Genomic DNA, 115343 nt, shown 5'->3' with positions numbered 1-115343 from the left:
GCCCCGCCGCAGCCCCACGTCCTCGGGTTGCAAGGCCTCGCGGCGGGTGCGCAGGAAGGCGCCGAGCGAGGCGCGGTCGAACGTCATGCTCCGATCGTCGCGGATCCGGGCCGCCGCAACCACGGCATCGCATTCAGTGGCTGAGCGCGTCCTTCCTCCGCCCCGGGAGGTCGCCTGCAATGGGAGGACATCAAGACAGCAGGGAGTACGCCATGAGCAAGTGGACCGCGCAGTCGATGCGCGACATGAGCGGCAAGACGGTCGTCGTCACCGGGGGCAGCCGCGGCATCGGCCGGATCGCCGCCCGGGAACTGGCCCGCGCCGGGGCTCGCGTGGTGGTGGCCGCCCGTACGGTGGAACCCGGCCCGTACGAGACGCGCAAGCTCGACGTCTCCGATCTGGGCTCGGTGCGCGCCTTCGCCCAGGAGTGGACGGGCGACCTGGACGTCCTCATCAACAACGCGGGGGTGATGGCGATCCCGGGCACCCGTACGGCGGACGGGTTGGACCTGCAGACCGCGACCAACTATTTCGGGCCGTGGCTGCTGACCCACCTGCTGCTGCCGCACATCACCGATCGGGTCGTGCACGTCACCAGCCAGCTGCACCGCCAGGCCAAGCTCGACCTGGACGACCTGGACTGGCGGCGCCGCACGTACAAGCCGTTGCCGGCGTACGAGGCCTCGAAGCTCGCACAGGTGCTGTTCTCGCTGTCGTTGCAGCGCCGGCTGGACGCGAAGGGCAGCCGGGTGCGTTCGGTGCTGGCTCATCCCGGGATCGCGCGTACCGGGCTGGTCGGCCACTCGTGGATGGACGTCGTCAACCGGATCCCGTTCCTGACGCACGACGCCGAGGGTGGCGCGTTGCCGCTGCTCTACGCGGCCTCGGAGGACGTGCCGGGCAACGCCTACGTCGGGCCCGACGGTCTCTGGAGTATCAAGGGCTTTCCCACCGTACGCCGCCCCGCCCGCGCCGGGCTCGACGAGCGCGCGGCCGAGCGGCTGTGGACGGCCACCGAGGCCCTAGTCTTGCGGGCGTGACCAGTGAAGTGATCGCGGCCGCCTGGGTCCACGTACGGGATCGCCGGGTCCTGGTCGTGCTGCCCGCCGGCCTGGACGCGTTCTACCTGCCCGGCGGCAAACCCGAACCGGCCGAGACGTACGCCGAGGCGGCCGCGCGCGAGGTGCGCGAGGAGGTCGGGCTCGTCGTCGACCCGGCCGACCTGACGCTGTTCACCGAGATCGTGGCGCCCGCCCACAACCGTCCGCCCGGCACGACCGTACGGTTGATCTGCTTCACCGGCGGCAAGGCCGAGGACGAGCCGCGCGCGTCGAACGAGATCGCCGAAGTGGACTGGTTCACCGCGGCCGACTCGCCACGCTGCGCCCCGGCCATCCGGCTGCTGCTCGCCGAGGTGGTCGCCGCGGGCCTGATCGACTAACCGGCGAAGAAGCGCGCTGCCACCGCCGTGTGGATGCTGAACCCCAGCTCGGCCTGCCCCTTGAGGACCTCCCAGCCGTGGGTTTCGTCGTTCGGGGTGGGCGCGGGCAGGTCGGCCTCCGACGCCAGCGGCGGGAACAGCGCGAAGACGAGCAACGTGCCGTCGGGCGCGCTGACCGTGTCGTAGAGCCGGGCGGCGCCGGGATCGACCGTCAGGCCCGTCTCCTCGCGCAGCTCGCGGGCCGCGGCGTCCGGCCAGGACTCGCCGTAGTCGATGAAACCCCCCGGTAGCGCGAGCGTGTCGACGGCGGGCGGGATCGCGCGGCGCACCACGAGCAGACCGCTGCCGACCGGCTGGACGGCCACGGCGACCGGTGTGGGGTTGCGGTAGGACGTCTCACCGCAGGCGGTGCAGCGGCGAGGCCACGGCTGGGCGGGGAGGAAACGGGCCCCGCAGAAGGTGCAGTGCTTGAACCGGTCACGCATGGAGCGGCGAGTTGCAGGCCGCGACCAGTGCCTGCCGGCAGGCGGTGAGCAGCGGGCGCAGGGCCGCGTCGCGCTGCTGGGCCTCGTAGCCGTTGACGGCGCCGCCGGGGGCGTTCGTCTCGGCCAGCGCGAGCACCTGGTCGAGGATCGACGCGCGGGCGAACAGGCGGCGGGCCCGCGGATCGAACCCGGCGGGCAGGGTGGCGGTGCTCTCGGGACGGCGCAACTGTTGCAGCGCCCCGGCCAGCTCCGGCTTCCACTGGGCCACGTCGAGCTTCGTCAGCTGCGTGGTGGCCTCGCCCAGGGCCAAGGTCAGCTCACCCTCGGCCTCGGCCGCGCCCATCTGGAACACCGGCTTGTATTCCTCGACCGGAAAATAGCGCCACAGCACCGTCTCGAACTCGACGCCCGAGCCGGACACGTGCCGCCGCACCTCGGGCACGAAGCCGAACGTGGGCGTCATCACGGCCTCGCCGGAGAGCATGGCCGCGCCGGTCAGGGGGCCCGGGCCGGGCAGGCCGCGCGGGTCGCCGGGGGCGGGCAGCACGAGGCGGATGTCGTCGGGGTGCACCTTGGCGAAGACCGGCAGGCCCTGCGGCAGCGGCACATCGGTCCACGTGCCGGGGGCGTCGGCGACCAGGTGCTCCTCGTCGCGGGCGATCTCGTCGGGCAGCTCGTCGAACGGCACGAGGCCGGCGCGCCAGGCACGCACCCAGGCCACGAACCGGGTCGAGCGCCGCGCAACCCGGGTTGCGGCATCGGCTGCGGGGGACATGCGAGCAAGGGTACGTGGCCGCCGGGAAGTCTGTCTCGGCCGGAGAGTCAGAAAGGTCGTGTCCCAACGCACGGGTTACGGTGCCTTGCATGTATGGGGAGGACGTGCTCAAGGGAGACTGGCGGCGCCGCAAGGTGGTGCCCGAGGTGGACGCCGAACGCGACCTGGTCGTCGAGGACGTCGACTCCGGGTTCTGCGGGGCAGTCGTCGGGTTCGAGCTCGGCGCGGTGGTGCTGGAGGACCGCCACGGTAAGCGGCGCAACTTCCCGCTCGAGCCGGCCGCGTTCCTGCTCGACGGCAAGCCGGTGACGCTGCGCCGGCCGGCGGCGGCCCCGGCGCAGGCCCAGCGGCGGGTCACGGCCTCGGGATCGGTGGCCGTGGCGGGCGTACGGGCTCAGGTCGCCAAGGCCAGCCGCATCTGGGTCGAGGGCATCCACGACGCCGCCCTGGTCGAGCGCATCTGGGGCGACGACCTGCGGATCGAAGGCATCGTGGTGGAGCCGCTGGACGGCATCGACGACCTGGCCGCGGCCGTGCGGGCGTTCCAGCCGGGCCCGCAGCGCAAACTGGGCGTGCTCGTCGACCACCTCGTGGCGGGCAGCAAGGAGAGCCGCATCGTGGCCGCCGTGACCGACCCCCACGTGCTGGTCACCGGTCATCCGTACGTGGACATCTGGCAGGCCGTCAAACCCGAGCGGGTCGGGCTGTCCAAGTGGCCGGTCATCCCGCCCGGACGGCCGTGGAAGGAGGGGATCTGCGCGGCCGTGGGCGTGCGGGAGCCGGCCGACATGTGGCGGCGCATCCTCAAGTCGGTGAGCAGCTACAAGGACGTGGAGACACCGCTGATCAACTCGATGGAGCGGCTGATCGACTTCGTGACCGTGCTGGACGACTGAGCGCCTCACCCAGTCTGCGGGCGGCCTCGGTCAGGCGGTCGGGCGGGTGGGCGGCGTACCCCAAAATCAGCCCCGGCGGCCCCGTCTCGTGCCGGTGCCAGCTGAGCGGGTGGACGAGGACACCGTCGCGTGCCGCCGCTTCGCTGAGCGCAACGTCCGAAACATCACCCGGCATCATGATCAGTAGGTGGAGCCCGGCCGCCACGCCCGTCACCTCCGCACCGGGCAGATGGCGGTGCAGGGCTTCGATCAGCGCATCCCGCCGCCGCCGCTGCCGGGCCCGGACGGTGCGCAGGTGCCGTTCGTAGTCGCCGGTCGCCAGCAGCCGGGCCAGCACCAGCTGCGGCAAGGCCGGATTGCCCAGATCACTGTCGTGCTTGGCGGTCAGCAGCTCGGCCTGCATCCGGCGCGGCGCGATCAGCCACCCGAGCCGCATCCCCGGGGCCAAGGACTTCGAGACACTTCCCGCGTACGCTACCTGGTCAGGCGCCGAACCCTGCAGCGCGGCCACCGGGGCCCGGTCGTAGCGGTGCTCGGCGTCGTAGTCGTCCTCGATCACCAGCCGGTCACCGGCCGCGGCCCAGGCCAGCAAGGCGCGCCGCCGGGCCGGCCCGAGCACGACACCGGTCGGATACTGATGCGCGGGCGTGAGCACGGCCGCGTCCTGGGTGAGCTCGCCGACGACCAGCCCCTCGGCATCGACCCGTACGGGCTCCGGCCGCACACCCCAGTGCGCCAGCTGATCCCGCGCCCCGCGCGACCCCGGATCCTCCACGGCGACCCGCGAACGGCCCGCGGCGTGCAGCGTCTGCGCCAGCAGGGCCAGGGCCTGGGCCACCCCGCCGACCACGATCACGTCGTCCGGCTCGGCCCGTACGCCCCGGGTCCGGCCCAGCCACGCCGCCAGCTCGGCCCGCAGCCCCGGCGTGCCGCCCGGATCGCCGTAGCCGAGGTCGGCCGCGGTGACCTCGTCGAGCACGGCCCGTTCGGCGCGCAGCCACGCCGTCCGGGGAAAGGCCGACAGGTCGGGAACACCCGGCGACAGGTCGAAGTCGATGCCGTCGGCGGGCGGCAGCGGCAGCCGCAGGGTGCCGAGCGAGCGGCGGCGGTCGGACGGCGCGTCCCGCACGGCGGGCCGGGCGATGATCGTCGTGCCCGCGCCGGTGCGGGCGGCGGCCAGCCCCTCGTCGATGAGCCGCTGGTAGGCGTCGACCACCACACCCCGCGAGACCTGCAACTCGGCCGCGAGCAACCGGGTCGGCGGCAGCCGGGTGCCCGTCGTGAGCCGCCCGGAGGCCACGGCCGCGCGCAGCCCGTCGGTCAGCCACGTGGTCAGGCCCTTGGCCGGCGCGTCCCCGGGCCGCAGCTGCAGAAAGTCCGAACCCGGAATTGGTCCCCCTCAACAGCGACGCATTGGTCCTTCGAACCGGACCATATCGCGGACAGCATCGAGGACGTGAAGATGAGCATCCTGGCCGGGGCGACCGGCATGGCTTTCGTCGGCGGCAGCGTCGCCGTCTCCGCGTTCCTGGCCGACGCGCCCTCCCTGACCGTCCAAGCGCTCCGGTACGCCGTCGCGTGCGCGTTGCTCCTGCTGTACGCCCGTGGCCGCGTGGTACGCCCCCGCGGCGCCGAATGGCTCTGGCTGGCCGGTGTCGTGGTGACCGGCATGCTGGTCTTCAACGTGGCCCTGGTGCAGGGCTCACAACACGCCGAACCGGCAGTGATCGGCGTGGCCGTGGCCTGCGTGCCGCTGCTGCTGGCCGTGGCCGGCCCGCTGCTGGAGGGCCGCGCCCCCGCCGCCCGCCTGATCACCGCCGCCCTGGTCGTCACCCTGGGCGCCGCCCTCGTGCAGGGCCTGGGCCGGACCGACGGCTTGGGCCTGTTGTGGGCGCTGGTCACCTTCGCCTGCGAGGCCGGCTTCACGCTGCTGGCCGTGCCGGTGCTGGGCCGCCACGGCCCCATCGGAGTGTCGGTCCACTCGACGTGGATGGCCGCCCTGGGGTTCGGCCTGGGCGGGCTGGTCCTGGAAGGTCCGGGGGCCGTGCCGCGGCTACAGCTCGACGACGTGCTGGCCGGCGTCTACCTGGCCGTCCTCGTCACCGCCGTCGCGTTCGTGCTGTGGTACACGTGCGTCCAGCGGCTCGGCTCGGCCCGCGCGGGCCTGCTCACCGGCATCGCCCCGATCTCGGCCGCCGCGGTGGGCGTGGCTCTGGGTGGTCCCGTCCCCGGTCCGGCCGTCTGGGTCGGCGTCGCCGTGGTCGCTGCCGGGCTGGCCCTCGGATTCCGCTCGCCCGCCGCCTCGCCTCCCGCTCCCGCCGCTCCGCCTCCGGCTCCTGCTGCTCTGCCCGGTGCTTCTGCCGTTCCGCCCGTTGCTCCTGCCGCTCTGCCCGTTGCTTCTGCCGTTTCGCCCGTTCCTGCCGCTCTACCCGTTGCTTCTGCCGTTTCGCCCGTTGCTCCTGCCGCTCTACCTGCTGCTTCTGCCGCTCCGCTTGCGGCCTTGCCCGCCGCTCCCGCCGCGTTGCAGGCCGAGCTCGCCCGCTGCCGGCCCGGTGGTCAGCGCACTACCATGCCCGCATGAGGTGGGAGACCAGAGCGACGGCCGCCGCGCGCCGCTTGACCTCGTGAGCCCCGGCGGCGCCGACGGGGGCCTGCTGGAGCTGGTGATCGGGTTCTTTGTCGCGGTCTCGCTGATCGCGGTGATCACGATGGTGCGGCGCCGCCGCGGTGGCCGCCGGGACCTGCTGGGCGCCCAGCTCCGCGAGATGCAGGCGCGAGCCGCCGCCGCTGCGTCCCCGGAGGCGGACACTGTTCTGCGGGCGGCGGCCACCCAGATCGCCGCCGCCCGGAGCATCGCCGAAGCCCCTAGCGTCGCCGAGGTCCCTAGCGTCGCCGAGGCCCGCAGCGTCGCCGACGCCACCCGCGCCCCTGCTCCTGGCGCGTTGAGTTCCGCTGCGGATGCCACGGCGGCGGGCCGCTCGGCTGCGGATGCCACGGCGGCGGGCCGCTCGGCTGCGGATGCCACGGCGGCGGGCCGCCCGGCTCCGGATGCCACGGCCCCGCCGCCGGTGCCGGTCGCGGAGCATGACGCGATGGCCGACACGTACGCCTGGCTCCGGATCGCGGCTCTCGTGGAGGCCGGCCGGCGTGACCAGGCGGTCGAGCTGCTCAGCACCACGATGGCCGTCCCGGCCGACGAGGCGGAGCTGCTCGTCGACGGGTTGATCGACGCGGGCGGTGAGCGGCGCCCCGGCTGACGGCGTCAGGCCAGATGGTGCGGATCGCGCCGGAAGACGAACGTGGCGATGTCCAGGCCGTTCACCGCGCCCTCGTCGTCGCGCAGGATCTGCAGCACCTCGCCCTCGTTCTCGCCCGCGACGCCGCGCCAGCGGTCGGGGCCCTCGCGGGTGAAGCGGGTCTGTTTGTGGGGGCCCGCCATCACCAGGGCGTCGCCGTCGGTGGTGATCTCGTGTTCGCGGCCCATCCACCACCAGCGCCCCACCAGCGCCGCCGCCTCGCCTGTGGGCTGTACGGGCGGCGACCACGGCGCGACCGGGGCCGGTTCGGCGTCGACCACGGCGTCCAGCGCCGACAGGGCCACCTCCTTGATGGTGGTGCCGGTGAGTCCGTACGAGTTGGCGAAAACGATCACGCCGAGCCGGCTCCGGCGGTGCACCGCCAGCTGTGCCACGTAGCCGGGCATGGAGCCGCCGTGGCCGACGAAGACGCGTTCGCCGACCCGGAACAGCTGGGGGCCGAGCCCGTGGCCGCCCGTCCACGACTCGAGGTCGCTGATCACGACGGGGGTGCACATCTCGTCGACGGTGTCGCGGGCCAGCACCGCCGGGGCGGGGTCGGTCCAGAACGCGGCCCATTTGGCCATGTCGGTGATCGTGGACCACAGCTGCCCGGCCGGGGCCATCGCGCCCGCGTCGAGGCGCGGCTCCTCGTGCAGCGAGCGGTCGAGCGCGTGCACCACGTACCCGCGGGCGAAAGGCTCGACGGGGGAGTACGTCGTACGTTTCATGCCCAGCGGGTCGAGCACGCGCTTGCCCGCCAGCGACTGCCACGACTCCCCGGTGACCTTTTCGAGCACCGCTCCGAGCAGCCCGTACGCGAGGTTCGAGTACCGGTAGCGGCGGAACGGCGGCCCCACGACTTTGTCGTAGCCGAGCTCGGCCAGCAGTTTGTCGACGTCGCCACCCGGGGTCCGCTCCCACCAGGCCCCGTCCGGCTCGCGCTGCAGCCCGGACACGTGGCCGAGCAGCTGGCGCAGCGTCACCCCGCCGATCGGGGTGCCCGGCAGGTGCCGGTAGAGCAGGTCGTCGAGCGCGAAGAAACCCTCGTCGCGCAGCTGCATGACCAGCGTGGCGGTGATCGTCTTGGTGATCGAGCCGAGCCGGTACTGCGTCTTCGCGTCGGGCCGTGGATTCTCGCCCGCGAACACCTGATGCAGCACCGCACGGTCCCGCACGATCGCCAGGGCGAGCGACGGCGTACGCCCCTCGGCCTGCGCCCGGACGGCGATCTCCTCGACCTGTCGGCCGGTCTCCGGCAGCAGCGACGGCAGCAGCGACACGGTGGACCCTCTCGATATACGACTGGTGGGTATAACTGTGCGCGGCCGATTCGGCTACGCGGCTCGGGCCCCGTCTTGGATGGCAGTTCGATGACATTTTCCGCGAGGGCGCACGCAGCGTCGCCGGACGTGCGCGGGCGTGTCACGATCGATGCGTGGAAGCGGTTCTGTGGATCGTGCTTGGCATCGCATTGGCGATCGCCGAGGCCTTCACGGCCACGTTCTTGATCATTTTCTTCGGGATCGGGGCTTTCGCCGCGGCCGGCGCGGCCGCCCTCGGCGCCCCCCTGCTGCTCCAGGTCATCGTGTTCGCGCTGGTCTCCGGCCTGTCCGTGGCCGCGCTGCGCCCGATCGTGCTCAAACACGCCCGCCCCGCCCTCGAGTCGGGTGACACTCCGTTCGGGGTCGAGGCGATCGAGGGCGGCCACGGCACGGTGCTCGAGGAGATCGACGGCGAACACGGCATGATCAAGATCGACGGCGAGCACTGGCAGGCCCGTTCCTTCGACGGGCAGGAGAAATATCTGCCCGGCGAACGGGTCCGCATCATCAAGGTCGACGGCGCCACGGCCATCGTGTGGCGCGACGACATCTCACCGTACTAGCTACCTCGGATCCAGTAAGGCCGATGAACCCATAGAGAGGGTTGCCATGGAAGCTGTGATCGGCGTCCTCATCATCGTGATCGTGGTGTTCGCCATCGTCACGCTGCTCCGTTCCGTCCGTATCGTCCCGCAGCAGCGCATGGACGTCGTCGAGCGGCTCGGTAAGTACAAGCGGACCCTGAGCCCGGGCCTCAACCTGCTGGTGCCGTTCGTCGACTCGGTGCGCAGCAAGGTCGACATGCGCGAGCAGGTGGTCTCGTTCCCGCCGCAGCCGGTGATCACGTCCGACAACCTGGTCGTCTCGATCGACACGGTGCTGTATTTCAAGGTCGTCGACCCGGTGCGGGCCACGTACGAGATCTCCAACTTCCTGCAGGCCATCGAGCAGCTGACGGTCACCACCCTGCGCAACGTCATCGGTTCGCTCGACCTCGAGCGCGCCCTGACCAGCCGCGAGGAGATCAACCGGCACCTGTCCACGGTGCTCGACGAGACCACCGGCCGCTGGGGCATCAAGGTCACCCGCGTCGAGATCAAGGCGATCGAGCCGCCGCCGAGCATCCGCGACTCCATGGAGAAGCAGATGCGCGCCGAGCGGGAACGCCGCGCGACGATCCTCAACGCCGAGGGCCACAAGCAGGCCCAGATCCTCACGGCCGAGGGTGAGAAGCAGGCAGCGGTGCTGCGCGCCGACGGTGACCGCCAGTCGCGCATCCTGCAGGCCGAGGGCCAGGCCAAGGCCATCCGTACGGTGTTCGACGCGATCCACACCGCCAACCCGTCGCAGAAGGTGCTGGCCTACCAGTACCTGCAGGCTCTGCCGCAGATCGCCAACGGCACGGCCAACAAGGTCTGGATCGTGCCGACCGAGCTGACCAAGGCCCTGGAGGGCATGGGCGGCGCGCTCGGCGGCCTGGCCAACATGGCCGGCGACATCCCCAAGGCCGGGGTCGACGCGGCCGCGGTGAACGAGGAGGCCGTGGCCGCGGCCGAGGCCGCCGCGGCCGAGGCGCAGAAGGTCAACGACCAGGTGCGCGAGGCCGAGCAGCAGGTCAGCGGTGACCCGGACAAGACCGCTGCGCTGCCCGCGCCGGAGCCGATCCCGCCGTCCGCGGCGCTCGGCGGCGCCGACTACAACGGCGTCGTGGACCGCGAACGCGCATAACTTCGGAGGAAAGGGCCGGCCCGGTGCCGGCCCTTTCTCATGTCTCCGGGTCGTCGCGGCCCAGTTCCCAGAACGCCACGGCGGCCGCGGCGGCCACGTTGAGCGAGTCGACCCCGCGCCGCATCGGGATCTTGACTCCGATGTCGCTGGCGGCCAGCGCGTGCCTCGACAGGCCGGGCCCCTCGGCCCCGAGCAGCAGCGCCGTCCGGTCGCGCCCGGTGACCTTCTGCAGCGGCACGGCATCGGGCGCGGGCGTCAGGGCCAGCACGGTGAAACCCGCGTCGCGCAGCTCCTGCAGGCCGTCCGGCCAGGGCTCCAGACGCGCGTACGGCACCGCGAAGACCTCGCCCATGCTGACGCGCACGCTGCGCCGGTAGAGGGGGTCGGCGCAGGTCGGGGAGAGCAGGACGGCGTCGATGCCGAGCGCGGCGGCGCCCCGGAACACCGCCCCGATGTTCGTGTGGTTGTTCACGTCCTCCAGCACGGCCACCCGCCGGGCCGTGGCGATCACCTCGGCCGCCGTCCGCAGGGGAGCCCGGTGGAACGAGGCCAGGACACCCCGGTGCACGTGGAAACCGGTGGCCTGCTCGAGCACGGCCGGCGTGGCCGCGTAGATCGGGGCGTCGCCGGGCAGGTCGAGGATCTGGCCGGTGCGTTTCTCGTCGATCAGGTAGGACCGGGGGCGGTAACCCGCGCGCAGGGCCCGGCGCAGCACCAGCTCACCCTCGGCGATGAACAGCCCGTTGGGCGGCTCCCACTTCGTACGGAGTTCGAGATCGGTCAGGGCGCGATAGTCACCGAGACGCTCGTCGGCCGGGTCGGTGATCAGGTGAACGTCGGGCACGGCGGTCAGTCGACCCGGTAGGTCAGGTGGGTGGCGTGGCCCGACGGGCGCACGTGGATCTGCCGCAGCGGGCGCGGGGCGGCGCCGTCGAACAGCTTCGTGCCCCCGCCCAGCAGGACGGGCGTCAGGTGCAGCCGCAGCTCGTCGACCAGGCCGGCATCGAGGGCGCCGCGGATGATCGCGCCGCCGCCCATGATGACGACGTCACGGTCGTCGGCCAGGGCGATCGCCTTCTCGACCGCGCTGGCGACACCGTCGACCACGAAGGTGAACCGGTCGGCCAGGCGCACCAGGGCCGGGGGTGTGCGGGTGACGACCAGCACCGGGGGTGTGGCGGCCAGGCCCGCCCCGTAGCCGATCTCGTCGTTCCAGCCGCCGGGGGCGTCGACGATGTCGAAGAGGCGGCGGCCCATGACGACCGCGCCGGTGGCGACCGTGGACTCCTCGAGCACCCGTTTGTCGACGGCGTCGCCCTCGAAGACCCAGGTGTGCAGCGCCTCGCCGCCGCGGCCCAGACCCTGCGCGGGCCCGGGCCCGGGACCCGTCACGAACCCGTCGAGCGACACCGAGATGTCGGCGACCACCTTGGACATGGCTGCTCCCTTCGACCGGACCCGGGGTCAACCGGGTCCGTCAAGGAGCATGCCACCAGGGTCCGACAGTTCCGTGCCGGGGGATCGGTCAGTGCCGGGGGATCAGGCGCCCGGCCGTCCAGGCCAGGCCGGTGCCCGCGGCCAGCAGCAACAGGGCGCCCACGGTCGGCAGCGGGCGCTGGGCGTGCGCCCCGGCCCCGATGGCGGCCGCGGCCAGCATCAGCAGCACGCCGTCGGCCGGGTTGACCAGGCGCGAACGGAAGACGGCCCAGCCCAGCAGCACCCAGCCCGCGCCGACGGCGGCCGCGGCGACCACCTCGGCCGTCTGCAGCTGGTCGGGCGTGAGCGGGGAACCCGCGGCGGCCGTGCCGGCCGGGAGCGCGGCCAGGGGGACGGTGAGGACGAAACCGGAGAGACCGAGGAGCAGACCGGCCACGGCTGAGCGGCGGGTCCGGGTGCCGGCCAGCAGACCGGCCAGGGCGATCATCGCGATGACGGACAACCAGTTGGCGGTCAACGTGACCAGGAGCGGGCCGGGCGGGGTGTCGATGCCCAGAGTGGTCCAGCCGTGGAGCAGGGCGGCCGCGGGCAGTGCCCACAGGGCCATCCGCGCATACCGGCGCACGCTCCACACCCAGACGGCCTCCCGTACGGGAAGAAGGTGTTCATGCTGCGCCGACCCGGCCCCGCCGACCCAGGCCGGGGAGACCCGCAACGGCCGGCCGCTGGCCGTCTGATGGTGGCTGATGCTCATGGCTCCGCCTCGCGTGGGCTCAAGCCGAGCGGCCCGGGGGTAACCGGTCGGATCCTGGATGCAGCCTGCCAAATCTCCCCCGAATCGGCAGCGAATTCCCAGAAACGGTGCTGATCGGGCGGCCGGAAAGTGTCGGAGGGGCGGTGCAGGATGGGGCCATGAACACGGAACTGGTCGTCCCCCCACTGGCCGAGTTGCGACTGCGACGCAGCGTGAAGTGGCGTGCGTTTCCCGAAGACGTGCTGCCGCTGTTCGTCGCCGAGATGGACTACGAGCTCGCCCCGCCCGTGTCCGAGGTGCTGCACGCGGCGGTCACCCGGGGCGACCTGGGTTATCACGCGCCGGGCCCCGAGGTCGGCAAGGCCTTCTCCGGGTTCGCGGGGCGGCAGTGGGGGTGGGATGTGGACCCGGCCCGGGTGCGCCCCGTGACCGACGTCGGGGTGGGCGTGGTCGAGGTGTTGCGGCAGCTCATCCGGCACGGTGAACCCGTCGTGATCAGCCCGCCGATCTATCAGCCGTTCTTCGACTGGGTGCCCGAGGCCGGCGGCCGGGTGCTCGAGGTCCCGTTACGCGGCACCAGGCTCGACCTGGCCGGGCTGGAGGCGGCGTTCGCGACGCACCCCGCGGCCTACCTGCTGTGCAATCCGCACAACCCGGTCGGCCGCGTGCACACCGCCGACGAGCTGGCCGAGCTGGTCCGCCTGGCCCGGCTCTACCGCGTGCCGATCATCAGCGACGAGATCCACGCCCCGCTCGCGCTGCCCGGGGCCACGTTCACGCCCCTGCTCACGGTCCCGCGCGCGGCCGACGTCGCGATCGCCGTCGTCTCCGCCAGCAAGGCGTTCAACCTGGCCGGGCTCAAATGCGCCGCCCTGGTCACGGCCGGGCCGGCGATGACCCGCGTGGTCGACGGCCTGTTCACCGAGGTCGGAGAGCGTACGGGGCATCTCGGCGCCCTGGCCACGATCGCCGCGTTCACCGACGGCGACGCCTGGCTGGCCACGCTGATCAGCACACTGGCCGCGCGGCGCGAGCAGTTGGGCGCGCTGCTGGCCGCCGAGTTGCCCGCGCTCGGCTGGGTCCCGCCCGAGGCGACCTATCTGGCCTGGCTCGACGCCTCCGCCCTGGGGCGCGACGAGCAACCCCGGGACCATTTCCTGCACGAGGCGAGGGTGGCGCTCGAGCCCGGCCCGCGCTTCGGGGCGCCCGGGTCCGGTTTCGTCCGGCTCAACTACGCCACCAGCCCCGAGATCCTGACCGAAGCGGTCCGGCGCATGTCCGCAGCCGTATCGCGGTAGTGCGACGGGGCGGCCGTGGCGAAAGTACGGTTGAACTGTTCGTCCGACCGCGAAGCGGGGGTGTGCCAGTGTCGTCCGGATCGGGTTCGGGGGCGGACCAGCATCTGCTCGCGCTGCTGCGGGCCATCCGGCTGCGCCAGGCCGCCCCCGACGCGGTGGCCGCGGGCATCGCCGACACGGTCGAGGCCCTGCGCGAGCAGGAAGCCGCCGCCCACGGTCACCCGCAGGCCCTGCCCGCGCTGCCGCCCGCCGAGCCGCACGAGGCCCTGCCGCCCGCGACCGCCCGGCCCGGCCTGCCCGCGGGCCCGCCGCACCCCGGCGCTCCGGGCCGGTCCGGTGGCGACTCCTCGCACCCCGGCGCTCCGGTCCCGTTCACCGGCGAGCCGCCGCACCCCGGTGCTGCGGGCCGGTCCGGTGGGGATTCTTCGCACGCCGGTGCTGCGGGCCGGTCCGGTGGGGATTCTTCGCACGCCGGTGCTGCGGGCCGGTCCGGTGGCGAGCCGGATGGTGCCGCCGGGCCCGCCCCGGGTCGCTCCTTCTGGAGCCGGAACCCGGTTCGGCCCGTCGCCTCGGCGAGCAAGGGCCCGTACGAAACCGGGGGCACCGACGACGCGGCGCTCGAATCGCGGGCCGGTGAGCCGCCCGCGGCGGGCACCCTCGGGGCGGGCCGCGCACCCGTGAGTCCCGGCCGGGCCGTCGTGCCTGTCGTGGCCGACGATTTCGCGCTGGAGGCGGTCGACCACGGGCTGCTCGTGCGGCCGGTCGGGTTGCCCCCCATCGAGCCGCCGGTCGGGCCGGCCGTGTCCCGCCTGCCCAGCGGGGCCCCCGGCCCCTCTGACGACCAGGCGTTGGAGGCGGTCGACCACGGGCAGCTCGTGCGACCGGCCGGGTTGCCGCCCATCGACCCGGAGCCGCACACGGGTGCCGATCCGAGGCCGCCCGTGTTCACTCCGCTGATCGATCCCGCGCGGACCGCCACGCGCCCCGGGTCGTTCTTCGCGCGGGAATCCCGCGAAGAGCCGCGGCGACCCGGTGCACACGGTGACGCCGGGGCGGAGGGGCGGCCCGGGGCGTCCGATCGTGACGAGTCTCCTGGTGCGAACGGGCCGCAGGCGGGTAAGACATTGATGACGCCCGAGGAGGCCGGGCGTTTCGCGGACGTGGAGGCCGTGGGCCGGCCCAACCGGAACCAGTTCGCGGGGCTTCCGGTGCGGCGGCCGCCGGGGGAGGTCCGTCCGGTGGCGTGGCCGCAGCTGCCGCAGGTGCACGAGGTGGAGGGCGGCGCCCGGCCCGAGTGGGCTTCGGGCGGTGGCCACCGCGTACGGGACGAGGGTGAGTCTTTGCAGGGCGAGTCGCAGACCGAGAGCGGGACCAGGACACCGGCGCCACGGTTGCCGGGGTTCGACATGCCGCACGTCATGCCGCCGATGGTGGCGCGCCGCGACGTGACGGGCGACGGGATGGACCCGGCCGACGACGCCCTGCTGCTCGAGACCCAGCGGCTGCTCGCCACGAGCCTGACGTTCGCGGGCGGCCCCGACGAGGTGGCCGAGCGGCTCCGGGCGGCGCTGCTGCAGGCGCACCCGTCGCTGCTGACGACGATTCCGGGCGGCGCCGAGACGCAGACGGCACAGCTGGCCCGCGCGCTGACCTGGCTCGTGCACCACCTCGACCGGCCGCCGATCCTCGTCGAAGGCACCGGGCGGCTGGGGGCGGCCCTGTCCGCGTGCGGCGTCGAGCCGGGGCATCTGCAGCTCGTCGGGGCGGCCCTGGCCGAGGCGATGCGGGCGGGCATGGCGCCCGGGCAGTGGCGGCAGGATTTCGACCTGGCCTGGCGGTCGACGTGGCAGCACGCGTACGAGTGGATCGCCCACGGCTGGACCCGCGCAGGCTACGAGCCGCCGGTGTGGGACGCGACAGTCGTCGCGCACGAGCTGCGCCGGCCCGACCTGGCCGTGGTGCGGTTACGGCCGACGCTGCCGATGCCGTTCCGGCCGGGCCAGTTCGCCCGGATCCAGGTGCCCGGCCTGCCCGCGATCTGGCGGCCCTACTCGCTGTCGGGCGCCCCCCGCCGCAACGACCTCATCGAACTGCACGTGCGCGCCAAGACGACGACGGGCGTGAGCGGCACCCTGGTCCACAACACCCAGGTCGGCGACCCCGTACGCCTGAGCCGCGCCGAGGGCGCCATGACCCTGCCCGCCGACCCGGCGCGCAACCTGCTGATGATCGCCGGCGACACCGGCGTGGCGCCGCTCAAGGCCCTGCTGACCGAGCTCGCGGACACCGGCGACCCCCGCTCCGCGGTCCTCTTCTGGGGCGTCCGCGACCTCGACGAGCTCTACGACATCGACGAGATCGCCGCGGTGGCCAGGGCCGCCCGCCGCGCCACAGTGGTCCCGGTCGTCTCCGAAGGCGACCCCGGCCCCTACGCATCAGGCCTGGTCACCGACGCGGTCGCCGCCTACGGCGAGTGGTCCGACCACGAGGTCTACCTGGCCGGCCCCCCACTGATGCTGGCCGCGACAAGTGTGGCCTTGCAACAGCTCGGCGTGGCCCCGTCCCGCATCCACCACGACCCACCCGAATAGACCCGCAGCGCAGTGCGGCGCCCGCCTTGCGCGGTCCCCGCCTTGTGCGGTGCTCGCCTTGCGCGGTCCCCGCCTTTGCGCGGTGCTCGCCTTGCGCGGCGCCCGCCCTGTGCGGTGCTCGCCTTTGTGCGGTCCCTGCCTTCCCGCGGCGCTCGCCTTGCGCGGTGCTCGCTTTGCGCGGTGCTCGCCTTGCGCGGTGCTCGCCTTGCGCGGTTCCCGCCTTGAGCGGTTCCCGCCTTGAGGGGTCCCTGCCTTCTGCGGCCCCTGCCTGCCGTGGCGTCAGTCTCGCGCCGCCCGGATAACCACCCGGGTGCCGTGTCCGAATCCGCTGATTGCAGATGCAGGATGCATCGCGCCTTATGCTTGAATCGTCCAGGGTTCGCGCTTGGCGGGGTTGGCCGTGCGCGGTGACCATGCGCCGCCCCGTTCGCACATGCAGGATGCATCATGTCTCATGCTTGAGCCTTCTGGGGTTCGCGGTTTGCGGGTTGCGGGGGTTGGCGCTCCGCAGGTTCTCTCTCGCTGACGCGTGAGCCGAGCGGTCGTGCGGGCCGAGCGGTCGTGCGGGCCGAGTAGTCGTGCGGGCCGAGTAGTCGTGTGGGCCGAGAGGTCGTGCGGGTTGAGCGGCCGGGCGGGTTGAGCGGCCGGGCGGTTGTGCGGGCATGCGAATTGAGCGGTCGTGCGGCCGGGCGGTTGTGCGGGCGTGCGGTTGCGCGGCCGGGCGGCCAGGCGGTTGTGCGGGCGTGCGGGTTGAGCGGTTGCGCGGGCGCAGACGGCTATTCGGGTGGAGGCACCTTGTAGCCGGCCACTGAGGGCCAGCGGACGGTCAGGACGACCGACTCCTGCTCGGCCAGCCAGGAGTGATCGACGCCCTTGCCCCAGACGACGTAGTCGCCGGGTTCGGTGAGGACGACTGTGCGGTCGGGGAGTTCGACGTGGAAGCGGCCGCTGATCAGGATGAGCAGGGCGGTGCGTTCTTCGCCGGTGACCCACTGGGCTCGGCGGTCGCCTTTGGGGTGGCGGCCCCATTTGATCTCGACGTCGGTGCTGTGGCGGGGGTCGTCGGGTGGGCGGAAGTGGCCCAGCAGCCAGCCCTGTTCGCCGGGGGCGTCGAGGTCGGCCTTTCCGACGTAGACGGTCGCGTCGGGGACGGGCCGGCCGACATGGGCGGCGGCGTCGAGGGGTTCGCCGGCATGGGCGGCTGCGGCGGGCTTGTCGGCGTGCGTGGGCGCGCTGTGCGGGGCCGTGGGCGCGTCGTCGTGGGGCATCGGGAGGCTCAGAGGGCGTCCGTCATGATCTTGGCGTATGCCGGCGGGACGTAGGTGGGCCCGCCGGGGGTGAGGACATCGTCGCGGGAGGCCGTGGTCCAGGCGACGGGCGGTACGGCCTTGCGCAGAGCGACCAGGACGGGCGCGTCGTCGTCGAGCATGGACAGGGCGACCAGTGACTCCTCGACTTCGCCGACGCACTCGAACGGTTTGTGGGCGTCGATTCCCAGCAGTTCCAGGAAGCCGGGCAGCTGGGCCGGGTCGGCGAACAGGTCGTGGCCGAAGATGTGGTTGAGGCGTTCGCGGGGCATGGCGGGGGCCATCGCCAGGTAGACGAAGCGGCACTTGGGGCAGTCGCCGCACCAGCGGGCCGTCGGGTCGTGCAGCTTGAAGGCCTTGTTGCAGCTCGTCACGACGTCGTCGTACTGGGTGTGGCGGGCGAACAGCTGGGCGATGTGCAGTTCGGAGAGGGAACGCAGCAGCGAGAAGTAGGGCTCGGTGAGGCCGGCGTGGGCGGTCACGGCGGCGCGCAGCAAGCCTTCGGCCTCGACGCCTTTGGACCACTGGTGGTTGACCTCGTGACCGTTCCAGATCAGGTTGGGGTCGGAGGCGGAGCGCTCGTTGGACATGACGACCGGGCCCAGGCCGTGCCAGACCGCGGTGGCGATCGCGATCAGCGAGTTGATCGCGGTGACCGGGATGTGACCGTTGAGCGCGCCCGCTTTGTTCAGCTCGAACAGGCTCGGGTCGAGTTTGCGCCGGGCGGCCAGGGCGGGCAGGCCGGAGGCGGCGTTCACGTTTTTGATCACCGGGTTGGGGTTGACCGAGAACGGCACCGGGTCGAGGCCGGCCGCGCGCAGGATCTCCAGCGTGACGATCGAGTCCTTGCCGCCGCCCACGGCGGAGAGCGGGCGGCTCTGGCTGTTGTCGATCAACGGGGCCGGATCGAGCAGGCCGGGCGTCTCGACGACCAGGTCGAGGACGTGAGGGAGCTGATTACGGTACGCGTACTCGGCCATGCCCTTGGTGTAGACGGCCGTGAACAAGGCGGCCACCTCGGGCGCGACCGGCTTGGGGGCGATCACGCGGGCGGGCGCGCCGACCTTGAAGTAGCTGACCCCGGCCACCACGTGCAGCAGCTCGAGCACACGGGTGAGGGCGGGCGGCACGGGACCGTCGGCCGGCGGCAGCGTGATGGTCTCGGTGAAGCGCAGGGGAGAGGGGCCGTCCAGCACGTAGTCGAACGTCGCCACGCCGGTGGCGGGGTCGAAAGCGTACGAGGGGAAGCGCATGGCGTCGAACTGCACCCGGGAACTCCTGTCATAAGGCCGACGGGCAATACTAGTGCGACTCGACGAGGAGGGGACGAACGTGCGCCTGGCAGACCTGAAGGGCCGGTCCGTTGCGGTCTGGGGCACGGGCCGCGAGGGGCGGGCCGCGGTGACGGCCATCGCCCCGCACGGGCCGTCCCGGTTGATCGCCGTCGACGACAGCGCGAACTTCCTCTCGGTGTCGTGGGAGGGGGAGCTGGCCGCCCGGGCCCCGCTGGCCGGTGGTGATCACGCGTTCCCGGCCCTCGTCTCGGCCGATGTCGTGGTGCGTTCGCCGGGGGTGCCGCAGACCCATCCGTGGATGAGGGAGCTGCGCGAGCGCGGCGTCACCGTCACCGGCGGTAGCGCGCTCTGGATGGCCGATCACGCGGCGCGCACGATCGGCGTCACCGGCAGCAAGGGCAAGAGCACCACGTCGAGCCTGATCAGTCACCTGCTGGCGGCGGTCGACCGGCCCAACGTGTTCGGCGGCAACATCGGTGTGCCGCTGCTCGACATGCCGGACGACGCCCCGCTCTACGTGCTCGAGCTGTCCAGTTACCAGTGTGCCGACCTGACCGACTCGCCCCACGTGGCGGTCGTGACGTCGCTGTTCCCCGAGCATCTGGACGCGCACGGCGGCGAGCGCGAGTATTACCGCGACAAGCTCAACCTGCTGCGCCACGGACCGGAAATGATCGTCGTCAACGGCACCGACGAGCGGCTGCGCGACGAGATCCGGGGTGTCACCGACGCCAACGGCTTCCCGCCCGTCCCGGCCGCCGCCGGCGACTCGCGGTTCCGCGTCGAGGACGACCTGGTCTTCTGCTCCGACGACGTGTTGTTCCCGCGCTCCACGCTGCGGCTCAAGGGCGCGCACAACGGTCGCAACCTGTGCGTCGCGCTGGCCGTGCTGGACGGGCTGGGCATCGACGTGCCCGGTTCGGCGTCCCGGCTGGCCGAGGCGGTCGCGTCGTTCGAGGGGCTGCCGCACCGGCTGAGCGAGATCACCGACCCGTCCGGGCTGACGTTCGTCGACGACACGCTTTCCACGAGCCCGTACGCGACCATGCACGCGATCGACGCGTACGCCGGGAAGCCTTTGACGGTGTTGCTGGGCGGCACCGACCGTGGTCTCGACTACTCCGTGTTGCGCGATTTCCTGGCCGAGCGTGAGCTCACCGTGATCGGTCTGCCCGACAGCGGCCCCCGCATCCTGGCCGTGCTGGCCGGTCTGCCCGGTGTCACGGCTGTCGAGGCGGAAGACCTTTCCCATGCCGTACGCCTGTCGCGCGAGCTGACCCCGGCCGATGGCGTGGTGCTGTTGTCGCCGGCCGCCCCGAGCTACGGCCAGTTCCGCAACTTCGAGCACCGCTCCGAGGCGTTCACCGAGGCGATCCGCGCCACCGCCTGAGGCGCATCCGGTGCCCGCGGGGAGTGTGCCCGCCTGAGCCGCGCCACCCCTGGTGCCCCACGGGATGGGCGACCGCCTGACCTGGCCTCCGGTGCGCCCGGGAAAGGTCCCGGGACGTACGGGAAAACTTTTTGATCTTGTTTCGGCGGTAAAAACTGCGTTTCACGGCCGCCAGCAGTTCATTCCTTCGGGCCGGGTCGACCAGGTCGATCGGGCGGCTCGGCATGCCCGAAAGTGCCATGCGAAACACGGACAAACCACCTCACGTGATGGCGGTCACGTCGTAAAGAACATTTCCGGATTGATGGCTGTCAAGTGGTGGCGGCGTAACACGCGTTCATCGGCGCAGGTCAGGTAACGGTTTGAAAACTTCACCCAACTCCTTGACATGGAGGGGCGGTTAGTAAGAACTTTTACCGCGACAGTAAACACTCCTTCCTGAAAGGGTGGCCCATGAGCGAGCCGGAGATGGACGGCGCCGCGGCGACCGCGGTCGTCGATTCCATGGTTCGCGGCACCCAGGCCACCATGGACCTGCACGCCGTCAACCAGCAGGGAGTTCTCGTCCGCGTACGCTCGCTGCTCCCCGAGTTCACGGGGGCGCTGCGGCGCGTGGCCGAGCAGGTGCTGACCGATCCGGCCGCCGCCTCGCGGGCCACCATCGTCGAGCTCGCCGAGCGCAGCGGCACCTCGCCGGCGACAGTCACCCGGTTCTGCCGGGCGCTGGGCTTCGACGGGTACGCGGATCTGCGGCTCGGCATCGCGGCGGAGACCGGACGGGCTCGTTCCGCCGGTTGGACCGTCGACATCGGCCGCGAGATCCAGCCGAGCGACCCCCTCGAACGGGTGCTGGGGCAGATCATGGCGGCCGACACGCGGGCCATGCACGACACGGCCGAGCTGCTCGACCTGGCCGAGGTGGAGCGGGCGGCGGTGGCGATCGCCGCCGCGCCGCGGGTCAACATCTTCGGCGCTAGCGGTTCCGCGCTGGTCGGCGAGGAGATGCAGTTCAGCCTGCACCGCATCGGGGTGCCGGCCTGGGCCTGGACCGACGTGCACAACGGCCTGGCCAGCGCCGCGCTCTCGCGCCCGGGCGACGTCGCCCTCGGGATCTCGCACAGCGGGGAGACCGGCGAGACGATCGAACTGCTCGCCGAGGCGAGCAGCCGGGGCGCCACCACCATCGCCCTGACCAGCTTCCCGCGCTCGCCGCTGGCCGAGCTGGCCGACATCACCCTGGTCACCGCCACCCAAGCGACCACCTTCAGGCCGGACGCGCTCAGCGCCCGGCACCCGCAACTGGTCGTCCTCGACCTTCTCTACGTCGCCGTAGCGCAGCGGACCCACGAACGTTCGCACGCTGCGTTCCAGCGCACCGCCCAGGCCGTACACGGTCACAAAGCGGCCAAGGACGGCAGCACCACCTGAAATCGCATCATCCCCGATATAAAACTCCCCTGGAGGAAAGCGTGAAGCGCAAGATCGCCGCCGCCGCGGCCATCGCGGCGACACTGCTCGGCGCCGCGGCCTGCGGCTCCAACAGCGACGAAGACGCCCCCACCACGTCGGCTTCCGGCAAGGTCGACGGCACCGGCAAGACCCTCAAGGTCTGGCTGATGGTCGACGCGCAGACCGCCTGGAAGGGCGTGGTCGACGACGCCAGCAAGCGGTTCACCGCGGCCACCGGCGCCCAGGTCAACGTGGAGTACCAGCAGTGGGCCAACCACCTGACCAAGCTGGACGCCACCCTGGCCGGCACCGACGTGCCGGACGTGGTCGAGCTGGGCAACACCGAGTTCCCCAAGTACGTCTTCAGCGGCGCGTTCGGTGCGGTCAACCCGGCCGACTACGAGAACTCGGGCTCCTGGCTGCAGGGCCTCAAGGGCGCCTGTGACTTCGAGGGCAAGACCTACTGCGTGCCCTACTACGCCGGTGCCCGCGTGCTGATCTACCGCACCGACCTGCTCAAGAAGGTCGGCGCCGAGGCGCCCAAGACGTACGACGAGTTCCTGGCCACCGCCGAGAAGGTGCAGGCGTCGGAGAAGGCCAACAGCAAGTTCGGCGCCTTCTACATGCCCGGCCAGTACTGGTACGCGGCGATGAGCTGGGTCAAGTCGACCGGCGGCGACATCGCCAAGCAGGACGGCGACAAGTGGGTCGGCCAGCTCTCGCAGCCGCAGTCGATCGAGGGCCTGCAGCGCTGGGTCGACGTGGTCAAGAAGTACTCGAAGGCCGACCCCACCAAGAACGAGAACGACCAGGCCAACACGTTCGCTCAGGGCACCGCCGCGATGTTCTACGGCAACGCGTGGGAGCAGGGCTCGGCCGAGGAGACCAAGAAGGACCCCAACAACCCGGACTCCCCGCTCGTCCCGACCAAGGTCAAGGGCAAGCTGGCCGCCGCGCCGATGCCCGAGATCCCGTCGTTCCTGGGTGGCTCGAACCTCGGCATCACCGAGAAGAGCCAGCAGAAGGAGCTGGCCGCGCAGTGGATCAAGGCCTTCACCGACAGCACCTCGATGGCCGGCCTGGTCAAGGCCAACGCGCTGCCGAACGCGACCGCGCTGCTGGACAAGGCGGCCGCGGACAACCCGAAGATCGCGCCGTCCGCGCTCGCCGCTAAGAACAGCTGGTTCCCGCCGAACGCCGAGAAGTGGGCCGACGTCGAGAAGGGTGCGGTGCTGCAGACCATGCTGACCGACATCCTGACCGGCAAGAAGTCGGTGGCCGACGGCGCCAAGTGGGCCGACGACCAGATCAACACGACGCTCAACGAGAGCTGACATCCGCCGGACTGCCCGCCTCCGCGAGGGGGCGGGCAGCCCGCCCGCCCCCTTAGAGAGGGAAACGCCGATGTCCGTCGTCGACTCCCCGGCGACCCGACGGCCCCGCGACCCCGGCGGGCCGCAGCAGAACCGGGTCCCCGGCCACGTCGCCCCGCGGCGCCGTAAGCGCAACAGCAGCGTGGTCCCGTGGCTGCTGGCCCTGCCCGCACTCGTCTTCATCGCCGCCCTGCTGGGCTACCCGCTGGTCCGGATGCTCGTCCTGTCCTTCCAGAACATGCGCCTGCGTGAGCTGATCAGCGGGCGCACGCCCCCGTGGGTCGGCTTCGACCAGTACACCCGGGCGCTCACCGACGAGGTCTTCTGGGCGGTGGTCGGCCGTACGGTCGCCTTCACCGCGGTCTCCGTCCTGATCTCGGTGGTCGCCGGGCTCGGCATCGCGTTGCTGATGCGCCGCGTCGCCCGCGGCGTCCGGCTGTTCATGGTCGTCGCGATGATGTTCGTGTGGGCGCTGCCCCAGCTCGTCGCGGCCCAGATCTTCCGGTGGATGACCGACTCCGACTTCGGCGTCGTGAACTACCTGATCGACAAGTTGCCCGGCGTGGACTACCAGAACCACAGCTGGTTCGTGAACCCGTGGCAGGGCTGGAGCGTCATCACCACGCTGGTGGTCTGGGCGGGCATCCCGTTCCTGGCCATCACGCTCAACGCCGGCCTGACCCAGGTGCCCAAGGAACTGCTCGAGGCGGCCACCGTGGACGGCGCCACCCCCTGGCAGTCGCTGCGCAACATCGTGCTGCCGATCCTGAAGCCGCTGCTCATGATCGTCACGACGCTCTCGGTGATCTGGAACTTCGGCCTGTTCACGCAGGCCTGGGTGCTGCGCGACGGCCACCCGGAGCCGCAGTTCCAGACGCTGGCCACCTACTCGTACACGCAGGCCTTCGGTCAGGCCCGGTACAGCCTGGGCTCGGCCATCGCGGTGATCACGGTGCTGCTCATGCTCGGCGTGATGATCTTCTATATCCGTCAGATGTTCCGGATCGGAGAGGTGGACTGATGGTCGCCCCCGCAGTGACACCCGCCGCGCCGCTCAAGCGCCGCCGCAAGGCCAAGGCCGACGACGGCGTCATCACGGTCGGGCGCAGCCGGACCGGCACCGTCCTGGCCAACACGGCCGGCGTCGTGTTCTCGGTGCTCATGCTGTTCCCGGTCTACTGGGTGCTGAACACCGCGTTCAAGCCGGCCGACGAGGTGCTGGCGCTGGAACCGGGCTTCTGGCCGTCCAACCCGACGTTCGACAACTTCATCTCGGCGTTCAAGGCCCCGCTGTTCCTCCAGGACATGCTCAACGGCGTCGTCATCACCCTCTTCGCGGTGGCCGGCGCCCTGGTCGTGGGCTTCCTCGGTGCGCTGGCGATCGCGCGGTTCTCGTTCTACGGCCGCAAGGCGATCATCCTGGTCGTCCTGGTGGTGCAGCTGGTCCCGTTCCTGGCCCTGCTCATCCCGCTGTTCCTGATGCTGCAGAACGTCAACCTTGGTTTCACGACGCTCAACTTGACCGACAGTTTGATCGGTGTGAGCATCACCTACCTCGTGCTGATCCTGCCCTACACCGTCTGGACGCTTCGCGGCTTCATCTCGGGCATCCCCCGGGAGCTCGACGAGGCCGCGATGATCGACGGCTGCACCCGCGCCCAGGTGTTCTGGCGCATCATCCTGCCGCTGACCGGCCCCGGCCTGGTCGCCACGAGCGTCTACGGCTTCATCCAGGCCTGGAACGAGTTCATCATCATCAACACGCTGAACAGCCCGGATAAGCAGAACCTGATGGCCTGGCTGCTCCAGAACCAGACAACGCGCGGTACCGCCTGGGGGCCCCTCATGGCCGGTGCGATCATCACCTCGATCCCGGTGGTGGTCTTCTTCCTGATCATCCAGCGCAACATCGCAACCGGCCTCACGGCCGGCGCTGTCAAGGGATGATTCGGATTCAACACCAGTAACAAACAGCAAAGCACTGAGGAGATGCTGTGACCGACATATTCACCAAGCCCGAGTTGGACCGCCGTACGCTGCTGCGTCGTGCGGCCGCCGTCGGTCTGCTGGCCACCCCCGCCGTGAGCATGCTCAGCGCGTGTGTCGGCAGCTCCGACGAGGGCACCCAGGACCAGGCCACCGGGACGAAGTCGGCGGACAACCCGCTCGGCATCGACCCCAAGGCCGGCGTCGAGATCGTGATCTTCAACGGCGGTCTGGGCACCAAGTACGCGACCGACGTCGACACGCCGCTGTTCAACAAGAAGTGGCCCGAGGCCAAGGTCACGTACTCGCAGACCGAGGAGATCTCCACCCAGATCCAGCCTCGCATCAACGCCGGCAACCCGCCGGACATGATCAACAACTCGGGCTCGAAGCTGATGGACTTCGGCGCCATCGTGAAGGCGGGCCAGGCGGCCGACCTGACCGACCTGTTCGCCGCGCCGTCGCTCGACATCGCGGGCAAGACCGTGGCCGACACCCTGGTGCCGGGCGCAGTCGAGCAGGGCAGCTACGACGGCAAGCCGTTCGCGGTCAACTACTCGTACACGGTCTTCGGTCTCTGGTACAACGCGGCCCTGTTCAAGAAGAACAACTGGACCCCGCCGACCACCTGGGCCGAGTTCACCGCGCTGTGCGACAAGATCAAGGCCGCGGGCATCACGCCGTTCGGCTTCGCGGGCGCCAACGCGTCCTACTACATGGTCCGTGCCCTGCTCACCAGCGCCGGCAAGATCGGCACCGAGCAGGTCCTCAAGGACATCGACAACCTGAAGGAAGGCGCCTGGACCAACGACGCCGTCAAGCAGGCGGCCGAGGCGTGGGCCGGGATCGGCAAGAACTACATCAACAAGACGTTCCTCGGCCTGCGGCACACCGAGGTCCAGCTCCAGCAGAACCAGGACAAGGTCGCCTTCTACCCGTGCGGCTCCTGGCTCGAGAACGAGCAGGCCAAGGACACCCCCTCCGGCTTCGAGTACGCGATCGCGCCGTACCCGAGCGTCACCGCGTCGGACAAGCTCCCGGCCACGGCGATCAACGCCGCCGCCGGCGAGATCTACTTCGCCGCCGCCAAGGGCAAGAACCCCCAGGGCGGCAAGGAGTACCTGCGCACGATGCTCTCCAAGGAGGCGGCGCTGGAGTTCACGAAGCTCACGAAGTCGCTTACGGTGGTGGCGGGTGCTTCCGACGGCGTCACCATCTCGCCCGGACTGACCAGCGCCAACGACGCTGTCACGAAGGCCGGCAAGGACGTCTTCATGGGTTACCTGTTCGACACCTGGTACAAGAAGCTGGACGACGAGTCCCGCGCGGCCGCCAACGACCTGATGTTCAAGGACTACGACGCGGCCAAGTTCTGTGAGCGCATGGAGAAGGCGTCCCAGGCCGTGGCCAAGGACTCCTCCGTCACCAAGTTCACGCGCAGCTGATCAACTAGCAACAAAAGGGTAGGACGGTAAGCGCCATGCGGCACGGCAAGTATCCCTTCATCATCGGTTTCCTTGTCGTGCCGGTGGCGATCTACGTGACATTCGTGGTCTGGGCGTACATCCAGGCCTTCTACCTGTCGGTCTACGAGTGGTCGGGGCTCGGGCCGGTCGAGAACTTCGTCGGCCTGGGCAACTTCCGCAAGATGTTCGACGACACGACGTTCTGGCAGTCGATCAAGCACAACGTGTTCCTGCTGATCTTCCTGCCGATCATCACCGTGGTCCTCGCCCTGGTCTTCGCGTTCCTGCTCAACGTGGGCGGCGGGCACAAGGGCGGCGTGACCCGGGGCGTCTGGGGTTCCAAGGTCTACCGGGTCATCTTCTTCTTCCCGCAGCTGCTGGCCCTGGCCATCGTGGCCGTGATCTTCGGCCGGGTGTTCGGGCCGGACAAGAGCGGCATGCTCAACGGCCTGTTCCCCGAGTCGTGGCAGCCGTGGCTGTTCCTGGCCGACGAGCGCTACGCGATGGGCTGCATCCTGGTCGTGCTGGTCTGGCAGGCGGTCGGGTTCTACGTCGTGCTGTTCTCGGCCGGCATGGGCAACATCCCGACCGAGGTGTACGAGGCGGCGGCGATCGACGGCGCCAGCCGGGTCACCCTGTTCTTCCGGATCACGATCCCGCTGCTCTGGAACACCGTCCAGGTGGCCTGGGTCTACCTCGGCATCGCCGCCTTCGACGCGTTCGCGCTGGTCAACATCATGACCGTCGACCGCGGCGGCCCCGACGGCGCGACCTCCGTGCTCAGCCTCATGATCTATCGCAACGCCTTCGAGTTCTCGCAGGCCGGTTACGCATCCGCGCTCGGCGTGGTGCTCTTCTTCCTGACCCTTACCTTCGCCTGGGTGACCCTCTCGGCCACGCGGCGCGAATCCGTCGAAGCCTGATCGGCGAGAGGCGAGACGATGACCACCATCACCAAGACCCCCGGCCCCCGCACCGCCTCGGCGGGTAAGGCGCCGGACCAGAAGCGCGACCTCAAGATCGCCACCGGCCTCTCGCACGTCGCCCTGGTCGCCTGGGCCCTCATCACGGCCGGCCCGCTGCTGTGGGTGCTGCTCGCGTCGTTCAAGAGCAACACCGAGATCTTCCTGGGCAAGCCGTTCGCGCTGCCCAACTCGTTCTCGTTCGACACGTACGCCAACGCGTGGAGCGACGCGCACATCGGGCGCTACTTCATCAACAGCGTCTTCGTCGTGCTCATCAGCACCGCCGGCACCATGCTGTTCGGCGCGATGGCGGCGTACGTGCTGGCCCGGTACAAGTTCCCCGGCAACCGCGCGATCTACTACCTGTTCGTCTCGGGCCTGGCGTTCCCGACGTTCATGGCGCTGGCGCCCCTGTTCTACATCCTCAAGGGCCTCGGCCTGCTCGGGTCGTTCACCGGCCTGATCCTGGTCTACATCGCGTACTCGCTGCCCTTCACGATCTTCTTCCTCGCCGCGTTCTTCAAATCCCTCCCGTACGAGATCGAGGAGGCCGCCACCGTCGACGGCGCCTCCCACGTACGGAAGTTCTTCCAGATCATGATGCCGATGGCGCGCTCCGGCCTGGTCAGCATCACGATCTTCAACATCGTCGGCCAGTGGAATCAGTACCTGCTGCCCGTCGTCATCATGAGCGGCCCCGGAGCCGACCAGAAACTGCTGCTGACCCAGGGCATCGCCCAGATCAGCGTGTCGGCCGGTTATCAGGCGGAATGGTCGACGCTGTTCGCGGCCCTGGTCCTGACGATCCTGCCGATGATCGTCGTGTACGCCATCTTCCAGCGCCAGATCCAGTCCGGCCTGACCGCCGGCGCGGTGAAGTAAAGCCTCCCTCCGGACGAAGCTCCTCCTCGCGGTCCGTCCCGCGGGGAGGAGCTTCGCCATTTCCCCGTACGAGTCCCGTCCGCGACAGCCCCGCGACCCCGGCGGCGGCTGCTCGCCGCGGCCCGGCACAGACAGCGTCCGGGTGAGCTCCCGCAGCGCCGGACGGTCAGGATCGCCGGCGATGCAGCCGCCGCGGCCGCGACCCCGGTCGCGCCGGCACTCGACCGAGCAGCGCCACCCCCGCTCGATGCGGCTGGGCGCCGCACCCGCCCGGTAAGGCTCATTTCTACGGGCCGGCCGGTAGGGCTCGCCTCTACGGGGCCCAGCGCCGCCCTGGCCGGTAAGGCTCGCCTCTGCGGGGACCCAGCGCCGCCCCGGCCGGTAACGCTCGCTTCTACGGTCTGGATGCACGCCCCGGGCCGTTCCCCAGCGTGTGCTCTCGGGCCGCCGCCGAGGGCTCCGGGAGGCCGGCGAGGCTCTCGTAGAACCGTGGCTCTAGCCCCACACCTCCTCGGCTGTTTCGACGATCAGGGCCAGCTTGGCGACCTCCTCGTCGTACGTCAGGGTGTTGCCCTCCACCGTGGACGAGAAGCCGCACTGCGGGGACAGGCAGAGCTGCTCGAGCGGCACGTAGCGGGCGGCCTCGTCGATCCGGCGCTTCAGGGTGTCCTTCGATTCGAGCTCGCCGCGCTTGGTGGTGACCAGGCCCAGCACGACCGTCTTGCCGGGCGGCACGAAGCGCAGCGGAGCGAAGTCGCCCGAGCGGTCGTCGTCGTACTCCAGGAAGAAACCGTCGACGGCCAGCTCGCTGAACAGCGCCTCGGCCACGAAGTCGTAGCCGCCCTCGGCCGTCCACGACGAGCGGAAGTTGCCCCGGCACATGTGTGTGGTGACGGCCAGCCCCTCGGGCCGGTCGGCGATCGCGGCGTTGATCTGGCGGATGTAACGCAGGTGCTGATGGTCGGCGTCATCGCCCCGTTCGGTGAGCAGGCGGCGCTGGGCGGGATCGTTGAGGTAGGCCAGGCTCGTGTCGTCGAGCTGCAGATAGCGGCAGCCCAGCTCGGCCACCCGGTGCACCTGCTGGGCGTAGGCCGCGCTGAGGTCGGCCCAGAACTGCTCCTGATCGGGGTAGACGGCCGGATCGATCGCGGCCCGGCCGCCACGGTAATGAACCATGCTGGGCGACGGGATCGTCAGCTTGGCGGTGACCGACGGGTCCACGACGGACTGCAGGAACGCGAAGTCGTCGCCGAACACTGTCTCGGTGAGCCGGATCGGCGCGTCGACGGCCAGCGCGGCCGACTCGAAGTCGATCTCGCCATCGGCGTTGCGGAAGTGCACCTGGATCTTCTCGTCGGTCGGGTGCACCCCGCCCAGGCGGTAGATGAAATCCATGTGCCAGGACGTGCGGCGGAACTCGCCGTCGGTGGCCGAGCGCAGGCCGACGTCGCGCTGCATGCGCACGACGTCGCGGATCGCGGCGTCCTCGGTGGCTCGCAGCTCCTCGGCGTCGATCTCGCCGGTGGCCCGGCGCTCGCGCGCCTCGAGCAGGGCGGCCGGGCGGAGCAGGCTGCCGACGTGGTCGGCCCGGAACGGTGGCGTCTCACGGATCGTCATCGGCTCACCGTAAACCCTTCGAACGTGCCGCCGCTGTTGAGATGATCGATGAGACTCAATACGGCATCCCGGCCGCCGCCCGCGTCGAGCCATCGCTGCACGCGGCAGCCGGCCCGCGAATACACCTGCTGGTCGGCCCCCGCCGCCTCGAGCCACGCGGGCAGCGTCTCGGGCAGCGGGCCGTCGTAGGCCACGTCGCACCGCGGGCCCAGATAGCGCGGATCACCCGACACGACCACGGCCAGCCCCTCGTCGAACCACTGCGGCACCTCGCCGCCGCGGAGCCGCTGGTGCAGCTCGACGTGGGACATCTCGTGCGAGGCGATCACCGCGTCGAGCCCGCGCGGTGACAGCATGACCGCGCGGTTGAGGATCGCGATGCCCTTCTCCCCGCCGCCCCCGATGCGGTCGTAGCAGCCGTCGGTGAAGCAGGCGAGCAGCCGCGGGTCGGACACACGGCCGCCGTAGAACGCCTCGACCCGCCGGCGCGCGTCGGCCGCGAGCGTGGCGAGCTGATCCCGCTGGGCCTCGCTCAGACCGCGCTCGGTGTAGAGGCCGTCACCGGCCCGGGTCAGGCCGTAGCACCCCGGGCACGTCGTGGCGGCGGCCGACGGAAAGGCGATGGCAAGCGCGCCGACGATCGCCGCCACGAAGGCGGCGACACCGAGCAGGACCCACCGGAGTCGGAATCTCACGGCGGCCAGTCTGCCCAGCCGGCCCGCCGACGGCGTCAACCCGTGGTTTGATTTTCCGCTCGGGCCTCGATCGAGGGCCGGCCTCAGGCCGGCCACGCGCTAGGGCCTTGAGCGCGAGCCGGTCTCAGGCCGGCCACCCGCTCGGGCCTTGAGCGGGAGCCGGTCTCAGGCCAGCAACGCCTCGCGCATCTCCTTGCCGGGGTTGAAGTGGCCGACCACGTGCGGGGCCTGCGGGTCGTACACGTCGATGGTGTTGTTGCGGCGCATCAGCTCGCGCACGGGGTCGGGCAGCGGCGGCTCGTCGCTCATGGCGGCCCGCAGGTCGCGTGCCGTCCCGATCAGCCGGTGGGCCAGCCCGGCCAGGTCGGTGTCGGGGCGGACGCGGGCGAACTCCCACCCGATCACGGTCAGGTCGAGGATCTCGAACACGTGGGCCAGCAGGGGCACCGGGGCGGTGGCCCGAACCGCGTTCTTGGCCTGCTCACCGAGGACCGTCGCGGCCGCGCTGACGTGCACGTAGGGGTGCAGGCGGGCGGGCAGGACGAACAGGTTCCACCGCGGGCCACCCCGCGGGTGGCGCCACTGGGGGCGGTAGTTGCTGCGGTCCACCAGGTGGCCGAGCTGAGTGCTGATGTCGCGGTGGGCGTCGTCGGCGAACTGGTGCAGGAGGATCGCCGCGGCGAGCAGCCCGTCCTCGTCGGCGCCGGCCAGCTGCGCGGCACACGCGGCGGCCTGAGAACGGAACGGGTTGTGCAGGTGGGCGCCGTATCGGTCGCGGACGTCGTCGACCAGCGCCCGCGCCGCGGTGCTGTCGGTTTGCTGCTCCTTGCCGGCCCCGCGCCGGAACCACCGCATAACGCCACGTCCTCGCCGCTGCCCGTGGGAACGCGGGCCATGTTAGTGCCTCGCCGGGCCTCCCGTCGATCGGTAGTGGTTCCGGCTGCTGTCCTGGGGTATCCGAAGACCTTCCCACCCGTACGAAGGAAGGTTTTGACCATGCAGAGTCGCCGCATCGGTGACGTGACGGTGAGCGCGATCGGCCTCGGTGGCATGCCCATGTCGATCGAGGGGCGGCCCGATGAAGAGCGTTCCCTCCGGACGATCCACGCTGCGCTCGACGCCGGCGTGACGCTGATCGACACTGCCGACGCCTATCACATCGGCGCCGACGAGGTCGGGCACAACGAGTCGCTGATCGCCAAGGGCCTGGCCACGTACGGCGGCGACACGTCCGCGGTGCTGGTCGCGACCAAGGGCGGCCATCTGCGCCCCGGCGACGGCAGCTGGACCAAGAACGGCGATCCCGGTTACCTCAAACAGGCCTGCGAGGCGTCGCTCAAGCGGCTCGGCGTGGAGGCGATCGGGCTCTACCAGTTCCACCGCCCCGACCCCGGGGTCCCGTACGAGGAATCGGTGGGCGCGCTGCGCGACCTGCTCGACGCCGGCAAGATCAGGATGGCCGGCATCTCGAACGCCGACCCGGCCCAGATCCGGCAGGCGCAGGAGATCCTCGGCGGCCGCCTGGTGTCGGTGCAGAACCAGTTCTCCCCGTCGTTCCGTTCCTCCGAGCCCGAGCTGCAGCTCTGCGACGAGCTGGGCCTCGCGTTCCTGCCGTGGAGCCCGCTGGGCGGCATCGGCAAGGCCGGCGAGCTCAACGGGCACGCCGACGCGTTCGCCGCCGTGGCCGACCGGCACGGGGTGAGCCCGCAGCAGGTCTGCCTGGCCTGGCACCTGGCCAAGTCGCCGGTGGTGGTGCCGATCCCCGGGGCCAGCCGGCCCGAGACGATCCGCGACTCGGCCGCGGCCGCCGACCTCACGCTGACCCCGGAGGACCTGGCCGAGCTGGGCTGACGCCTATTTGTCGAAGCTCGCGTAGTAGGACGCGGCCATGTCCTTGTCGCCGTGGCCCTGCTCGGTGGCACGGCGGAACCGCTCGGCCCCGGCCTCGGCCAGGTCGAGCCGGACGCCGTGCTGCCGGCCGGCCTCGGCGATGAGGCGCGCGTCCTTCTCCGCCGTGTTGACCGCGAAGCTGGCCGGGGACAGGTTGTCGCCACGCACCAGGCCGACCTTGACCCGCAGGTAGCCGTTGTCGAGCGGCCCGCCCTCGATGAGCTCGAGGAACTTGTCGGGCTCGACCCCGAGCGCTTCGGCCAGCGACAACGTCTCCGCCCCGGCGTGCGTGAGGGCCAGCACCCAGCTGTTGGCCACCAGTTTGAGCCGGGTCGCTTCGCCCGGCCGCTCCAGCCAGACGGTGCGACTGCCCACGGCCTCGAACACGGGCGTCACCGCGTCCCGCTGGCCGGCCGGTCCGGCCGCGAGCACGGTGAGCTGCCCGGCCTCGGCCGGCTGACGCGTGCCCAGCACCGGGGCGTCGAAGAAGACCAGGCCGTGGTGCCCGGCGTCGGCGGCGAGGCGGTCCACGTCCTCGAGGCTGACCGTCGTCGACTGCACCCAGAGCGCGCCGGTCCTGAGCGCGGGATAGGCCTCGGTCATGACCTCCCGTACGGCGTCGCCGTCGTACAGCATCGTGACCACCACATCGGCGTCGCGCACCGCCTCGGCCACACTGCCGGCCACGGTCGCCCCGTCGCCGGCCAGCGGGGCCGCCTTGTCCCCGCTGCGATTCCAGACCCGGACGGCGTGCCCGGCCTTGATCAGGTTGCGGGCCATGGCGGCCCCCATGATGCCCGTGCCCAGCACCGCCACCGCAAGTTTCTCGCTCATGGCCCCATCCTTCCGCGCCGTCCGACCGGCTGCCACGACGGTCCCGCATGCCACGCCCTCATGTGCCGCATGCCCACGTTTGCCGGCCTGCCCCCCGGCGCGGCCGCCCCGGCCGGCCCATCCCGCACGGCTTCCCCGGCCTCGACCGGCTCCTGGCCCTTGCTTCCCCTGGTCTCGCAGTCGTCTGCGCGGTGCGGCCGGCCGTTCCGCGTCGCGTCTGGCGAAGGGGCTTGGGTGGTGACGGCCGATCGCGGGAGCGGCCGGGGCGCGGGCGGGTCGCGGCTGCAGCCACGCGCGGAGAAGAGGAGCGTGGGAGGCGGGGCCGGCTCGGCGCGGGGTGGGGCGGAAAAGTGTCGTACCCGGCGGTGAGAATCAGGGGGTGCTGACGGCGGTGGCGGTTGATGCGGATGGCCTGGGAGGTCGTCTGCAGGATGTGCGGGCCGACGGGAGCGCGGCCGGGGCCGTTCGGCACGTGGACGACCTGGCCCAAGCCATCGCCGAGCGGGAGCGGGAAAGCGGCGAGCAGCCGCGGTGGGTCTGGGCGGCCACGTCCGAGATCTATCCGGCGCTGGTCAAGAGCGGTGTCCGGGTCGGGCGGTGCCACGATCTGGAGCTCACCGAGGCGCTGCTGATGGGGCACGCGGGGCGGTGGGGTTCGCCCAAGGCGCTGCCCGCGGCCCGGGCCCGGGTGCACGGCCTGGCGGTGCCGGCCGATCCGCCGCCGCGGGTCGCCGAGCCGCCGGGGCATGCGCAGGGGGCGCTGTTCGACACGGCCGTCACGCCGCCGGGGCGTTACGGGTTCGACGTGCTCGAGGCGGTTCGCGAGGTCTACGCCGATCAGCTGCGGCGCATCGAGCAGACCGAGCATCCGGGGCGGTTCCGGCTGCTGGTGGCGGCCGAGTCGGCCGGGGCCCTGGTGGGGGTCGAGATGGGGCACGCGGGGTTGCCCTGGCGGGCCGACCTGCACGATCAGCTGCTGCGCGAGCTGCTGGGGCCGCCGCAGCCGGTGGGGCCGCCGCGACGGCTGGCCGAGCTGTCGGCCGAGATCAACGCCGCCTTCGGCACCTGGGGGCTGCATCCGGATTCGCCGGCCGAGGTGGTGCGGGCGTTCGCCCGGTCGGGTGTCGACGTGCCCAACACGCGGGCCTGGGTGCTGCGCAATGTCGACCATCCGGCGGTCAAGCCGCTGCTCGAATACAAAGAGCTGTACCGCATCTGGACGGCGCACGGCTGGTCCTGGTGCGACGCCTGGGTGGTCGACGGCCGTTTCCGGCCCGAATACGTTCCGGGCGGCGTCGTCTCGGGCCGCTGGGCCACCCGCGGCGGCGGGGCGCTGCAGGTGCCCAAGGCCGTGCGCCGGGCGGTGGTGGCCGACCCGGGGTGGACGTTCGTGGTGGCCGACGCGGGGCAGCTGGAGCCGCGTGTGCTGGCCGCCGTCTCGGGTGATCGCCGGTTCGCGGCCGCGGCCGCGGAGGGTGACCTTTACGCCGCGCTGGCCGCCGACTCGTTCGACGGTGACCGCGCCAAGGCGAAGCTGGCGCTGCTCGGCGCCATGTACGGGCAGACCGGCGGCTCGGCCGTCCCGGCCCTGGCGGTGCTGCGCAAGAGCTATCCGACGGCGTTCGAGTTCGTCGAGCACGCGGCCCGGGTCGGTGAGGCCGGGGGCCTGGTCCGGTCCTGGCTGGGCCGCACGTGCCCGCCCGCGTCGGGGGCGTGGCGCGATGCCGGGCTCGACCCGCCCGAGGAGGCGGGCTCGGCCGAGCCGCAGGGCGGGGCGCCGGGGCGGGCCCGGGGGCGGTTCACCCGCAACTTCGTGGTGCAGGCGACCGCCGCCGAGTGGGCCCTGGTGCTGCTGGCGACGTTGCGCACGACGCTCAACAGCGCCGGCGCGCCAGGCGGCACCCAGCCGGCGGCCGGGGCCCGCGCGGCAGGTGGGGTGCAAGCGGCGGCCGGGGCCCGCGCGGCAGGTGGGGTGCAAGCGGCCGCCGGGGCCCGCGCGGCAGGTGGGGTGCAAGCGGCAGGTGGGGCGCTCCCGGCGAGGCGGGCCGAGATGGTGCTTTTCGTCCACGACGAGGTGGTGGTGCACTGCCCGGTGGAGGAGGCCGACCGGGTCGTCGCGGCCGTGCACGACAGCGCGGCGCAGGCCGGGCGGCTGCTCTTCGGCGACACGGCCGTGCGCTTCCCCCTCGACGTCTCAGTAGTTGGTGCATACGCGGAAGCGAAGTGAAAATCGGGTACCTTGGTGGGTCCGAAGCGAGAGGCGCTGCAACGGGGTGACACCCGCCACGCTCGCTCGGTGGAAACCGACCAAGGGCGCCTCCGTTGCACCGGAGGTGGTCGGTATGGCAAGAACAGATGAGCTCAAGCGCCTGCTCGACGAGCGCGTCGTCGTGCTCGACGGCGCGTGGGGCACGATGCTTCAGGGTGCCAAGCTCACCCCGGAGGATTACCGCGGCGACCTGATCGGCCCCGATCACCCGCAGGACGTCACGGGCGACCCCGATCTGCTGATCCTGACCCGCCCCGACGTGATCCTCGACGTGCACCGGCAGTATCTGGCCGCCGGCGCCGACATCACCACCACCAACACGTTCACCGCCACGAGCATCGCGCAGGCCGACTACGGCCTCCAGGCGTACGTGCGGGAGATGAACGTGCGCGGCGCCCAGCTGGCCCGGCAGGCCGCCGACGAGGCCGGGGGCAAGTTCGTCGCCGGCTCGATCGGCCCGCTCAACGTCACCCTGTCGCTCTCGCCCAAGGTCGACGACCCGGCGTATCGCGCGGTCACCTTCGACCAGGTCAAGGCCGCGTACGCGGAGCAGATCGCGGCGCTGGCCGAGGGTGGCGTCGACATCCTGCTCGTCGAGACGATCTTCGACACGCTCAACGCGAAGGCCGCCATCGCCGCCGCCCGCGAGGTCGCGCCCGAGCTGCCGCTGTGGATCTCGGTGACGATCGTCGACCTCTCCGGCCGCACCCTGAGCGGTCAGACCGTCGAGGCGTTCTGGCGGTCCATCGAGCGGGCGGAGCCGCTGATCGTCGGCGTGAACTGCGCGCTCGGCGCGACCGAGGCCCGCCCGCACGTGGCCGAGCTGGCCCGGCTCTCCAACACCTACGTGGCCGCTCACCCGAACGCGGGCCTGCCCAACGCGTTCGGCGGCTACGACGAGACCCCCGGCCAGACCGCGGCCCTGCTCGGGGAGTTCGTCGAGGCCGGCCTGGTCAACATCGTCGGCGGCTGCTGCGGCACCAGCCCCGCTCATATCGAGCAGATCGCGAAAGCGGCCGCCGGGAAGAAGCGGCGCGAGATCAACCCGCCGCAGGAGACCACCCGGTTCAGTGGCCTGGAGCCGTTCGCGATCGGCCCCGACACCGGCTTCGTCATGATCGGTGAGCGCACCAACGTCACCGGGTCGGCCAAGTTCCGTCGCCTGATCGAGGCCGGCAACTACCAGGGCGCGGTCGACGTCGCGCTCGACCAGGTGCGTGGCGGGGCCAACCTGCTCGACGTGAACATGGACGCCGACCTGCTCGACAGCGAGTCGGCGATGACCACGTTCCTCAACCTGATCGCCACGGAGCCCGAGGTGGCCCGCATCCCGGTGATGATCGACAGCTCGAAGTGGAGCGTGCTCGAGGCCGGCCTCAAGTGTGTGCAGGGCAAGGGCGTGGTCAACTCGATCAGCCTCAAGGAGGGCGAGGAGCAGTTCCTCTTCCACGCTCGCCGCATCCGCGACTTCGGCGCGGGCGTCGTGGTCATGGCGTTCGACGAGCAGGGCCAGGCCGACACGCGCGACCGCAAGGTCGAGATCTGCGGCCGGGCGTACGACCTGCTGGTCAACGAGGCCGGGTTCGCGCCCGGCGACATCATCTTCGACCCCAACGTGCTCGCCGTGGCCACCGGCATCGCCGAGCACAACGGCTACGCCAAGGCCTTCATCGAGGCCCTCCCGCTGATCAAGGAGCGCTGCCCGGGCGCGCGCACCAGCGGCGGCATCTCCAACCTGTCGTTCTCGTTCCGCGGCAACGACGTGGTGCGCGAGGCCATGCACTCGGCGTTCCTCTACTACGCGGTGCAGGCCGGCCTCGACATGGGCATCGTCAACGCCGGTCAGCTCGCCGTCTATCAGGACATCCCGGCCGACCTGCTGGAGCTGGTCGAGGACGTGCTCTTCGACCGCCGCGAGGACGCCACCGATCGCCTGGTGACGTTCGCGAGCACGGTGACCGGCAAGAGCAAGCAGCGCGAGGTCGACCTGTCGTGGCGCGACGCCCCGGTGTCCGAGCGCCTGTCGTACGCGCTGGTCCACGGCATCGTCGACTTCATCGAGGCCGACACCGAGGAGGCCCGCCTGGAGAAGGAAAGGCCGCTCGACGTGATCGAGGGCCCGCTGATGGACGGCATGAAGGTCGTCGGCGACCTCTTCGGCTCGGGCAAGATGTTCCTGCCGCAGGTGGTCAAGAGCGCCCGCGTGATGAAGCGTTCGGTGGCCTACCTCGAGCCGTTCATGGAGGAGGAGAAGGCGGCCAGCGGCAACACCCGCGGCCAGGGCAAGGTCGTGCTGGCCACGGTCAAGGGCGACGTCCACGACATCGGCAAGAACATCGTCGGCGTGGTGCTGGGCTGCAACAACTACGAGGTGATCGACCTGGGCGTGATGGTGCCGGCCGGCAAGATCCTGGACACGGCGCTCGCCGAGGGCGCCGACGTGATCGGGCTCAGCGGCCTGATCACGCCGTCGCTCGACGAGATGGTGTCGGTGGGGGCCGAGATGCAGCGCCGCGGGATCAAGCTGCCGCTGCTGATCGGCGGCGCGACGACGTCCAAGCAGCACACGGCCGTCCGCATCGCCCCCGCGTACGAGGGTTCGACAGTGCACGTGCTCGACGCGTCGCGCGTGGTCGGCGTCGTCAGCGACCTGTTGCAGCCCGACCGGGCCGAGCGGCTCGACGCCGCGAACCGGGCCGACCAGGAGCGCCTGCGCGAGCAGCACGCCAACCGGCACGCCCAGCCGCTGCTGACCCTGGAACAGGCGCGGGCCAACCACGAGCGGATCGACCTGGGCGAGATCCCGACGCCGGTCTTCACGGGCGTACGGGAGGTCCGGCCGACGATCGCCGAGCTGCGCGAGATGGTCGACTGGCAGTTCCTGTTCCTGGCCTGGGAGCTCAAGGGCAAGTACCCGGCGATCCTGGAGCAGCCGGTCGCGCGCGAACTGTTCGACGACGCCAACGAGCTGCTCGACCAGATCATCGCGGACGGCTCGTTCGAGGCGCGCGGCAAGTACGCGTTCTGGCCGGCCCACAGCGACGGCGACGACATCGTGCTGGAGAACGGCGTCACGTTCCCGATGCTGCGTCAGCAGACCGAGAAGCCGGCGGGCCGGGCCAACCGCTGCCTGGCCGACTACATCGCGCCCGCCGGGCACGGTGACCACCTGGGTGGTTTCGCGGTGGCCATCCACGGCGCCGAGGAGCTGGCCGCCAAGTACGAGGCCGACAACGACGACTACCGCGCGATCATGGTGAAGGCGCTGGCCGACCGGCTGGCCGAGGCGTTCGCCGAGTTCCTGCACCTGCGGGCGCGCCGCGAGTGGTTCGAGCCCGAGGCGCAGCCCGAGCTGGCCGACCTGCACGCCGAGCGGTTCCGCGGCATCCGGCCCGCCCTGGGCTACCCGGCCAGCCCCGACCACAGCGAGAAGAAGGACCTGTTCGAGCTGCTGGGCACCGACCAGATCGGCGTCGGGCTGACCGAGTCGTACGCGATGACCCCGGCCGCCGCGGTGAGCGGGCTGATCTTCGCCCACCCCGAGTCGCGCTACTTCACCGTGGGCCGGCTCGGCAAGGACCAGATCACCGACTACGCCCGCCGCCGCGGCATGTCGGTCGACGAGGTCGAGCGCTGGCTGCGCCCCAACCTGGCGTACGAGATCAAGTAGGGCAGGATCGTCGGCGTGACCACAGTCGATGATCTCCTGACCCGCGCTCGTGACGGCATGCGGCGGCTCGGCCCGGACCAGGTCCGGGCGGCCGTCGCGGCCGGCGCGCTGCTGATCGACACGCGCACCGACGTCCAGCGCCGGCAGCAGGGCTCGCTGCCCGGCGCGATCATCATCGACCGTACGGTGCTGGAATGGCGGCTCGATCCCGCGTCGCCCCACCGCATCCCCGAGGCGACCGGCCACGACCGGGTCGTGATCGTCGTGTGCCGTCAGGGTTACAGCTCCAGCCTGGCCGCGGCCAGCCTGCGCTCCCTCGGCCTGGTCAACGCGACCGACTTGGCCGGCGGGGTGGAGGCCTGGCTGGCGGCGGGACTGCCGACCAGCACCGGCCCCGAGGACGTCCGTTACTGATCGCCCTGTTTGCCCCCTCCCGGCGCGGGTAGCCGCATAGCCCCAGCCACGGGCAATCGGGAGGATTCGTGCAAGCCATGGTCTATCGCGGGCCGTACCGCGTACGCCCGGAGGAGAAGGACCGCCCGTCGATCGAGCATCCCAACGATGCGATCGTCCGGGTCACCCGCGCCGCCATCTGCGGTTCCGACCTGCACCTTTACCACGGGCTGATGCCCGACACGCGGGTCGGCATGACGTTCGGCCACGAGTTCGTGGGCGTCGTCGACGAGGTCGGGCCGTCGGTCCGCAACCTCAAGGCGGGCGACCGGGTGATGGTGCCTTTCAACATCTTCTGCGGTACGTGTTACTTCTGCGCCCGCGGGCTCTACTCGAACTGTCACAACGTCAACCCGAACGCCACCGCGGTCGGCGGCATCTACGGCTACTCGCACACGTGCGGGGGCTACGACGGCGGCCAGGCGGAATACGTGCGGGTGCCGCTGGCCGACGTCGGGCCCAGCCTCATCCCGGACTGGATGGACGAGGACGACGCGGTCCTGCTCACCGACGCGCTCGCCACCGGCTACTTCGGCGCCCAGCTGGGCGACATCTCCGAGGGGGACGTGGTCGTGGTCTTCGGCGCGGGCCCGGTCGGCCTGTACGCAGCGGCCTCGGCCTGGCTGATGGGCGCGGGCCGGGTGATCGTCATCGACCACCTCGACTACCGGCTGGAGAAGGCCGCGACCTTCGCGCACGCCGAGACGATCAACTTCACCGAGTACGACGACATCGTCGTGCACATGAAGAAGATCACCGACCATCTCGGCGCCGACGTGGCCATCGACGCGGTGGGTGCGGAGGCCGACGGCAACCTGCTGCAGCACGTGACCGCGGCCAAGCTCAAGCTGCAGGGCGGCTCCCCGGTCGCCTTGAACTGGGCCATCGACTCCGTCCGCAAGGGCGGCACCATCTCGGTGATGGGGGCCTACGGCCCGATGTTCAGCGCGATCAAGTTCGGCGACGCCATGAACAAGGGGCTCACCCTGCGCATGAACCAGTGCCCGGTGAAGCGGCAGTGGCCGCGGCTGTTCGAGCACATCCGCAACGGCTACCTCAAGCCGAGCGACATCGTCACGCACCGGATCCCGCTCGAGCACATCGCCGAGGGCTACCACATCTTCTCGGCCAAGCTCGACGGCTGCATCAAGCCGCTCATCATCCCGAACGCCGCCTAGGGGGACGCCATGGCCTACACACCCGACAAGCCGAAGCTGCCCGAGACCAGCGACGAGTTGCGGGCCCGCATCCCCGGCTGGGGCGCCGACCTCGACCCCAGGGACCGGCCCGCCGTGCCGCGGGAGCAGTTCGACCCGACGTTCAGCGGCGCGCACTGGGAGTTCCCGGAACGCCAGCCCGAGCTGTGGCCACGCGAACGGTCGATCGAGCACGCCTTCCTGACACCGGTCTTCGGCACGTCGTGCCCGCCCAAGGGGCTCTCCGGCAAGATCCGCCGCTATTCGTACGCCCGTTACAGCGAGGCCCGGGCGGCGCACTGGCTGCTGCTGCTCGCCTCGGACCGGGTCGACGCGGTGGAGAGCACCCTGCGCTCGTTCGTCTCGCGCCGGCCCGACAACCCGGTCACCGAGACGGGCGTGCTGGCCGACGGCCCCCGGGGCGAGCGGCGCGCCGACAAGGGCCACCACCTGCTCGACCCGGTGATCGTGGCGGCGCCCTGGGTGCTGGGCGCCGGCCTCGCGTACGCCCTGATCAGGCGGCTCGTCCGTCAGTAGTGGGAGCGGTAGCGGCGTCGCCGGCGGCGGTGCGGGTCACCCCAGAGGTTGCGGCTGAGGAACAGGGCCACGCCGGCGATCACCACCGCGATGACCGCGATCAGCGGCAGGCTCAGCGACGACGAGGCCGGGTCGTTCTGGTCGGCTGAGGACAGCACCGCGCCGCCCGCACCGGCCGCACCGGCCGCGCCGCCACCGCTCGCGGGCGCGGCCGCGTTGGGCGGGGGCGCGGTGGGCAGCGCCGCGAAGTCGACCAGGTTGCTGCTCTCGAGCAGTGTCAGGTGGGTCATCACGAACTGGTTGGCCCGCTGGGCCAGCTTGCGGATCGTGTCGTTGCGGGTGCTCGTGCGGATCGTCGCGATCGCCGGGAAGATCTTGCCGTGGGCGGCCCGGAGCCGGTCGATGTAGATCTGGTCGAACTCCTCGCCCTCGGCGTTGGCCATCTCGTCGAGCCAGCCCTGCTGGTCCTCGTTGGGCTTGTCGGGCAGGTCGATCTTGAGCTTGGCCGCCGCGTTGCGCACCATCTCGTCGAGGACGACGTGCTGCGCGGCGATGTCCTGGCCGATCTTCTTGATCCGGGGGTTGTTCGACTTCTCCTGGGCCATCTCGCCCGCGGGGATCTCCCACAGCCCGGCCAGGCGCACCTTCGTCGCGAAGTCGCGGTCGGCCTCGGCCACCTTGCCCTTGCCGGTGTCGGTGATCAGCTGGTTGGGCGGGAGGGGCACGCCCGGTTCGGCCCAGGCCGCGCTCGGCTCGATGACGGCCAGGGCGACGGTGGCGGCCACGGCCACCCCGACGAACCGGCCACGCCGGCGGAACACACGAGCGACGGTGGACACGTCGACCTCCTACTGCGATCTCCCAGGCCCTGGACGTGCATGAGTACGGAGGGCGACCCATGATCGGATCAAAGGAGATGCACAGGAAATATTTGACGCTCATGAAAACAGCCCGCCGGGTGACCGGCGGGCTGTTCTTTCAGGGGCTGACCTCTGTTCGTGCCGGGGTGGCAGCGTGGCCGGGTCAGCTACGAAACACCCGCTAAAGGGGCAGCCAGAGGGCCAGGACGTTCGGCGGCTCCCACCCGGGCAGCGACGTGTGGGCCTGGCGGCACTGGTAGCGCCGGCCGTTGTAGGTCACGACCTGACCCACCGCGTACGGGGTGCCGGCCGCCCAGGTGGTGCCGGCGGGCGGCTGCGTGGCCGGCGGGGTCGTGGGTGACGTGGTCGGCGGCCGCGTGGTCGGCGGCGCCGTCGTCGGGGGAGTGGTGACGGGCGGGTTCCCGCCGGCCCCGAACGGGCTCAGGATGATGCCGGCCCGCTGCGGGTCACCGTCGTTGACCAGCGACTCGAAACCGCCGACGTCGTCGTACGCGAAGCCGTAGGCCTTACCGTCGGCCATGTTGGCGTGGATGATCCGCGAGTAGTGGTTGGCCGCGCTGTTCTTGTAGAACGCGTTCGCGTCGAGCACCGGCTCCTGCGTGGACGTGCCGAGGGTGCCCCGGACCAGCGCGGTGCAGATCGTACGGCGTACCTCGCTCTGGATGAACGGGGCGACGTTGGGCGCGTTGAACACGCCGTCGCAGCCCCACACGTTGGACGTCGAGGGCTTGTCGACCGTCGCGACCTCGGCCCCCGAGCTGTCCGTGAAGCGCATGGTGTTGCCGACCGTACGGCCGAAGAACTTGCGGTTGGGTTCGGCCGAGCGCGGCACCACGGTGAGGGTGCGGCTGGTGTAGGCGGCGAAGGCCGAGTTGATGTACGAGTCCAGGTAGTTCGCGGGGAACAGCCCGGCGTCGGTGGCTTTGCCCGGCGCGAGCACCCGCAGCACCGTGCCGTCGGAGCGGGTGATGACCGACCGCTCCCAGCCCGGCTGGGCCTTGATCGCGTTGATCACCTTGTTGCGGCCGTCGTTGACCACGTCGCCCGTACGTTTGGTCTGCCCGGCGCCGTTGGTGACGGTGACCGCGTGCGGGATGCCGAAGAAGTCGACCTGCGAGCTGTTCAGCCACAGCCCGGCGTCGTTGAACGTGAACTCGCTGGTGTCGAACAGGGTGTTGAAGTTGGGGTCGCCGGGCGCCCAGGGCGCGGGCTGCACGAAGCCGTCCGGGGTGATGAAGAACTTGATCTTGTCGCGCAGGGCCATGTAGACGCGGCCGGACAGACCCTTGGGGATGCGGATCGTCGTGCTGCCGCCGTTGCCGGGGCCCGGGATGGACACGTCGGGGGCGGGGGTCGGGGGAAGGCCGCCCGCGGGCCACGGCGAGAACGCGCCGGCGCTGTTCACCGAGCCCCAGCGGCCGTTCATGATGCCGATGACGTAGAGGTGGACCGCGTCGCCGCGGCCGGTGTTGTTGGTGACGGTGACCGGGAGGATGGCGGGGGATGCCGCCGAGGCGGGCAATGTGACCGCCGCAATGGGCGCGGCGACGGCCAGGGCCGCCACCGCGCTCAGCCATGCGGTGCGCTTACGCAAGTCGGCTCCTCAACTCTGCTGGCCCCAGGGGGAAGGGGCATCAGAAGAATGTTTTTGAAACTTAACAGTTGTCAATGGAGCCGATCGAACGCTGCCTCTTTATTCGAAGAACTTCAGCCCGAACCCGGTGCTCGAGGTCGCCCCGGGCACGTTGGCGCGGGTGTAGGTGGTGTTGCCCCACCAGACGAACGAGCCCGTGTACCAGTGGCGGTTGGCCCACGAGTACGGCGTGCCCTTGGGCACCGCGTGATACATCATCGGGAACCGCGGACCGGCCGGCGGGCTCGTCGCGATGTCGCCGTTGAGCAGCACGAACGTGTGGTGACCGGGCCCGTTGGCGGACAGGGTGGGGTCCCAGCCGGCCATCATGGTGGCGCGGTTCGAGCCGAAGATGCAGCCGTTGCTCTTGTACCAGTCCCAGACGTACGTGGGGTCGCCGCCCGCCCGCAGCCGCAGGTCGGCCAGGCAGTACTGGTCGCTCCAGCTGCCGTTGGCCGAGTACACGATGTGCAGTTGCCCGTTCGGGTCGCGGATCGGCTCCGGGCCCTCGTTGATGAACGGGTTACCGACCACACGCTCCCAGCCCTCGCGCGGCTGCGAGATGACGTACCGGCCACCCGTGGTCGCGGTGGGGCTGCTCATCCGGGCGATGTAGAGGTTCTGCTCCACGTTGGTGTCGCCGGCCCAGCCCGACCACACGAACCAGCGCTGGCCGTTGAAGGTGAACATGGACCCGTCGACGGCCCACTTGTCGTCGGGCAGCGCCATTCGCGTCTCCGCCGTGTACCCGCTGTCGGGCGCGGCCGAACTGATCGCGTACATCCGGTGGGCGGCGCCGCGCCCGGCCGAGAAGTGGATCCAGTAGCGGCCGCCGTCGACCGCGATCTCGGGCGCCCACACCTCGCCCAGGTTGCGGGTGTCGGACCAGACCTGCCGCTGGGGCGCGGAGGCCAGCCCGTCGGTCGACGACGCCTGCCGTACGGCGATGCCGCCGCCGGTCGACTGGACCGAGACGTACGTGCCGCCGACCCGCAACACGCTGGGATCGGCGGCCCGCAGAGAGGTCTGCCCGGCCTCGGCCGGGGTTGCCGCCGGCACGAACGCGGCCGCCAGGACGACGGCCGACACGCATGCGAGGCGGCGGATGAGGATCTTCATGACGAACTCCTCGGGGGATGGGGGATTCTCCCGAGGATCGGCCGCCGTTTACATCGTTGTCAATGCGCGAAAGGGCAGAAACCCAGTCAGTGCCTTGTCCGCCACCTGCTCCCAGCCGGGCTCGGCGCAGCTCCAGTGCGAGCGGCCCGGGAACTCGCCGCGCAGCACCAGCACGCCGCCCCCGCCCGTCGAGCAGGGCCGCGAGGGCCGCCAGTTCGTCGCCCCGCCCCAGGATCACATGATCATCCTAGGGCGGACGATCAGACCGGTTCCGGCGTCGCCTCGGGCACTAGGGCGGCACTCTGCGGGGTGCGGCTCAGGGCGATGGACGCGGCGTGCAGGTACGCGCGGTTTCCGCTCGCGACGTACTCGGCACGGAGCAGGGCGGCGATCTCGTTCGCGGTCGTCAGCGAACGGGCTTCGGCGTCGACAGTTCGGAACATCGGTCACACTTTCTCGATCAGGAACCGAATCATGATGCGCCGTAACGAGCCCGAAATCATCAACCGAAACGGTGTTGACTGCAGGGGTCCTCGATGATCACGCAAACACATATGTGCAACGATGTGACAAGAGGGCTACACGGTGTGGTTGATCACGGTCCGACGGGCGCCGCGGCGGCCTGACGGGCCAGCAGACGAGAGACGCCGTCGGCGGTCATCGGCTGGGCCAGGTGGTAGCCCTGGCCCAGGGTGTAGCCGAGCTCGCGCAGCGTGGCCACCTGCTCGGGGCTCTCGATGCCCTCGGCCACCGTGTCGAGCTTGAGGGCGTGGGCCAGCTGGATGACCGCGCGGGCCACTGCCTGCCGGGCGTCGGCCGCGCCGGGGTGCCCGTCGTCGATCTCGATGCCGTCCACGAACGACTTGTCGAGCTTGACGATCGCGGCCGGGAACGCGCGCAGCAGGCTCAGCGAGGACTCGCCGGTGCCGAAGTCGTCCAGGGCCAGCCGGATGCCCATCCGGTCCAGCTCGTACAGGGCCCGGGAGACCTGCTGGCCGCGCAGCACGGCCGACTCGGTGACCTCCAGGACCAGCCGCTCGCAGGGCAGCCCGCTGTCGGCCAGCGCGCCGGCCACCTCGGCCACGAAATCGGGGTCGTGCAGCTGCCGGGCCGACACGTTGAGCCCGGCCTCGCGCAGCGCGTCCGGCCCGAACTCGGCCAGCCACGCCGCGGCCTGCCGGCACGTCTCGCGCAGCACGAACCGGCCCAGCGGCACGATCAGCCCGGTGCGTTCGGCGGCCGGGATGAATTCGGCCGGACCGACCACGCCGCGCGCCGGATGATGCCAGCGGACCAGGGCCTCGACCCCGACCAGGCGGTTGTCACCGAGCCGCATGATGGGTTGATAGACCACCCGGAACTCGTCGTTGTCGAGGGCCCGGCGCAGCTCACCGCCGAGCTGCATGTGGGCCAGCACCGGCTCCCCCATGCCTTCCGCATACCGTACGAACCCCGCCTTGCCCTGCTGCTTGGCCGTGTACATGGCGACGTCGGCGTCCCGCAGAACAGAATCGACGGTTGCGCCCGGCGCGGCGGAGGCGATGCCGATGCTGGCCTGCACCAGCAGCCGGTGCTCGCTGATGGGCCGGGACAGGGCCCGGAGCAGCCGCGCGGCCAGCTCCTCGGGGTCACCGCCGGTGAGCACGACCGCGAATTCGTCGCCCCCCACGCGGACAGGAAGGCCGTCGCCGGTCTCGGCCCGCAGCAGCCGCGCCACCGAGATCAGCAGCCGGTCACCCACCCCGTGCCCCAGCAGATCGTTGACCGTCTTGAAGTCGTCGAGGTCGATGAGCAGCACCGACACCGGCCCGGGACCGGTCAGCGCGGTCGTCAGCCGCTCCCGGAACAACGCCCGGTTGGCCAGCCCGGTCAGGCCGTCGTGGCCCACCTCGTACTGCAGACGCTCCTCCTGCAACTGCGCCTCGCGCAGCAGCCGGGCGTTCTCCCGGTACGCCAGGTACTGCCGCACCATGACCAGGGCCGTCACCACGACGGCGGCGATCAGCACCACCCGCACCGGCGCCCGCAGCGGCGCACCGAACGCGATCGCGATCAGCGGCACGTCGACCAGGATCATGGCCAGGTAGGGCAGCAGCACCCCGGTCCGGACCCGCTCCCGGCGCAGCCCCCGCTCGGCCCGGTGCTGGGCGGCGACGCCGAGGGTGACCAGCAGCGGGCACAACGGCATGACCACGGCCTGGGCCGGCACGCTGGCCAGCAGGCCGAACTGCACCGCCAGCACCGCGTCGGCCCCGGCCGGGATGCCCGCGGCGGCCGCGATGAACCGGATCGCCACCCGGTCGACCGGGCCGTCCGCGATGTACGACACCTTGGTCGCGGCCCCCACCGTGAGCAGCAGGGCCAGCCCGACCAGGACCGTGGCCTGCGGACTCCACGGCTCTCGGGCCGACAGCATCGGGGCCAGCCCCAAGTACCACAGCACCGCGGCGCAGCCCAGGAACGCGATCATCCGGTCCAGCGCCATCCGCCACCGCTCGGCCCGGCCGGCCGGCGCGACCGGCACCCGGGCCAGGCCGTAGATCACTGACAGGAACCCGATCGCGGCCAGGGCCGCGGCCGGCGCGGGCATGCTGCGGGTGCGCACCTCGTCGGCGTGGGTGAACATGTCCACGGCCAGCCAGGTGTAGCCCAGCGTGAGCGTGACCGCGGCGACCAGGACGGCCCGCCAGAACCGGCGCGCCACCGGCTCCAGACCGGGATGACGCCGCAACAGATCGAGGACTGCGGCCGCGGCGAGCCCGCCACCGACCGGCACGAAGACGTAGGCGACCGCTTCCGCGCCGACCCCGAACCCGAGGAAACCCACACACCAGACGGTCCCGAGCAGGGCGACGGCGGCGGTGGCCCCTACGTGTCGCCGGCCGGCGCCTCCCTGCTCCACGCGCCCGACCCTAACCGCTCCGATGTGGAGACGATCTCCCCCGAACGTTCGCTTCTCCCGGACCGCCGGAGCCCGTCCCGTGGCCACACCGGCGCGACGAGGTAGTGGGACGTGCCCGTGCAGCGGGTCTGCACCGGGGTCGGTGACGGGTGTGGGTGATCGAGCAGCGGCGAGAAGAGCCTGAACGAGAGCTCGGTGCTCCTCCGGATCTGCCGCAGGCGAGCACGGAGCGTACTCGTGTGCTGATGGCCCGGTGCCCGTCGGTTCTCGTGACGAGATCAGCGCTCGCCCGCACTGCGGCAGTAGAGGTCGTCACCGGTCTGGGCGCGATCAACTGCGATCCGGGAATGGGCCGGCGCAGCGCCCGTGCGGTCAGTTGTTGGGGGTGCGCACCACGGTGTCGAGCCGGCCGTCGCGGTCTGTGTCGAGATAGGTGAGCTCGGGCACCCCGTCACCGTCGAGGTCGAGCTGCACCACGTCGGCGATGCCGTCACCGTCGAGGTCGGTGACCACCTCGATCGATCCGTCCGAGCGCCGGCTGACGATCGAATTGGCGGTGGTGGCGACCCGGCCCGCCGGTCCGGGGGTGGCCGGCGATCCAGGCGTGGTGGATGGCGGTGGGCCGGGACGGCTGCCGTACGCCCCGACCGGGCCGTCGGTGCCGGCCGGGTCGATCTCTTCTTCAGAAGGGTAGACGTCGCCGTGCCAGGCGGGATCAGGATAGGTGCTCATCTGGGGAAGGTTCCCTGACGGAACCGGCGGTAACCGTCGGCGCGGAAAGAAGCACACCGCTGGTCCGAGCACCGCACCGGCCGCCCCGGTCAGCCCGGTCTCGGCTCGCTGGGGACCGTCGTCGCGTTGACGATTTCCTGGAGGGCGGCCACGTGACCGCGGTAGGCCTTCGTGCCCTGGCGGGTCATCGACAGCCAGACGCGGCGGGTGTCGGTGCCGAGGCGTTCCTGTTTGACGTAGCCGGCGTCGACCAGCGCGGCGACCTGCTTGCTCAGCGCGGACGGGCTCAGGTCGAGGTGGTCCTTGATGATCGACAGCTCCACTGTCGTGCCCGCGACGAGCATCGCGCAGATGCGCAGGCGGTGGGTGGGGTGGATGATCGGGTCGAGGGCCGCTGTCACCGCGGGCGCCCGGTGGAGCGGCGGTGGGCCACGCTGCCCGCCAGGTAGAGGGCGGCGGCCGCGACGGCGAGGGCCACGGTCAGCGCGGTGTGACCGGTGACGACGAAGGCGGCGGCCACGCACGCGCCCGCGGCGACCACCGAGGCGAGGAAGACCCGGCTGGTGGGCCACGTCCACGGGGTGCCCATCCGATAGCCGACCGTGGCGTTCACCGCGATGACGACCAGCGCGACGGCCCACAGGGTGGTGAGGCGGCGGTGCTCGGGGGCCAGCGCGGCCAGTGCCATGCCGCCCAGCAGGACGGCGTTGACGGGGTAGATCCAGGTCGGCCAGGGCGTGTCCCGCACGGCCCGCTGCGCGACGTCGATGCTGGCCAGCGCCTCGCGCGCCTCGTTCGCGTCGGGCACCCGCTCAATGTTTTCCATGGCGGAAACTATTGCAGATAGTTTCCGCCATGGCAACAGTTGAGCGCCCGGAAATCATCTTCAGCGGCGGAACCCGTCGGCCCAGGTGTCGAGGTCGAGGCGCTGCAGCAGGCCGGGCGCGAAGATGCCGGCGATCGCGACCAGCGAGATGACGACCATCGCGGTGCGCAGGACGACCGTCTCGACCTTGCCGCCGACCTTGATGGCCATGCCGTTGGGCACGCCGACCATGCGCCACAAGCGGCGGCCGGTCGGCACGGGCCACAGGATGGGCACGCCGGCCGACGTGATGATGTCCCCGAGCAGATGGACCACGCAGCCGACCGCCACCGCGAAGCCGAGCATCGGATAGCCGCGGTCGCCGGGCAGGTTGGCCGCGGTGAACCAGGCGATCACGGCCGAGCACAGGGTGACGATCACCCAGCCCGCACGCTCGGCCCACTTGTCGAACAGGCCGCGCAGCGCCAGGCCGGCCGTGAAGAAGACGATCGCGACCACGGCCCATTTGCCGTAGTGGGCGGCCAGCGCGGTCGTGCCCCAGCCGAGCAGGCCGGCGAAGGGCAGGGTGTGGGTGAACGTACGGTGGCCGTTGGTTCGCCGCGGGTCGCGCGAGAGGCGGGTCGCCGTGTAGATGCCGAGCGACACCTTCTCGATGACCTCGGCCACGAAGAGCGAGAACACCCCGAACGTGCGGGCCACCGTGGCGCCGCCCTGGTTGCGGGTGACCTTGCCGGACAGGTCCAGGTCGGGGAGCAGCGCGCCGCCCGCGCAGACGAGCGTGCCCACGGCCACCGCGAGCGGCGACTGCTCGTACCCGGCGAAGTGGTCCAGCGCCCAGGTGCCGGCCAGCCAGGCGGTCGCCCCCGAGAGGGCGTGCGACGGACCCATCATGTGAAGTTGTTCCTCCCCGCTTGAACCAGTCAACTCTGGCAAAGCGGGGAGGGTCGATCAACAACCTCGGTGTCCACTGTGGAACTGCTGCGGGCCGCCCCAGCCGGGGCCGTTCCACGGCGCCACGCCGTGGCCGAGGCTGTACTCGTAGCGGTAGTGCCGGTAGCGAGCGTGCTTCATGAACCCGATGACCAGGAAGATGAGCGGGATCGCGGGCCAGAAGAAGTGCGCCCCCGAGAGGATCCAGAACCCGGTCAGGATCATGCCGACCGAGATCACGGCCCAGGCGTGCCGGCGCAGGGCCCGGCGTGTCGCGAGCCTGTGGTCGGGCGTGTCGGCCAGCGCGCGCAGGCCCCCGAACGGCAGGTCGGCGGTGAGCGGGGCCAGCTCGTCGCGGTACTTCGCGGCGTACACCTTGGCCAGGCGCTCCTCACCCTCGGCGAGGTCGAGCCGGCCCTCGGCCATCGCGGCCCGCAGGATCTCGGCGACGTGCTCCCGTTCCTTGTCGGAGGTCCGCACCCGCTTGGTGCTGGGGCCGGACCAGTTCGTGTTGTCGGTTTCCACCGTGTCCTCCTCGGGGCGTCGTGCAACAAGCGTCGGCTTTTCGCGGCCCCGGCACGTCGCCCCGGCGGAGCATCTTCCGGGCGGCCTCCGGGTGGGCGAAGTCCCTTTCCCGTACGCCGTGCGGAGCAGAACCCCTTTCCCGTGTACGCCCGGGGGAGTACGCGCCTGCGGTCCCGCGCACCGATGCCGAGGCGGGAGCGGGTGCCGTAGTTTCGGCAGGGTGAGACACATGCACGGGCCCCCGTCGCTGCCCTGGGCGCACGGGAATCGCGCCGGACGCTACGGCGGGCCGCCGGTTCCCGGTTCGTTTCGTGGCCGCCGGGACCCGGGCGTGGGCGCGGCCGTGGGCGCCCTGCTGTTCCAGCTGATCGGGGCCAAGAACCTGGCCGGCGAGGGCCGCGTGTTCGTGGCCTTCACCCCCTGGGTGTGGGCGCTGCTGATCGTCGGGCCGGTCGCGTTGCTGTTCCGGCGGCGCCACCCGATCGCCGCCTTCGCGATCACGACGGCCGCCTCGCTGACGTTCGCCACGGTCGCCGAGCCGCACTGGTTCTGGACCGTCGCCCCGATGATCGCGCTGTTCCACCTGGGTACCTGCGGCCGGCGCACCGCGTCGATCGCGGGCGCCGGCACCGCGTACGGGACCTATCTCTTGATCTTCTGGGGTTTCCGCGCCGAGCTGGACGAGCGGGTGCTCCCCGGGCTGCGCGAGACCCTGCTGGTCGGCATCGCGCTGGCCGGGGCGATCTTCCTGGGCGGCATCGCCAGGATCAAGACCGAGCAGATGGCGCAACTGGTGAAGGTGCGGGCCGAGCGCCAACGGGCCGAGGAGGAGCAGCAGAAACGGCAGGCGTCCGAGGAGCGGCTGCGGATCGCCCGCGAACTGCACGACGTGATCGGTCACCACCTGTCGCTGATCAACGTGCAGGCCGGAGTGGGTCTGCACCTGATGGACAGCCGGCCCGAGCAGGCCCGCGAGGCGCTGTCAGCGATCAAGACGGCCAGCTCGGAGGCGCTGCGCGAGGTGCGGTCGGTGCTGGGCGCCCTGCGCACCGAGGACGAGGCGGCGCCCCGGCAACCCGCGCTGGGACTGAGCCGGCTCGACGACCTGACCGCCGACGCCGGGCTGCCCGTGGAGACGAAGACGACCGGCGAGGCGCGCACCCTGCCGGCCGAGGTCGACCGGGCCGCGTACCGAATCGTGCAGGAGGCCCTGACCAACGTGCGCCGGCACGCCGGGGCGGGCGCGACGGCCTCGGTCTGCGTCGACTACCTGCCGACGGTGCTGCACCTGGCCGTCCGCAACACTGTCGTGGAGGCCTCCGCCCGCGACGGCGGCGCGCCCGGCACCGGGATCGCCGGTATGCGGGCGCGGGCGCAGAGCCTGGGCGGCACGCTCGAGGCGGGCCCCGTCGACGGCGGTTTCCTGGTGTCGGTCCTGCTACCCACGGGAGAGAGCGAATGATCACGGTGCTGCTGGCGGACGACCAGCTTCTCGTCCGGGCCGGCTTCCGCGCGCTGCTCGGCGCCGAACCCGACATCGAGGTGGTGGCCGAGGCGGCCGACGGCCTGGAGGCGGTGACCAAGGCCCAGCAGACCAAGCCCGACGTCGTGCTGATGGACATCCGCATGCCCGGCGTCGACGGGCTGGAGGCCACCCGCCGGATCGCCGCCGACCCGTCCCTGACGGGCACCCGGGTGGTCATCCTGACGACGTTCGAGCTGGACGAATACGTGTTCGAGGCCCTGCGTACGGGTGCCTCGGGTTTTCTGGTCAAGGACACGGAGCCGGTCGAGCTGATCCGCGGCGTGCGGGCGGTCGCGGCGGGTGACGGCCTGCTCTCGCCGAGCGTGACCCGCCGCGTGATCGGTGAGTTCGCGGGCGGCGGCACCAGCCGGTCGGCCACCCCGCCGGCCACGCTCGACCAGCTGACCGACCGCGAACGCGAGGTGCTGGTGCTGGTGGCCGAGGGCCTGTCCAACGACGAGATCGCGGCCCGCCTGGTGATCAGCCCGGCCACGGCCAAGACCCACGTCAGCCGCACGATGATCAAATTGGGCGTCCGGGACCGGGCCCAGCTGGTCGTCTACGCGTACGAGGCGGGTCTGATCCGCCCCGGCTGGCTCGCTTGACCAGCGACGACCGAACAGGGCGGGCCGGAGCGGCGCGACCGGGAGGTTAACCGGTTCGGCATCGATGTGTGACAATGTGCCACGCTGTTCGCCGCATCGGGAACCGGGGGGCTTTGGATGAGCGGGGTCGGAGCGGCCGAGGCGGTCCGGGGCGGGCCGGACGACGACGGGCCCCGGCGGGCCGCCGCGACCCGGGGTGTGCTGACCAGGGTGTGGGCCCGCCGGGAATGGATCCTCGTGGTCGTCGGCGGGCTGGCGCTCGCGGTGCTGCTGACCTGGCCCACGATGAAGGACCCGAGGCACACTGTGCCGGGCGACATCGGCGACCCCGCCCTGTTCGCCTATCAGATCGCCTGGGGCGGGCACGCCCTGCTGACCGACCCGGCGCACCTGTGGGACGCCAACACGTTCTACCCCGAGCCGCACTCGCTGGCCTTCACCGACACCGTGCTGGGCTACATGCCGTTCGGCATGATCGGCTCCGGCCTCGACGACGCCGTGCTGCGCTACAACATCCTGTACGTCCTGCTGCACGCGCTCGCCTTCGCCGGGGCGTACGCGCTGACCCGGCAGCTGGGCGCGCACCCGCTGGGCGCGGCGGTAGCCGGCGTCGCCTGGGCGTTCGCGCCGTGGCGGCTGGCCCACGCCGGGCACATGAACGTCATCTCCACCGGCGGCATCGCGCTGTGCCTGGCCATGCTCGCCCGCGGCCACGGCTGGTCGCTACGCCGCGGCCATCGCCCGGACCGCCACAAACCGGGCTGGGCTCTGGCCGGCTGGCTGGTCGGCGCGTGGCAGATCAGCCTCGGGCTGGCCATCGGGCTCGCCTTCGCGTACGTGATGATCGCCGTCTGCCTGGTGGCCGCGGCCCTCTACGGCTGGGCCTGGTGGCGGCGCGGCCGTCCCGTCTTCGGGCGCCGGCTGCTGGCGGCCGACCTGATCGGCGGGCTGATCTTCGGTGGCGCCACGGCGTACATGGGCCTGGCCTACCTGCGCGTCGTCGACCTCAACCCGCAGGCCGACCGGGGCCTGAACTGGACCGAGATGTATTCGGCGCCGTGGCGGGGCCTCTTCATCGCGCCCGACAGCTCCTGGCTGTGGGGTGACCGGCACGCCGCGGTGCGGGCCGACCTGTTCTGGCCGCCCGAGATGGCGCTGCTGCCCGGCGTGGCCCTGATCGCCCTGGCCGCGGCGGGAGTCTTCTTCTCCGTCTTCCGGGTGCGCCACCGCGTCCTGCTGCTCGTCGGCGTCGCGGTGGCGGTGCTGCTGGCGCTGGGGGCGAACACGCCCTGGCACGGCGACCCGGGCTACCTGACCCTCTCCAAGCACCTGCCCGGCTGGAACGCGCTGCGCACCTCGGGCCGGATGATGCTGTGGATCTCGCTGCTGATGGCCGTCCTGGCCGCCGGCGCGATCAGCGCCCTGGCCCTGCGGGCCCGCGACGCCGCACCCTGGGGAGCGGGTCCGCTGAAACGCAGCAAGTTCTTCGCCGCCCGGCTGGCCCTGCTGATCCCGCTCGCGCTGGTCGTGGTCGAAGGCGTCAACAAGACCCCGCACCCCGAGCTGATCCGCTACCCGGCCGCGATGGCCGCCGCCCAGGAGCCGATCCTGGTGCTGCCCAGCGGCGGCAGCCTCGAGATGTCCATCATGCTGTGGACCGCCAACGACTTCCCGCGCATCCCCAACGGCATCGTCACGTTCGAGCCGGCCAGCCAGCAAAGGATCCGCGAGGTCAGCAAGACGTTCCCGGACGCGCCGAGCATCGCGGCCCTGCGCGCGGAAGGCATCCGCTCGGTGGTCGTCCTGCCCGAGTGGCTGCCCGACACCCCGTGGGTGGGCGTGCCCGACCGCGCGACCGACGGTCTCGGCATCACCCGCGAAGTCATCGACGGCCACATCCTCTACCGCCTCGACTGACAGCTGCACGGCGGCCCACGCCCGGACCGCGCGCAGGTCGAGATCATCCGGGCGGCGGCCGTCCGAGTGAGATCCCTCGGCCGGACTTGCGCCGGCGAGGGGCGGACGGGGCCCTGTGGCCGGGACGCTCGGCCTACGATCGACCGCAATCATGGGGGTTCGAGTGAAACGTGTGATGGCGGCGGCCCTGGCCGCTCTGGCCGGTCTGACGGCCGCCTGTTCGGCAGGGGCGGCGGAGAACACCGGGACCGGGCCGGGAGGGAGCGCCGAGACGCTGGGGTTGTACTCGAGCGGGGGAGCGGCGGCGCCCGTGACGCAGCTCGGGTTGCCGGCCACCGAGCTCAAGGACGCGTACCTGGTCAGTCCGCATCAGACGATCGCGTTCGCGCGGTGGGCGGTGGTCCCGGAGCTGACGAGCGACCAGCTCACGGCGGCGGGGCTGGAGATCCGCGGCCGGGACAGCTTCCCGGTGGCCGACCAGCAGCTGCGGGCGCCCGAGGGGCACGAACTGTTCATCGTGGACGCCGAGAACCCCGGCACGATTCCGGTGTCGCAAAAGGACCAGATGACCAAGGTCGGCTTCGCGCTGGTGGTCGGTGGGCAGCGCCGCGACCTCGGCAACTCGCTCTTCTCGTACCACCTGCGGGATGCGCTGCTGGCGGTCGTCCCGGCCGGGGCCGAGGTGCGGCTGGACCTGACCGACGAGGGCCGCACCCAGTCGCTCGACCTGCGCACCGGCCGCCGGATCAACGCCGCGGCCGCGTTCTATCCCGTACGGGAAGGGTCGGCCGGGCCGTCGGAGAGGTGGCGCTACCGGGGCAGCACCTACACGTCGATCAGCGCGAGCCTGCACGCGAAACTCAGCCCGTGGACCGAGGAGAAGGGCTGGGCCCCGGCCGGCCGCGCCTGGCTGACCGGCAAGGTCACGATCACCGTGTCCTCGATCAAACTGCCCGACACGTCGAAGGCCGTCCGGACACCGGCCGCGATCCAGGTCGACCTCGGCCGCGACCTGCGCCTGTCCGGCTCGGGCGTGCCGGCGCGACTCTGGCCGGCGGGCACCACTGTGCTCGCGGCCGACCCGCTGGCCCCCGGCATCCCGGAGGAGGCGACCAGCCGCGCGTTCACCGTCTCCGTGCCGGAGAAGCTCACGAAGTTCAAGGCTACCTTCGGCACCGACGTCGACACCGCCGGCTACGCCCGCGACACCGACCAGTCGGACACCACCCGCGAAGCAACTCTCAAGGCGAACCCCATCGGGTGAGGTCCGGCTCCGGGCGGCGGATCCGGACAGCTATCGGTGGTTGTCGCTGAGTGACATCATGGACGGGGTGTTCGGGCGACGGGGACGTAACGCAACGAGTTCGGTTGGGACCTTGCGGGAGCCGCGGGCCGGGCTGGAGATCTGGCAGGCCTGTCGGTCCGGGGCGGACGACACGGTGCGGGACCGGCTGGGCGAGTTCCGGGCCTTCTTCCGCGATCACGGCTCACGGCTCACGGGGCTGAAGGATCCGTTGTGCGCGGCGTCCGTCGGGGCGTCGTTGAGTGCTCCGTTCATTTCCGTGACCGATCTGATGGGGCTCCCCCGCGAGATCGTGCTCGATGCGGTGGCCCGGATGGGCACGGCGGAGGCGCGGGCCGCCCTGCTGGCGCTGGCCGCGGCGTCCGACGGGCAGCTGGAGACGCTCGCGCTGCGGGCCGCGGCCACGATGGACGGTGGGGGCGAGCCGCCGTGGGCCGAGGTGGCCCGGGAGCCGTTGCGGCTATTGACGACCGACCGGCTGCGCGACCGCGACGACGATCGGATGGAGGCGCTGATCGTGGCGTTCCGGCAGGGCCGGTACGACGCGGTTTTCGTGATGCGGTTCCACCCGGCCTCACTGCTGACGGCCCGGATCCTTTTCCTGCCCGAGACCACCCGGTCCGCGGCCCTGGCCGACTTCACCTCGGGGCGCGGGGCGGCGGATTCGTATCACTTCACCCGCAAGCTGAAGATCACCGAGACTCGGGAGAGCATGGTCGGCCTGGTCGGTGGTCTGTTACGGGAGAACGAGCTGAATCTGCGGATGGGCCGGGGCTACCCGCCGGATCTGGACCAGCTGTCCCGCCTGGCCGACGTGGAGATCGTGCCGGCCGTGCTCGTGCTGCTGCGCAAGTTCGTCCTCTCCGCGTACGGGATCGGGGCCTGGGACGACGTGGACCACGGCCCGCTGGTCTGGCCGTGACCGTGGCCTGGACGCCGGGCCAGGTCGTGCTCGGGCAGTACGAGGTGGTCGGCGAGCCGAAGGCCGGCGGCATGGGTGTCGTGAACCGGGTGCGTCACCTCGAATGGGAGGTCGACCTGGCGGTCAAGACACCGCTCGCGTCGGCTTCGTTCGCCCGGTTCGAGGCCGAGGCGGGCACGTGGGTCGGGCTGGGGCTGCATCCGCACACGGTGAACTGCGTCTATGTCCGCACGATCGACGGGGTGCCGCGGGTGTTCGCCGAGTGGGTGGACGGCGGCAGCCTGGCCGAGGCGATCCGGGCCGGACGGCTCGACCGGGCCGCGCAGCTCGACATCGCGATCCAGACCGCGTGGGGCCTGCAGCACGCTCACGACAGCGGCCTCGTGCATCAGGACATGAAACCGGCCAACGTGATGCTGGAGCCGGACGGCACGGCCAAGGTGACCGACTTCGGGCTGGCCGTGGCCGCGAGCGAGGGCACCTTCGGTGGCGGCACCCCGGCGTACTTCTCACCCGAGCAGGCCGCGGCGGCGGCCGGTGACCGCGGCGTCCGGCTGACCCCGGCCACCGACGTCTGGTCGTGGGCGGTCACGGTGGCCGAGATGGTCGCCGGGCGGCGGATCACCCGTTACGGCCAGGCCGCGGCGGAGGCGCTGCAGACCGTCCGGGCCGATCTGGCGCCCGCGCTGTACGAGCTGCTGGCCTCCTGTTTCGCCGAGCGGCCGGCCGGGTTCGGCGAGCTGGTCGACCAGCTGATCGGCCTGTACGACAAGCCCTATCGCCGGCCCGCGCCCCGCCCGGCCCTGCTCCGCTCGGACGGCCTCTCCAACCAGGCGTTGTCGCTGCTCGACCTGGGCCGCCCCGAGGAGGCCGAGGCCCGGTGGCGCGAGGCGATCACGGCCGACCCGCATCACCTGCCGTCGGTCTACAACTTCGGCCTGCATCGCTGGCGCACCGGCACGGTCACCGGCGAGGAAGTCGTCTCGGGACTGCAGGCGGCCCGGGCCGCGGGCGGCGACCCCGAGCCGGGCCTGGGCGCGCTGCTGCTGGGCAGTGTCGAGCTGGAACGGCACGAGGACGACCGGGCCGGCGAGCTGCTGCGCGAGGCCGCCGCGGCCGACCCGGCGTCGGCCGAGGCGGTGGCCGCGCTGCGGGAGCGGGCCGGCCGGGCGCCCCGGATCAGCGCCGGGACGCTCGCCGGGGAGATCCGCACCATGGTCGTCGGGCCGGCCGGCGAGCATGTGCTGTTCGCGATCCGCGAGGGCGGGCTGTTCGTGTGGACGCCGTCCGGCGGCGGGCCGCGGGAACTGGCGCGGGGGGAGAAGGTCACCGCCATCGCCCTGGGTGGCGCGGGCCGGCTCGGCGCCGTGCTGCGCGAGGACGGGGCGATCACGCTGTGGGACCTGCCCGCCGGGACGCCGCGGGACGGGGCGCGGACGGCGCCCGGCGCGATGTCGGTCGCGGTCAGCGGCGACGGCCGGTTCCTGGCGGCCGGGCACCGCGACGGCCACATCCGGGTCTGGGAACTCGGCGCCGCCGGCGCCCCGGTCGTCCTGAGCGGGCACACCGCCCAGGTGACGACGCTGGCGCTGAGCCGGACGGGCCGCCGGGTGCTGTCCGGCTCCTTCGACAACCTCGAGGGCGACGGCACGGTCCGGCACTGGCACGTGAGCACCGGCGAGTGCGTGGCCACGTGGATCGGGCCGAGCCGGGGCACCCTCGTCTCCGGCGAACCTTGGGTGCACTACCCGGGCGATCGGGTCGCGCTGAGCGCCGACGCCCGCTACGCGGTGGCCGCCTGGCAGGACGGGCCGCTCGCCCTGTGGGACGCGCGCCGCGCCACCGTCGTGGGCGAAGGATCCCACCGCATGCAGTACGAGCCGGTCATGGAGCTCGGGCCGGGCGCGCGGGGCCTGCTGATCGGCGGCTCCCGCCGGACGGCCCAGGTCGTCGACCCGCGGGACGGGCGCAGCCTGCGCACCTTCGACGACGACCTGCCGGAGGAGCTGTACGGGGTGCAGGCCGGTGCGATCAGCCCGGACGGTGCGGTGCTGGCGCTGGGCGGTATCGACTACGTGGTGCTCCGGGCCATGCCGGGTTCCGGTTACCGGGCGCCCTGGCGCTACGCGCGTCCCCGCCCGGCGCCCGAGCTGCACCGGGCCCAGGAGTCGTTCGACCACCTGATGGCGCAGGCCCGCGAGCGGTTCGAGGCCCAGCGGTTCGCCGCAGCCGCCACGCTGTTGCGCACGGCGGGCACGGTGCCCGGCTACCACCGGCATCCCGAGCTGCTGCGCGGGTGGCGTTCGCTGCTCCCGCACGGCCGCCGGTCCGGGCTGATCGCCGCCTGGGAGCTCTACCACGCGGAGGGCCGCGGCCACTTCACCCAGCCGCCGACGGTGGCGCTGCACCCGGCCGGCCGGCTCATGGCCACCGGGCAATGGACCGGCGACGTGGATCTGTGGGACTTCGCCCAGGGCCAGGTCCTGCACACCTTCGAGCGCGGTCCGGGTTCGCAGGGCGCCATGCGGGAGGTCTGCTGGGCCCGGGGCGGCACCCTGCTCGTGGTGCACACCTGGGGCGGCATCCTGCGGCTGATCGACGTGCGGGACGGACGCTCCCACGTCGTCGAGGGCGAGACTGGGGGCATTTCCGCGTTCCAGCTCGACCACTCGGGCGAACGGGTGCTGCTCGGCGACGAGTCGGGGACGATGCGGCTGCTCGGCCTGGAGAGCGGGGTGCGGCTCTTCCTGATCCGTGCCACCGACAGCCGGATCAGGGCCGTGACGGTCAGCCCCGACTTCACGCGCGCGGTGTGTCTGGACGACGCGCACGAGGTACGGATGTGGCGGCTGAACACCCGGAAACCGGAGTGGAAGACGCGGTTGCCGTTCACCGGTCAGGGCCTGCATTTCAGCCCGGACAACCGCACCGTGCTGCTCGAGGAGCTGACCGGGGTGACCGGGCTGGACGCGGCCCGCGGCAAGAAGCGCTTCGAGTTCCCGGGCCGGCGGTCGACCACCAGCGGTCACACCAATGTGGCCTTCAGCGCGGACCGGCGGCTGGCCGCCACCCCCGACGCGAGCAGCCTGACGGTGTGGGACACCAGCTCCGGGGAGGTGCGCCACCGGCTGGCCCTGCCGGAGGTTCCGGTCGAGTTCGCGCTGGCGCCGGACGCGACGTTCGCGGTCGTGGCCGGCGGCACCGACGCGGTCGGGATCTGGGACCTGGCCACCGGCCGCTGCTTGCGCACGATGGAGGGGCACCGCCAGATCATGCATCGCATCCGGCTCAGCGAGGACGGCACGGCGATGGTCACCGCCGATCTCGTGGGCGGCCTGCGGGCGTGGGAACTGGCCTGGGAAGCCGACGTTGACTGAGGTCACCCTCCTCGTCGGCGGGACGGAGCGCCTTTTCCGCGGCGACGCGGAGGTTGTGCTGGGGCGCGACGCGGCGTGCGACGTGGCGGTGGCCGACCGCCGCGTGTCCCGCCGCCACTGCCGGGTGGTGATCCGGCCGGATGCCGTCACCGTTCGTGACCTGGGGAGCCGCAACGGCACGTACGTCAACGGGATCCTGATCGACGGTGGGCGAGAGCTGCACGACGGCGACGAGCTGCGGCTGGGGGACACGGTCGTGCGGGCCGGGGTCACGCGGAACGGCCTTGCGGTCCTGCGCGAGCTGGGCCGCGGCGCGCAGGGCGTGGTGCACCTGGCCCGCGAACCCGACGGCAGCCTGGTCGCGGTGAAGACCCTCACCGCTCCCGGCGCGGGTGAGGAGTTCCGGCGCGAGCTGGAGTGCACGGCCGCGCTGGACCATCCGAACATCGTGCGCTTCCATCGCAGCCTGGCCGATCCGCTGGGCTTCGTGGCCGAGTACTGCGCCGGCGGCAGCGTGGCCGACCACGGCCCGTACGGGGTGGAGCAGGCTCTTGATCTCACGCGGCAGGCGGCGGACGCCCTGCGCTACGCGCACACCGCCGAGATCCCCGTGGTGCACGCCGACGGCACCACCGCGGTCGGGCGCGGGCTGGTGCACCGCGACATCAAGCCGCAGAACCTGCTGCTGACGGCGGACGGGCGGCTCAAGGTGGCCGATTTCGGGCTGGCCAAGGCCTACGACCAGGCCGGGCTGAGCGGCCGTACGCCGACCGGGGCGATCGCGGGCAGCGTGGCCTTCATGCCCCGGCGGCAGGTGATCGACTACAAGTACGCCCGGCCCGAGGTCGACCGGTGGGCGCTGACCGCCTGTCTGTACTGGATGCTGACCGGCGCCACCCCGCGCGACTTCCCCGCCGGGGCCGACCCGGTGGCCGTCGTCCTGCGTGAGCCGGCGGTGCCCGTACGGGAAAGACTCTCGACCCTGCCCGCCGCGCTGGCCGAGGCCATCGACGCCGCGCTGACCGACAATGTTTCTGAACCACGATTCAAGTAAATTGCAAATTACCAGCTCACAAGCGCGAGAAGGCTCTTGTGTGAGCTGACGCGTGATGGAACACTCGCCGCCAGGCCGGAACTCCCGACTGGAGGAGAAGACGTGTCCCGTAGAAGTGCGATCCGCCGGACCCTGGCCGGCGCCGTGGTCACCGCGCTGGCCCTGGCCGTGGCCGCGTGCGGTGGTGGTGACGACGCCGCGACGTCGGCGGCCCAGCCCGACGCGCTGAACCCGAGCGCGGACCTGAAAACCCAGAAACTCACCGTCTCGAACTGGGACGCCTATATGCCGGAGGACCTCCCGGCCAAGTTCGAGCAGAAGTTCGGCTCGAGGGTGACGGTCACCAAGCACGCCACCAACGAGGAGGTCATGGCCAAGCTGACGGCGGGCGGGGACAGCGGCATCGACGTCGCGTTCGTCTCCGGCCCGTTCGCGCAGGCGCTGGCCGAGCAGGGCCTGACCGAGCCGATCCACCCCGAGCTGATCCCCAACCTGAGCAACCTCTATCCCGAGGCGTCGCAGCTCGCCTACGACCCCGGTAACAAGTTCTCGGTGCCCTACACCTGGGGCACGACCGGGCTCTGCTACCGCAGCGACCTGACCGGTTACGACCCGGACAGCTGGAACGACCTGCTGACCCCGAAGCCCGAGCTGGCCAAGAAGATCACCATGCTGCAGACCGACCGCTGGCTGATGCTGCCCGCGCAGAAGGCCCTCGGCTACTCGGCCAACACCAAGAACGCCGACGAGATGGCCAAGGTCAAGGAGAAGCTGCTCGCGGCCAAGCCGGGCCTGCTGGCCTTCGACGACACCACCTTCTACGAGCGGCTCGTCTCCGGCGAGGCGGCGCTGGTGGAGGCGTGGGACGGCTGGTGCAACTACGGGATCACCGACAACGCGAAGATCAAGTTCACGGTGCCCAAGGAGGGCAGCGACCTCTTCGTGGACACGATGGTGATCCTCAAGACCTCCAAGAACAAGGAGGCCGCGCACGCGTTCATCAACTACGTCCTCGACCCCGAGATCCACACCTGGACTGTCGAGAACATCCTCTACAAGGTGCCCAACAAGGCCGCCATGGAGAAGCTCGACCCGGCACTGGCCAAGAAGTATCCGAACCTGGCCATCACGCCGGCCGAGCTGATGCAGCAGGAGACCCTGGTCGACCTGGGCGAAGCGGCCACCGACTACAGCCGGATCGTGACGGAAGTCGCGGCGAGCTGACATGCGGCGCACGCTGGAACGGTTCACGCTGCTGGGGCCGGGGCTGGCCTACCTGACGGCGCTCATGGTGGTGCCGCTCGTGCTGGTGCTGTCCTATTCGCTCTTCCAGCGCGGCCGCTTCGGCGGGCTGGTCTACGAGCCGACCGGGGAGAACTTCGCCCGGCTGGTCGACCCGCTCTATCTGGACGTGGTGCTCACCTCGGTCAAGCTGGCCGGGGTGACCACGGTGCTGGCCCTGCTGCTGGGCTACCCCACGGCGTACGCGATAGCGAAGTTGCCCGCGAAATGGAAGACGGTGGCGCTGATCGCGCTGGTGCTGCCGTTCTGGACGAACTTCCTGATCCGCACCTACGCCTGGATCGTCCTGCTCTCCCCGGCCGGCCTGGTCAACGACGCCCTGACCGGCTGGGGCCTGATCGACGAACCGCTGCAGTTGCTCTACCGCCAGCCCGCGATCGTGGCCGGGCTGCTCTACGCGTACCTGCCGCTCATGGTCCTGCCCCTGTACGCCGCGCTCGAGCGGATGGACGCCGAACTGCTGGAGGCCGCGGCCAACCTGGGCGCCCGCCCGGCCCGCGCCTTCTTCAGCGTCACCTTCCCGCTCACGCTGCCCGCGGTCGTCACCGGCTGCGTGTTCGTCTTCGTGCCCAGCATCGGCAACTTCGTCGTGCCCGAACTTCTCGGCGGCGGGCAGACCGCGATGGTCGGCAACCTCGTCCGCGACCAGTTCCTCAAGGCCCGCGACTGGCCGTTCGGGGCCACGCTGGCCCTGGCCGTGGTGGCCCTGCTGGTCGTGCTGCTGATGATCCAGGCCTGGTCGGCGCGCCGGCTGCAAGGAGGTCGCGATGCGTAGGATCCCGCTCGGGCTGACCCTCGTCTTCCTGTACGTGCCGATCGTGGTCGTCGTGGTGATGTCGTTCAACGCCGGCGACTCGCCCTTCAACTGGAACGGGTTCAGCCTCAAGTGGTACGGCGAACTGGCCGCCGACGAGCAGATCCGCACCGGCCTGGGCAACACGCTGATCGTGGCGGCCGGATCGACTGCACTGTCCACGGTGCTCGGCACGCTGCTGGCCGTCGGCCTGGCCCGGCACACCCGCTCCACACTGCTCGACGCGATCGCCACACTGCCGGTGATCCTGCCCGACATCGTGCTCGCCATCGGGCTGCTCGCCTTCTACGCGCTCGTGCAGCTCACCCTGGGCCTCTACTCCGTGCTGCTGGCCCACGCGGTCTTCGGCACCGCCGCCGTGGCCGCCGTCGTGCGCACCCGGCTCTCGACCACCGACCCGTCGCTCGAAGAGGCGTCACGCGACCTGGGCGCCAACGGCTTCACCACGTTCTGGCGGGTCACGCTGCCCACGCTCGCGCCCGGCGTGGTGGCGGGTGCACTGCTGGCCTTCACGCTCAGCGTCGACGAGTTCGTGATCGCCTTCTTCACCGCCGGGCCGCAGTCGCCCACCCTGCCGATCGTCATCTACTCGATGGTCCGGTTCGGCGTCACCCCCGAGATCAACGCGCTGGCCACGGTGCTGCTCGCGGTCACCTTCACCGCGATCCTGGCCGTGCAGCGCCTGACCCGTCTGGCAGGCACCCGATGACCCTCCTGAGCATCAGCAAGGTACGCCGGACGTTCGGCGACGTCACCGCGCTCGACGGGGTCTCGCTGGACATCCGCGAGGGCGAGTTCTTCGCGCTGCTCGGCCCGAGCGGCTGCGGCAAGACGACACTGCTGCGCATCCTGGCCGGGTTCGAGACGCTCGACGAGGGTGAGGTGACGCTGGCCGGTGCCGACCTGACCCAGGTGCCGGCCCATCGACGCCCGATCAACCTCATGTTCCAGTCGTACGCCCTCTTCCCGCACCTCAGCGTGGCCGGCAACATCGCGTACGGGCTCCAGCGGGAACGCCTGGGAAAAGCGGAGATCAAGCAGCGCGTCGACGAGGTGCTGGAACGGGTGGGATTGACCCACGCCGCGAAACGCCGACCGCAGCAGCTCTCCGGCGGTCAGCGGCAGCGGGTCGCGCTGGCCCGGGCGATCGTCAAACGGCCCCGGCTGCTGCTGCTCGACGAGCCGCTGTCGGCGCTGGACCGCAAGGTGCGGGCCGAGATGCAGCTCTGGCTCAAGCAGTTGCAGCACGAGGTCGGCATCACCTTCGTCGTCGTGACCCACGACCAGGAGGAGGCGATGTCGATGGCCGACCGGATCGCCGTGCTCAACCAGGGCGCCGTCGAGCAGGTGGCCGACCCGGTCACCCTGTACGGCTCCCCGGCCACCCATTTCGTCGCGGACTTCATCGGCGCCAACAACTTCTTCTCCGGTACGGCGGTGGCGGGCGGGCTGGCCACCGACGCTTTCGGTGTGCTGCCCGCCCGCGGCGGCACGGCGGCCCCCGGCTCTCCGGCGATCTTGGCCGTACGCCCTGAGCAGGTGTCGGTGTCGGGCGGCGCGCTGGCCGGAACCGTGGTCGACGTCAGCTTCTACGGCGGGCTGTCACGGATCTTGGTTGCCACAGGTGACAAATCAGTCATAGTGCACCAGCATGGAGCGCCTCGGGTGGCGCCGGGTGACGCAGTCGAGCTGGGCTGGGCGGCCGAGGACGCGGTCCTTGTCAGGCCGTGAGCGGGTGACCGGTCACTCCACGGGCGTACGACAGGATCAGCTCCTCCGCCTCGGCCACCCCGAGCGTCGGATGACGGGCGACGATCCGATACCCGTACGCGTCCTCCAGCGCCACCAAGTTGCGGGCGATCGGCAACGTGGCCTCGGTCAGCGTGAACACGCCCTGAGCCGCGCCCTGCTCGAGGATCGTCTGATACATCGACACCTGACGGTCGTACAGGGTGGTCAGCAGGGCCGCGTAGACCCGGTTGCGACCGGCCGCGCCGCCCAGCTCGCAGAGCAGCCGCACGTCGGTGTCGTCGGGCCCGTCGGGCAGCCCCGAACGCACGGTGACAACCAGCTTCTCGGCCGGGTCGGCCACCTCGGCTATCCGCTTGACCCGCAGCTCGTAGAAGCGTTCCATGCCCGCGTGGTGCGCGTCGATCAGCAGGTCCTGCAGGTCGGAGTAGTGGTAGAGCACCGCCCCGGAAGTGAGGCCGGCCTCGGCCGCGACCTGTTTGATCTGCACCCCGTCGGTGCCGTGCAGCACCATGGCGCGGCGGGCGGCCTCGATGAGATCACCCCGCCGGTCGGCCCGGCGCTTGCGAGGAGTCGTCACCCGCAAACAGTATCCGCGCCGTTGCGGGGGAGGATGGACCGCCCATGATCAAGAACAGCCTGGCCGACACCGAGCCCGCCGTCTTCTGGACCTCCCGGGGCGGCGCCCCCGAGCCGCTGCCACCGGTGCGGGACGGGGACTCGGCCGACCTGGTCATCGTGGGCGGCGGGTTCACCGGACTGTGGGCGGCCGTGCAGGCGCTGCAGGACGACCCCGGGGCCGACGTGCTGATCCTGGAAGCGGCGCAGGTGGGGTACGGGGCCAGCGGGCGTAACGGCGGCTTCGTCAGCGAGTCGCTCACCCACGGCATCGGGCACGGCCAGGCGCGGTGGCCGGGGGAGCAGCAGCGACTGATCGAACTCGGCCGGCGCAACGTGGCCGAGATCGTCTCCACCCTGACCGGTGCGGGCATCGACGCGGACCTGCGGCTCGTGGGCAAGACGACGATGGCGACCGCGCCGCACCACGTGGGGGAACTGGCCGCGCTGGCCGCGCTGTACTCGGCGGCGGGGGACCGGGTCACGCTGCTGTCGGCGGAGGAGGCACGAGCGGACGTGCACTCGCCTACCTACCTGGGCGGGCTGCGGATCCACGAATCGGGCGGCCTGGTCGACCCGGCCGCGCTGACATACGGCCTGGCCCGTCTGGCGGACTCGCTCGGCGCCCGCCGGCACGACCGGTCGCCGGTCACCGGACTGCGCGCTGACAAGTCGGCTATCGAGGTCACCGCGGCCGGGGTCCGGGTGCGGGCCGAGAAGGTGCTCATCGCGACCAACGCCTACCCGTCGCCACTGCGGCGGGTGCGGCCGTACGTGTTGCCGGTCTACGACCACGTGCTGGTGACCGAGCCGCTCAGCGCCGGGCAGTGGGCGGCCGTCGGGTGGGCCGAGCGGCAAGGGCTGACGGACAACGGGAACCAGTTCCACTACTACCGGCCCACCGCGGACGGGCGGATCCTGTGGGGCGGGTACGACGCCATCTACCACTTCGGCGGGCGGGTGCGGTCCGCCTACGAGCAGCGCGCCGCCACCCACGAACTGCTCGCGCGGCACTTCTTCGAGACGTTCCCGCAGCTCGAAGGGCTGCGCTTCACCCACCGGTGGGGTGGGGTGATCGACTCGACGAGCCGGTTCACGCCGATCTTCGGCACGGCCCACGGCGGGCGGGTGGCGTACGCGGTCGGTTACACCGGGCTGGGCGTGGCGTCCTCCCGCTTCGGGGCGCGGGTGGCTCTCGACCTGCTGAGCGGGCGGTCCACCGAACTGACCGGGCTGTCCATGGTGCGGCGCCGGGGCATTCCGTTCCCGCCGGAGCCGGTGCGGTGGCCTGTGGTGGCGCTCACCCGGCAGCAGATGATCCGAGCCGACGCCAACGGCGGCCGGCGCGGGGCTTGGCTCCGCCTGCTCGACCGCTTCGGGGTCGGCTTCGACAGCTGAGCTGCCGCCCCGCCGCTGCGCCAAGCCGAGCCACCGCGTCCCGGCCGCCGGCCCCGCCGGCTCGCCCGGCCCCGGCCCCGCCGGCTCCAGCCCGTCCGTCCTGCCGGGCCCAGCCCGCCCGGCCCGGGCTCCGGCCCTGCCCGTCCCGTCCGGCCCGCCTGGCCCCGGCCCGTCCGGCCCTGCCCTGGCCGGCCCGCCCTGCCCTGGCCCGGCCCGCCTGGTCCGCCCGGCCCGCGTGGCCCTGGCCCGCCCTTGCCCCGTCCTGGCCCGCCCTCGCCCGGTCTTGGTGCGCCTCGCCCGGTCTTGGTGCGCGTCGCCCGGTCTTGGTGCGCGTCGCCCGGTCTTGGTGCGCGTCGCCCGGTCTTGGTGCGCGTCGCCCGGTCTTGGTGCGCGTCGCCCGGTCTTGGTGCGCCTCGCCCGGTCTTGGTGCGCGCCGCCCGGTCTTGGTGCGCGCCGCCCGGTCTTGGTGCGCGCCGCCCGGTCTTGGTGCGCGCCGCCCGGTCTTGGTGCGCGTCGCCCGGTCTTGGTGCGCGTCGCCCGGTCTTGGTGCGCCCCGCCCGGTCTTGGTGCGCCCCGCCCGGTCTTGGTGCGCCCCGCCCGGTCTTGGTCCGCCCCGCCCGGCCTTGGTCCGCCCCGCCCGGCCCTGGTCCGCCTCGTCCGCCCGCGCGACCTGTCGCCGGTGGTCGCGCTAAATATTTTGATAATCCGGCATGACGATTGAGGTGGTCGTCGCTGCGAGCGGCCTGCCCAGCCCCGGCCTGCCCGGCTTCAGCTTGGCCCGGTCCGGCCAGGCCTGCCCGGCTTCAGCTTGACCCGGCCCGGCCTGCCCGGCCTGCCCGGCCTGGCGTGCCCGGGCCTGGCGTGCCCGGCCCTGGCGTGCCCGGGCCTGGCGTGCCCGGGCCTGGCGTGCCCGGGCCTGGCGTGCCCGGGCCTGGCGTGCCCGGCCCTGGCGTGCCCGGCCCTGGCGTGCCCGGCCCTGGCGTGCCCGGCCCTGGCGTGCCCGGCCCTGGCGTGCCCGGCCCTGGCGTGCCCGGCCCTGGCGTGCCCGGCCCTGGCGTGCCCGGCTTCAGCTTGACCCACCCCCGCCCCGCCCCGCCGGCACGACCTGTCGCCGGTAGTCGCGCTTAATGCCGACAAATCCGGCATGAAGGTTGAGGTAGTCGTCGCTGCGAGCGGCACGCCGGGCCCCCCGCTCGGTCCCGGCCCGCTCGGCCCAGCTTGGCCAGCCCAGCTTGGCCGGTCCGCTCTGCCGCCCGTCCGGCTCGCCTGGCGGAGTGAAACCGCTGGTGTCCGCCGGGGGCCGGGGAAAGGATCTGAGCGATTTCAATAAATTGCAAGATCCATTGTTTTTCGCATCGGCGAATCACCCTTTAGTGGCGTGTTTTTGCGGCGGCTAAATGGGGCGTCCTCCCTAATATCTCTCGCATCGGGCAAAGCTCGATGCAGCAGAGAGAAAGGCGTAGTCATGAATAAGGTCACGCGGATGCTGGCGATGACCGGCCTCGCGGTCGGTGTCGGCCTCACGATGGGTGCCGGCGCGGCGTCGGCCGCTCCGGCCGCCCCGGCCGCGTCCGGTCAGGCCGCGCAGGTTCAGGCGAAGGCTCCGAAGTTCAAGACCAAGGAGCGGGTCGTCGGTTACTACCGCACCAAGCAGGCCTGCGAGCGGGTCGGCAAGATCGGTGAGTTCCGGAAGAAGTGGGACGACTTCGACTGTGACCGGGTGCAGCGTGGCCCGAAGCGCGGCTGGGTCGCCCTCGAGGCGCAGTGGTACGTCCGCGGCCACGGTCACGGCCCGTGGGGTCAGCCGCAGGGCCCGAAGGGTCACGGCCACGGTCCGCAGGGCCCGGGCCACGGTCACGGCCACGGTCCGCAGGGCCCGGGTCACGGCCACCAGGGGCCGAAGGGTCACCGCTGAGCCCATAGGCTCTGAATAAGCGAGGGGCGCATCCGATGCCGGGTGCGCCCTTCGCTTTTGCCGTGTCATTCACAGTGAATTCACAGGGACGAGGCCGATAAATGGAAAGTGCAGTAAAAGCGCGCCCTTTTTTCCACTAGTCGCCCGGCAAGTTCGCCGGCTCGTACTTTCGTCCGATCTTTACGGCCGGATGTTCGCCCGGCGAGGATTTCTCAAGTGCGGACGGCCGGCACCGATAATTCCCCCGTGCTGACTTCACCGGGTACGTCGCTGCAGAGCTCCGGGCGCCTCCGTGCCCTGCGGGCCACAGGTCTGCTCGAAGCCGGCCGCGTGGACGCGTTCGACCGGCTGACCAAGCTGGCCGCCCGCATCCTGGCCGCGCCCACCGCGCTGGTGTCGCTGGTCGACACCGAGCGGCAACGCTTCGCCAGCTCGTACGGGCTGTCAGGCGAGCTGGCCGTGACCCGGCAGACGCCGCTGTCCCACTCGTACTGCAAGTACGTGGTCGAGGACCGGGCCGCCCTCGTGGTCGACGACGCCCGCCTCGACGAGCGGCTGCGTGACAACCCGGCCATCGCCGACTACCAGGCCGTCGCGTACGCCGGCATCCCGCTGCGCACCCCTGACGGGCACGTGCTGGGCTCGTTCTGCGTGCTCGACTCGGAGCCCCGGGTCTGGACGAAGGACGACCTGGCGCTGCTGCGCGACCTGGCCGAAGCGGCGGAGACCGAGGTCGCCCTGCGCCTGTCGCAGGCCGATCACTCGATCTCCTCGAGCCGGATGGCCGCCGTCGTCAACGGCACCCACGACGCCTACATCTCCACCGGCTTGGACGGCATCGTCACGGCCTGGAACGCGGCCGCCGAGCGCCTGTTCGGCTACGCCGCGGCCGAGGCGCTGGGCCGCAACATCGCCGAGCTGATCATCCCGGAGCGCTTTCGCGAGCAGCACCTGGCCGGCATGCGACGGGTCCGCGCGGGCGGGGTCTCCAACCTGTCGGGGCAGCACCTGCAGATCGCGGCGATCACCAGTTCGGGCCGGGAGTTCCCGGCCGAGATGACTCTGCAGGTGGTGGAGGAGCCCGGCGGCACCGTCTGCCACGCGTTCCTCACCGACATCACGGGCCGCCTCGTCGCCGCGGCTGAGATGGAGCAGCAGCGGCAGAAGGCCGACGAGGAGCACGCGTTCCTGCAGGCCGTGCTGGACAGTGTCGACGTCGGCATCGCGGCCTGCGACGCCAAGGGCAACCTGACCTTCATCAACCGGGCCGCCCGCGAGGTGACCGGGCGCGAGACCAGCCCCAACACGCATGCCGACGAGTGGACCGAGCTCTACAACGTCTACGAGCCCGACGGCCGTACGCGCATGACCGATCTGCCGCTGCGCCGCGCGTACGAGGGGGAAAGCGTCCGCGGCCGGCACATGCTGGTCAAGACCGAGGACTCGTGGCGCCGCTTCGTGGCCAACGGCAGCCCGATCGAGACCAGCGACCACCGCCGGCTCGGGGCCGTGGTCGCCTTGCACGACATCACCGAGGCGCACCGGGCCGAGCAGCTGCGCCGCGCCCGGCACGCCGTCGCGCAGGTGCTCTCCGACGCGACCAACGCCAAGGACGCGAGCATCGGCGCCGTCGTGGCCATCACCAAGGCGCTGGGCTGGGCCGTCGGCGAGTACTGGCAGCTCACCGAGGACCGGCGCACCATCGTGCGGCACAGCTCGTACACCACCGGCGACCGGGACCTGTCCGCTTTCAGCAGCGACGTGCCGTTGACCTTCGAGCGCGGCGAGGGCCTGCCCGGCCTGGTCTGGGCGCGCACCGGCGAGGTCTGGTGGAACACCGGCGAGATGCCGTCGGACATGAAGGACGTCGGCCGCGACGCGCTGCACGAGGTCGGGATCCGGGTCGCCGTCGGCGTGCCCGTGCTGTCCGGCCGGCGCGTGCTGGGCGTGCTGGCCTTTTACACCGACCAGGACCTCCCGCACGACCCCGACCTGGTCGGCATGCTGGACGCCGTCGGCGCCCACCTGGGCCGGTTCGTCGAGCGGCGCTGGGCCGAGGACATGTCGCTGATGCTGGCCGACGCCCGCCGCAACTTCGACCGGATCGTCGAGCAGGTCAACGACTACGTCTGGACCGTCGAGGCGGTTGCCGGCGCGGAGGCGCGCCTCGTCTACGGCAGCCCCAACGGCCGTGCGGTCTTCGGCCGCGAGGTCACCGTCGAGGACCCGGTCACGCTGGGCGAGCGCGTCCACCCGGACGACGTCGCGATCCTGGACGACTTCAAGGGCAAGCTCGCCGCCGGTGAGCACGCCGAGGTGGAGTGCCGGGTGGTCGGCTTCGACGGTGTCGTGCGCTGGGTCTGGACCCGCGCCGTGGCGCGCCGGGAGGGCGACAAGCTTTTCGTGGACGGGCTCTCGACCGACGTGACCGAGCGCCACGAGCTTTCCGACCGGCGCGAGCGGCTGCTCGAGCAGGAACGCGACCAGGTCGAGCAGTTGCGTCAGCTCGACCGGATGAAGGACGAGTTGTCGGCCCTGGTCATCCATGAGCTGCGCAACCCCGTGGGCGTCATCAAGGCGTACACGGAGATCCTGCTGGACAGCCCCGAGCTGGCGGGGGCCGAGCGCAAGCACGCCACCGTCGTCGACCGCACCACCCGGCACCTGCAGGACCTCGTGGACGACCTGCTCGACCTGGCCCGGCTCGACGCGGGACACATCAGCATCAACCCGTGCCCGATGCCGGCCGGCACGATGCTGCACGACGTCGTGGACGCCCACCAGCCGAGCGCGGCCGCCAAGAACCTGACCGTGCACGCCTCGATCAAGCCCGGGCTGAGTGTCTACGCCGACCCGCAGCGGCTGCGCCAGGCCCTGGACAACCTGCTGTCCAACGCGGTCAAGTACACGCCCGAGGGCGGCACGGTGTCGGTGACGGCCGAGCACGACGGGGACGCCGTGGTCGTGACGATCAGCGACAACGGCATCGGCATCCCCGCCGAGCAGTACCCGCACCTGTTCAGCCGCTTCTTCCGGGCCTCCAACGCCACCCAGGCCGGCATCAAGGGCACGGGCCTGGGCCTGGCCGTGACCAAGGCGATCATCGACGCCCACGAGGGCACGCTGACCGCCCGTCCCGCCCCGACCGGCGGCACGGAGTTCACGATCACCTTGCCCGCCCCGCGGCTCGACTTCGCGGGCCGTCAGAGGTAGGCGGCCCGCAGCACCTCGGCGACCGACCAGGCCTGGAACGGGCAGCCGGTCGCGGTGTGCGGCGCGTCGCCGTCGGCGGTCTCCGAGATCGAGCCCAGGCCGTACTCGCCGAGGTGGGTGTCGATGTCGGCGGTGACCTCGACGCCGAGGCGGTGCCAGGCGGTGGCGTACGGGCCCAGCAGCCAGGGCCAGACCGTGCCGGTGTGATAGGCCGTGTCCCGCTCGGCCGGGGTGCCGCGGTGCGTGCCGTGGTAGCCCGGCGTGCCCGGGGCCTGGCTGCGCAGCCCGAGCGGGGTGAGCAGGGCCGCGCCGATCGTGCGCAGGACGGCCGGGTCGGGGCGCAGCGCGGCGTTCGGCAGCGACCAGGCCAGCAGCTGGTTGGGCCGCAGCGTGGCGTCGTCGCCGCCGGGGCCGTCCACCACGTCGTGCAGCCAGCCCGACGGGGAGGGGAATCGGCCGGCGAAACTGGCCCGGGCCATATCGTGCAGCCGTTTGTACGTGGGGAAGCCGGCCAGCGCGTTGACCCACAGGGCGTTGACGTCGACCGCCTTGCCCCGGCGCGGGGTGATCGGCACGCCGTCGACGCGCGCGTCCATCCACGTCAGGGCCTCCCCGTCGGCGCCCTGGGTGAGCAGACCGTCGGCCGGGTCGGCCCCGATGCCGTAGCGGGTGCCCCGCACGTGGTGGTCGATCACGCCGAGCAGGGCCGGGCGCAGCTCCTCGGCCAGGTCGGTGTCGCCGGTCGTGAGCACGTGCCGGTCCACCGCGTGCAGGAACCAGAGCGTGCCGTCGGCCGTGTTGAACTCCGCCGCGCCGGTGTCGGCCGTGTTGGCCAGCATGCCCTCCGAGAGCGTTTCCCCGTACGCCCGGAGCAGCTCGCGGCCCTCGTCGGCGCGCCCGGTCGTCAGGAACAGGCCCTCGTAGCTCAGCATCGTGTCGCGCGACCACGCCCCGAACCACGGATAGCCGGCCACCACGTCCGGGCCGCGCGGGGTGCGGACGACGAAAGCGTCAGCGGCCAGTGCGAGCGGGGAGAACCGCCGGTTGCGCCGATGGGCCGCCTCGACGACCGCGGCCGCCGGGGCCGGCTCGTCGGCCAGGTCGCCGGCCCACGCGCTGACCTCCGCCGTGTCGCCGGGCCCGGTCAGCTCGGTGTGGAAGCTCCCGGCGTACCAGAGGTCCTCGGTCTCGGTGAGCCCACGCGCCGCCTCCTCGCGGTGCCGGACCCCGCGCCACCACGCGCCGGCCCGGCGGAAACCGGGACCCCGCAGCCGGTACGCCCCCTCGATCGTGACGCCGCCCGCGACCTCCTGCACCACCGGGACCGGACCGTCCGCCGTGCGCTCGCCGTGCCCGTCCCGCCAGGTGCCGATCGCCTCCAGCGCCAGCCCGACCGGCCCGCCGCTGAGCAGCCGGTGCACCACCGCCACAGCCGGACGGCCGGGCACCATGGCCAGTTCGCGCTCCAGCACGACCTCGCCGATCCGCCAGCGCCACCGCGGCAGACCGTCGACCAGCGTGAAACCGGCGAGCAGTTCGTGCCCGCGCGGGGCGATCGTCCCGTCCGCCCATTCGTGCGTGGCCAGACGTACGGGTCCGGAGGGCAACGTCAGCACCGGGTCGAGCGAGGCCAGCCCGAGGTGCCGACGGGCCGGGTTGGCCCCCGCGACGACGAGCAGCCCGTGGTAGCGCCGGGTCCGCAGCCCGCTCACCGTGCCCATCGCGTAGCCGCCGCACCCGTCCGGGACCAGCCATTCACGGGTGGCTCCCTCGTCGAGCCGCGCACACGTCCGCGAGCCGAACGTAGCCATCCGATGACCTTTCGTTGTCGGGCAGAATCAGGCGTGTCATCACATGTAACACCGGGCAGTGACACTCTGGGAGTCGTCGCGATTATGGAGGGGTGAGGCACCGCGTGGGGGAGCGTTCCCGGCTGGCGCAGGCGGACTCGGGTGAGCAGCCGTGGCGGGCGTGGGGGCCCTACCTGGCCGAGCGGGCGTGGGGCACGGTCCGGGAGGACTACAGCGAACACGGCACGGCCTGGGACTACTTCCCGCACGACCATGCCCGTTCCCGTGCCTACCGGTGGAACGACGACGGCATGGCCGGCATCTGCGACGACCGGCAGACGTTCTGCTTCGGTCTCGCCCTCTGGAACGGCCGTGACCCGATCCTCAAGGAACGCATGTTCGGGCTCGGCGGCGACGGCGGCAACCACGGCGAGGACGCCAAGGAGTACTGGTGGTATCAGGACTCCACGCCCACCCACTCGTGGATGAGCTGGCGCTACCACTACCCCCAGGAGCCTTTCCCGTACGACCAGCTGGTGCGCGTCAACGGCCAGCGCTCGCGCGAGGAGTCGGAGTACGAGCTGGTCGACACCGGCATCTTCGACGACGACCGGTTCTGGGCCGTCACCGTCGACTACGCCAAGGCGTCCCCGCGCGACATGTGCGTGGCGATCACCGTGTCGAACCGCGGGCCCGAGGCCGCCTCGCTGCACGTGCTGCCCACGCTGTGGTTTCGCAACACCTGGTCGTGGGGCCTGCCCAACCGGCCCGTGCCCGTGCTGAAGGGGAGCCCGGGGCGGCTGGCGGGCCGGCACCGCACGCTCGGCCACATCGTTCTTGCCGGTTCCGGCGACGCGGCACCGCTGCTGTGTGACAACGAGACCAACGCCCAACGCCTGTGGGGCCAGCCCGGCAAGAGCCTGTATCCCAAGGACGGCATCAACGACTATCTGGTCTCGGGTTCGCCCACCGTCAACCCGGCCGGCGAGGGCACCAAAGGGTCGTTGCACTACGTGGTCACGCTGGGCCCGGGGGAGAGCCGGACCATCCGGCTCCGCCTGACCCAGGAGGACGAGGAGATCGGCCCGCTCGACCTGGGTGACGGCTGGTCCGACGTGATGCGCGCGCGGCGCGCGGAAGCCGACGAGTTCTTCACCGACCTGATCCCCGCCGCGGCCTCCGCCGAGGAGGCGGCCGTGGCCCGGCAGGGCATCGCCGGGCTGATGTGGGGCAAGCAGTTCTACCACTTCGACGTCAAGCAGTGGCTCACCGGCGACCCCGGCTCGGCGCCCCCGCCGCCCGGCCGGCGCTACGGGCGCAACAACGCCTGGTGGCACATGAACAGCTTCGACGTCATCTCCATGCCCGACCCGTGGGAGTACCCGTGGTACGCGGCGTGGGACCTGGCCTTCCACACCGTGTCGATCGCCCGCGTCGACCCCGCCTTCGCCAAGAGTCAGCTGCTGTTGCTGCTGCGCGAGTGGTACATGCACCCCAACGGGCAGATCCCCGCGTACGAGTGGTCCTTCGCCGACGTCAACCCGCCCGTGCACGCCTGGGCCGCGCTGCGCGTCTTCGAGATCGACGGCGGGCGCGACCACGATTTCCTGGCCCGGATCATGCACAAGCTGCTGCTCAACTTCACCTGGTGGGTCAACCGCAAGGACGTGGGCGGCAACAACGTGTTCGAGGGCGGCTTCCTCGGGCTCGACAACGTGGGCCCGTTCGACCGCTCGGCCGCGCTGCCCGTGGCCGGGGTGCTCGAACAGTCCGACGGCACCGGCTGGATGGCCATGTACGCGCTCAACCTGCTCGACATGGCGGTCCGGCTGGCCCTGCACGACCGCACGTACGAGGACATGGCGACGAAGTTCTTCGAGCACTTCGCGTACATCGCCGAGGCCGCCTACCGGCAGGGCCTGTGGGACGAGGAGGACTGCTTCTTCTACGACCAGCTGCGCCTGCCCGACGGTCACAAGCTGCCGCTCAAGGTGCGCTCGATCGTCGGCCTGCTGCCGCTCGCGGCCACCACCCGCCTGTCGGCCGGCACCCTCAACCGGCTGCCCGAACTGCACGCCCGGCTCCGCTGGCTGCAGGCCTCGCAGGGCGAATACGCCGACGTCATCAGCGCGCGCCGGATCTCGCCCGAGGGCCGCCAGCAACGGCTGCTCTCGATGGTGGGGCAGGACCAGTTGCTCCGCGTGCTGGCCCGCATGCTGGATCCGGAGGAGTTCCTTTCCCCGTACGGCATCAGGACCCTGTCCCGCAGCCACCTGGAGAAGCCGTTCACCGTGTCGCTCGGCGGCTCCGACTTCACCGTCGGCTACGAGCCCGCCGAGTCGACGAGCGGGCTCTTCGGCGGCAACTCCAACTGGCGCGGCCCGGTCTGGATGCCCGTCAACTACCTGCTGGTCGAGGCCCTGCGCGAATACGCGGACTTCTTCGGCGACGACATGAAAGCCGAATATCCCACGGGTTCGCAGCGCAAAGTGCCGCTGGCCGAGGTGGCCGACGACATCTCCCGCCGGCTGATCTCGCTGTTCCTGCCGGACGACACGGGTCACCGCCCGATCTACGGCGCCAACCACATCCTGCAGACCCACCCCGACTGGAAAGACCTGATCGTCTTCCCCGAGTACTTCCACGGCGACAACGGGGCCGGCCTCGGCGCCTGGCACCAGACCGGCTGGACCGCCCTGGTCGTCGACCTGATCCTGACCCTGCGCCGCCGATGATGGTTTAGCCGCGCCCGCGCCGGGGGTACACAAAGGACATCAACGAACTGCTCCTGACGGGGAAGGAAGCTCCGATGTCCCAGATGACCTCCCGCCGCACCGGCTCCGTGACCGGCGCCCGCGTCTGCACCATCATCGCTTTCGTGCTGGCCGCGCTGGCCGTGCTGTTCCTCCCGCCGGTGCTCGGCCTGGCCGCCGTGGTGCTGGGCCTGGTCGGCGGCTACCTCGGCGACCGCCCCCTCGGCTGGTACGCCGCCGCCGCCGGCGTCGCGGGCGCCGTCCTCGGCATGGTCCTGGGCGCCATCATCCTGAACGCCTCCTGACCGCGTCCGTCCCGAACGCCCGGCTCCGCGCGGAGCCGGGCGTTCACCTTGTCCGTGCCGGCGCGATGACGGTGATGCGGCCGGACCTCAGGAACGCGTCCACTTCGTAATCGGTGAGCTTCTCCCCGTTGCCCGCCCGCCACGGGAAGATGCCGGCCGCATTCTTGACGTACCAACGGTCGAGGGTTCCGTCGTGCGCAACCGTGCCGTTGCTCAGATCCGCAGACCTTACGGTAGTGGTCACAGTCTCGGCTCCTCCGTGGTGAGCCGGACATCCGGCCGCGCCGGGCCGGCACTGGCTCAGCTCCGAGGCACGACGATAACGGCCCGAGCCGCACCTCGACGGCGTACCGGCGTTTCGTCACCCCGTCGGCGGATCATGCCGGGACGTTGCCGCCGGCGTCCGAGCGTCCGGCAATCCCGGCTGAACGGCTGAGCCCCGGCCGTACGACGCGGGCCCTGACGCTTCTTATGATCTGGCGGTGCAACCTGCTGTTTCTCCCGGGCCCAAGCGGACTCCTACCTGGTGGTGGTTTCTCGTTCCCACGCTGACGTGTGGTTTCGGGGCCTGCGTGATGGTCTTCATCGGGGGCTATCGCCTGAAGTCGCGGGCTCACATGGCCGCGGGGGTCGGCTATCTGCTGGTGACCGTCGCCTTCGTGTGCGGGGCCGGGCTCACGGCGCCGGCGGATTCGACCGCCGATCGCGGGACGGCGTACGACCTCGCGATGGCCGCGTTCCTGCTCATCGTGTGGCTGGGAGGCACCCTGCACACCCTGTTCCTGCAGCTCAAGGTGGCCAAGCAGGCCCCGCCGACCGCGGCCGACCGGCACAGCGACGCGGCGGTGGCGGCCGCGCAGTGGCGGGTGCAGCGGCGGGCCGAGGCCCGCGAACTGGTGCGGGCCGACCCCGGCCTGGCGTGGGAGTTGCGGATCGGGCGGCCCGACATCCAGGGCCGGCAGTACGACGACGGCGGGCTGGTCGACGTCAACCACGTGCCGGCCGCCTGGCTGGCCTACTCGTTGCAGATCCCGCAGCCGCTGGCCGACGAGATCGCCCAGCAGCGTGGCCTGCGGCAGGGTTTCACCAGCCCCGACGAGCTCATCGTCTACTGCACCGCGATGACACCGGAACGGATGGCCGTGATCCGCGACATGCTGCTGTTCCGCCCGCTCTGAGGGATGGCCGCCGGGTTCATAGGATCGGTGCATGGAATTCGGTGTCGGTTACTTCCCCACGCACGACGGTCTGCGGCCCGGTGAGATCGCCCGGCGGGTCGAGGAGCGCGGGCACTCCGCGCTGTTCTTCGCCGAGCACACGCACATCCCGGCCGCCCGGGAGACGCCCTGGCCCGGCGGTGACCGGCTGCCGCAGAAGTACTGGCACACCTACGACCTGTTCGTGGCGCTGACCGCGGCGGCCGAGGCGACCAGCCGGCTGCGGGTGGGCAGCGGCGTCTGCCTGGTCACCGAGCGCGACCCGATCACGACCGCGAAGGAGGTCGCCAGCGTCGACCATCTCAGCGGCGGGCGGTTCGAGTTCGGTGTCGGGCTGGGCTGGAACCGCGAGGAGATGCGCAACCACGGAACCGATCCCCGCGTACGGGTTCCGGTCATGACGGAGCGCATCCAGGCCATGCGCGAGATCTGGCGCCACGACGAGGCGACCTTCCACGGCCGGTACGTGAACTTCGACCGGATCTGGTCGTGGCCCAAGCCGGCCCAGCGCCCGCACCCGCCCATCCTGATCGGGGGTGGCGGCCCGACCGTGCTCGACCGGGTGCTCGCGTACGGCGACGGCTGGTTCCCGCAGTGGCGCGACGAGAACGTGTTCGAGCGGATCGTCGAGCTGCGCGCCCGCGCCGACCGTTACCTGCAGGTACAGATGCTCAGCGTGCCGCCCGACCCGAAGGCCCTGGAACGCTGCGAGCGGGCCGGGATCGACCGGGTGTCGGTGTGGCTGCCGTCCGGGCCGTGGAGCATCGTCGAGCCCGCCCTCGAGAAGTGGGAGGCGGCCATCGGCGAGCTGACCGGGCGGTGACCCCGGCCGAACGGTTCGCCTCCGTGCCCGTGGCCCGGCTGGCCACCGCCGGGCCGGACGGGATGCCGCACCTCGTGCCGATCGTGTTCGCGTTCGCCGGCGAGCGGATCGTCTTCGCGGTGGACGGCAAACCGAAACGGTCGCGGGCACTGCGGCGGCTGGCCAACATCGCGGCCGATCCGCGGGTCAGCGTGCTCGCCGACCACTACGAGCAGGACTGGTCGCGGCTGTGGTGGGTGCGCGCCGACGGCACGGCCCGGATCATCGAACGCGACGACTCGTACCGGACGGCTCTGCAGGACCGCTATCCGCAGTACCGCGAGATACCCCCGGCCGGGCCGTTCGTGGAGATCACGGTGGAGCGCTGGTCGGAGTGGGTCAGCCACGCCTGAGCGCGCGCAGCTTGCCGGGGTTGGCCACGTTGTAGACGGCGCGGATCAGGCCGCTCTCGTCGAGGTCGAACGTCAGCGTGGCCACCACGCGGCCGGCCCCGGTGAAGAGCACGCCCGCCGTCCCGTTGAGCTCGACCACCTCGGCGCGCATGTCGGCCGGAGCGATTCCCTCGTACGGGGAACCGGCGACCGCGGCCATCCAGGCGGCCACGCGCGGCGCGCCCGAGACGGGTTTGCGGGCTTGGCGGACCTTGCCGCCGCCGTCGGTCCAGAGCGTGACGTCGGGGGCGAGCACCTGCAGGAGCCCGTTGATGTCGCCGCCGGCCGCCGCGGCCAGGAATCGGTCGGTGACGTCGCGCTGATGCCGCTGGTCGGCGCGGAACCGGGGCCGACGCGCCCGCACATGCTCGCGGGCCCGGTGCGCGGACTGGCGCACCGCCTGCTCACTCCGGTCGACGGCGGCCGCGATCTCCCCGTACGGGAAATCGAAGATGTCCTTGAGGACGAACACCGCGCGCTCGATCGGGCTCAGGGTCTCCAGCACGACCAGCAGGGCCGTGGAGATGTCGTCCTTCTCGGTCGGCTCGGGCAGCCACGGCCCGATGTACGTCTCGCGCTCGTGGCGGGCCGCCCGCAGCTGATCCAAGGCCTGACGGGTGACGATGCGGGCCAGGTACGCCTTGGGGTCGGCCACCTCCGATCGGTCCGCCGCCGACCACCTGAGCCAGGCCTCCTGCACGGCGTCCTCGGCGTCGGTGGCCGAGCCGAGGATGCGGTAGGCGACGGCGAACAGCAGCCGCCGATGCTGATCGAAGGTGCTCATCGGGTGAACCGGCCCCCGCGCGGCCACCACGACGCCGAACCCGGATGTCTGACCATGCGGGCGAAGGTCGGCCACGGCGACGCGCTCACCGTCTCCTTGTACCGGACGGCGGCGCGGCCGGTCAGGTAGCCGCGGCGCGGGCTGTCGTCGGGGTGGGTGAACTGCACGATCGCGTCGCGGCGGCCCAGGCTGATCGGCGTGTGGTAGTAGCCGAACCGGAACGGCCGCGGCTCCCGGCCGTCCAGCTCGCGGGCGATCGACAGCGCGGCGTGGACCCCGGTCGGCATCCCACCCTGACACGTGCCGTGCAGGACCCCGTAGCGCTGCCGGACGGCGGCGGCGTCCCCTACGGCGTACACATGGGGGTGGGACGTCGATCGCAGAACCGGGTCGGTGACGATGCGGCCGCGCTCATCGACCGCGAGCCCCGCCGCGGCGGCCAACGGCGAGACCCGGGTCCCGGCCGTCCAGACAATCACGTCGGCGTCGTCCGGGAGCACCTCGACGATGTCGGCGCCGGTTTCCACCCGTACGCGCAAACGGGTCAACGCGGCCCGAAGACAGGACCGGGCCTTGGGGGTCAGCGTCGCACCCGGCTCGTCGCGGCCGCGCAGGTGGACGGTCAGGTGGGGGTGGCTCTCGGCGATCTCGGCGGCCGTCTCGACGCCGGTCAGGCCCGTGCCGCAGACCAGAACCGTGCCGGTCCTCAGGTCGCTCAGACGCGCGGCCAGGGACTGCGCATCGGCCAGGCTGTCGAGCGTGTACGCGTGCTCGGCCGCCCCGGGCACGTCGCTCGTGTCGGCCGTGCTGCCCAGCGCCCAGACCAGCGTGTCGAAGTGGAGGGTGCGCTCGTCGTCGACTCGGACGGTACGCGCGTCGGCGTCCACCGCGGTGACCCAGCCGGGGAGGAAGGTGAGACCTGCGGTGGCGGCGAGCCCGGCGATGTCGAAGTCGGCCGTGGCGTGGCCGGCCGCGGTGGAGTGCAGGCGCAAACGCTCGGTGAAGCGGGACGATGCATTGATCAGGGTGATGCGGACGCCCGGGGTCTTACGGGTGCGGCCGGCCAGGTTGGTGGCGGTGGCCAGGCCGGCGTAGCCTGCGCCGAGCACGATGATGTCAGTCATGCCCGCGGGACGGAGATCGTCGGGGCAACCGTGACAACAAGTGGTCCACGTCACACCGACGACGCTGCGGGTGCCGCCAGTGACAGCCGACCCTACGGCCGACCCCGACCCGCCGGCATGCCTCGCTGGTACCGACACCCTGCGCCGCCAAATCCAAATACACCTGCCGCTGCGCGGCTTCATCCGGGCCACCGGCACGATTTTCCGACACCCGTCAACACCTCGTTCGACACGGGTGTTGCAACGATCCCTTGAACCCGAGGGGCGAGGCGATCTTGGACGGGGTGCGGGCACTCGGCTGTGGAGGATCCGGGACTGTGGACAACGACACGGGCGTCCCGGCGCTGTGTTGTCTAGTCGGTGAGGTCGCGGCGGATCGTCCAGAGGGCGGCCGCCAGGGCGAGCGTGGTCCAGCCGGCGAAGAACAGCAGGCCGAGCGGGTTGTTGCCACCGGCGGCGCTCATGAACGTCGTGAACGGCAGGGGCTGCTCGAAGCGGAACGCCAGCCCCTCGGCGAAGACGAACCACGTGCCGTAGCCGATGAACAAGGGGACCGGGCGGCGCAGCAGCGTGCCGCTGGCCACGCCGAAGACGGCGAGGAACGGCACCGCGGCCAGGGTGCCCGCGAACTGGGCCAGGTCGCCCGCCAGGATGGTGGTCACGCCGCTCACGGCCGTCATCACCAGGCCGATCAGGGTGGCGGTGAGGCACTGGGCGAGCAGGGCGACCCAGCGCCGGGGCCGGCCCAGGAACAGCAGCATCGCCGTACGGTGCTGGTAGTGCTGGGTGGTGGTGACGACCGCGGTGCCGAAGACGCCGAGCGCCACGAAAAGCGACCAGAAGTCGACGCTGAACAGGGCGAACGACATGCCGAGGACCATCGCGGCGCCGATCGAGATCCAGTTCGACGGGACGGTCAGGGTGCGGTGCAGCTCGCTGCGCAGCACGGCGATCATGCGGCGGCCGCCAGGTCGAGGAACAGCTTCTCCAGGCTCGGCGTCTCCACCGTCAGCTCGTACAGGGGAACTTGGACGTGCAAAGCGAGCTCGCCGGCGTCCTCGGGGCTGATCCCGGTCACGAACAGCACGCTCCCGTCGGTTCGCACCGTTGCGCCCACCTGCTCGAACGCCTGCCACAAGCGGTGCGGGTCCCGCCCCCGTACGCGCAAATGGGACTCGAACGACAACGGCTCGGCCAGCCTGACCCGGCCGCCGGCGATGATCACGACGTCGTCGATCAGCAGCTCGAGCTCGGCCAGCAGGTGGCTGGAGATGAGCACGGTGCCGCCCGCCGCGGCGTGGTCGCGCAGCAGCCCGCGCAGCCAGGCCATGCCGGACGGGTCGAGGCCGTTGGCCGGTTCGTCCAGCACCAGCACGGGCGGCTCGCCGAGCAGGGCCGTGGCCACCGCGAGCCGCTGCCGCATGCCCAGCGAGTAGTCGCCGGTGCGCATGGTCGCGGCGTCGGCCAGGCCCACGTATTCCAGCAGGTGCTCGGTGCGCTGCTTGCCGACCCCGCCCAGCAGGGCCTGGGTGTGCAGGTGGCCCCGCCCGGTCTGCCCGGGGTGCATCAGGCCCTGTTCGAGCACGGCGCCGACCTGCCGCAGCGGATCGGTCAGGTCGCGGTAGCGCTGCCCGTTGATCAGCGCGCGGCCGGAAGTGGGCCGGCTCAGCCCGAGCAGCATGCGCAGGGTGGTCGTCTTGCCCGAGCCGTTCATGCCGAGGAAGCCGGTGACGCGCCCGGGGGCGGCCGTGAAGGTCACGTCCCGTACGGCGTCCATCTGGCCGAACCGTTTCGTCAGCGCCTGGGTCTCGATCATTGCCGAGCATTATGACGGTGCGCGTTGAGTACGCAAGCTCAACCACTTTCCCCGGGGGCCGACAAGGATCGGTTCCATGACGTACCCCTGCCCGCACTGCGGCGCCCCGGCCTCGCCGGAGAGCGGCTGCCCGTCCTGCGGCCGCGGCCCCGACCCGGACGCGATCGAGGTCGTCCGCGCGGACGCCGAGATGGCCGAGCTGAACCGGCAGCTGATCCCGGCCCGGCTGGCCGTGGCCGACCTGGAGGCGAAGCTCGCGCAGGTGTGGAACCGGCGTCAGGCCGCCGCGATGCGGGTGCGGGCGCAACTGCCCGCCGCCGCCCCCGTGCGGGAGAAGGAAGTTTCGAACCGCCTCGTGCAGAACACCCTGTACGTCCTCGGCGGTCTGCTGCTGGGCGTGGCCGCGATCGTGTTCACAGCGGTGGCCTGGGCCCAGTTCGGGGTGGGCGGGCGGGCCGTCGTGCTGGCCGGGTTCACCGGCGCCGCCCTGGCCGTGCCGTTCCTCGCGCTGCGCCGCCGGTTGACGGGCACGGCCGAGACGTTCGCCGCGATCGGTCTGCTGCTGATGCTGCTGGACGGGTACGCCGCCTGGTACGTCGACCTATTCGGCGTGGCCGGCGGTTCCGGCTGGGGTTATGCGGCCGCGGTGTTCGCCGTGACGGCCGCCGTCGCCGCCGGTTACGAGCACCTCACCGGGCTGGCCGGCCCGCGCTTCGCCGCCCTGCTGGCCGCCCAGCCGGTGCTGCCGCTGCTGGTCGCGGCGGCCGCGCCCGGCCCGGTGGTGTGGGGCTTCACCTTCGCCGCGGTGGCCGCCCTCGACGTCGCCGTGCTGGCCGTCCGGCGCGGCGGTCTGGGCCTGGCCGCGGTGCTCGTGGGCAGCCTGGCCGCCCTCACCGCGGCCGGGATCGCCGTGACCACTTTGTTCGACACCGAGGACCCGGGGCCGGCCGTGGGCCGGGGCGCGGTGCTGCTGACCGCGGCGCTCGTGGTGCTGGCCGGGGCCCTGGTCGCCGCGGCTCCCGTGGCCCGGCAGATCGCGGACGGCCTGGTGGTCGTGGCGCTGGCCGTCGCCGTGGGCCGGGTGGCCGTGCTGCTGGCGCCGGCCGAGGTCAACGCCCTGCCCGTCGTGGCTCTGGTCGTCCTGCTGATCGCTGTGCTGGTCGTGGTCGTGCCGTGGGCCGGGCTGGGCGCCCGCATCGGCGCCGGGGCCGCGCTCGCCGCGCCCGCCGTGTTCGCCTTCGGCTGGGCCGTGGTCGAGGCGTTCCGGACGCTGCTGGCCGCCCATTTCGACGAGGCGCAGCCGCGCGCGGGCTGGCCCCTCCCGATCGCGCTGGCGTTGCTCGGCGCGGCCGTGGTCCTGCTGGTTCCCGCGGCCTGGCGGCTGTTCGCGGCGCTGGCCGCGGCCGGCCTGATCGCCCTCACCGGCCTGCACCTGCCCTGGTGGGGCGCCCCGATCGTCGAGCTCGTGGTCGTCGCGGCGGCCCTGGCGGTGGCGCTGCGGGTCAGCCGGGCCGCCGTGTTCGTCGCGCTGCCGCTCGTCGTGCACGCCGTCGCGACCGGCCTGGCCGAGCCGGGGGTGGCCGCGGGCGTCTTCGCCGCCGTGGCCGCGCTCGGCTGCACCACCGCGGCCCTGGCCCGCGACGACCTGCGGACCGCGAACCTGCTGACCGGTCTGCTGGCGGTGCCCGCCGCCGCCTGGACGGGGGCGGCCGCGCTGACCGACGACCTCCTGCCGCAGGCGCTCGCCGTCCTGGCCGCCTCCGCCCTGATCACGGTGGTCCGGAGGTGGCCGGCCGAGGTCGCCGCGCACACCGGCGCGACGTTCGCGCTGCTGCTCGTCATCAGCGATGGCGAACAGGCCGCCATCGTGTGCGGTCTCTGGGGTCTGGTGCTGGCGGTGCGGGCGCGCCGCCCGGGCTACCTGCTGGCCGCCGTGGCCGCCGAGGTGATCGCGGGGCTCCTGGTGCTCGCCAGCAACGGCGTCACCACGCTGGAGGCGTACACCGTGCCCGCCGCCGCGGTCGCCCTGCTGGCCGGCGTGCTGTTCGGCCGGGGCAGCTCGAGCTGGGCCGCCTACGGCCCCGCGCTGGCGGCCGCGCTGCTGCCCAGCCTGGCCTCGGTGTTCGCGGCCGACGGGCAGTACTGGCGGCGTCTGCTGCTCGGGGTGGCCGCGGTGGCGGTCCTGGTCGCCGGGGCGGCGTTCCGGCTGCGGGCGCCCGTGCTGGCCGGTGGCGGTGTCCTGGTCGCCCTGGCCCTGCACGAGCTGGCCCAGCTGTGGGACCTGATCCCGCGGTGGATCCCGCTGGCCACGGCGGGCCTGCTGCTGGTGCTGATCGCGACCACGCTCGAGCGCCGCCGCCGTGATCTGCACCGGTTTCGCACCGTGCTGCAGAAAATGAGCTGACCAGCGTCCTCAACAACCGCCACCGTGCGCCGATCAGTGGGGCTCAACCAAACCCCCACGTAAGGATCGGAGCACGATGTCGGCCAAGCGCATACAGGCGTGTTTCGGTGCGTGGGTTGTCGCTCTCACCGTCGTCTTCTACACGCTGCCGCAGTTCAGCATGTACACCTGGGCGACGATCGGGCTGTCGGCGTCGGCCATGGTGCTCGTCGGCATCCGGGTGCACCGGCCCTCACGCCGGCTGCCCTGGTTCCTGCTGTCGGCGGTCGTGGCCAGCTTCACGCTGGGCGACACGACCTACAACGTGCTCACCGACTTCCTCGGCGACGCGAACCCGTTCCCGTCCCTGGCCGACCTGTTCTACCTGGCCGTCTATCCGATGCTGGCCGCGGCGCTGCTGGTCTTCATCCGTGCCCGCTCGGGCACCGACAACCGCGCCGCCCTGCTCGACGCCCTGGTGCCGACGGCCGGCATGGGCCTGCTCTCGTGGGTCTTCCTGATCTCCCCGTACGTGCACGACACCGACCTGACGTTCCTGGAGAAGGCGGTCTCGGTCGGCTACCCGCTCGGTGACGTGCTGGCGCTGGCCATGTTCGCCCGCCTGCTGACCGCCGGTGGCCGCAAGCCCGCCGCGCTGACCGTGCTCGTCGTGGGCGTCTCCAGCCTTCTGGTCACCGACGTCCTGTACGGCCTGCGCCAGCTGGCCGGCACGTGGCAGGTCGGCGGCCCGGTCGACGCCGGCTGGGTGCTGTTCTACACCGCCATCGCGATGTCGGCCCTGCACCCGTCGATGCGCGAGCTGACCTTCAGCGAGCGCGTCGTGCCGAGCATGGCGGGCGGCCGCCGCCTGGCCATGATGTCGATCGCCGCGCTGATCGCCCCGGCCGTGCTGTTGATCGAGGACCTGGGCGGCGGGGTCAAGGACGCCCCGATGATCGCCACCGCGTCCGGCGTGATGTTCCTGCTCGTGATGGCCCGCGTGGCCGGGCTGATGCAGTCGCAGCGCGAGACCGCGGCCCGCGAGCGCACCCTGCGCCTGACCGGGGCCGACCTGGTCGCGGCGAGCAGTGTCGTGCAGGCCGGGGCCGCCCTGCGCCGGGCCATCGCCGACATCGTGCCGGCCGGCGAGGACTACCGCTTCTTCATGCGCGGCGTCGACGCCGACCCGGGCACCCCGACCGGCGTCATGTCGACCAGCCTGGTCTGGCTGGCCGACCTGCCCGCCCCGGTCCGGGCCGAGCTGGGCGACTTCGACTGGGTCCTGCGCGCCGAGTCGATCGCCGCCGGCCGTACCGCCGACGGCCCGCCCCGCCGCCACCAGGTCTACCTGTCCGGCTCGGAGGAGCTGCTGACCGCGCTCGAGCCGTCCTTCGAGGCGCTGATGGCCCAGGGCACCATGGCCGTGGAGCGCATCAACCTGACCGACGAGGTCAACCGGCGCAGCAGCGAGGACTACTTCCGCGCGCTGATCCAGAGCGCCTCCGACGTGATCCTGATCGTCGGCGACGACGAGACCATCCGGTACGCCAGCCCGTCCGCCCTGCCGGTCTTCGGGCGCACCGACCTGGTCGGCATGCCGCTGTCCCGGCTGATCGCGGCCACCGACCACGCCGAGCTGCGGCACCTGCTCGACCAGGTGCGCGGCGGCCGCGGCCCGCGCGACGGCGTCGACCTGACCGCCATCTCCGGCGACGACCTGCTGCTGCAGGTCGAGTGCACCTGCCGGGACCTGCGCGACGAGCCCGCCGTGGACGGCCTGGTCGTCACCATCCGCGACGTCACCGAGCGCCGCCGCCTCGAGAACGACCTGGCCCACCAGGCGTTCCACGACGCGCTGACCGGCCTGGCCAACCGGGCCCTGTTCCAGAACCGGCTCGAGCACGCGGCCACGTTCGCCGCCGAGCGCCGGCACGAGGTGGCCGTCCTCTTCGTCGACCTCGACGACTTCAAAGAGGTCAACGACAGCCTGGGCCACGCCGCGGGCGATCAGCTGCTGACCGTCGTGGGCCGGCGCATCACCGAGGCGGTCGGGCCGATGAGCACCGTGGCCCGCACCGGCGGCGACGAGTTCGCCGTGCTGATCGACCACGTCGGCGGCGGCGACGAGCCCGAGCGGATCGCCGAGCTGATCGTGGCCGTGCTGGCCCAGCCGATCGAGGTCATCGACGCCACCGGCGCCACCCACCTCGTCAACGGGGCGGCCAGCGTCGGCCTGGCCACCAGCGGCGAGGCGGCCGGGATCAGCGAGCTGCTGCGCCGGGCCGACGTGGCCATGTACGGCGCCAAGACCGAGGGCAAGAACACCTGGCAGCGCTATCAGGACCAGATGCACGAGGCGATGCTGCGCCGGCTCGAGATGCGTTCCGCGCTCAACGAGGCGGTCGCGGGCGGCCAGATGCGCCTGCGCTTCCAGCCCATCGTCGACCTGCCCACCGGTGAGGTGGCCGGCCTGGAGGCGCTGGTGCGCTGGCAGCACCCGGCGCGCGGGCTGCTCGGCCCCAACGAGTTCATCGAGCTCTCCGAGGAGAACGGCTCGGTCGTGGCGATCGGCGGCTGGGTACTGCGCGAGGCGCTGCGCACCTTCGCCGAGTGGCGGCACACCGAGTTCGGCAGCCACATGCGCTACGTCAGCGTCAACGTCTCGGCCCGGCAGTTCCGTACGCCCGGCTTCGTCGACGAGGTGCGCTCGGTGCTCGCCGACACCGGCGCCCGGGCCGAGTGGCTGCTGCTCGAGGTCACCGAGAGCCTGGTGCTGCACGACGCCGACCAGGTGTGGCGCGACCTCGGCGAGCTGCGCGCGATGGGCGTGCGGATCGCCATCGACGACTTCGGCACCGGCTACTCGTCGCTCAGCTACCTGAGCCAGATGCCGGTGGACGTCCTGAAGATCGACAAGTCGTTCATCGACGACATCCTCGACAGCCGGCAGCAGATGGCGCTGGTCGAGACCATCGTCAACCTGGCCCGCACGCTCGAACTGTCGGTCGTGGCCGAGGGCATCGAACTCGACGGGCACCGCGCCGCACTCAAGGCGATGGGCTGCTCGTACGGCCAGGGCTACCTGTTCTCCAAGCCGATCACCTCCGACGAGTTCCAGGACTACCTGCGCTCGCGGCACTCCGCAGTCTCCCTCTAAAAGGTCCTCCACCCCTTGGGCACCACCTCGAAAGGAACACCATGAACAACGCTCCCACCCCTGGTGACGGTCTCGAGTTCGTCAAGCGCGACGGACGCTGGGCCGACCTGGAGCGGCTGCGCAGCGGCAACCCCATGTACGACGCCACGATCGAGGAGGTCAAGGGCCGCCGGATCCGCGTCGGCGACCACTGGCTGGCCGACTTCGCGTCGTGCAACTACCTCGGCTTCGACCTGGAGCCCGAGATCATGGACGCGATCGCCCCCGAGGTCGCGCGCTGGGGCACCCACCCGAGCTGGTCCCGTCTGCTCGGCAACCCCGCCCTGTACCCGCAGATCGAGGAGAAGCTGACCGCGCTGCTCGACGCGCCCGACACGCTGGTGCTGCCGACCATCACGCACATCCACATGTCGGTGCTGCCGATCCTGGCCGGCAAGGGCATGGTCTTCCTCGACTCGCAGGCCCACAAGACGATCTACGACGGCTCCATGTACGCCCGTGGGCTCGGCGCGACGGTCGTGCGGTTCCGCGCCAACGACCACGAGCACCTGCGCGAGCTGCTCAAGGCCGCCCCGGCGGGCGTGTCGAAGATCGTGGCGATGGACGGCGTCAACAGCATGACCGGCAACGCCCCCGACCTCAAGGCGTTCGCCGCCGTGGCCCGCGAGTACGGCGCCCTGCTGTACGTCGACGACGCGCACGGTTTCGGCGTGATCGGCGAGCGGGCGGCCAACGAGAAGAGCCCGTACGGCCTCAAGGGCAACGCCATCGTCAAGTACTCGGGCGAGACGTACGACAACGTCGTGCTCGTCGGCGGCTTCTCCAAGTCGTACTCGTCGCTGCTGGCCTTCCTGGCCCTGCCGACCTGGCTGAAGAACCACCTCAAGGTGTCGGCCCCGCCGTACCTGTACTCCGGCCCGGCCCCGACCGCGTCGCTGGCCACCGTCAACGCCGGCCTCGACCTCAACGAGAAGCGCGGCGACGACATCCGCGCCGACCTGTACCGCAAGACGATGAAGGTGCTGGACCACGTACGGGGCCTGGGTGTCTTCACCCCGAACACCGGCACCACCCCGGTGATCGAGCTGCCGCTGGCCGAGGGTGAGGACATCGACGCCGTCGGCAAGCTGCTGTGGGACCGCGGCATCTACGTCACGCTGGCCGCCTACCCGCTCGTGCCCCGCGACCAGGTCGGCTTCCGGGCCCAGGTGACGGCGGCCAACGACGACTCCGAGCTCGACGAGCTCAACGCCGTGATCACCGAGCTGCACGCAGCGGGCAAGCTGCGCCGCGTCGAGCAGTGATCTTCCGCGGTCCACTGGCACCGCTGCGGCACCGCCAGTTCCGGCTCCTGTGGACCGGGATGAGCGCCTCGCTGGTGGGCGACGGGGTCCTCCTCGTCGCCCTCGCGTGGCAGGTCTACGACCTGTTCGGCACGCCCGCGGCCATGTCGGCGGTGGGCGTCGCCCTCTCCCTGCCGCAGGTGGCGACGCTGCTGTTCGGCGGAGTGATCAGCGACCGGCTCGACCCGCGCCAGGTCATGCTGGGCTCCGACCTGATCCGCCTCGCGGTGATGTCGGTGCTGGCCACGCTGAGCCTGACCGGCCAGCTGACCTCGCTGTGGCAGATCCTCGCCCTGACCGCGGTCTACGGCGCGGCGGCGGGTTTCTTCGGCCCGGCCTTCGACGCCACCGTGCCCAAGCTGGTGCCGGCCGAGGACCTGGTGGCGGCGAACTCGCTCGACCAGTTCGTCCGCCCGGCCGGGGCGCAGATCTTCGGGCCGATGCTGGCCGGCGCGGTGATCGCGGTCGGCGGCTCGGGCTGGGCGTTCGCCGTCGACGCGGTCACGTTCGCGCTGTCCGTGGCGTGCCTGCTGCTGATGCGGCAACTGCCGCTGGCGGCGGCCGGGACGAGCCACGAGCCGGCCGAGTCGATCTGGCAGGAGATGAAGTCGGGCATCCGCTTCGTCCGCAGCCAGGTGTGGTTGTGGGGCACGTTCCTGTCGGCCACGTTCACCTACCTGCTGTTCGTGGGCCCGACCGAAGTGCTTCTTCCGTACGTGGTCAAGCACGAGCTCGGCCTGACCGCGTCCGCGCTGAGCCTGATCCTCACGTCGGGCGGCATCGGCGCGATCGCGGCGGCCGTCACCGTGGGCTGGATCGGCATCCCGAAGCGGTTCATGTCGTACACGTTCGGCGTCTGGGCCGTCGCCACGCTGGCCGTGGCGGGCTACGGCGCGGCCAGCCGGACGTGGCAGCTCGCCCTGGCCTGCGTGCTGGTCAACGGCCTGGAGGCGGCCGGAACGGTGGCCTGGGCGACCACCAAGCAGCGGTTCGTGCCCGAGCACATGCTGGGCCGGGTCTCCAGCGTCGACTGGTTCGTCTCGACCGCGCTGCTGCCCCTGTCCTACGCCCTGGCCGCGCCGGTCGCCCACTGGATCGGCGTACGCCCCACCCTGATCGGCGCCGGCGTGCTGGGCGCGGTCGTCACCATCGGATTTTTGTTCCTGCCCGGCATGCGCCGCTTGGAGGAGAACGCCATGTACGAACCCCGCCACATGTCCGACGACGAGGAACCGGCCACGTCGGCCGACTACGAGCCGCGGCACCTGGTCTACATCGAGCACCCGGCCCCGGCCCCCGCGCCCGCCTTGGCTCCGGTTTCCGCTACGGCTTCGATACCCGCCCCGGCCTCCCTTTCCGGCCCGGTCTCCATGTCCGCCCCGGCCGCCTCCGCCCCGGCCGCCTCCGCCCCGGCCGACGGTGACGCCCCGGCCGACGTCGACGCTCCGGCCGACGTCGACGCTCCGGTCGCGGCGGATCGCGAGGCGGTCCCGGTATGACCACCGGCGGACCCGCCCAAGCCGTGCACGACCTGAGTGAGGCCTTCGCCGCCCGCGACCTCGACGCGGCTTTGGCCTGCTTCACTCCGGGCGACGATGTCGGCTACGCCGGCTCGGAACTCACCGAGACCGCCGCCGGCCGCGCCGCCCTGACAGCTCTGCTGGGCAAGGTCCTCCGCCGCCCCGAGGCCTACTCGTGGAAGGCCGGCGACGTCGTCGTCCACGATCTCGGCGACCACGCATACGTCTTCGCCGAGGCAACCGGCACCGCCCACCCCGACGGCGGCGTCGAAGAGAACTTCCCCTACCGGGTGTCGGGTCTGGTGGAGCAGGTGAACGGCCGCTGGCTCTGGCGTCACTGCCAGGGCGGCGAACCGTCCGCCTGAGACCCGGCACCCCGCGGTGAGGGATCGGGGGAAAGCGGCCGGCCGGTGGGGCCTTCACCGGCCGGCCGCTTGCGTTCAGACAGTGGTGGGTGTGCGGACGGTGGCTCGCTGCGGCCAGAAGCAGCAGACGACGATCGCGAGGATCGGGAGCAGGGACAGGATGGCGAGCGGCTGAGCTCCGAGGAACACGAAACCACCCCAGTACACCGAGGGACCGTGGCCGTTGCGATGAGTGTTGGCCAGCAGGGAGCCGGTCGTGGTGGGGATGGTGCCCAGGCCGGCCGGGGCGAGCATCAGCAGCGTGGCCACGCAGAGCCGGGAGTACGCCCGCTGCCGGCCGGGCCCGTAGCGGCGCATGCGTTTCGAGCTGTGGAGCCCGAGCAGGGCGCCGAGCAGAGCGCCGGCCAGGCCGCCGAGGACGGTGTCGCGCCGGTGGCCGGGCGGCTCGGCCCACATCAGGTCGAGGTTCAGACCGGTCGGGTAGTGATCGCTGATCTGCACCGCGGCCAGATAGCCGGCGCGGGTGCCGGTCACCTCGGCGACCGCTTGCGGATCATCGCGTGGCCCGGTGGTTCGCACGTCCTGCCAGCCGTGGGCGCGCATCTGCCGGGTGACGGCGGCGGCGACCTGCTCCACGCCGGTTCGCGGGGGCATGCTGGCGGTCACACTGGTCCGGCCGGCCCGCACGCCGGTGCCGCCGTGCCAGCTGTTCTTGCTGTACGGGTTCCAGAACGTGTGCCGCCCGTACTGCTCGGCCCGGTCGTCGAAGGGGACCGGCAGGACCGTGGGCGCGAGGGCGATCGCCGTGGCCTGGTCCGGCGCCATCGGGTCCACCTCGCGCCAGGCCAGCCACGAGCCGAGCGCGATCCCGCTCAGCCCGCCCAGGACGGCCGCGAACGCCGCGACCACGAACGCCCGGCGCCCGAACTCGGCGACACGCCGGCCGAGGCCGTGCCGCACCAGCAGCGCGGCCTCGCGCGCGGCCGGCCGTGATCGGCCCGGATCGGCGGCGTCGAGCAGCGTCGCCAGGATCTCCGGGCCGCGCTCGCGCCGATACGCCCGGGGATAGGCCGTCAGCCACCGGCGATATCTGCGGGCCAGGCGCACGGTGCGGAGGTCGTCGGGCATGGTGATCCCTTCCGGGGCCGGATCAGGCCGGGCGGGGAGCGCCGGCGGGACGGGCTCCGCTCAACTGCCGGGTGACCATCCGCGCGTCGCGGCGCATCTGCTCGGCCTCGGCGGCCAGCGCGGCGATGCCCTGCCCGGTCAGCCGGTAGTAGCGGCGGAGCCTGCCGTCGACGGTCTCCTCACGGTCGACCTCGACGAGACCCTCGGCGGTGAGCCGGTCGAGCGCCGCGTACAACGTGCCGGCGGCGAGGCGCACCTGGTCCTCCGACAGCCGTGCCACTTCCTTGATCACCGCATAGCCGTGCAGCGGGGCCGGAGCGAGCGCCGACAGGATCAGAAAGCTCGGTCGCCGCATGCTCGCCATGGCCGCCAATATACAGTTGATCGGTATATCGGGGAAGCCAACAAGATCAGCAGCCGAGGTCCTCGCTCAGCCGCGCAGCGCCTCACGCATGAACCCGAGCATGTCTGCGCGGCGGCGCAACGGGTTGCGATACACCGGCGGACCGCCGACCCGGATGCGTAACGCCTCCTGAATGATGCGGTGCCACCGCTGGTCATACGTGGCCGTGGCGTAGGCGGCGGCTTCCGTCTTCGTGGTGATCCGCGCGGCGGCAAGTGTGTGCCGCAATCGGGCGACGCCGAGGACGCCCCAGGTGGTGCCCCATGCCGTCAAGCCGGCCGGGGACCGGGCCGCTCGGGTAGCCCAGGGCGCCCAGAACTCGTCGAGGTTGTGCCGGGTGGCCTGGGCCAACGCCTGCCAGTCGGTGTAGATGTCGAGTTGGCCCACCGCCGGGCCACGCACCGCCACGCCGGCTTGGGCCAGCACGTGCCACGTGACGAGGTTGCGCTCGAACGGCGACGCGGTCTTGACCCGCCACTCGTGGACCGCGATGCCGCCCGGCAGCGTCGCGGGGTCCGACCGCAGTTCATCGCGGCTGACGTAGAGACCGTCGAAGAACGGCTTGCGACCATGCCGCCGCAGCTGCTCGTGGATAGCGCGCACCCGGCCGGGGTCCGGCGTCGAGCTCGTGACGGCGACGAAGTCGATGTCACTGACACCAGCCCGGTAATCGCCCAACGCGATCGAGCCTTGCAGGTACAAACCCTCCACGAGGCCCGGCGCGTGCCGGTCCGCAATCTCCAGATAGGTCGCGCACGCTGAAACCACCGCCTGGCCCAAGGAATTGATCACCAACGGCAGTCTAGCCATCTGCATCAATGGGTTGGCCGCGCCGGCGTACGGCGCGGCGAAGCGCGATGGCGACTTCTGACGACGCGGTCGAGGTGCGGGCGCAGGGGTGGCGCCGCCTCGCGGCACTGCACGGCTTCATCGAGTCGGCCCTGGAGCGGGAGTTGCAGGCCGAGCATCAGCTGTCCGTGGTCGAATACACGGTGCTGGACGCGCTCAACCGCCAGGACGGCTGGCACATGCGCATGCAGCAGCTGGCCCGCGCGGCCGCGCTGTCGGGCAGCGCGACCACCCGCCTCGTGAACCGCCTGGAGGACGGGGCCTGCTCCGGCGCATCCTGTGCGCCGACGACCGGCGTGGCATCTACACCGAGCTGACCGAGGCCGGGCAGAGCCTGCTGGAGGAGTCCCGGCCCACCCACGATCGCGTGCTCGAGCGGCTGCTCGGCGAGGCCGAGGACGTGCCCGAACTGCAAGGCCTCGCGAAGCTCTTCCAAGCCGCGGTGGTCTAGCGGAAGCCGCGGCGGTAGGGCGCGGGGACGGGAGGCGTGGGGAAGCCGGCGGCCCGGGCCGCGTGGATGGGGAAGTTGGGGTCGCGCAGCATCTCGCGGCCGACCAGCACCACGTCGGCCTGCTCGGTGAGCAGGATGTGCTCGGCCTGCCGGGCCTCGGTGATGAGACCGACCGCGCCGGCCGGGAGCTTGCTGCCGGCGCGGATCGCCGTGGCGAACGGCACCTGATAGCCCGGGCCGGCCGGGATCGTGGCCGGGGCGTTGCCGCCCGTGGAGACGTCGACGAGGTCGACGCCGTGCTCGCCGAGCCACGAGGCCACCTGCACGGTCTCGTCGGACGTCACGCCGCCCTCGACCCGGTCGGTCGCCGACAGCCGCACCGCCAGCACGACTGACTCGCCCACCTCGTGCCGGATCGCGTCGACGATGTCGAGGAGCAGCCGGGCCCGGTTCTCCAGCGGGCCGCCGTAGCCGTCGGTGCGCTGGTTGCTCAGCGGCGACAGGAACTCGTGCACCGGATAACCATGGGCGCCGTGCACCTCGAGCAGCTCGAAGCCGGCGTCGACGGCACGCCGGGCGGCCGCGGCGAAGGCGCCGACGATCCCGTCGATGCCGGGCTGGTCGAGTTCGCGCGGGACCCGCAGGCCGGGGAACGCGACGGCGGACGGGGCGACGGTCTCCCAGCCGCCCTCGTCGAGCGGGATGCTGCCGTCGGTGCGGCCCGTGCCCCACTCGGGCCAGGCCCCGGCCTTGCGCCCGGCGTGGGCCAGCTGGGTGCCCGCGACCGCACCCTGGGCACGCATGAAGCGCACGATCGGGGCGAGCGCGTCGCGCTGCTCGTCGTTCCACAGCCCGAGGTCCTTCGGCGAGATCCGCCCCTCGGCACGACCCCGGTCGCCTCGGCGCGTGTGCAAACACACTACAAGGCGGTGGCCACGACCTCCTCGATCAGGTCGGCCGCCCGGCCGGCTCCACCCTCGGCGCGGACCTGCGCTTCGATCTCGGCGCAGCGGGTCCGTACGGCCGGGTCGGCGGTCAGGGTCAGCAGGTGCTCGCGCAGCTCGGCGGGGGTCACCGTGGCCAGGTCGATCGTGCGGGCGACGCCCAGGGTGCTCAGCTGCTCGGCGTTCTGGAACTGGTCGGCCGCCTGCGGCGCGGTGATCATGGGGACGCCGCAGGAGAGGCCCTCGCTGCAGCCGCCCATGCCCGCGTGGGTCAGGAAGGCGTCCGCCTGTTCCAGGATCGCCAGTTGCGGGACCCATGAGCGGACCTCGACCGAGGCGGGCACCGCACCCAGGTGGGCCGGGTCGACACGGTCGCCGATCTGCAGCACGGTGTGCCAGCCGGGCAGGGCGCCGAACGCCTCGACGCAGCGACGGTAGAAGTCCGGGTGGTTGGTGAAGGCCGAGCCCAGCGAGACGAGCAGCACCTTCCCGGCGGCGGTGGGCCGGGTCCACGTGCCCCGGGCGGAGCGGTCGCCGAGGACCGGCCCGACGAAGTCGAAGACGCCCGCGTCGACCCGGTCGGCGTTCGGTTGCAGGGCGCGGGGGATGAGCACCAGGCCGCGCGCGGGGCGGCCCTGGAACGCCAGGCTGTCCCGGGTGGACGAACCCTCGGCGGCCAGCCACCGGGCGAACCGCTCGTAGTAGGCGGCGCCGCGCGGGTCGGCCCGCATGCCGTCGAGCATCGGGGCCATCTCCTGCTCGTAGCCGTCCCAGGCGACGTACGTGGGGGAGAGCTGGACGGCGGGAAGGCCCCACCGCTCGCCCAGCAGTCGCGCCGGGGCGCCGGCGATGTCGTACAGGAACAGGTCGGGGCGGTCCTCCGCGTACAGGTCACGCAGTTGCGGCAGCATCGCGATCGCGTCGTCCAGGAAAAGCGTGAGCTGGTCGATCGCGTCGCCGTTCCAGTCGTCGTCGTTGGTCGGGAGTGTCGACCCGTACGGCTTGAGGTGCGCGCCGGTGGCCGCGACGTGCTCGGCGAAGCGGGGGTCGTTGGCGTACGTGACCCGGTGCCCGCGGGCGACGAGCGTACGGATGATCTCGGCGCTCGGGTTGACGTGTCCGTGGAACGGGATGCTGACCATCGCGATGTGAGCCATGGGCGAGACGCTACGTCTCGTCTCGTTGACGCGTCAAGACGATACGTCTCGTCTCGCATGAAGTAGTCTGAATGCGTGCCCGCCGCCGCCCGCCGCAACGAACAGTCCCGCCGCGCGATCCTCGACGCGGCGCTGGCCCTGCTGGCCGAGACCGACTACGCCAAGGTGACCATCGAGGCGATCGCCGCCCGGGCCGGCGTCGGCAAGCAGACGATCTATCGCTGGTGGCGGCGCAAGGGTGAGGTCGTGCTGGAGGCGCTGACCAGGCAGCAGACCCCGGTCGTGCTGCCCGACAGCGGGGACCTCGAAGCCGACCTGCGCGAGCTGGTCCGGGCCACAGTGGCCGAGTTCGCCGACCCCCGGCTGTCCGCCACCACCCGGGCCCTGACGGTCGAAATGCTCTCCGACGACGACTTGGCGGGCCAGGTGCGTGACCGATTGCTGCGGCCCCAGCTGGAGGCCGTCCGGGATCGGCTGGCGGCGGCGCGGGAGCGGGGGCAGATCCGTACGGGGGCCGACCTGGACGTGGCTGTCGAGCTGATCTTCGGGCCGATCTTCCACCGCTGGCAGCTGCGCACCGGGCCGCTCACCGAGGAATACGCGGACGCTCTGGTCGACCACGTGCTGGCGGCCGTGCGACCGTGACGTCATGCGACTTTCCATCTGGCCCGGAGCCGGGCAGAGCTACGCCGCCGTTCTGGAGCAGGCCCGCCACGCTGAGGAGACCGGCTGGGACGGCGTCTGGTTCGCCGACCACTTCATGCCCGATGTAGGCCCCGGCGAGGACGACACGTGGCCGGTGCTCGAGTGCGGCTCGGTCGTGGCCGCGCTGGCCGCGGCGGTGCCGCGCATCCGGGTCGGCACGCTCGTCTACGGCATCACCTACCGGCACCCGGCCGTGCTCGCGAACATGGCCGCCACCGTGGACCAGATCAGCGGCGGCCGGTTCGTGCTCGGTGTCGGCGCGGGCTGGCAGATCAACGAGCACGAGCAGTACGGGATCGAGCTGGGCTCGCTCAAGGAGCGGATCGACCGGTTCTCCGAGGCGCTGCAGATCCTCCACGGGCTGCTGCGGACGCCCCGCACCACGGTGCACGGCGACCACTATCGGGTGACCGACGCGGTCAACGAGCCCAAGCCCGTGCAGCAGCCGCTCCCGCTGATGATCGGGGCCAAGGGCGAGAAGCGGATGCTGCGCCTGGTCGCCGAGCACGCCGACGAATGGAACTGCTGGGGGCGGCCGGAGCTGATCGCGCACAAGTCGGCGGTGCTCGACGAGCACTGCGCGGCCGTCGGGCGCGACCCGAGGACGATCGCGCGGACCGCTCAGGCGTTGACCGTCGTCGACGGGCCGCTGCCCGCGAACAGGCCCAACGCCATCGGCGGCTCACCGGCCCAGCTGGCCGACGAGATCGCCGCGTACGCGGCGAACGGTCTCGATGAGCTGATCATCCCGGACGGTGGTCTGGGCGAGGGCGCCGATCGCCTCAAGGCGATGGACGCGATCAAGTCGATCGTCAGTGACCTGTGACGATCGACTCGGCCACGCGGCGCAGCTGGGCGTGATCCGGGTGGAAGCCGGCGGCGATGTCGGGGTGCAGGCCGGCCTTGGTGCCCGCGAACAACTGCTCGGTCACCTGCTCGACGCTCTCCCCGGCGTACGAGTGCCGGATCTTCTCGGTGGCGGCCTGCAGCGCTGAGGTCAGCTGCTCCTCCAGGGGTCCCCGAAGTTTCTGCTCCACCCCGGTGAGGGTGCGCGGATCCAGCGTGACCTGCGGCTCGGTCATGTGTTCCTCCGTTGTAGATCGCGGCGTGACGCCGATACCCATCGGCGTCACGCCGTCAAACGCGCGAACCGCCGCTCCGGGATCGGCCTGGCCTGCGCAGATCTGCACGATGCATTTCTGGTTTGTTTCTTCACCGTGTGGGGCAGACCAAGCACTGGCCGTCGAGTGATCGTGATCACTTGACGTTTTCCGGCCGGATGGAGGGTCAATGGCGATCAACGACCGACATCCGCAACGGCGCACCCTGCGCGCCCGGGCACTCGCGGCGGGGGCCGCGACAGTCCTGATGGCGCCGATGGCGGCCTGCGGATCCGACGACGGGGGAGTGCCCGTCCTCAACTTCTACAACTCACCCGTCGAGAACATGCAGAGCGTCGTCGACCGGTGCAACCAGGAGGCGGCGGGCAAGTACAAGATCTCCTACCAGGTGCTGCCGCGGCAGGCCGACGACCAGCGGGTGCAGATGGTCCGCAGGCTGGCCGCCAAGGACGACAGCATGGACATCCTCGGCATGGACGTGACCTGGACCCAGGAGTTCGCCAGCGCGGACTGGATCCGGGAGATCACCGGGGACCTCAAGCAGGAGGTGGAGAGCGAGACGCTGGAGCCCGCGGTCGCCTCCGCCCAGTACAACGACAAGCTGTACGCCGCGCCCAACAACACCAACGTGCAGCTGCTCTGGTACCGCAAGGACCTGGTGCCGACGCCGCCGAAGACCTGGGACGAAATGATCAAGATGTCCCAGCAGCTCAAAGGTGAGGGCAAGCCCTACCAGGTGATGACGATGGGGGCCCAGTACGAGGGCCTGGTCGTGCTCTACAACAGCCTGGTCGCCAGCGCCGGCGGCAACGTGGTCGACCAGGACGGCAAGAAGGCCGTCATGGACGAAGGCGCGGTCAAAGGGCTGGAGACCCTCAAGACGTTCGCGACCGCGGGCGTGACCAGCCCGTCGTTCTCCAACGCGGTCGAGGACGACGTCCGCCGCGCGTTCCAGGGCGGGGGCGGCGCGTTCCAGCTCAACTGGCCGTTCGTGTGGGCCTCGATGGTGCAGGAGGCGCCCGGCCTGGCCAAGAACGTGGGCTGGGCCCGCTACCCGGCGATCGACGCCAACACGCCCAGCAAAACCACCATCGGCGGCTCCGAGCAGGCCGTCAGCGCGTACAGCAAACACCCGGACCTGGCCTTCGAGGCGATCCGCTGCCTGCGCGGCCCGGAGAGCCAGCTGTATCTCGCGGTGAACTCGGGCCAGGCGCCGTCGATCGAGGCGGTCTACAACGACCCGTCGATGAACGAGGCCTACCCGATGAAGGACGTGCTGCTGGAGGAGCTCAAGACGTCGGCGCCGCGGCCGCGGACCCCGGCCTACCAGAACCTTTCGACGGTGGTGTCGGCCGAGCTGTCGCCGCCCGCGTCGATCCAGCCGCAGCAGACGGCGGACTCGCTGCGCAAGTCGATCCAGGACGCCATCGACTCCAAGGGGGTGCTGCCGTGAGCGTCGCCTCGCGTGAAAAGGCCGCTTCTTCGGCCGCCGCTCCGGCGCCCCGCACCGGGCTGAGCGAGGGCAAGAAGCAGGAGCGCAAGCTGGGCTGGCTGCTCTGCGCGCCCGCGGCCATCGTCATGGTCGCGGTGACGGCGTACCCGATCATCTACTCGATCTGGCTGTCGTTGCAGCGCTACGACCTCAAGTTCCCGGACGACCGCGAGTTCGTCGGGCTGGCCAACTACGCCACGGTGCTGTCCAACAACTACTGGTGGACGGCGTTCGGCGTCACCATGCTGATCACCGTCATCTCGGTGTCGGTCGAACTCGTGCTGGGCATGGGGCTCGCGCTGATCATGCACCGGACGATCATCGGGCGCGGACTGGTGCGGACCAGCGCGCTCATCCCGTACGGGATCGTGACCGTGGTCGCCGCGTTCAGCTGGCGCTACGCGTGGACGCCGGGCACGGGTTACCTGGCCAACCTCTTCTCGCCGGAGGGGGCGCCTCTCACCGAACGGGCCAGCGCCCTCGCGATCATCATCTTCGCCGAGATCTGGAAGACCACGCCGTTCATGGCCCTGCTGCTGATGGCCGGGCTGGCGCTGGTGCCGGACGACCTGCTCAAGGCGGCCTCGATGGACGGGGCCTCCTGGTGGCAGCGGTTCACCAAGGTGATGCTGCCCGTGATGAAGCCGGCCATCCTGGTCGCGCTGCTGTTCCGCACGCTCGACGCGTTCCGGATCTTCGACAACATCTACGTGCTCTCGGCCGGGGCGAACGAGACGTCGTCGGTCTCGATGATCGCCTACAACAACCTGATGAGGGGCCTGAACCTGGGCATCGGCTCCACCATGTCGGTGCTCATCTTCCTCACCGTCGCGATCATCGCCTTCGTCTTCGTGAAGCTGTTCGGCACGGCGGCCCCCGGTAGCAGCGACGTCGACGGGAGGCGCTGATGGCCGCCGAAACCACCTCCGCGAAGGTCAAGTGGGGTCTGCTGGACGCGATCGTCGTCGTGTTCGCGCTGATCCCGGTGCTGTGGATCGTCTCGCTGTCGTTCAAGACGACCGCGACGCTCACCGACGGCAACTTCATCCCGCGCGAATGGACGTGGGACAACTACAAGCTGATCTTCCAGACGGACCAGTTCGTCCGGGCTCTGATCAACTCGATCGGCATCGCGCTGATCTCCACCGTGATCGCCGTCGTGCTGGGCACCATGGCCGCGTACGCGATCAGCCGGCTCGACTTCCCCGGCAAGAAGGCGCTCGTCGGCGTCTCCCTGCTGATCGCGATGTTCCCGCAGGTGTCGCTGGTGTCCCCGCTGTTCAACATCGAACGCAACCTGGGCCTGTTCGACACCTGGCCCGGCCTGATCCTGCCCTACATCACTTTTGCCCTGCCGCTGGCCATCTACACCCTGTCCGCGTTCTTCAAGCAGATCCCGTGGGACCTGGAGAAAGCGGCCAAGATGGACGGTGCCACCCAGGGTGAGGCGTTCCGCAAAGTGATCGCGCCGCTGGCCGCGCCGGGCGTCTTCACCACGGCGATCCTGGTCTTCATCTTCTGCTGGAACGACTTCCTGTTCGCCATCTCCCTGACGTCGACCGAGCAGTCCCGCACGGTCCCGGTGGCGTTGTCGTTCTTCACCGGCGCCTCGCAGTTCGAGGACCCCACCGGGGCGATCTCCGCGGCCGCCGTGACGATCACCATCCCGATCATCCTGTTCGTGCTGTTCTTCCAGCGGCGCATCGTCGCCGGTCTCACCTCCGGCGCCGTGAAGGGTTAGGTAACGATGGCTGACATTGTTCTCGACAAGGTGACCAAGAAATACCCGGACGGTACGACGGCCGTGCACGAGGTCGACCTGGAGATCGCCGACGGCGAGTTCATAATCCTGGTCGGGCCGTCGGGCTGCGGGAAGTCCACGACGCTCAACATGATCGCGGGCCTCGAGGACATCTCGTCGGGGGAACTGCGGATCGGCGGCGAGCGGGTCAACGACAAGGCCCCGAAAGACCGGGACATCGCGATGGTGTTCCAGTCGTACGCGCTGTATCCGAACATGACCGTGGGGGAGAACATGGCCTTCCCCCTCAAACTGGCCAAGATGCCAAAAGACGAGATCGACAAGAAGGTGGCCGAGGCTGCTCGCGTTCTCGAACTGACCGAGTACCTGAACCGCAAGCCGGCCAACCTGTCCGGCGGGCAGCGGCAGCGGGTGGCCATGGGCCGGGCGATCGTCCGTTCCCCCAAGGCGTTCCTCATGGACGAGCCGCTGTCCAACCTGGACGCCAAGCTGCGGGTGCAGATGCGCACCCAGGTGTCACGCCTGCAGAAGCAGCTCAACACCACGACCGTGTACGTCACCCACGACCAGACCGAGGCGATGACCCTGGGCGACCGGGTCGTGGTGATGCGCGGCGGCTACATCCAGCAGGTCGGCGACCCGCAGACCCTGTACGACAACCCGGTGAACCTGTTCGTGGCCGGGTTCATCGGCTCACCGTCGATGAATTTCCTCGCGGCCACGGTCGAGGAGTCGAAGCTGCGGACGGCGCTGGGCGACCTGCCGCTCAGCGACCAGGTACGCAGGGCGCTGGGCGGGGCCTCCCGGGAGCTCATCCTGGGGATCCGGCCCGAGCACTTCGAGGACGCCGGGCTGATCGAGGAGCACCAGCGGGCCAAGGGCTTCGAGTTCACGGCGCCGGTCGACCTGGTCGAGTCGATGGGCTCGGACAAGTACGTCTACCTGACGGTCGAGGGTGAGCACGCGGTCGCCGCCGACCTGGAGGACCTGGCCGCCGACGCGGGCGGGGCCGACCTGCCGCCCCAGGACAACCTGGTCACGCGCCTCTCGGCCGAATCCCGGGTGCGCGACGGCTCCGACGCCCGCATCTGGATGAACCTCGACAAGATCCACCTGTTCGACCCCAAGGACGGCCGCAACATCACCCTCACCGAGGGCAAGACCGCCGACGTCTCCTGACACACCCGTCCCCTGACGCCTTCCGACGAGCGCCCGGCCATCGTGCCGGGCGCTCGCTGTGCCTGTCCACGCCGCTCGCCCGCTCGTCTTTGCGCGCCCGCATCCTGTCCGCGCCGCGCCCGCCCGCTCACCCGCTGGCCCGCTGTCCTGCGCCCCGCCCGCGTGCTGTCCGCGCCGAGCCCGCCCGCTTGGGCCGCCCGCGCTTTCTCCGCGCCCCGCCGTCAGACCAGGCCCGCCTCGTGAATCAGCACGGCGGCCTGCGCGCGGTTGTTGATGAACAGCTTGGCCAGCACCCGCGACACGTGGCCTTTCACGGTCGACACGCCCATGTGCAGCTCCGCCCCGATCTCCGCATTGGACAGACCGCGGCCCAGACCGATCGCCACCTGCCGCTCGCGGCCGGTCAGCGAGTCCAGCTGCTTGATCGCCTCGGAGCGCCGGGACCCTCCGGCCGTATGGGCGATCAACTCGACGAGCGGCCGCAGCATCCGCCGCGAGATCGTCATCTCACCCTCGGCCGCCGACCGCACCGCGGCGATGATCTCGTCGGGCGGCGTGTCCTTGAGCAGGAACCCGCAGGCCCCGTTGCGGATCGACTCCACCACCAGCTCGTCGATGTCGAAGGTCGTCAACATGACCACCTCCGGCGCCTTGGTCAGCTTACGGATGCGCCGCGTCGCCTCCACCCCGTCCATCCGCGGCATCCGGATGTCCATCAGCACCACGTCGGGCCAGTGCGCCTGCACCGCGGTGACCGCCTCGTCGCCGTCGCCCGCCTCACCCACGACAACGACGCCGTGGTTCCCGCCGAACATCATGCGCAACCCGGTCAGCACCATCGGATCGTCGTCGACGGTCAGAAGCCGCACCAGCCGCAGGCCTGTCTCATCCGCCGCGGGTGTTTGCGCATCGTCGACTATTGCTCGTGGCAAGGCAGCCATGCCTCCAGACGGAAACGGTCGCCGTCGGCGCCGTACTCCACTCGACCCCCGGCGAGCGCCACCCGCTCGCCGACCCCCGTCAGGCCCGTGCCCGACCCGGGAACCCTGTCACCGACGGGCTTGTGCGGCAGCGCGTTGGTGACCAAGATGCGCAGATCGTGGCCGCCCCCACCGTCGAGCCGAACCTCGACGTCGCCGTCGGGTGCGTGCTTGCGGGCGTTGGTCAGGCCCTCCTGCACGACGCGATAGGCCGTGCGCTCCAGTTCCACGGAGGGTACCGAGCCCGGCGTCAGAGACACAAAGTCGATCCTCATGCCCGAGGAGCGCGCCTCGGTCAGCAGATCGGGCAGGTCGGAGAAGCGCGGCTGCGGCGGCTCGACCCGCACGCGACCGCCGCCGTTGAGGGCGTCCCGCTCGAGACCTTCGGCCAGCATGACGATCACGTCGTGCTTGCTCGGACTCGTCGCGTGCGCGTTCGGGCCTGCCACGCGAGCGTCACCCCCGCCGGCGTCGCCACTCGGCTGGCGCAAGACGCCGATCACCGAGCGCAGCTCTTCGAGGGCCAGGTGGGAGCTGACGCGGATCGCGCGGGCGGCCGTGGCGATCTCGTCGGGGCGGGCGTCGGTGCGGACCTCGAGCGCCCCTGCGTGCAGGCTCACCATCGACATGCGGTGGGCCAGCACGTCGTGCATCTCGCGGGCGATGCGGGTGCGTTCGGTGAGCCGAGCCCGGTCCATCCGCATCTCGGCCTGAGCCTGCGCATTCGCCGCCTCAGCCCGCAGGGAGGAGGTCAGGTGCCGATAGGCCTTGAGGAACAGGCCCCACCCGACCGCGGCCAGCCCTGTGACCGCCCGCAGCACCAGATCGACCCAGAGATCGAACGGCGGGTCGGACTGCAGCGCGTAATAGACAACGCCGGTGCCGACGTGGACCGAGGCCAGGGCCAGCACCAGCCGCGCCCGGTGCCGGATTGCGACCGTGAACAGCGCAACCAGGGTCGGCCCGGTCGCCATCACTGAGACGACCCCGAACGGCAGCAGGGCCAAGCACAGGGCGAGCGGCCGGCGCCGCCGCACGACCAGGGCCAGCGCGCAGGCGACGCCGATCACCACATCGGCCGGCCACGGGATCGCCGCGTGGGGCGAGGTGGCGTCTCCGAGCGGCACCATGAGCGCGCCGTAGGCCAGGGCGGACAGCACGGCGATGACGTCGGCCGTGCGGTCGCGCAGCCTCGCCTGCCGGCTGCCCGGCGGACCGGGCACCAGCAACGCGAACAGGAGCGACGACATGTGCGAAGCCTACGAGCCTCGGCGCCGGTTGAGGACCTACCAAAGTACTGGGTCGACCCCGTACCGATGACGGCTGTGCATCCGGGCGCCGGGCGCGATCCTCACCGGCATGACATTTCTCCCGGCGCTTCTCTGGGCCCTGCCCGCAGCCGTGTGGGGCGCGGTTGCGGGGTGGTGGACCCCGCGCGGCCCGCTTACCATCACCCAGGCGCTCTGCTCGGTCGCGGTCAGCGCGGCGATCGGGTGGGCCGCCGGTCGGCTGGGCCGTTCTCGTCTCATGTGGCTGGTCGTCCCGGTCGCCTTCCTGCTCACGCTCGAGTTGGCCCGCGCGGGTGTGCCCGGCCCGTCCGCCGGGCCGCCGCACGGCACCCCGTTCGGTGTGGTCGCCCTGCTCGCGGGCCGTGGCGTGCACCTAGTGCTGACCCTGCTGCCGCTCCTGTTGGGTCTCGGCGCAGGCCGCGGGGTCAGCCGACGTGTGCTCTATGCGCTGCCCACCGCTGGGCTGCTGCTCTTCACCGCAGCGGTCGCCGTCCCCGCCCGCACGGCCGGGATCCCGGGCGGCGTGGCCGAATTGGCCCGGGTGGGCGGGCTCGGCGTCATGATCCGTGGGGCCCGCACCGGCGCGCCGGTGCTGCTCTTCGTGCCCGGGGCGCCCGGCGGCTCCGAGCTGGGCAACGTGCGCACCCACCTGGCCGCCGTGGAGCAGCGCTTCGTGATGGCCACGCTCGACCGTCGCGGCGGCGGCTCCTCCTACCCGGCGCTCGACCCGGCCTCCGACGTCACCCTCGACCGCATGGTCGCCGACATCATCGCGGTCACCGACTATCTGCGCGAGCGCTTCGGACAGGACAAGATCTTCCTGTACGGACATTCCGGCGGCTCGCTGCTGTCGGTGCTCGCGGTGCGGCGGCATCCGGAGAAGTTCCGGGCCTACATCGGCTCCGGCCAAGCGGTGCACCTGCCCGCCAGCGACCGGATCTTCTACGACGACATCCTGGTCTGGGCCCGCGCCGAGGGCCGCGACGAGGTCGTCCGGCAGTTGACCGCGCAGGGCCCGCCGCCGTATCGCGACGTCTGGTCGTACGAGCCGATCATGCTGTACGAGAACGAGGCCTACGCCCAGCGGGCGCCGCAGTTCGGGCTCGGAGTGCGCGAGTTCACGCTGCTGCAGAAGATCCACGTGCTGAACGCGATGCTCGACACCTGGGACGTGATCTATCCCCGCATGCAGGGGGTCGATCTGCGCCGCGACGTGCCGAGCCTGTCGGTGCCGGTCTGGTTCGTCATGGGCGCCGACGAGATGCGCGGGCTGCAGGTGCTCTTCGACGAGTGGTACGGCGCGCTGCGGGCACCCGCCAAACATCTGGTCGTGGTGCCCGGCGCGGGCCACGCGGTGCAGTTCGAGCAGCCGGAGCGTTTCGTCGCGGTGCTGGACGATGTGCTCGCCGGGTGAATGGGGCCGGTGGCCCAAGCGGAGGCTCTCGATCCCCTTGAACCACCGGCAGTATTCTTCGCTACCCGTTCGTGGCCGGGCTAATCACTCCGGAGAGGACTTCTGGCAGAAGTTCCGCCAGCACGGCCAGCCCGTCCCTGCTCAGCACCGACTCCGGGTGGAACTGCACACCGGCGAATCCGGGACCGCGCAGGGCGTGCACGGCCGAGTCCGCCGGGTCCCGGGCGATCTCCACCCGGCCGTACGGGGTGTCCAGGTCCGCGGCCGGCGCGAGCGCGGCGAAGCTGGAGTAGAAGCCGACCCGGCGCGGCGTGCCGAAGAGGTCGACCTCACGCGCCAGGCCCTGATAGGGCGAGTCCCGCCGGTGCAGCCGCAGCCCGAGCAGCGACGCCAGGATCTGATGGCCGAGGCAGACGGCGAGCAGCGGCTTGCGGGCGACGAGCCGGGCCGTGACGAGCGCACGCATCGCCGCCATCTTCGGGTCGGCCGGGTCACCGGGATCGCCCGGCCCCGGCCCGGCGATGAGCAGATCGGCGTCGAGCGCGCCGGCCTCGCGCCGACCGGTCGGGTCCAGTGCATCGGGCTCGCGACGGCCGGTCGGGTTCAGTGCATCGGGCTCGCGGTGGCCCGTCGGGTTCAGTGCATCGGGTTCGCGGCGGCCCGTCGGGTCCAGTGCATCGGGTTCGCCATCGCCGGTCGGGCCCGCCGCGGCCGCGGCGGCCCACGGGACCAGCGTCACGGTCAGGCCCAGGGCCTTGAGCTGATGGGCCAGCATCGCGGTGAAGGTGTCCTCGCCGTCGACGATCACGGCCGTACGGCCGGCCAGCGCGGGCACGGTGAGCGCGCCCGGTGCCCGCGAGTCGAGCCAGAAGCGGGCCAGGTCGTCGTTGCGGGCGGCCAGCGCGGCCCGCACCTCGGGCGACTCGGCCTCGGCGCGGGCGGGCGACGGCCGCGACGGCACGGCGCCCAGCGCGGCGAGCACGCCGGCAGCCTTCGTGTGCGTCTCGGCGACCTCGCCGGCCGCGGTCGAGTGCCGCACGAGCGTGGCCCCGACCGGCACACGCAGGGCGCCCTCGGGCGAGATCTCGGCCGTGCGGATCAGGATGGGTGCGTCAAGCGTCTGGCGGCCCTGGTCGTCGTGGTCGAGCAGGGCCAGCACCCCGGCGTAGTAGCCGCGGCCGCGACCCTCGTGGCGGGCGATGACCCGGCACGCGTTCTCGATCGGGCTGCCGGTCACGGTGGGCGCGAACATGGTCTCGCGCAGCACGTCCCGCACATCCAGCGAGCCGCGCCCGGCCAGCAGATACTCCGTGTGCGTGAGGTGGGTCATCTGTTTCAGGCAGGGCCCGGCGACCTGGCCGCCCTGCTCGGCGACGGTGGCCATCATCTTCAGCTCCTCGTCGAGCACCATGTAGAGCTCCTCGATCTCCTTGGGGTCGCGCAGGAAGTCGAGCAGCCGGCCCGAGCCGTTGCGGAAGGTGCCGCTGATCGGGTTCATCATCGTGATGCCGTCGGCCACGCTGACGTGCCGTTCGGGGGTGGCGCCGACCAGCGTGCGGGTGCCGGTGTGCACGAGGAAAGTCCAATAGGTGCCCTGTTCCGACGCGAGCAACCGGCCGAAGGCGGCGCGGGCGGCGGCGACCGGGTCCCCGTCGACGGTCGCCGTGAAGACCCGATGGATCACGAAGTTGGCGCCCTCGCCGTGCCCGATCTCGTCGCGCAGCACGTCCTCGACGATCGTGCCGTATTCGTCGTCGGTGAGGTCGAAGCCGCCACCGCTGACGCTGAGCGGCCCGGGCGGGAAGGCGGCGAGCGGTTCGGTGTGCGACGAGCGTACGACGAGGCATTCGAGCGGCGCGCCGTCGTCGACGCAGTCGAAGCCGCGCTCGGTGATCTGCCGGTAGGGGATCACGGCCAGCGTGGGCCGGCCGCGATGCAGGGGGATGTCGTCCAGTGCAGGCACGGTGATCATGTCACCGGTCAGCACCTCGACGTGGTCGGCGCCGTCACGGTGCAGCAGGGCGAAGGGTCGCATGGTGGTCCTCTTCCGGGTCTCGGCGGGCGCCGGCCGAGGACGGACCATGCAGAACGGCCGCCTCGGGGAGGCGGCCGCGTGGTGAGTTACGCGCGGGGAAAGTGGCCGCCGGTCAGGCGGGCCACCAGTTCAGTCGCGCGTTCAGCATGCGGCTGAGACTACGGGCCGGCGGGAGCGGAGCGCCAGGCCCGTCCCAGAAAATCCCCCGCACGAGCCCGGCCGCCCGCGCGCACCGAGCGCCGCCGGAGCGGCGAGCCGGAGGCGCGGGCGGCGCCGGGACGGCAAGCCGGGAACCTGCGCGGGGCAGTGACGGCGAGCCGGAGGCGCGGGCGGGGCCGGGCACCGGGCGGCGGGCGTTATACGGCGAAGGCCGAGCGGACCGCGGTCCGGGCCCAGCGCATGCGGCCGATGGCGCAGTCGGGGTGCTCGCCGAACTCCTGGGCCACCAGTTCGGCGCAGCGGGCCTCGCCGAGGCGGTCGACCGTGGCTGTCACGGCCTGGCGGATCAGTTCGGGTGTCGGTAGCTGGGAGCGTTGGACGTGCGAGACGAAGAGGGCTTCGGATCGGATGTCCTCGAGGACGGGGCTCATCGGAACCTCCTGCTGGGCGGAGCAAGTCGGGTCTGCAACCAGAACACCCGAGCGGGGATGCAGGCCCGCTGCGCCCTCGTTGCGCCTCGGTTGCAGAGCACCGCTCGATTTACTGGGCCACGTCGGCATTCCCGGAGCGGCCTCACAACTCGGACTAACCGGATATGGTCCCGATAAGTAGCGAAAGCGCCGCAGCCAACCTGAGGGAGATTGCCGTGACGGTGGTCTTGGTCGCCGACGACGATGCGGACATCCGCGATCTGGTGGCGTTCAAGCTCGAGCAGGCGGGCTTCGAAGTGATCGCCGTGGAGGACGGGCAGACCGCGATCGAGCAGGCCCGCAGCCGGCAGCCCACCCTGGCCGTGCTGGACGTGTCGATGCCGGGGCTGTCCGGGATCGACGTGTGCCGCATGCTCCGGGCCGACCAGGCCACGGCCGGCATCCTGATCATCATGTTGACCGCCCGCGTGCAGGAGCAGGACGTCGAGGGCGGGTTCAGTGCCGGTGCCGACGACTACGTGACCAAACCCTTCAGCCCGCGCGAACTGGTGTCACGCATCCAGGCCCTGCTGAGCCGGGCCCGGGCGTGAGGCCCGGACGGGCGGGCCCGCGCCGGGACGATGCGACGTGACGGCTCCGTCGGGAGGCTGCTGAGCCGGGCCTTCGCGGTTCTGGTGGCGCTCATCCTCGGGTCCGGGCTGGCCGAGCTGGCCGCCGTGCTGGTGCAGCACCGGGCCGTGCAGCAGCTGACCGGCGAGGTGCAACCGGCGCAGCTGGCCAACGCCGGGCTGCGCGCGGTGCTCACCGACGCCCAGCGCGGTCTGCGTGGCTACCTGCTCACCGGCGACGAGCAGATGCTCGACACCTACTACGTCGCGCGCAGCGATTACACGGTGGCCGGGGATGATCTGCGCCGGCTCAGCGCGGGGAAGCACTCCGACGCCGCCGTGGCCGCCGACCAGATCGGCAAGGCCGACCTGTGGTGGGCCGTCGCCGAGCGGCAGCGGCTCGAACCGCCCCGCAGCCAGGCCGCCATCGACCTCGCCGAGCAGGGCAAACCCCTGTTCCAGGACTTCATCGCAGCCAACGACGAGCTCCGGTTCACGCTGGCCGCGCGGGCCGACCGGCTGCGTGACCGGGCCAACGCGCTGCAGGGCGCCGCGATCGCGGTCGTCTCGGTGCTGACCGCCGCGGCCGCGGTCGCCGCCCTGGTCACCGCCGTGCGGACGAGCCGCCGCATCACCCGGCCCCTCGGTGCGGTCGTGGAGACCCTTGAGGCCGTACGGGAGGGGAAGCTCGACGCCCGTGCGGACGCCACTGCGGGGCCCGCCGAGATCCGGGCCGTGGCCGAGGCCGTGAACGCGGCGGCCGAGCAGAGCGAGCACATCCGCCGGCACGAGGGGCAGGTCAGCGCACGCCTGCAGGCGCTCGACACGGTCAAGACCGACTTCATGTCGACCGTCTCGCACGAGTTGCGTACGCCGCTGACCAGCATTTCCGGCTACCTGGAGCTGATGCGCGACAGCGAGCCGGGTGAACTGAGCGACGCGCAGCGCAAAATGCTCGAGGTCATCTCGCGCAACACCAAGCGGCTGCGCGACCTGATCGAGGACATCCTGACGCTGTCGAAGATCGAGTCGGGCAGCTACGGCAGCGACCGCACCCCGCTCGACCTGGCCAAGGTCATCGACAAGGCCCTGGTCGGGGTGGGTCCGGTCGCGGCCAGGAACGCGGTCGCCCTGCACCTGGACGTCCGCGGCCCGCTGCCGGTGCACGGCGACGGCGCCCAGCTCGACCGGGTGCTCGACAACGTGCTCGCCAACGCCGTCAAGTTCACTCCGGCCGGCGGCACGGTCACGGTGCGCGCCGAGAGCCGGGACGGCCACGCGGTGCTGGCGGTGGCCGACACCGGGATGGGCATCCCCGCCGACGAGCAGCAGGCCCTGTTCGTGCGCTTCTTCCGCGCCACCAACGCCATCAAGCAGGCCGTCCCGGGCACGGGGCTGGGCCTGGCCATCGTGCGCACGATCATCGACAACCACGACGGCTCGATCACCGTGGACTCCACCGAGAACGTCGGCACCACGGTCACCATCACGCTCCCGTCCCAACCCGCCTGATCCCGTGCGGCGAAGCGCCTCGCCGGTCGGGCGCCGTGCTCCCCACAAAACGGATATATTTCTCGTATTGCGCCAGTGTCGGAGAGGTCGCCGGCCGGGGAGGTTGGCTTTGTTCGAGCTGTTCAGCGTCACCATGCTGGTCCTGCTGGCCGTGGTGGCGGGGACCGCGGCCGGCATCGTGGTCGTCCGGGTCGGGCGCCGCATCCGGCACCGCAAACTGGCCGCCCTGGCCGCCGGGCCCCGGCGGGCACTGCTCGCCTTCGTGGCCGACAACGGCGAGGAGGGCGCCGAGGATCTGATCGCCATCCCCGACGACGCCTGGCGGGCCGCGCTGCCCGCCGCGCTGGGGTTGCTGAGCAAGCTGCGCGGCGACGCGCATGCGGCGCTCGTGTCGGTGTTCCTGCACCGCGGCGCGGCCCGGGCCGCGCTGGCCGACCTGCATGCGCGCAGCGGTGTCCGGCGGGCCCGGGCGGCGCAACTGCTGGGCGACCTCGAGCTGCGCGAGGCCGTACCCGAGCTGTGCGACCTGCTGACCGATCGTGACCACGAGGTGCGGGTGGTGGCCGTACGGGCTCTGGGCCGCATCGGCGAGGCCAAAGCGGCGTGGCGCCTGATCGCCAGCCTCGATCAGCACGACCCGGTGCCGTCGCTGCTGGCCACGCACGCGCTGGTGCAGATGGGGCGCGAGGCCGAGGTGGTGCTGTCGGCGGCGCTGGACCATCCGCAGGCGCGGGTCCGGGCGGTCTGCCTCGACGCGCTGGGCCTGATCGGGGCGACCGGCGCGGTCACCCGCATGGCCCGGGTCCTGTCCGGCGACGACGTGCTCGATGTCCGGGTCGCGGCCGCGGCCAACCTGGGCCGGCTCGGCGCCCGCGGGGCCCTGCAACCCTTGATCGACTCGCTCGACCCGCCCGCCCCCGACCCGCTGCGAGCCGCCGCCGCCCGCGCGCTGGGTGACCTCGGCGCCCCGGCCGCCGTCCCCGCCCTGGCCGCCCACCTCGACGACGCCGAGTTCCCGATCGCCCACGAGGCCGCCCAGAGCCTGCGCCGGCTGGGCCCGCCGGGGCACGCCGAGCTGCGCGACCGCGACAACGACCACTGCCGGGAGGCGCTGGCCCTGACCCGGCCCGAACTGGTGAGTGCGTCCTGATGCGCGACTCCGTGCTGGCCGTGCTGCGCGGCGCCGACTACGCCGTGTTCGGTTATTTCATCGCGCTCAACAGCAGCTACCTGATCATGATCGTGCTGGCCTCGGTCGAGTTCGCCAAGCACCTGCGCCGGGCCGCGTTCACCGGCTCCGACGACATGTTCCGCAGCCCGCTCACCCTGCCCGTCACCGTGATCGTCCCCGCTTACAACGAGGGTGCCGGCATCGTCCCGGCCGTGCAGGCGATGACCGCGCTGCGCTACCCCCGCTACGAGATCGTCGTGGTCGACGACGGCTCCTCCGACGACACGTTCGACAAGCTGCGCGAGCACTTCGACCTGGTCGAGGTGCCCCGGGTCGTTCCTTCCGAGGTCCCGTACGAGTCGCAGGTGCTCTCGGTGCACGTCCCGCGGGGCGACACCGGGTCGCTGACCGTGGTCCGCAAGACCAACGGCGGCAAGTCGGACGCCCTCAACGTCGGGATCAACCTGGCCCGGCACCCGCTCGTCTGCATGGTCGACGCGGACTCGGTGCTCGACCCGGACGCGCTGCTGTCGGTGGCCAAACCGTTCGCCGACGACCCGCTGCGGGTGGCCGCTTGCGGCGGCGTGGTGCGGATCGCCAACGGCTGCAAGGTGGTCGCGGGGCGTGTCGTCGACGTCCGGATGCCCCGTACGTGGCTCGTGCGCATTCAGATCGTCGAGTACCTGCGGGCGTTCCTGATGAGCCGTACGGGATGGTCCCGGATCGGTGGCCTGGTCGTGATCAGCGGCGCGTTCGGTGTGTTCCGGCGCGACCTGCTGGTGGCGATCGGCGGGATGGCCACCGACACGATCGGCGAGGACGCGGAACTGGTCGTCCGCCTGCACCACTACCTGCGCGACCGCGGCGAGGACTACCGCGTCATCTTCGTGGCCGAGCCGGTCAGCTGGAGCGAGGCGCCGTCGCACTGGAAGGTCCTCGGGTCGCAGCGCCGCCGCTGGCATCGCGGGATCGCCGAGATCCTGACCAAGCACCGGCACATGGTCTTCAACCCGCGCTACGGCCGGATCGGGCTGGTCGCGCTGCCGTACTACCTGATCTTCGAGCTGCTGGCGCCGTTCGTCGAGCTCGCCGCGCTGGTGCTGCTGCCCCTCGGACTCTGGGCGGACGCGATCGACGTCGGCTTCGCCTGGCGCTTCGCGCTGGTCGCGTACGGCTACGGGTTGCTCGTCAGCCTGGTCGCGCTCTTCATCGAGGAGGTGTCGTTCCACCGCTATCCGCGCTGGAGCGACATGCTGCGCGGGGTGGTCGCGGCGGTGCTGGAGAACTTCGGCTACCGCCAGGTGCTGGCGATCTGGCAGGTCTGGGGCGCGATCGCCGCGTGGCACGGCCGGCCCGCGGTGTGGGGAACGATGACCCGTACGGGTTTCGACTCCCACGAGGACGTCGTGGTCGCCCCGCCCACCGAGACGGTCGGCACCCCCAAGTGACGCGGCGCGGGATCAGCCCGGGCGGACCAGGCCGGTCCCGTAGGCGTACACCACCGCGTGCACGCGGTCGCGCAGGGCAAGGACATGCCGGTGGCCGGCAGACGCAGCACCTCCAGCTCGCGTGGGGTCAGCGCCTCGGTCACGGCCGGACCCCCGGACCCGGTCCGTACGAGGGCCTGGTCGTCACAGGCCAGCACCTTGAGCGTCATCGTGCGGCCACGGGGATGCGGGCGGTGACGGCGGTGATCTGGCGTCCCTCGCTCAGCGGCGGCGTCCCGCCCTCCTCGACGAGTTCGACCGGCTGACCCGCGGCTCGGATCCGACTCACGAGTGCTCTTATCTCCGACATCCCTGGCTGTCGATCACGCGGGGAAGTGCGGGCAGGAGCGATGGGGATGGGCTGAGCGGCGGCCGGCTGGGAAGCGGCGGTGGGGTCGCCGGGGGTGGCGAAAGGCAAGGGCGGGTTGTCGGAGGGCCCGCCGGTGATCGGGGTTGCGGGCGGCGAACGCGGCGACCGGCGCCAGCCGGACATCCAGCGCCAGGAACACGACGAACAACAGGAGAAAGCGGATCGACATGGGAAAACGCTATTGACGTACGCCGCTGGGGACGTCACCTCGCGGTGGGCGATCGGGGGTAGCGCGGACGGGGCACACGCCCGAAATCGATCACCCAATGTATCGATGGCGATGCCCTGCGTACGAGGGTTTGAGTCTTCGCGCCGGAGGCGGCAC

Annotated in this window: 102 protein-coding genes (1 of these 102 only partly in view); 59 read left to right on the top strand and 43 right to left on the bottom strand. The window is 71.5% G+C overall.

The window, feature by feature from the left end; translation table 11 throughout:
* Nucleotides 1-87, bottom strand: the 5' portion of a protein-coding gene (locus tag BKA14_RS21195) for a helix-turn-helix transcriptional regulator (RefSeq protein WP_184952646.1). It extends 735 nt beyond the left edge of the window; only the first 87 of its 822 coding nucleotides appear in the window; its start codon is at nt 85-87; its stop codon lies off the left edge, out of view.
* Between the two features lie 125 nt (nt 88-212).
* On the opposite strand from BKA14_RS21195, the gene BKA14_RS21190 reads away from it, so the two are divergent.
* Nucleotides 213-1040 (top strand): SDR family NAD(P)-dependent oxidoreductase, encoded by an 828-nt coding sequence (locus BKA14_RS21190; RefSeq protein WP_184952645.1) that lies wholly within the window; start codon nt 213-215, stop codon nt 1038-1040.
* Entirely contained in the window at nt 1037-1441 is a 405-nt protein-coding gene (locus BKA14_RS21185; RefSeq protein WP_184952644.1) for an NUDIX hydrolase, read from the top strand. The genes BKA14_RS21190 and BKA14_RS21185 overlap by 4 nt, the downstream gene beginning before the upstream one ends.
* Here the strand turns inward: BKA14_RS21185 and BKA14_RS21180 are convergent.
* Complete coding sequence (locus BKA14_RS21180) at nt 1438-1926, bottom strand: NUDIX domain-containing protein (protein WP_184952643.1); 489 nt, start codon at nt 1924-1926, stop codon at nt 1438-1440. The genes BKA14_RS21185 and BKA14_RS21180 overlap by 4 nt on opposite strands.
* Entirely contained in the window at nt 1919-2701 is a 783-nt protein-coding gene (locus BKA14_RS21175; RefSeq protein ID WP_184952642.1) for an Rv1486c family protein, read from the bottom strand. Before BKA14_RS21175 ends, BKA14_RS21180 begins: the two co-directional genes overlap by 8 nt.
* A gap of 89 nt (nt 2702-2790) precedes the next feature.
* On the opposite strand from BKA14_RS21175, the gene BKA14_RS21170 reads away from it, so the two are divergent.
* Nucleotides 2791-3597 carry a DUF3097 domain-containing protein gene (locus tag BKA14_RS21170; protein ID WP_184952641.1) on the top strand — a complete coding sequence of 269 codons (807 nt, stop codon included), beginning with the start codon at nt 2791-2793 and terminating at the stop codon, nt 3595-3597.
* On the opposite strand, the gene pdxR is transcribed toward BKA14_RS21170, so the two are convergent.
* The gene (pdxR, locus tag BKA14_RS21165; RefSeq protein WP_239092808.1) at nt 3548-4897 is read right to left on the bottom strand and encodes a MocR-like pyridoxine biosynthesis transcription factor PdxR; all 1350 of its coding nucleotides are present in this window, start codon (nt 4895-4897) and stop codon (nt 3548-3550) included. The genes BKA14_RS21170 and pdxR overlap by 50 nt on opposite strands.
* A gap of 162 nt (nt 4898-5059) precedes the next feature.
* Here pdxR and BKA14_RS21160 point away from each other — a divergent pair, with 162 nt between their 5' ends.
* Nucleotides 5060-6178 carry a DMT family transporter gene (locus tag BKA14_RS21160; protein WP_184956864.1) on the top strand — a complete coding sequence of 373 codons (1119 nt, stop codon included), beginning with the start codon at nt 5060-5062 and terminating at the stop codon, nt 6176-6178.
* Nucleotide 6179: 1 nt separating this feature from the next.
* On the top strand, nt 6180-6854 hold the full coding sequence (locus BKA14_RS21155) for a hypothetical protein (RefSeq protein ID WP_184952640.1): 675 nt from the start codon (nt 6180-6182) through the stop codon (nt 6852-6854).
* Nucleotides 6855-6859: 5 nt separating this feature from the next.
* Here the strand turns inward: BKA14_RS21155 and BKA14_RS21150 are convergent, their stop codons facing one another.
* The gene (locus BKA14_RS21150) at nt 6860-8176 is read right to left on the bottom strand and encodes a serine hydrolase domain-containing protein (RefSeq protein ID WP_438861894.1); all 1317 of its coding nucleotides are present in this window, start codon (nt 8174-8176) and stop codon (nt 6860-6862) included.
* A gap of 155 nt (nt 8177-8331) precedes the next feature.
* Between BKA14_RS21150 and BKA14_RS21145 the strand changes: the two genes are divergently transcribed.
* Both BKA14_RS21145 and BKA14_RS21140 read left to right on the top strand, forming a co-directional pair.
* Complete coding sequence (locus BKA14_RS21145) at nt 8332-8781, top strand: NfeD family protein (RefSeq protein ID WP_184952639.1); 450 nt, start codon at nt 8332-8334, stop codon at nt 8779-8781.
* A gap of 46 nt (nt 8782-8827) precedes the next feature.
* A complete protein-coding gene (locus BKA14_RS21140) occupies nt 8828-9946 on the top strand; it encodes an SPFH domain-containing protein (protein WP_184952638.1) in 1119 nt (372 codons plus the stop codon).
* Nucleotides 9947-9983: 37 nt separating this feature from the next.
* On the opposite strand, the gene BKA14_RS21135 is transcribed toward BKA14_RS21140, so the two are convergent.
* The 3 genes from BKA14_RS21135 to BKA14_RS21125 form a co-directional block, all read right to left on the bottom strand.
* On the bottom strand, nt 9984-10790 hold the full coding sequence (locus tag BKA14_RS21135) for a TrmH family RNA methyltransferase (protein ID WP_184952637.1): 807 nt from the start codon (nt 10788-10790) through the stop codon (nt 9984-9986).
* Nucleotides 10791-10795: 5 nt separating this feature from the next.
* Nucleotides 10796-11383, bottom strand: a complete 588-nt coding sequence (locus BKA14_RS21130) for a dihydrofolate reductase family protein (protein ID WP_184952636.1) — start codon at nt 11381-11383, stop codon at nt 10796-10798.
* Between the two features lie 88 nt (nt 11384-11471).
* Nucleotides 11472-12137, bottom strand: a complete 666-nt coding sequence (locus BKA14_RS21125; RefSeq protein WP_184952635.1) for a hypothetical protein — start codon at nt 12135-12137, stop codon at nt 11472-11474.
* Nucleotides 12138-12295: 158 nt separating this feature from the next.
* Here BKA14_RS21125 and BKA14_RS21120 point away from each other — a divergent pair, with 158 nt between their 5' ends.
* Together BKA14_RS21120 and BKA14_RS44250 are read left to right on the top strand one after the other, a co-directional pair.
* Nucleotides 12296-13435, top strand: a complete 1140-nt coding sequence (locus BKA14_RS21120; RefSeq protein WP_184952634.1) for a MalY/PatB family protein — start codon at nt 12296-12298, stop codon at nt 13433-13435.
* Between the two features lie 68 nt (nt 13436-13503).
* Nucleotides 13504-16026 carry a hypothetical protein gene (locus BKA14_RS44250; RefSeq protein WP_311776112.1) on the top strand — a complete coding sequence of 841 codons (2523 nt, stop codon included), beginning with the start codon at nt 13504-13506 and terminating at the stop codon, nt 16024-16026.
* A 776-nt stretch (nt 16027-16802) separates the two neighbouring features.
* Here BKA14_RS44250 and BKA14_RS45185 read toward each other — a convergent pair.
* Nucleotides 16803-17294 (bottom strand): cupin domain-containing protein, encoded by a 492-nt coding sequence (locus BKA14_RS45185; protein ID WP_308441388.1) that lies wholly within the window; start codon nt 17292-17294, stop codon nt 16803-16805.
* A gap of 8 nt (nt 17295-17302) precedes the next feature.
* Nucleotides 17303-18601: a MurL-like N-terminal domain-containing gene (locus tag BKA14_RS21105; protein WP_498370428.1), complete on the bottom strand. Its 1299-nt coding sequence runs from the start codon at nt 18599-18601 to the stop codon at nt 17303-17305.
* 64 nt (nt 18602-18665) lie between these two features.
* Between BKA14_RS21105 and murD the strand changes: the two genes are divergently transcribed.
* The 8 genes from murD (at nt 18666) to BKA14_RS21065 (ending at nt 28139) form a co-directional block, all read left to right on the top strand.
* Nucleotides 18666-20018 (top strand): UDP-N-acetylmuramoyl-L-alanine--D-glutamate ligase, encoded by a 1353-nt coding sequence (murD, locus tag BKA14_RS21100; protein ID WP_184952633.1) that lies wholly within the window; start codon nt 18666-18668, stop codon nt 20016-20018.
* Between the two features lie 453 nt (nt 20019-20471).
* Nucleotides 20472-21446 carry a MurR/RpiR family transcriptional regulator gene (locus BKA14_RS21095; RefSeq protein ID WP_184952632.1) on the top strand — a complete coding sequence of 325 codons (975 nt, stop codon included), beginning with the start codon at nt 20472-20474 and terminating at the stop codon, nt 21444-21446.
* A 41-nt stretch (nt 21447-21487) separates the two neighbouring features.
* A complete protein-coding gene (locus BKA14_RS21090) occupies nt 21488-22801 on the top strand; it encodes an extracellular solute-binding protein (RefSeq protein WP_184952631.1) in 1314 nt (437 codons plus the stop codon).
* A gap of 70 nt (nt 22802-22871) precedes the next feature.
* Nucleotides 22872-23861 (top strand): carbohydrate ABC transporter permease, encoded by a 990-nt coding sequence (locus BKA14_RS21085; RefSeq protein ID WP_184952630.1) that lies wholly within the window; start codon nt 22872-22874, stop codon nt 23859-23861.
* Nucleotides 23861-24787: a carbohydrate ABC transporter permease gene (locus BKA14_RS21080; RefSeq protein WP_184952629.1), complete on the top strand. Its 927-nt coding sequence runs from the start codon at nt 23861-23863 to the stop codon at nt 24785-24787. Before BKA14_RS21085 ends, BKA14_RS21080 begins: the two co-directional genes overlap by 1 nt.
* Nucleotides 24788-24834: 47 nt before the next feature.
* On the top strand, nt 24835-26271 hold the full coding sequence (gene ngcE / locus BKA14_RS21075; RefSeq protein WP_184952628.1) for an N-acetylglucosamine/diacetylchitobiose ABC transporter substrate-binding protein: 1437 nt from the start codon (nt 24835-24837) through the stop codon (nt 26269-26271).
* A gap of 35 nt (nt 26272-26306) precedes the next feature.
* Entirely contained in the window at nt 26307-27215 is a 909-nt protein-coding gene (locus tag BKA14_RS21070) for a carbohydrate ABC transporter permease (protein WP_184952627.1), read from the top strand.
* Nucleotides 27216-27233: 18 nt separating this feature from the next.
* Entirely contained in the window at nt 27234-28139 is a 906-nt protein-coding gene (locus tag BKA14_RS21065; RefSeq protein ID WP_184952626.1) for a carbohydrate ABC transporter permease, read from the top strand.
* Nucleotides 28140-28634: 495 nt separating this feature from the next.
* Here the strand turns inward: BKA14_RS21065 and BKA14_RS21060 are convergent, their stop codons facing one another.
* The 3 genes from BKA14_RS21060 to BKA14_RS21050 form a co-directional block, all read right to left on the bottom strand.
* Nucleotides 28635-29756 (bottom strand): 5-methyltetrahydropteroyltriglutamate--homocysteine S-methyltransferase, encoded by a 1122-nt coding sequence (locus BKA14_RS21060; protein WP_184952625.1) that lies wholly within the window; start codon nt 29754-29756, stop codon nt 28635-28637.
* A complete protein-coding gene (locus tag BKA14_RS21055) occupies nt 29753-30451 on the bottom strand; it encodes a hypothetical protein (RefSeq protein ID WP_184952624.1) in 699 nt (232 codons plus the stop codon). Before BKA14_RS21055 ends, BKA14_RS21060 begins: the two co-directional genes overlap by 4 nt.
* Before the next feature lie 165 nt (nt 30452-30616).
* Nucleotides 30617-31306, bottom strand: coding sequence for a hypothetical protein (locus tag BKA14_RS21050; RefSeq protein WP_184952623.1), 690 nt, complete (start codon nt 31304-31306; stop codon nt 30617-30619).
* Nucleotides 31307-31447: 141 nt separating this feature from the next.
* On the opposite strand from BKA14_RS21050, the gene BKA14_RS21045 reads away from it, so the two are divergent.
* Complete coding sequence (locus BKA14_RS21045) at nt 31448-32302, top strand: aldo/keto reductase (RefSeq protein WP_184952622.1); 855 nt, start codon at nt 31448-31450, stop codon at nt 32300-32302.
* Nucleotides 32303-32305: 3 nt separating this feature from the next.
* Here the strand turns inward: BKA14_RS21045 and BKA14_RS21040 are convergent, their stop codons facing one another.
* Nucleotides 32306-33175 (bottom strand): NAD(P)-dependent oxidoreductase, encoded by an 870-nt coding sequence (locus tag BKA14_RS21040; RefSeq protein WP_184952621.1) that lies wholly within the window; start codon nt 33173-33175, stop codon nt 32306-32308.
* Between the two features lie 379 nt (nt 33176-33554).
* On the opposite strand from BKA14_RS21040, the gene BKA14_RS21035 reads away from it, so the two are divergent.
* The 5 genes from BKA14_RS21035 to BKA14_RS21015 all read left to right on the top strand — a co-directional run bounded on the left by BKA14_RS21035 (nt 33555) and on the right by BKA14_RS21015 (nt 41300).
* Entirely contained in the window at nt 33555-35402 is a 1848-nt protein-coding gene (locus tag BKA14_RS21035) for a bifunctional 3'-5' exonuclease/DNA polymerase (RefSeq protein WP_311776111.1), read from the top strand.
* 115 nt (nt 35403-35517) lie between these two features.
* Nucleotides 35518-39114, top strand: a complete 3597-nt coding sequence (gene metH / locus BKA14_RS21030; protein WP_184952619.1) for a methionine synthase — start codon at nt 35518-35520, stop codon at nt 39112-39114.
* Nucleotides 39115-39171: 57 nt separating this feature from the next.
* A complete protein-coding gene (locus BKA14_RS21025) occupies nt 39172-39528 on the top strand; it encodes a rhodanese-like domain-containing protein (protein WP_184956859.1) in 357 nt (118 codons plus the stop codon).
* A 77-nt stretch (nt 39529-39605) separates the two neighbouring features.
* Nucleotides 39606-40745, top strand: a complete 1140-nt coding sequence (locus BKA14_RS21020) for a zinc-dependent alcohol dehydrogenase (RefSeq protein ID WP_221477873.1) — start codon at nt 39606-39608, stop codon at nt 40743-40745.
* 9 nt (nt 40746-40754) lie between these two features.
* On the top strand, nt 40755-41300 hold the full coding sequence (locus BKA14_RS21015) for a hypothetical protein (protein ID WP_184952617.1): 546 nt from the start codon (nt 40755-40757) through the stop codon (nt 41298-41300).
* On the opposite strand, the gene BKA14_RS21010 is transcribed toward BKA14_RS21015, so the two are convergent.
* From BKA14_RS21010 to BKA14_RS20965, 10 genes are all read right to left on the bottom strand, one after another.
* Nucleotides 41294-42139 (bottom strand): DUF4142 domain-containing protein, encoded by an 846-nt coding sequence (locus BKA14_RS21010; RefSeq protein ID WP_239092814.1) that lies wholly within the window; start codon nt 42137-42139, stop codon nt 41294-41296. The genes BKA14_RS21015 and BKA14_RS21010 overlap by 7 nt on opposite strands.
* A 202-nt stretch (nt 42140-42341) precedes the next feature.
* Nucleotides 42342-43775 (bottom strand): beta-1,3-glucanase family protein, encoded by a 1434-nt coding sequence (locus BKA14_RS21005; RefSeq protein ID WP_239092816.1) that lies wholly within the window; start codon nt 43773-43775, stop codon nt 42342-42344.
* A gap of 99 nt (nt 43776-43874) precedes the next feature.
* Entirely contained in the window at nt 43875-44933 is a 1059-nt protein-coding gene (locus BKA14_RS21000; RefSeq protein ID WP_184952616.1) for a glycoside hydrolase family 43 protein, read from the bottom strand.
* Between the two features lie 260 nt (nt 44934-45193).
* Nucleotides 45194-45376 carry a hypothetical protein gene (locus BKA14_RS20995; protein ID WP_184952615.1) on the bottom strand — a complete coding sequence of 61 codons (183 nt, stop codon included), beginning with the start codon at nt 45374-45376 and terminating at the stop codon, nt 45194-45196.
* A gap of 152 nt (nt 45377-45528) precedes the next feature.
* Complete coding sequence (locus BKA14_RS20990) at nt 45529-47835, bottom strand: putative bifunctional diguanylate cyclase/phosphodiesterase (RefSeq protein WP_184952614.1); 2307 nt, start codon at nt 47833-47835, stop codon at nt 45529-45531.
* A 372-nt stretch (nt 47836-48207) separates the two neighbouring features.
* Nucleotides 48208-48567 carry a hypothetical protein gene (locus BKA14_RS20985; protein ID WP_184952613.1) on the bottom strand — a complete coding sequence of 120 codons (360 nt, stop codon included), beginning with the start codon at nt 48565-48567 and terminating at the stop codon, nt 48208-48210.
* Nucleotides 48568-48656: 89 nt separating this feature from the next.
* Complete coding sequence (locus BKA14_RS20980) at nt 48657-48968, bottom strand: transcriptional regulator (protein ID WP_184952612.1); 312 nt, start codon at nt 48966-48968, stop codon at nt 48657-48659.
* Nucleotides 48965-49393 carry a hypothetical protein gene (locus BKA14_RS20975; RefSeq protein ID WP_184952611.1) on the bottom strand — a complete coding sequence of 143 codons (429 nt, stop codon included), beginning with the start codon at nt 49391-49393 and terminating at the stop codon, nt 48965-48967. Before BKA14_RS20975 ends, BKA14_RS20980 begins: the two co-directional genes overlap by 4 nt.
* 60 nt (nt 49394-49453) lie before the next feature.
* Nucleotides 49454-50284 (bottom strand): metal-dependent hydrolase, encoded by an 831-nt coding sequence (locus tag BKA14_RS20970; RefSeq protein ID WP_184952610.1) that lies wholly within the window; start codon nt 50282-50284, stop codon nt 49454-49456.
* A 57-nt stretch (nt 50285-50341) separates the two neighbouring features.
* Nucleotides 50342-50848: a DUF1707 SHOCT-like domain-containing protein gene (locus BKA14_RS20965; RefSeq protein ID WP_239092818.1), complete on the bottom strand. Its 507-nt coding sequence runs from the start codon at nt 50846-50848 to the stop codon at nt 50342-50344.
* Between the two features lie 229 nt (nt 50849-51077).
* Here BKA14_RS20965 and BKA14_RS20960 point away from each other — a divergent pair, with 229 nt between their 5' ends.
* From BKA14_RS20960 to BKA14_RS20910, 11 genes are all read left to right on the top strand, one after another.
* The gene (locus BKA14_RS20960; RefSeq protein WP_184952608.1) at nt 51078-52310 is read left to right on the top strand and encodes a sensor histidine kinase; all 1233 of its coding nucleotides are present in this window, start codon (nt 51078-51080) and stop codon (nt 52308-52310) included.
* Nucleotides 52307-52978, top strand: coding sequence for a response regulator (locus tag BKA14_RS20955; RefSeq protein ID WP_184952607.1), 672 nt, complete (start codon nt 52307-52309; stop codon nt 52976-52978). Before BKA14_RS20960 ends, BKA14_RS20955 begins: the two co-directional genes overlap by 4 nt.
* Before the next feature lie 117 nt (nt 52979-53095).
* On the top strand, nt 53096-54895 hold the full coding sequence (locus BKA14_RS20950; protein ID WP_184952606.1) for a hypothetical protein: 1800 nt from the start codon (nt 53096-53098) through the stop codon (nt 54893-54895).
* A gap of 163 nt (nt 54896-55058) precedes the next feature.
* Entirely contained in the window at nt 55059-56159 is a 1101-nt protein-coding gene (locus BKA14_RS20945) for a hypothetical protein (protein WP_184952605.1), read from the top strand.
* A gap of 112 nt (nt 56160-56271) precedes the next feature.
* The gene (locus BKA14_RS20940; RefSeq protein WP_184952604.1) at nt 56272-57120 is read left to right on the top strand and encodes a hypothetical protein; all 849 of its coding nucleotides are present in this window, start codon (nt 56272-56274) and stop codon (nt 57118-57120) included.
* A complete protein-coding gene (locus BKA14_RS20935) occupies nt 57117-60497 on the top strand; it encodes a serine/threonine-protein kinase (protein ID WP_184952603.1) in 3381 nt (1126 codons plus the stop codon). Before BKA14_RS20940 ends, BKA14_RS20935 begins: the two co-directional genes overlap by 4 nt.
* On the top strand, nt 60490-61551 hold the full coding sequence (locus BKA14_RS20930; RefSeq protein WP_184952602.1) for a protein kinase domain-containing protein: 1062 nt from the start codon (nt 60490-60492) through the stop codon (nt 61549-61551). Before BKA14_RS20935 ends, BKA14_RS20930 begins: the two co-directional genes overlap by 8 nt.
* 102 nt (nt 61552-61653) lie before the next feature.
* Nucleotides 61654-62775 (top strand): polyamine ABC transporter substrate-binding protein, encoded by a 1122-nt coding sequence (locus tag BKA14_RS20925; protein WP_203722276.1) that lies wholly within the window; start codon nt 61654-61656, stop codon nt 62773-62775.
* 1 nt (nt 62776) lies between these two features.
* Nucleotides 62777-63628: an ABC transporter permease gene (locus tag BKA14_RS20920; RefSeq protein WP_184952601.1), complete on the top strand. Its 852-nt coding sequence runs from the start codon at nt 62777-62779 to the stop codon at nt 63626-63628.
* Entirely contained in the window at nt 63621-64376 is a 756-nt protein-coding gene (locus BKA14_RS20915) for an ABC transporter permease (RefSeq protein WP_184952600.1), read from the top strand. The genes BKA14_RS20920 and BKA14_RS20915 overlap by 8 nt, the downstream gene beginning before the upstream one ends.
* Nucleotides 64373-65398, top strand: a complete 1026-nt coding sequence (locus tag BKA14_RS20910) for an ABC transporter ATP-binding protein (RefSeq protein ID WP_184952599.1) — start codon at nt 64373-64375, stop codon at nt 65396-65398. The genes BKA14_RS20915 and BKA14_RS20910 overlap by 4 nt, the downstream gene beginning before the upstream one ends.
* Here the strand turns inward: BKA14_RS20910 and BKA14_RS20905 are convergent.
* The gene (locus tag BKA14_RS20905; protein ID WP_239092820.1) at nt 65388-65996 is read right to left on the bottom strand and encodes a TetR/AcrR family transcriptional regulator; all 609 of its coding nucleotides are present in this window, start codon (nt 65994-65996) and stop codon (nt 65388-65390) included. The genes BKA14_RS20910 and BKA14_RS20905 overlap by 11 nt on opposite strands.
* A gap of 44 nt (nt 65997-66040) precedes the next feature.
* Here BKA14_RS20905 and BKA14_RS20900 point away from each other — a divergent pair, with 44 nt between their 5' ends.
* The 3 genes from BKA14_RS20900 (at nt 66041) to BKA14_RS20890 (ending at nt 72560) form a co-directional block, all read left to right on the top strand.
* Nucleotides 66041-67432 (top strand): NAD(P)/FAD-dependent oxidoreductase, encoded by a 1392-nt coding sequence (locus BKA14_RS20900; RefSeq protein ID WP_184952598.1) that lies wholly within the window; start codon nt 66041-66043, stop codon nt 67430-67432.
* Nucleotides 67433-68897: 1465 nt separating this feature from the next.
* The gene (locus tag BKA14_RS20895; RefSeq protein WP_184952597.1) at nt 68898-69347 is read left to right on the top strand and encodes a hypothetical protein; all 450 of its coding nucleotides are present in this window, start codon (nt 68898-68900) and stop codon (nt 69345-69347) included.
* A gap of 246 nt (nt 69348-69593) precedes the next feature.
* Complete coding sequence (locus tag BKA14_RS20890; protein WP_184952596.1) at nt 69594-72560, top strand: sensor histidine kinase; 2967 nt, start codon at nt 69594-69596, stop codon at nt 72558-72560.
* Here BKA14_RS20890 and BKA14_RS20885 read toward each other — a convergent pair.
* Entirely contained in the window at nt 72551-74371 is a 1821-nt protein-coding gene (locus BKA14_RS20885) for an amylo-alpha-1,6-glucosidase (RefSeq protein WP_184952595.1), read from the bottom strand. The genes BKA14_RS20890 and BKA14_RS20885 overlap by 10 nt on opposite strands.
* A gap of 92 nt (nt 74372-74463) precedes the next feature.
* Between BKA14_RS20885 and BKA14_RS20880 the strand changes: the two genes are divergently transcribed.
* Nucleotides 74464-77085 carry an MGH1-like glycoside hydrolase domain-containing protein gene (locus BKA14_RS20880; RefSeq protein ID WP_239092962.1) on the top strand — a complete coding sequence of 874 codons (2622 nt, stop codon included), beginning with the start codon at nt 74464-74466 and terminating at the stop codon, nt 77083-77085.
* A 74-nt stretch (nt 77086-77159) separates the two neighbouring features.
* Nucleotides 77160-77408 (top strand): hypothetical protein, encoded by a 249-nt coding sequence (locus tag BKA14_RS20875; protein WP_184952594.1) that lies wholly within the window; start codon nt 77160-77162, stop codon nt 77406-77408.
* 43 nt (nt 77409-77451) lie between these two features.
* Here the strand turns inward: BKA14_RS20875 and BKA14_RS20870 are convergent, their stop codons facing one another.
* On the bottom strand, nt 77452-77652 hold the full coding sequence (locus BKA14_RS20870; protein WP_184952593.1) for a hypothetical protein: 201 nt from the start codon (nt 77650-77652) through the stop codon (nt 77452-77454).
* Between the two features lie 328 nt (nt 77653-77980).
* On the opposite strand from BKA14_RS20870, the gene BKA14_RS20865 reads away from it, so the two are divergent.
* From BKA14_RS20865 to BKA14_RS20855, 3 genes are read left to right on the top strand one after another with little or no spacing between them, the layout of a single operon-like run.
* The gene (locus BKA14_RS20865; protein ID WP_184952592.1) at nt 77981-78586 is read left to right on the top strand and encodes a hypothetical protein; all 606 of its coding nucleotides are present in this window, start codon (nt 77981-77983) and stop codon (nt 78584-78586) included.
* A 31-nt stretch (nt 78587-78617) separates the two neighbouring features.
* Nucleotides 78618-79448, top strand: a complete 831-nt coding sequence (locus BKA14_RS20860) for an LLM class F420-dependent oxidoreductase (protein WP_184952591.1) — start codon at nt 78618-78620, stop codon at nt 79446-79448.
* The gene (locus BKA14_RS20855) at nt 79445-79840 is read left to right on the top strand and encodes a TIGR03668 family PPOX class F420-dependent oxidoreductase (protein ID WP_184952590.1); all 396 of its coding nucleotides are present in this window, start codon (nt 79445-79447) and stop codon (nt 79838-79840) included. The genes BKA14_RS20860 and BKA14_RS20855 overlap by 4 nt, the downstream gene beginning before the upstream one ends.
* On the opposite strand, the gene sigJ is transcribed toward BKA14_RS20855, so the two are convergent.
* From sigJ to BKA14_RS20835, 4 genes are all read right to left on the bottom strand, one after another.
* On the bottom strand, nt 79827-80663 hold the full coding sequence (sigJ, locus tag BKA14_RS20850) for an RNA polymerase sigma factor SigJ (protein ID WP_184952589.1): 837 nt from the start codon (nt 80661-80663) through the stop codon (nt 79827-79829). The genes BKA14_RS20855 and sigJ overlap by 14 nt on opposite strands.
* The gene (locus BKA14_RS20845; protein ID WP_184952588.1) at nt 80660-81787 is read right to left on the bottom strand and encodes an NAD(P)/FAD-dependent oxidoreductase; all 1128 of its coding nucleotides are present in this window, start codon (nt 81785-81787) and stop codon (nt 80660-80662) included. The genes sigJ and BKA14_RS20845 overlap by 4 nt, the downstream gene beginning before the upstream one ends.
* Before the next feature lie 353 nt (nt 81788-82140).
* Entirely contained in the window at nt 82141-82743 is a 603-nt protein-coding gene (locus tag BKA14_RS20840; protein WP_184952587.1) for a hypothetical protein, read from the bottom strand.
* Nucleotides 82740-83603 carry an ATP-binding cassette domain-containing protein gene (locus BKA14_RS20835; RefSeq protein WP_184952586.1) on the bottom strand — a complete coding sequence of 288 codons (864 nt, stop codon included), beginning with the start codon at nt 83601-83603 and terminating at the stop codon, nt 82740-82742. The genes BKA14_RS20840 and BKA14_RS20835 overlap by 4 nt, the downstream gene beginning before the upstream one ends.
* A gap of 76 nt (nt 83604-83679) precedes the next feature.
* On the opposite strand from BKA14_RS20835, the gene BKA14_RS20830 reads away from it, so the two are divergent.
* The 5 genes from BKA14_RS20830 to BKA14_RS20810 all read left to right on the top strand — a co-directional run bounded on the left by BKA14_RS20830 (nt 83680) and on the right by BKA14_RS20810 (nt 92371).
* The gene (locus tag BKA14_RS20830) at nt 83680-86007 is read left to right on the top strand and encodes an SCO7613 C-terminal domain-containing membrane protein (RefSeq protein ID WP_221477285.1); all 2328 of its coding nucleotides are present in this window, start codon (nt 83680-83682) and stop codon (nt 86005-86007) included.
* A gap of 76 nt (nt 86008-86083) precedes the next feature.
* Nucleotides 86084-89143: a putative bifunctional diguanylate cyclase/phosphodiesterase gene (locus BKA14_RS20825; RefSeq protein WP_184952585.1), complete on the top strand. Its 3060-nt coding sequence runs from the start codon at nt 86084-86086 to the stop codon at nt 89141-89143.
* Between the two features lie 41 nt (nt 89144-89184).
* Complete coding sequence (locus BKA14_RS20820) at nt 89185-90447, top strand: aminotransferase class I/II-fold pyridoxal phosphate-dependent enzyme (RefSeq protein WP_184952584.1); 1263 nt, start codon at nt 89185-89187, stop codon at nt 90445-90447.
* Nucleotides 90444-91985 (top strand): MFS transporter, encoded by a 1542-nt coding sequence (locus BKA14_RS20815; RefSeq protein ID WP_184952583.1) that lies wholly within the window; start codon nt 90444-90446, stop codon nt 91983-91985. The genes BKA14_RS20820 and BKA14_RS20815 overlap by 4 nt, the downstream gene beginning before the upstream one ends.
* Nucleotides 91982-92371, top strand: a complete 390-nt coding sequence (locus BKA14_RS20810; protein ID WP_184952582.1) for a nuclear transport factor 2 family protein — start codon at nt 91982-91984, stop codon at nt 92369-92371. Before BKA14_RS20815 ends, BKA14_RS20810 begins: the two co-directional genes overlap by 4 nt.
* A 75-nt stretch (nt 92372-92446) precedes the next feature.
* Here BKA14_RS20810 and BKA14_RS20805 read toward each other — a convergent pair whose 3' ends face one another.
* From BKA14_RS20805 to BKA14_RS20795, 3 genes are all read right to left on the bottom strand, one after another.
* On the bottom strand, nt 92447-93499 hold the full coding sequence (locus BKA14_RS20805) for a hypothetical protein (protein ID WP_184952581.1): 1053 nt from the start codon (nt 93497-93499) through the stop codon (nt 92447-92449).
* 22 nt (nt 93500-93521) lie between these two features.
* A complete protein-coding gene (locus tag BKA14_RS20800) occupies nt 93522-93863 on the bottom strand; it encodes a PadR family transcriptional regulator (protein ID WP_239092963.1) in 342 nt (113 codons plus the stop codon).
* Nucleotides 93864-93929: 66 nt separating this feature from the next.
* Nucleotides 93930-94697: a nucleotidyltransferase domain-containing protein gene (locus BKA14_RS20795; protein WP_184952580.1), complete on the bottom strand. Its 768-nt coding sequence runs from the start codon at nt 94695-94697 to the stop codon at nt 93930-93932.
* A 62-nt stretch (nt 94698-94759) separates the two neighbouring features.
* On the opposite strand from BKA14_RS20795, the gene BKA14_RS20790 reads away from it, so the two are divergent.
* A complete protein-coding gene (locus tag BKA14_RS20790) occupies nt 94760-95068 on the top strand; it encodes a MarR family winged helix-turn-helix transcriptional regulator (protein ID WP_221477284.1) in 309 nt (102 codons plus the stop codon).
* A gap of 130 nt (nt 95069-95198) precedes the next feature.
* On the opposite strand, the gene BKA14_RS20785 is transcribed toward BKA14_RS20790, so the two are convergent.
* Together BKA14_RS20785 and BKA14_RS20780 are read right to left on the bottom strand one after the other, a co-directional pair.
* The gene (locus tag BKA14_RS20785; protein ID WP_203722379.1) at nt 95199-96116 is read right to left on the bottom strand and encodes an oxidoreductase; all 918 of its coding nucleotides are present in this window, start codon (nt 96114-96116) and stop codon (nt 95199-95201) included.
* 5 nt (nt 96117-96121) lie between these two features.
* Nucleotides 96122-97303: a macrolide family glycosyltransferase gene (locus BKA14_RS20780; protein ID WP_184952579.1), complete on the bottom strand. Its 1182-nt coding sequence runs from the start codon at nt 97301-97303 to the stop codon at nt 96122-96124.
* Nucleotides 97304-97378: 75 nt separating this feature from the next.
* Here BKA14_RS20780 and BKA14_RS20775 point away from each other — a divergent pair, with 75 nt between their 5' ends.
* Nucleotides 97379-97948 carry a TetR/AcrR family transcriptional regulator gene (locus BKA14_RS20775; RefSeq protein ID WP_184952578.1) on the top strand — a complete coding sequence of 190 codons (570 nt, stop codon included), beginning with the start codon at nt 97379-97381 and terminating at the stop codon, nt 97946-97948.
* Between the two features lie 4 nt (nt 97949-97952).
* The gene (locus tag BKA14_RS20770; protein ID WP_184952577.1) at nt 97953-98834 is read left to right on the top strand and encodes a TIGR03560 family F420-dependent LLM class oxidoreductase; all 882 of its coding nucleotides are present in this window, start codon (nt 97953-97955) and stop codon (nt 98832-98834) included.
* Here BKA14_RS20770 and BKA14_RS20765 read toward each other — a convergent pair.
* Nucleotides 98821-99090 (bottom strand): hypothetical protein, encoded by a 270-nt coding sequence (locus BKA14_RS20765; RefSeq protein ID WP_184952576.1) that lies wholly within the window; start codon nt 99088-99090, stop codon nt 98821-98823. The genes BKA14_RS20770 and BKA14_RS20765 overlap by 14 nt on opposite strands.
* Before the next feature lie 208 nt (nt 99091-99298).
* On the opposite strand from BKA14_RS20765, the gene BKA14_RS20760 reads away from it, so the two are divergent.
* Genes BKA14_RS20760 through BKA14_RS20745 form a run of 4 tightly spaced genes read left to right on the top strand, consistent with a single transcriptional unit; the run spans nt 99299 to nt 103562 of the window.
* Complete coding sequence (locus BKA14_RS20760) at nt 99299-100582, top strand: ABC transporter substrate-binding protein (protein ID WP_184952575.1); 1284 nt, start codon at nt 99299-99301, stop codon at nt 100580-100582.
* Nucleotides 100579-101529, top strand: coding sequence for a carbohydrate ABC transporter permease (locus BKA14_RS20755; protein WP_438861893.1), 951 nt, complete (start codon nt 100579-100581; stop codon nt 101527-101529). Before BKA14_RS20760 ends, BKA14_RS20755 begins: the two co-directional genes overlap by 4 nt.
* On the top strand, nt 101529-102362 hold the full coding sequence (locus BKA14_RS20750) for a carbohydrate ABC transporter permease (protein ID WP_184952574.1): 834 nt from the start codon (nt 101529-101531) through the stop codon (nt 102360-102362). The genes BKA14_RS20755 and BKA14_RS20750 overlap by 1 nt, the downstream gene beginning before the upstream one ends.
* Before the next feature lie 6 nt (nt 102363-102368).
* Nucleotides 102369-103562 (top strand): ABC transporter ATP-binding protein, encoded by a 1194-nt coding sequence (locus tag BKA14_RS20745; protein ID WP_184952573.1) that lies wholly within the window; start codon nt 102369-102371, stop codon nt 103560-103562.
* Nucleotides 103563-103783: 221 nt separating this feature from the next.
* Here BKA14_RS20745 and BKA14_RS20740 read toward each other — a convergent pair whose 3' ends face one another.
* Together BKA14_RS20740 and BKA14_RS20735 are read right to left on the bottom strand one after the other, a co-directional pair.
* Nucleotides 103784-104440, bottom strand: coding sequence for a response regulator (locus tag BKA14_RS20740; RefSeq protein ID WP_498370437.1), 657 nt, complete (start codon nt 104438-104440; stop codon nt 103784-103786).
* 38 nt (nt 104441-104478) lie between these two features.
* The gene (locus BKA14_RS20735) at nt 104479-105792 is read right to left on the bottom strand and encodes a sensor histidine kinase (RefSeq protein ID WP_239092967.1); all 1314 of its coding nucleotides are present in this window, start codon (nt 105790-105792) and stop codon (nt 104479-104481) included.
* Between the two features lie 109 nt (nt 105793-105901).
* Here BKA14_RS20735 and BKA14_RS20730 point away from each other — a divergent pair, with 109 nt between their 5' ends.
* Nucleotides 105902-107245, top strand: coding sequence for an alpha/beta fold hydrolase (locus tag BKA14_RS20730; RefSeq protein WP_184952571.1), 1344 nt, complete (start codon nt 105902-105904; stop codon nt 107243-107245).
* A gap of 61 nt (nt 107246-107306) precedes the next feature.
* Here the strand turns inward: BKA14_RS20730 and BKA14_RS20725 are convergent, their stop codons facing one another.
* Both BKA14_RS20725 and BKA14_RS20720 read right to left on the bottom strand, forming a co-directional pair.
* On the bottom strand, nt 107307-109328 hold the full coding sequence (locus tag BKA14_RS20725) for a chorismate-binding protein (RefSeq protein ID WP_308441593.1): 2022 nt from the start codon (nt 109326-109328) through the stop codon (nt 107307-107309).
* Nucleotides 109329-109636: 308 nt separating this feature from the next.
* Nucleotides 109637-109870, bottom strand: coding sequence for a hypothetical protein (locus BKA14_RS20720; protein WP_184952569.1), 234 nt, complete (start codon nt 109868-109870; stop codon nt 109637-109639).
* A 215-nt stretch (nt 109871-110085) separates the two neighbouring features.
* Between BKA14_RS20720 and BKA14_RS20715 the strand changes: the two genes are divergently transcribed.
* From BKA14_RS20715 to BKA14_RS20700, 4 genes are all read left to right on the top strand, one after another.
* On the top strand, nt 110086-110460 hold the full coding sequence (locus BKA14_RS20715) for a response regulator transcription factor (protein ID WP_184952568.1): 375 nt from the start codon (nt 110086-110088) through the stop codon (nt 110458-110460).
* A gap of 30 nt (nt 110461-110490) precedes the next feature.
* On the top strand, nt 110491-111990 hold the full coding sequence (locus tag BKA14_RS20710) for a sensor histidine kinase (protein WP_184952567.1): 1500 nt from the start codon (nt 110491-110493) through the stop codon (nt 111988-111990).
* A gap of 109 nt (nt 111991-112099) precedes the next feature.
* Nucleotides 112100-113140, top strand: a complete 1041-nt coding sequence (locus BKA14_RS20705; RefSeq protein ID WP_184952566.1) for a HEAT repeat domain-containing protein — start codon at nt 112100-112102, stop codon at nt 113138-113140.
* On the top strand, nt 113140-114609 hold the full coding sequence (locus BKA14_RS20700) for a glycosyltransferase family 2 protein (RefSeq protein ID WP_184952565.1): 1470 nt from the start codon (nt 113140-113142) through the stop codon (nt 114607-114609). The genes BKA14_RS20705 and BKA14_RS20700 overlap by 1 nt, the downstream gene beginning before the upstream one ends.
* 205 nt (nt 114610-114814) lie before the next feature.
* On the opposite strand, the gene BKA14_RS44245 is transcribed toward BKA14_RS20700, so the two are convergent.
* Together BKA14_RS44245 and BKA14_RS20695 are read right to left on the bottom strand one after the other, a co-directional pair.
* Complete coding sequence (locus tag BKA14_RS44245; RefSeq protein WP_260416559.1) at nt 114815-114937, bottom strand: hypothetical protein; 123 nt, start codon at nt 114935-114937, stop codon at nt 114815-114817.
* Between the two features lie 34 nt (nt 114938-114971).
* Nucleotides 114972-115187, bottom strand: a complete 216-nt coding sequence (locus tag BKA14_RS20695) for a hypothetical protein (RefSeq protein ID WP_184952564.1) — start codon at nt 115185-115187, stop codon at nt 114972-114974.
* Nucleotides 115188-115343 lie beyond the last annotated feature (156 nt).

This window comes from Paractinoplanes abujensis (genome assembly GCF_014204895.1).
Taxonomy (GTDB): Bacteria; Actinomycetota; Actinomycetes; order Mycobacteriales; family Micromonosporaceae; genus Actinoplanes; species Actinoplanes abujensis.
Note: the sequence above shows the minus strand (reverse complement) of the source record. Positions and strands in the feature narration are given on the sequence as shown.

Excerpts from the sequence above, each read along its gene's own strand:
- BKA14_RS21190 (WP_184952645.1), top strand. The coding sequence starts at position 213 with ATGAGCAAGTGGACCGCGCAGTCGATGCGCGACATGAGCGGCAAGACG.
- BKA14_RS21180 (WP_184952643.1), bottom strand. The coding sequence starts at position 1,926 with ATGCGTGACCGGTTCAAGCACTGCACCTTCTGCGGGGCCCGTTTCCTC.
- BKA14_RS21175 (WP_184952642.1), bottom strand. The coding sequence starts at position 2,701 with ATGTCCCCCGCAGCCGATGCCGCAACCCGGGTTGCGCGGCGCTCGACC.
- BKA14_RS21170 (WP_184952641.1), top strand. The coding sequence starts at position 2,791 with ATGTATGGGGAGGACGTGCTCAAGGGAGACTGGCGGCGCCGCAAGGTG.
- BKA14_RS21160 (WP_184956864.1), top strand. The coding sequence starts at position 5,060 with ATGAGCATCCTGGCCGGGGCGACCGGCATGGCTTTCGTCGGCGGCAGC.
- BKA14_RS21140 (WP_184952638.1), top strand. The coding sequence starts at position 8,828 with ATGGAAGCTGTGATCGGCGTCCTCATCATCGTGATCGTGGTGTTCGCC.
- BKA14_RS21130 (WP_184952636.1), bottom strand. The coding sequence starts at position 11,383 with ATGTCCAAGGTGGTCGCCGACATCTCGGTGTCGCTCGACGGGTTCGTG.
- BKA14_RS21125 (WP_184952635.1), bottom strand. The coding sequence starts at position 12,137 with ATGAGCATCAGCCACCATCAGACGGCCAGCGGCCGGCCGTTGCGGGTC.
- BKA14_RS21120 (WP_184952634.1), top strand. The coding sequence starts at position 12,296 with ATGAACACGGAACTGGTCGTCCCCCCACTGGCCGAGTTGCGACTGCGA.
- BKA14_RS45185 (WP_308441388.1), bottom strand. The coding sequence starts at position 17,294 with ATGCCCCACGACGACGCGCCCACGGCCCCGCACAGCGCGCCCACGCAC.
- BKA14_RS21095 (WP_184952632.1), top strand. The coding sequence starts at position 20,472 with ATGAGCGAGCCGGAGATGGACGGCGCCGCGGCGACCGCGGTCGTCGAT.
- BKA14_RS21085 (WP_184952630.1), top strand. The coding sequence starts at position 22,872 with ATGTCCGTCGTCGACTCCCCGGCGACCCGACGGCCCCGCGACCCCGGC.
- BKA14_RS21080 (WP_184952629.1), top strand. The coding sequence starts at position 23,861 with ATGGTCGCCCCCGCAGTGACACCCGCCGCGCCGCTCAAGCGCCGCCGC.
- BKA14_RS21070 (WP_184952627.1), top strand. The coding sequence starts at position 26,307 with ATGCGGCACGGCAAGTATCCCTTCATCATCGGTTTCCTTGTCGTGCCG.
- BKA14_RS21065 (WP_184952626.1), top strand. The coding sequence starts at position 27,234 with ATGACCACCATCACCAAGACCCCCGGCCCCCGCACCGCCTCGGCGGGT.
- BKA14_RS21060 (WP_184952625.1), bottom strand. The coding sequence starts at position 29,756 with ATGACGATCCGTGAGACGCCACCGTTCCGGGCCGACCACGTCGGCAGC.
- BKA14_RS21050 (WP_184952623.1), bottom strand. The coding sequence starts at position 31,306 with ATGCGGTGGTTCCGGCGCGGGGCCGGCAAGGAGCAGCAAACCGACAGC.
- BKA14_RS21045 (WP_184952622.1), top strand. The coding sequence starts at position 31,448 with ATGCAGAGTCGCCGCATCGGTGACGTGACGGTGAGCGCGATCGGCCTC.
- BKA14_RS21040 (WP_184952621.1), bottom strand. The coding sequence starts at position 33,175 with ATGAGCGAGAAACTTGCGGTGGCGGTGCTGGGCACGGGCATCATGGGG.
- metH (WP_184952619.1), top strand. The coding sequence starts at position 35,518 with ATGGCAAGAACAGATGAGCTCAAGCGCCTGCTCGACGAGCGCGTCGTC.
- BKA14_RS21025 (WP_184956859.1), top strand. The coding sequence starts at position 39,172 with ATGCGGCGGCTCGGCCCGGACCAGGTCCGGGCGGCCGTCGCGGCCGGC.
- BKA14_RS21020 (WP_221477873.1), top strand. The coding sequence starts at position 39,606 with ATGGTCTATCGCGGGCCGTACCGCGTACGCCCGGAGGAGAAGGACCGC.
- BKA14_RS21015 (WP_184952617.1), top strand. The coding sequence starts at position 40,755 with ATGGCCTACACACCCGACAAGCCGAAGCTGCCCGAGACCAGCGACGAG.
- BKA14_RS21000 (WP_184952616.1), bottom strand. The coding sequence starts at position 44,933 with ATGAAGATCCTCATCCGCCGCCTCGCATGCGTGTCGGCCGTCGTCCTG.
- BKA14_RS20995 (WP_184952615.1), bottom strand. The coding sequence starts at position 45,376 with ATGTTCCGAACTGTCGACGCCGAAGCCCGTTCGCTGACGACCGCGAAC.
- BKA14_RS20985 (WP_184952613.1), bottom strand. The coding sequence starts at position 48,567 with ATGAGCACCTATCCTGATCCCGCCTGGCACGGCGACGTCTACCCTTCT.
- BKA14_RS20975 (WP_184952611.1), bottom strand. The coding sequence starts at position 49,393 with ATGGAAAACATTGAGCGGGTGCCCGACGCGAACGAGGCGCGCGAGGCG.
- BKA14_RS20970 (WP_184952610.1), bottom strand. The coding sequence starts at position 50,284 with ATGATGGGTCCGTCGCACGCCCTCTCGGGGGCGACCGCCTGGCTGGCC.
- BKA14_RS20960 (WP_184952608.1), top strand. The coding sequence starts at position 51,078 with ATGCACGGGCCCCCGTCGCTGCCCTGGGCGCACGGGAATCGCGCCGGA.
- BKA14_RS20955 (WP_184952607.1), top strand. The coding sequence starts at position 52,307 with ATGATCACGGTGCTGCTGGCGGACGACCAGCTTCTCGTCCGGGCCGGC.
- BKA14_RS20950 (WP_184952606.1), top strand. The coding sequence starts at position 53,096 with ATGAGCGGGGTCGGAGCGGCCGAGGCGGTCCGGGGCGGGCCGGACGAC.
- BKA14_RS20920 (WP_184952601.1), top strand. The coding sequence starts at position 62,777 with ATGCGGCGCACGCTGGAACGGTTCACGCTGCTGGGGCCGGGGCTGGCC.
- BKA14_RS20915 (WP_184952600.1), top strand. The coding sequence starts at position 63,621 with ATGCGTAGGATCCCGCTCGGGCTGACCCTCGTCTTCCTGTACGTGCCG.
- BKA14_RS20910 (WP_184952599.1), top strand. The coding sequence starts at position 64,373 with ATGACCCTCCTGAGCATCAGCAAGGTACGCCGGACGTTCGGCGACGTC.
- BKA14_RS20900 (WP_184952598.1), top strand. The coding sequence starts at position 66,041 with ATGATCAAGAACAGCCTGGCCGACACCGAGCCCGCCGTCTTCTGGACC.
- BKA14_RS20895 (WP_184952597.1), top strand. The coding sequence starts at position 68,898 with ATGAATAAGGTCACGCGGATGCTGGCGATGACCGGCCTCGCGGTCGGT.
- BKA14_RS20885 (WP_184952595.1), bottom strand. The coding sequence starts at position 74,371 with ATGGCTACGTTCGGCTCGCGGACGTGTGCGCGGCTCGACGAGGGAGCC.
- BKA14_RS20875 (WP_184952594.1), top strand. The coding sequence starts at position 77,160 with ATGTCCCAGATGACCTCCCGCCGCACCGGCTCCGTGACCGGCGCCCGC.
- BKA14_RS20860 (WP_184952591.1), top strand. The coding sequence starts at position 78,618 with ATGGAATTCGGTGTCGGTTACTTCCCCACGCACGACGGTCTGCGGCCC.
- sigJ (WP_184952589.1), bottom strand. The coding sequence starts at position 80,663 with ATGAGCACCTTCGATCAGCATCGGCGGCTGCTGTTCGCCGTCGCCTAC.
- BKA14_RS20845 (WP_184952588.1), bottom strand. The coding sequence starts at position 81,787 with ATGACTGACATCATCGTGCTCGGCGCAGGCTACGCCGGCCTGGCCACC.
- BKA14_RS20840 (WP_184952587.1), bottom strand. The coding sequence starts at position 82,743 with ATGATCGCCGTGCTGCGCAGCGAGCTGCACCGCACCCTGACCGTCCCG.
- BKA14_RS20835 (WP_184952586.1), bottom strand. The coding sequence starts at position 83,603 with ATGATCGAGACCCAGGCGCTGACGAAACGGTTCGGCCAGATGGACGCC.
- BKA14_RS20830 (WP_221477285.1), top strand. The coding sequence starts at position 83,680 with ATGACGTACCCCTGCCCGCACTGCGGCGCCCCGGCCTCGCCGGAGAGC.
- BKA14_RS20825 (WP_184952585.1), top strand. The coding sequence starts at position 86,084 with ATGTCGGCCAAGCGCATACAGGCGTGTTTCGGTGCGTGGGTTGTCGCT.
- BKA14_RS20820 (WP_184952584.1), top strand. The coding sequence starts at position 89,185 with ATGAACAACGCTCCCACCCCTGGTGACGGTCTCGAGTTCGTCAAGCGC.
- BKA14_RS20810 (WP_184952582.1), top strand. The coding sequence starts at position 91,982 with ATGACCACCGGCGGACCCGCCCAAGCCGTGCACGACCTGAGTGAGGCC.
- BKA14_RS20805 (WP_184952581.1), bottom strand. The coding sequence starts at position 93,499 with ATGCCCGACGACCTCCGCACCGTGCGCCTGGCCCGCAGATATCGCCGG.
- BKA14_RS20800 (WP_239092963.1), bottom strand. The coding sequence starts at position 93,863 with ATGGCGAGCATGCGGCGACCGAGCTTTCTGATCCTGTCGGCGCTCGCT.
- BKA14_RS20790 (WP_221477284.1), top strand. The coding sequence starts at position 94,760 with ATGGCGACTTCTGACGACGCGGTCGAGGTGCGGGCGCAGGGGTGGCGC.
- BKA14_RS20780 (WP_184952579.1), bottom strand. The coding sequence starts at position 97,303 with ATGGCTCACATCGCGATGGTCAGCATCCCGTTCCACGGACACGTCAAC.
- BKA14_RS20770 (WP_184952577.1), top strand. The coding sequence starts at position 97,953 with ATGCGACTTTCCATCTGGCCCGGAGCCGGGCAGAGCTACGCCGCCGTT.
- BKA14_RS20765 (WP_184952576.1), bottom strand. The coding sequence starts at position 99,090 with ATGACCGAGCCGCAGGTCACGCTGGATCCGCGCACCCTCACCGGGGTG.
- BKA14_RS20760 (WP_184952575.1), top strand. The coding sequence starts at position 99,299 with ATGGCGATCAACGACCGACATCCGCAACGGCGCACCCTGCGCGCCCGG.
- BKA14_RS20750 (WP_184952574.1), top strand. The coding sequence starts at position 101,529 with ATGGCCGCCGAAACCACCTCCGCGAAGGTCAAGTGGGGTCTGCTGGAC.
- BKA14_RS20745 (WP_184952573.1), top strand. The coding sequence starts at position 102,369 with ATGGCTGACATTGTTCTCGACAAGGTGACCAAGAAATACCCGGACGGT.
- BKA14_RS20735 (WP_239092967.1), bottom strand. The coding sequence starts at position 105,792 with ATGTCGTCGCTCCTGTTCGCGTTGCTGGTGCCCGGTCCGCCGGGCAGC.
- BKA14_RS20730 (WP_184952571.1), top strand. The coding sequence starts at position 105,902 with ATGACATTTCTCCCGGCGCTTCTCTGGGCCCTGCCCGCAGCCGTGTGG.
- BKA14_RS20725 (WP_308441593.1), bottom strand. The coding sequence starts at position 109,328 with ATGGTCCGTCCTCGGCCGGCGCCCGCCGAGACCCGGAAGAGGACCACC.
- BKA14_RS20720 (WP_184952569.1), bottom strand. The coding sequence starts at position 109,870 with ATGAGCCCCGTCCTCGAGGACATCCGATCCGAAGCCCTCTTCGTCTCG.
- BKA14_RS20710 (WP_184952567.1), top strand. The coding sequence starts at position 110,491 with ATGCGACGTGACGGCTCCGTCGGGAGGCTGCTGAGCCGGGCCTTCGCG.
- BKA14_RS20700 (WP_184952565.1), top strand. The coding sequence starts at position 113,140 with ATGCGCGACTCCGTGCTGGCCGTGCTGCGCGGCGCCGACTACGCCGTG.
- BKA14_RS20695 (WP_184952564.1), bottom strand. The coding sequence starts at position 115,187 with ATGTCGATCCGCTTTCTCCTGTTGTTCGTCGTGTTCCTGGCGCTGGAT.